At 66.1% G+C, this 111,987-nt stretch carries 113 protein-coding genes and 1 tRNA gene (1 of these 114 cut by a window edge); 41 read left to right on the top strand and 73 right to left on the bottom strand.

All coding sequences use genetic code 11. From position 1 onward, the window contains the following. Positions 1-601, bottom strand: the 5' portion of a protein-coding gene (locus IWX78_RS08035) for an ABC transporter permease (protein ID WP_196833001.1). The gene continues 422 nt to the left of window position 1, outside the view; 601 of the gene's 1,023 nt are visible here — the first part of the coding sequence; the start codon lies at positions 599-601; the stop codon falls past the left edge of the window. 8 nt (positions 602-609) lie between these two features. Continuing rightward, the gene (locus IWX78_RS08030) at positions 610-2,118 is read right to left on the bottom strand and encodes a sugar ABC transporter ATP-binding protein (protein WP_196833000.1); all 1,509 of its coding nucleotides are present in this window, start codon (positions 2,116-2,118) and stop codon (positions 610-612) included. A 212-nt stretch (positions 2,119-2,330) separates the two neighbouring features. Between IWX78_RS08030 and IWX78_RS08025 the strand changes: the two genes are divergently transcribed. Beyond that, a complete protein-coding gene (locus tag IWX78_RS08025; protein ID WP_196832999.1) occupies positions 2,331-3,200 on the top strand; it encodes a sugar phosphate isomerase/epimerase family protein in 870 nt (289 codons plus the stop codon). Between the two features lie 94 nt (positions 3,201-3,294). Here IWX78_RS08025 and IWX78_RS08020 read toward each other — a convergent pair whose 3' ends face one another. The 5 genes from IWX78_RS08020 to IWX78_RS08000 all read right to left on the bottom strand — a co-directional run bounded on the left by IWX78_RS08020 (position 3,295) and on the right by IWX78_RS08000 (position 8,928). Beyond that, positions 3,295-5,295, bottom strand: coding sequence for a MinD/ParA family ATP-binding protein (locus tag IWX78_RS08020; RefSeq protein ID WP_196832998.1), 2,001 nt, complete (start codon positions 5,293-5,295; stop codon positions 3,295-3,297). Between the two features lie 112 nt (positions 5,296-5,407). Beyond that, positions 5,408-5,827, bottom strand: a complete 420-nt coding sequence (locus tag IWX78_RS08015) for an RbsD/FucU family protein (protein ID WP_196832997.1) — start codon at positions 5,825-5,827, stop codon at positions 5,408-5,410. A 28-nt stretch (positions 5,828-5,855) separates the two neighbouring features. Further along, positions 5,856-6,698, bottom strand: a complete 843-nt coding sequence (locus tag IWX78_RS08010) for an amidohydrolase family protein (protein WP_196832996.1) — start codon at positions 6,696-6,698, stop codon at positions 5,856-5,858. Further along, positions 6,695-7,651: an aldo/keto reductase gene (locus IWX78_RS08005; protein WP_196832995.1), complete on the bottom strand. Its 957-nt coding sequence runs from the start codon at positions 7,649-7,651 to the stop codon at positions 6,695-6,697. Before IWX78_RS08005 ends, IWX78_RS08010 begins: the two co-directional genes overlap by 4 nt. Further along, positions 7,648-8,928, bottom strand: a complete 1,281-nt coding sequence (locus IWX78_RS08000) for an L-fuconate dehydratase (protein ID WP_196832994.1) — start codon at positions 8,926-8,928, stop codon at positions 7,648-7,650. The genes IWX78_RS08005 and IWX78_RS08000 overlap by 4 nt, the downstream gene beginning before the upstream one ends. 185 nt (positions 8,929-9,113) lie before the next feature. On the opposite strand from IWX78_RS08000, the gene IWX78_RS07995 reads away from it, so the two are divergent. The 3 genes from IWX78_RS07995 to IWX78_RS07985 all read left to right on the top strand — a co-directional run bounded on the left by IWX78_RS07995 (position 9,114) and on the right by IWX78_RS07985 (position 11,634). Next, a complete protein-coding gene (locus tag IWX78_RS07995; RefSeq protein ID WP_196832993.1) occupies positions 9,114-9,977 on the top strand; it encodes a fumarylacetoacetate hydrolase family protein in 864 nt (287 codons plus the stop codon). Positions 9,978-10,003: 26 nt separating this feature from the next. After that, on the top strand, positions 10,004-10,753 hold the full coding sequence (locus IWX78_RS07990; RefSeq protein WP_196832992.1) for an SDR family NAD(P)-dependent oxidoreductase: 750 nt from the start codon (positions 10,004-10,006) through the stop codon (positions 10,751-10,753). 83 nt (positions 10,754-10,836) lie between these two features. After that, positions 10,837-11,634, top strand: coding sequence for an isocitrate lyase/PEP mutase family protein (locus tag IWX78_RS07985; RefSeq protein WP_196832991.1), 798 nt, complete (start codon positions 10,837-10,839; stop codon positions 11,632-11,634). A gap of 121 nt (positions 11,635-11,755) precedes the next feature. Here IWX78_RS07985 and IWX78_RS07980 read toward each other — a convergent pair whose 3' ends face one another. Together IWX78_RS07980 and dcd are read right to left on the bottom strand one after the other, a co-directional pair. After that, positions 11,756-12,277 (bottom strand): hypothetical protein, encoded by a 522-nt coding sequence (locus IWX78_RS07980; protein WP_196832990.1) that lies wholly within the window; start codon positions 12,275-12,277, stop codon positions 11,756-11,758. Between the two features lie 15 nt (positions 12,278-12,292). Continuing rightward, positions 12,293-12,898 carry a dCTP deaminase gene (gene dcd, locus IWX78_RS07975; RefSeq protein ID WP_196832989.1) on the bottom strand — a complete coding sequence of 202 codons (606 nt, stop codon included), beginning with the start codon at positions 12,896-12,898 and terminating at the stop codon, positions 12,293-12,295. Positions 12,899-12,971: 73 nt separating this feature from the next. Between dcd and IWX78_RS07970 the strand changes: the two genes are divergently transcribed. The 3 genes from IWX78_RS07970 to IWX78_RS07960 all read left to right on the top strand — a co-directional run bounded on the left by IWX78_RS07970 (position 12,972) and on the right by IWX78_RS07960 (position 14,465). Next, positions 12,972-13,042: transfer RNA gene (locus IWX78_RS07970), tRNA-Gly, on the top strand. 128 nt (positions 13,043-13,170) lie between these two features. Next, a complete protein-coding gene (locus tag IWX78_RS07965; protein WP_196832988.1) occupies positions 13,171-13,668 on the top strand; it encodes a DUF2243 domain-containing protein in 498 nt (165 codons plus the stop codon). Beyond that, the gene (locus tag IWX78_RS07960; RefSeq protein WP_196832987.1) at positions 13,668-14,465 is read left to right on the top strand and encodes a cytochrome c oxidase assembly protein; all 798 of its coding nucleotides are present in this window, start codon (positions 13,668-13,670) and stop codon (positions 14,463-14,465) included. The genes IWX78_RS07965 and IWX78_RS07960 overlap by 1 nt, the downstream gene beginning before the upstream one ends. 7 nt (positions 14,466-14,472) lie before the next feature. On the opposite strand, the gene IWX78_RS07955 is transcribed toward IWX78_RS07960, so the two are convergent. From IWX78_RS07955 to arsB, 4 genes are read right to left on the bottom strand one after another with little or no spacing between them, the layout of a single operon-like run. Further along, positions 14,473-15,825 carry an FAD-dependent oxidoreductase gene (locus tag IWX78_RS07955; protein ID WP_196832986.1) on the bottom strand — a complete coding sequence of 451 codons (1,353 nt, stop codon included), beginning with the start codon at positions 15,823-15,825 and terminating at the stop codon, positions 14,473-14,475. Beyond that, complete coding sequence (locus IWX78_RS07950) at positions 15,822-16,481, bottom strand: arsenate reductase ArsC (RefSeq protein ID WP_334684633.1); 660 nt, start codon at positions 16,479-16,481, stop codon at positions 15,822-15,824. Before IWX78_RS07950 ends, IWX78_RS07955 begins: the two co-directional genes overlap by 4 nt. A gap of 16 nt (positions 16,482-16,497) precedes the next feature. Continuing rightward, positions 16,498-16,908 (bottom strand): arsenate reductase ArsC, encoded by a 411-nt coding sequence (locus tag IWX78_RS07945; RefSeq protein WP_196832984.1) that lies wholly within the window; start codon positions 16,906-16,908, stop codon positions 16,498-16,500. A 26-nt stretch (positions 16,909-16,934) separates the two neighbouring features. Then, positions 16,935-18,044, bottom strand: coding sequence for an ACR3 family arsenite efflux transporter (gene arsB, locus IWX78_RS07940; RefSeq protein ID WP_196832983.1), 1,110 nt, complete (start codon positions 18,042-18,044; stop codon positions 16,935-16,937). A gap of 95 nt (positions 18,045-18,139) precedes the next feature. Here arsB and IWX78_RS07935 point away from each other — a divergent pair, with 95 nt between their 5' ends. Both IWX78_RS07935 and pstS read left to right on the top strand, forming a co-directional pair. Beyond that, on the top strand, positions 18,140-18,490 hold the full coding sequence (locus IWX78_RS07935) for a metalloregulator ArsR/SmtB family transcription factor (RefSeq protein WP_196832982.1): 351 nt from the start codon (positions 18,140-18,142) through the stop codon (positions 18,488-18,490). Positions 18,491-18,620: 130 nt separating this feature from the next. Further along, positions 18,621-19,709, top strand: a complete 1,089-nt coding sequence (gene pstS, locus IWX78_RS07930) for a phosphate ABC transporter substrate-binding protein PstS (RefSeq protein ID WP_334684632.1) — start codon at positions 18,621-18,623, stop codon at positions 19,707-19,709. Positions 19,710-19,944: 235 nt separating this feature from the next. Here the strand turns inward: pstS and IWX78_RS07925 are convergent, their stop codons facing one another. Next, positions 19,945-20,589 carry a DedA family protein gene (locus IWX78_RS07925; protein WP_196832981.1) on the bottom strand — a complete coding sequence of 215 codons (645 nt, stop codon included), beginning with the start codon at positions 20,587-20,589 and terminating at the stop codon, positions 19,945-19,947. 124 nt (positions 20,590-20,713) lie between these two features. Between IWX78_RS07925 and IWX78_RS07920 the strand changes: the two genes are divergently transcribed. The 3 genes from IWX78_RS07920 (at position 20,714) to IWX78_RS07910 (ending at position 22,799) form a co-directional block, all read left to right on the top strand. After that, positions 20,714-21,220 (top strand): universal stress protein, encoded by a 507-nt coding sequence (locus IWX78_RS07920; protein ID WP_196832980.1) that lies wholly within the window; start codon positions 20,714-20,716, stop codon positions 21,218-21,220. Positions 21,221-21,260: 40 nt separating this feature from the next. Continuing rightward, positions 21,261-21,899 (top strand): hypothetical protein, encoded by a 639-nt coding sequence (locus IWX78_RS07915; protein WP_196832979.1) that lies wholly within the window; start codon positions 21,261-21,263, stop codon positions 21,897-21,899. A 63-nt stretch (positions 21,900-21,962) separates the two neighbouring features. Further along, positions 21,963-22,799, top strand: a complete 837-nt coding sequence (locus IWX78_RS07910) for an SDR family NAD(P)-dependent oxidoreductase (protein ID WP_196832978.1) — start codon at positions 21,963-21,965, stop codon at positions 22,797-22,799. 9 nt (positions 22,800-22,808) lie between these two features. Here the strand turns inward: IWX78_RS07910 and IWX78_RS07905 are convergent, their stop codons facing one another. From IWX78_RS07905 to IWX78_RS07890, 4 genes are all read right to left on the bottom strand, one after another. After that, positions 22,809-23,327 carry a DinB family protein gene (locus tag IWX78_RS07905; RefSeq protein WP_196832977.1) on the bottom strand — a complete coding sequence of 173 codons (519 nt, stop codon included), beginning with the start codon at positions 23,325-23,327 and terminating at the stop codon, positions 22,809-22,811. 78 nt (positions 23,328-23,405) lie between these two features. Further along, positions 23,406-24,680 (bottom strand): serine hydrolase domain-containing protein, encoded by a 1,275-nt coding sequence (locus tag IWX78_RS07900; protein ID WP_196832976.1) that lies wholly within the window; start codon positions 24,678-24,680, stop codon positions 23,406-23,408. Positions 24,681-24,780: 100 nt separating this feature from the next. Beyond that, positions 24,781-26,454, bottom strand: a complete 1,674-nt coding sequence (locus IWX78_RS07895) for an alpha-amylase family protein (RefSeq protein ID WP_196832975.1) — start codon at positions 26,452-26,454, stop codon at positions 24,781-24,783. Continuing rightward, on the bottom strand, positions 26,451-27,428 hold the full coding sequence (locus IWX78_RS07890; RefSeq protein ID WP_196832974.1) for a TIGR03885 family FMN-dependent LLM class oxidoreductase: 978 nt from the start codon (positions 27,426-27,428) through the stop codon (positions 26,451-26,453). Before IWX78_RS07890 ends, IWX78_RS07895 begins: the two co-directional genes overlap by 4 nt. A gap of 127 nt (positions 27,429-27,555) precedes the next feature. Between IWX78_RS07890 and IWX78_RS07885 the strand changes: the two genes are divergently transcribed. From IWX78_RS07885 to IWX78_RS07865, 5 genes are all read left to right on the top strand, one after another. Beyond that, positions 27,556-27,858, top strand: a complete 303-nt coding sequence (locus IWX78_RS07885) for a DUF2470 domain-containing protein (RefSeq protein ID WP_196832973.1) — start codon at positions 27,556-27,558, stop codon at positions 27,856-27,858. Positions 27,859-27,962: 104 nt separating this feature from the next. Continuing rightward, the gene (locus IWX78_RS07880; RefSeq protein WP_196832972.1) at positions 27,963-28,376 is read left to right on the top strand and encodes a DUF4383 domain-containing protein; all 414 of its coding nucleotides are present in this window, start codon (positions 27,963-27,965) and stop codon (positions 28,374-28,376) included. A gap of 34 nt (positions 28,377-28,410) precedes the next feature. Further along, entirely contained in the window at positions 28,411-28,977 is a 567-nt protein-coding gene (locus IWX78_RS07875; protein ID WP_196832971.1) for a hypothetical protein, read from the top strand. A 62-nt stretch (positions 28,978-29,039) separates the two neighbouring features. Further along, entirely contained in the window at positions 29,040-29,693 is a 654-nt protein-coding gene (locus IWX78_RS07870) for a biliverdin-producing heme oxygenase (protein ID WP_196832970.1), read from the top strand. 47 nt (positions 29,694-29,740) lie between these two features. Continuing rightward, positions 29,741-31,435, top strand: a complete 1,695-nt coding sequence (locus IWX78_RS07865) for a long-chain-fatty-acid--CoA ligase (RefSeq protein WP_196832969.1) — start codon at positions 29,741-29,743, stop codon at positions 31,433-31,435. 71 nt (positions 31,436-31,506) lie between these two features. Here the strand turns inward: IWX78_RS07865 and IWX78_RS07860 are convergent, their stop codons facing one another. After that, on the bottom strand, positions 31,507-32,829 hold the full coding sequence (locus IWX78_RS07860) for an ATP-dependent DNA helicase (RefSeq protein WP_334684631.1): 1,323 nt from the start codon (positions 32,827-32,829) through the stop codon (positions 31,507-31,509). A 125-nt stretch (positions 32,830-32,954) separates the two neighbouring features. Between IWX78_RS07860 and IWX78_RS07855 the strand changes: the two genes are divergently transcribed. Beyond that, on the top strand, positions 32,955-34,088 hold the full coding sequence (locus IWX78_RS07855; RefSeq protein WP_196832967.1) for a hypothetical protein: 1,134 nt from the start codon (positions 32,955-32,957) through the stop codon (positions 34,086-34,088). 12 nt (positions 34,089-34,100) lie between these two features. On the opposite strand, the gene IWX78_RS07850 is transcribed toward IWX78_RS07855, so the two are convergent. The 14 genes from IWX78_RS07850 to IWX78_RS07785 all read right to left on the bottom strand — a co-directional run bounded on the left by IWX78_RS07850 (position 34,101) and on the right by IWX78_RS07785 (position 48,080). Beyond that, positions 34,101-36,065 (bottom strand): cytochrome c oxidase assembly protein, encoded by a 1,965-nt coding sequence (locus IWX78_RS07850; protein ID WP_196832966.1) that lies wholly within the window; start codon positions 36,063-36,065, stop codon positions 34,101-34,103. 226 nt (positions 36,066-36,291) lie between these two features. Beyond that, the gene (locus IWX78_RS07845) at positions 36,292-36,579 is read right to left on the bottom strand and encodes an HU family DNA-binding protein (protein ID WP_196832965.1); all 288 of its coding nucleotides are present in this window, start codon (positions 36,577-36,579) and stop codon (positions 36,292-36,294) included. A gap of 274 nt (positions 36,580-36,853) precedes the next feature. Continuing rightward, entirely contained in the window at positions 36,854-39,301 is a 2,448-nt protein-coding gene (locus IWX78_RS07840; RefSeq protein ID WP_196832964.1) for a glycoside hydrolase family 65 protein, read from the bottom strand. A gap of 78 nt (positions 39,302-39,379) precedes the next feature. Beyond that, entirely contained in the window at positions 39,380-40,132 is a 753-nt protein-coding gene (locus IWX78_RS07835; RefSeq protein ID WP_196832963.1) for an HAD family hydrolase, read from the bottom strand. Between the two features lie 146 nt (positions 40,133-40,278). Further along, positions 40,279-40,584, bottom strand: a complete 306-nt coding sequence (gene rpsN, locus IWX78_RS07830) for a 30S ribosomal protein S14 (protein WP_090711643.1) — start codon at positions 40,582-40,584, stop codon at positions 40,279-40,281. Between the two features lie 3 nt (positions 40,585-40,587). After that, entirely contained in the window at positions 40,588-40,755 is a 168-nt protein-coding gene (gene rpmG, locus IWX78_RS07825) for a 50S ribosomal protein L33 (RefSeq protein WP_184239703.1), read from the bottom strand. Then, a complete protein-coding gene (rpmB, locus tag IWX78_RS07820; RefSeq protein ID WP_196832962.1) occupies positions 40,755-40,991 on the bottom strand; it encodes a 50S ribosomal protein L28 in 237 nt (78 codons plus the stop codon). The genes rpmG and rpmB overlap by 1 nt, the downstream gene beginning before the upstream one ends. A 170-nt stretch (positions 40,992-41,161) precedes the next feature. After that, positions 41,162-41,554: a Fur family transcriptional regulator gene (locus IWX78_RS07815; RefSeq protein WP_196833257.1), complete on the bottom strand. Its 393-nt coding sequence runs from the start codon at positions 41,552-41,554 to the stop codon at positions 41,162-41,164. Between the two features lie 34 nt (positions 41,555-41,588). Continuing rightward, positions 41,589-42,446, bottom strand: a complete 858-nt coding sequence (locus IWX78_RS07810; RefSeq protein WP_196832961.1) for a metal ABC transporter permease — start codon at positions 42,444-42,446, stop codon at positions 41,589-41,591. Then, positions 42,443-43,279 (bottom strand): metal ABC transporter ATP-binding protein, encoded by an 837-nt coding sequence (locus tag IWX78_RS07805; protein ID WP_334684630.1) that lies wholly within the window; start codon positions 43,277-43,279, stop codon positions 42,443-42,445. Before IWX78_RS07805 ends, IWX78_RS07810 begins: the two co-directional genes overlap by 4 nt. Then, on the bottom strand, positions 43,276-44,280 hold the full coding sequence (locus IWX78_RS07800) for a metal ABC transporter solute-binding protein, Zn/Mn family (RefSeq protein WP_196832960.1): 1,005 nt from the start codon (positions 44,278-44,280) through the stop codon (positions 43,276-43,278). The genes IWX78_RS07805 and IWX78_RS07800 overlap by 4 nt, the downstream gene beginning before the upstream one ends. A gap of 518 nt (positions 44,281-44,798) precedes the next feature. After that, complete coding sequence (locus tag IWX78_RS07795) at positions 44,799-45,692, bottom strand: glycine betaine ABC transporter substrate-binding protein (RefSeq protein WP_196832959.1); 894 nt, start codon at positions 45,690-45,692, stop codon at positions 44,799-44,801. A 73-nt stretch (positions 45,693-45,765) separates the two neighbouring features. After that, positions 45,766-46,707: an ABC transporter permease gene (locus tag IWX78_RS07790; RefSeq protein ID WP_196833255.1), complete on the bottom strand. Its 942-nt coding sequence runs from the start codon at positions 46,705-46,707 to the stop codon at positions 45,766-45,768. Further along, entirely contained in the window at positions 46,704-48,080 is a 1,377-nt protein-coding gene (locus tag IWX78_RS07785; protein WP_442929224.1) for a quaternary amine ABC transporter ATP-binding protein, read from the bottom strand. The genes IWX78_RS07790 and IWX78_RS07785 overlap by 4 nt, the downstream gene beginning before the upstream one ends. 390 nt (positions 48,081-48,470) lie before the next feature. Here IWX78_RS07785 and IWX78_RS07780 point away from each other — a divergent pair, with 390 nt between their 5' ends. After that, entirely contained in the window at positions 48,471-49,079 is a 609-nt protein-coding gene (locus IWX78_RS07780) for a hypothetical protein (RefSeq protein ID WP_196832957.1), read from the top strand. Between the two features lie 50 nt (positions 49,080-49,129). On the opposite strand, the gene IWX78_RS07775 is transcribed toward IWX78_RS07780, so the two are convergent. From IWX78_RS07775 to IWX78_RS07760, 4 genes are read right to left on the bottom strand one after another with little or no spacing between them, the layout of a single operon-like run. After that, on the bottom strand, positions 49,130-50,470 hold the full coding sequence (locus IWX78_RS07775) for a dihydrolipoamide acetyltransferase family protein (protein ID WP_196832956.1): 1,341 nt from the start codon (positions 50,468-50,470) through the stop codon (positions 49,130-49,132). Positions 50,471-50,497: 27 nt separating this feature from the next. Beyond that, a complete protein-coding gene (locus IWX78_RS07770) occupies positions 50,498-51,463 on the bottom strand; it encodes an alpha-ketoacid dehydrogenase subunit beta (protein WP_196833254.1) in 966 nt (321 codons plus the stop codon). A gap of 29 nt (positions 51,464-51,492) precedes the next feature. Continuing rightward, positions 51,493-52,632: a thiamine pyrophosphate-dependent enzyme gene (locus tag IWX78_RS07765; protein WP_196832955.1), complete on the bottom strand. Its 1,140-nt coding sequence runs from the start codon at positions 52,630-52,632 to the stop codon at positions 51,493-51,495. Positions 52,633-52,636: 4 nt separating this feature from the next. Next, the gene (locus IWX78_RS07760; protein WP_442929229.1) at positions 52,637-53,761 is read right to left on the bottom strand and encodes a histidinol-phosphate transaminase; all 1,125 of its coding nucleotides are present in this window, start codon (positions 53,759-53,761) and stop codon (positions 52,637-52,639) included. A 105-nt stretch (positions 53,762-53,866) separates the two neighbouring features. On the opposite strand from IWX78_RS07760, the gene IWX78_RS07755 reads away from it, so the two are divergent. After that, positions 53,867-54,277, top strand: a complete 411-nt coding sequence (locus IWX78_RS07755) for a phage holin family protein (RefSeq protein WP_196832954.1) — start codon at positions 53,867-53,869, stop codon at positions 54,275-54,277. Positions 54,278-54,279: 2 nt separating this feature from the next. Here IWX78_RS07755 and IWX78_RS07750 read toward each other — a convergent pair whose 3' ends face one another. After that, the gene (locus IWX78_RS07750) at positions 54,280-55,701 is read right to left on the bottom strand and encodes a hypothetical protein (RefSeq protein ID WP_196832953.1); all 1,422 of its coding nucleotides are present in this window, start codon (positions 55,699-55,701) and stop codon (positions 54,280-54,282) included. Beyond that, a complete protein-coding gene (locus IWX78_RS07745) occupies positions 55,698-56,069 on the bottom strand; it encodes a hypothetical protein (RefSeq protein ID WP_196832952.1) in 372 nt (123 codons plus the stop codon). Before IWX78_RS07745 ends, IWX78_RS07750 begins: the two co-directional genes overlap by 4 nt. Positions 56,070-56,360: 291 nt before the next feature. On the opposite strand from IWX78_RS07745, the gene IWX78_RS07740 reads away from it, so the two are divergent. From IWX78_RS07740 to IWX78_RS07730, 3 genes are all read left to right on the top strand, one after another. Next, positions 56,361-56,888 (top strand): low molecular weight protein-tyrosine-phosphatase, encoded by a 528-nt coding sequence (locus tag IWX78_RS07740; protein ID WP_196832951.1) that lies wholly within the window; start codon positions 56,361-56,363, stop codon positions 56,886-56,888. After that, complete coding sequence (purB, locus tag IWX78_RS07735) at positions 56,885-58,267, top strand: adenylosuccinate lyase (RefSeq protein WP_196832950.1); 1,383 nt, start codon at positions 56,885-56,887, stop codon at positions 58,265-58,267. The genes IWX78_RS07740 and purB overlap by 4 nt, the downstream gene beginning before the upstream one ends. A 205-nt stretch (positions 58,268-58,472) precedes the next feature. After that, entirely contained in the window at positions 58,473-58,667 is a 195-nt protein-coding gene (locus IWX78_RS07730) for a DUF1918 domain-containing protein (RefSeq protein ID WP_196832949.1), read from the top strand. 9 nt (positions 58,668-58,676) lie between these two features. Here IWX78_RS07730 and IWX78_RS07725 read toward each other — a convergent pair whose 3' ends face one another. From IWX78_RS07725 to IWX78_RS07655, 15 genes are all read right to left on the bottom strand, one after another. After that, entirely contained in the window at positions 58,677-58,931 is a 255-nt protein-coding gene (locus IWX78_RS07725) for a hypothetical protein (RefSeq protein WP_196832948.1), read from the bottom strand. Continuing rightward, positions 58,928-59,590, bottom strand: coding sequence for a DUF308 domain-containing protein (locus IWX78_RS07720; protein WP_196832947.1), 663 nt, complete (start codon positions 59,588-59,590; stop codon positions 58,928-58,930). The genes IWX78_RS07725 and IWX78_RS07720 overlap by 4 nt, the downstream gene beginning before the upstream one ends. A 142-nt stretch (positions 59,591-59,732) precedes the next feature. Next, the gene (dnaB, locus tag IWX78_RS07715; RefSeq protein ID WP_196832946.1) at positions 59,733-61,115 is read right to left on the bottom strand and encodes a replicative DNA helicase; all 1,383 of its coding nucleotides are present in this window, start codon (positions 61,113-61,115) and stop codon (positions 59,733-59,735) included. A gap of 514 nt (positions 61,116-61,629) precedes the next feature. Next, on the bottom strand, positions 61,630-62,082 hold the full coding sequence (rplI, locus tag IWX78_RS07710; protein ID WP_196832945.1) for a 50S ribosomal protein L9: 453 nt from the start codon (positions 62,080-62,082) through the stop codon (positions 61,630-61,632). 10 nt (positions 62,083-62,092) lie between these two features. Further along, positions 62,093-62,356 (bottom strand): 30S ribosomal protein S18, encoded by a 264-nt coding sequence (rpsR, locus tag IWX78_RS07705; RefSeq protein ID WP_108392326.1) that lies wholly within the window; start codon positions 62,354-62,356, stop codon positions 62,093-62,095. A 63-nt stretch (positions 62,357-62,419) separates the two neighbouring features. Beyond that, positions 62,420-62,953, bottom strand: a complete 534-nt coding sequence (locus IWX78_RS07700) for a single-stranded DNA-binding protein (RefSeq protein ID WP_196832944.1) — start codon at positions 62,951-62,953, stop codon at positions 62,420-62,422. Positions 62,954-62,958: 5 nt separating this feature from the next. Beyond that, positions 62,959-63,372: a 30S ribosomal protein S6 gene (gene rpsF / locus IWX78_RS07695; RefSeq protein ID WP_196832943.1), complete on the bottom strand. Its 414-nt coding sequence runs from the start codon at positions 63,370-63,372 to the stop codon at positions 62,959-62,961. Between the two features lie 206 nt (positions 63,373-63,578). After that, positions 63,579-64,901 carry an ABC transporter substrate-binding protein gene (locus IWX78_RS07690; protein ID WP_196832942.1) on the bottom strand — a complete coding sequence of 441 codons (1,323 nt, stop codon included), beginning with the start codon at positions 64,899-64,901 and terminating at the stop codon, positions 63,579-63,581. 324 nt (positions 64,902-65,225) lie between these two features. Further along, entirely contained in the window at positions 65,226-65,492 is a 267-nt protein-coding gene (locus IWX78_RS07685; RefSeq protein WP_196832941.1) for a hypothetical protein, read from the bottom strand. Positions 65,493-65,635: 143 nt separating this feature from the next. Then, positions 65,636-65,953 carry a hypothetical protein gene (locus IWX78_RS07680; RefSeq protein WP_196832940.1) on the bottom strand — a complete coding sequence of 106 codons (318 nt, stop codon included), beginning with the start codon at positions 65,951-65,953 and terminating at the stop codon, positions 65,636-65,638. Positions 65,954-66,066: 113 nt separating this feature from the next. After that, positions 66,067-67,287, bottom strand: a complete 1,221-nt coding sequence (locus IWX78_RS07675; protein ID WP_196832939.1) for a trans-sulfuration enzyme family protein — start codon at positions 67,285-67,287, stop codon at positions 66,067-66,069. Positions 67,288-67,296: 9 nt separating this feature from the next. Next, positions 67,297-68,364 carry a hypothetical protein gene (locus IWX78_RS07670; protein ID WP_196832938.1) on the bottom strand — a complete coding sequence of 356 codons (1,068 nt, stop codon included), beginning with the start codon at positions 68,362-68,364 and terminating at the stop codon, positions 67,297-67,299. Further along, positions 68,361-69,809 (bottom strand): CCA tRNA nucleotidyltransferase, encoded by a 1,449-nt coding sequence (locus IWX78_RS07665; protein ID WP_196832937.1) that lies wholly within the window; start codon positions 69,807-69,809, stop codon positions 68,361-68,363. The genes IWX78_RS07670 and IWX78_RS07665 overlap by 4 nt, the downstream gene beginning before the upstream one ends. 233 nt (positions 69,810-70,042) lie before the next feature. Beyond that, positions 70,043-72,571 carry an AAA family ATPase gene (locus tag IWX78_RS07660; RefSeq protein ID WP_196832936.1) on the bottom strand — a complete coding sequence of 843 codons (2,529 nt, stop codon included), beginning with the start codon at positions 72,569-72,571 and terminating at the stop codon, positions 70,043-70,045. A gap of 95 nt (positions 72,572-72,666) precedes the next feature. Beyond that, positions 72,667-72,981, bottom strand: coding sequence for a hypothetical protein (locus IWX78_RS07655; protein WP_196832935.1), 315 nt, complete (start codon positions 72,979-72,981; stop codon positions 72,667-72,669). A gap of 47 nt (positions 72,982-73,028) precedes the next feature. On the opposite strand from IWX78_RS07655, the gene IWX78_RS07650 reads away from it, so the two are divergent. Then, positions 73,029-74,534 carry a SulP family inorganic anion transporter gene (locus tag IWX78_RS07650; protein ID WP_196832934.1) on the top strand — a complete coding sequence of 502 codons (1,506 nt, stop codon included), beginning with the start codon at positions 73,029-73,031 and terminating at the stop codon, positions 74,532-74,534. A 52-nt stretch (positions 74,535-74,586) separates the two neighbouring features. Here IWX78_RS07650 and IWX78_RS07645 read toward each other — a convergent pair whose 3' ends face one another. Then, positions 74,587-75,435 carry an Fpg/Nei family DNA glycosylase gene (locus tag IWX78_RS07645; protein WP_196832933.1) on the bottom strand — a complete coding sequence of 283 codons (849 nt, stop codon included), beginning with the start codon at positions 75,433-75,435 and terminating at the stop codon, positions 74,587-74,589. Positions 75,436-75,601: 166 nt separating this feature from the next. Between IWX78_RS07645 and IWX78_RS07640 the strand changes: the two genes are divergently transcribed. Beyond that, entirely contained in the window at positions 75,602-75,874 is a 273-nt protein-coding gene (locus IWX78_RS07640; RefSeq protein WP_196832932.1) for a hypothetical protein, read from the top strand. A gap of 3 nt (positions 75,875-75,877) precedes the next feature. After that, positions 75,878-76,171, top strand: coding sequence for an acylphosphatase (locus IWX78_RS07635; protein ID WP_196832931.1), 294 nt, complete (start codon positions 75,878-75,880; stop codon positions 76,169-76,171). 47 nt (positions 76,172-76,218) lie between these two features. On the opposite strand, the gene IWX78_RS07630 is transcribed toward IWX78_RS07635, so the two are convergent. Further along, complete coding sequence (locus tag IWX78_RS07630) at positions 76,219-76,707, bottom strand: hypothetical protein (RefSeq protein WP_196832930.1); 489 nt, start codon at positions 76,705-76,707, stop codon at positions 76,219-76,221. A gap of 78 nt (positions 76,708-76,785) precedes the next feature. On the opposite strand from IWX78_RS07630, the gene IWX78_RS07625 reads away from it, so the two are divergent. The 3 genes from IWX78_RS07625 to IWX78_RS07615 all read left to right on the top strand — a co-directional run bounded on the left by IWX78_RS07625 (position 76,786) and on the right by IWX78_RS07615 (position 78,151). Next, entirely contained in the window at positions 76,786-77,055 is a 270-nt protein-coding gene (locus IWX78_RS07625; protein ID WP_334684628.1) for a hypothetical protein, read from the top strand. A gap of 65 nt (positions 77,056-77,120) precedes the next feature. Then, on the top strand, positions 77,121-77,600 hold the full coding sequence (locus IWX78_RS07620; protein WP_196832929.1) for a hypothetical protein: 480 nt from the start codon (positions 77,121-77,123) through the stop codon (positions 77,598-77,600). A gap of 71 nt (positions 77,601-77,671) precedes the next feature. Next, positions 77,672-78,151 (top strand): PPOX class F420-dependent oxidoreductase, encoded by a 480-nt coding sequence (locus IWX78_RS07615; RefSeq protein WP_196832928.1) that lies wholly within the window; start codon positions 77,672-77,674, stop codon positions 78,149-78,151. 10 nt (positions 78,152-78,161) lie between these two features. Here the strand turns inward: IWX78_RS07615 and IWX78_RS07610 are convergent, their stop codons facing one another. The 3 genes from IWX78_RS07610 to IWX78_RS07600 all read right to left on the bottom strand — a co-directional run bounded on the left by IWX78_RS07610 (position 78,162) and on the right by IWX78_RS07600 (position 82,650). Continuing rightward, positions 78,162-78,344: a PspC domain-containing protein gene (locus tag IWX78_RS07610; RefSeq protein ID WP_196832927.1), complete on the bottom strand. Its 183-nt coding sequence runs from the start codon at positions 78,342-78,344 to the stop codon at positions 78,162-78,164. 92 nt (positions 78,345-78,436) lie between these two features. Then, complete coding sequence (locus IWX78_RS07605) at positions 78,437-81,412, bottom strand: AAA family ATPase (RefSeq protein ID WP_196832926.1); 2,976 nt, start codon at positions 81,410-81,412, stop codon at positions 78,437-78,439. Beyond that, entirely contained in the window at positions 81,409-82,650 is a 1,242-nt protein-coding gene (locus tag IWX78_RS07600) for an exonuclease SbcCD subunit D (RefSeq protein WP_196832925.1), read from the bottom strand. Before IWX78_RS07600 ends, IWX78_RS07605 begins: the two co-directional genes overlap by 4 nt. Before the next feature lie 178 nt (positions 82,651-82,828). Here IWX78_RS07600 and IWX78_RS07595 point away from each other — a divergent pair, with 178 nt between their 5' ends. The 3 genes from IWX78_RS07595 to IWX78_RS07585 all read left to right on the top strand — a co-directional run bounded on the left by IWX78_RS07595 (position 82,829) and on the right by IWX78_RS07585 (position 86,181). Further along, entirely contained in the window at positions 82,829-83,569 is a 741-nt protein-coding gene (locus tag IWX78_RS07595) for a histidine phosphatase family protein (protein WP_196832924.1), read from the top strand. Beyond that, positions 83,553-84,425 (top strand): NAD(P)H-hydrate dehydratase, encoded by an 873-nt coding sequence (locus IWX78_RS07590; RefSeq protein ID WP_196832923.1) that lies wholly within the window; start codon positions 83,553-83,555, stop codon positions 84,423-84,425. Before IWX78_RS07595 ends, IWX78_RS07590 begins: the two co-directional genes overlap by 17 nt. 241 nt (positions 84,426-84,666) lie before the next feature. Next, a complete protein-coding gene (locus tag IWX78_RS07585) occupies positions 84,667-86,181 on the top strand; it encodes a DHA2 family efflux MFS transporter permease subunit (protein WP_442929223.1) in 1,515 nt (504 codons plus the stop codon). A 26-nt stretch (positions 86,182-86,207) separates the two neighbouring features. On the opposite strand, the gene IWX78_RS07580 is transcribed toward IWX78_RS07585, so the two are convergent. After that, a complete protein-coding gene (locus IWX78_RS07580; RefSeq protein WP_196832922.1) occupies positions 86,208-86,750 on the bottom strand; it encodes a dihydrofolate reductase family protein in 543 nt (180 codons plus the stop codon). Between the two features lie 99 nt (positions 86,751-86,849). Here IWX78_RS07580 and IWX78_RS07575 point away from each other — a divergent pair, with 99 nt between their 5' ends. After that, positions 86,850-87,146: a GNAT family N-acetyltransferase gene (locus tag IWX78_RS07575; RefSeq protein ID WP_196832921.1), complete on the top strand. Its 297-nt coding sequence runs from the start codon at positions 86,850-86,852 to the stop codon at positions 87,144-87,146. 21 nt (positions 87,147-87,167) lie between these two features. Here IWX78_RS07575 and IWX78_RS07570 read toward each other — a convergent pair whose 3' ends face one another. Next, positions 87,168-90,656, bottom strand: a complete 3,489-nt coding sequence (locus IWX78_RS07570; protein ID WP_334684627.1) for a TM0106 family RecB-like putative nuclease — start codon at positions 90,654-90,656, stop codon at positions 87,168-87,170. Positions 90,657-90,816: 160 nt separating this feature from the next. On the opposite strand from IWX78_RS07570, the gene IWX78_RS07565 reads away from it, so the two are divergent. The 3 genes from IWX78_RS07565 to IWX78_RS07555 all read left to right on the top strand — a co-directional run bounded on the left by IWX78_RS07565 (position 90,817) and on the right by IWX78_RS07555 (position 94,806). Further along, positions 90,817-90,987 (top strand): hypothetical protein, encoded by a 171-nt coding sequence (locus IWX78_RS07565; RefSeq protein ID WP_196832919.1) that lies wholly within the window; start codon positions 90,817-90,819, stop codon positions 90,985-90,987. Positions 90,988-91,126: 139 nt separating this feature from the next. Then, positions 91,127-94,576 carry a DEAD/DEAH box helicase gene (locus IWX78_RS07560; protein WP_196832918.1) on the top strand — a complete coding sequence of 1,150 codons (3,450 nt, stop codon included), beginning with the start codon at positions 91,127-91,129 and terminating at the stop codon, positions 94,574-94,576. Between the two features lie 56 nt (positions 94,577-94,632). Further along, entirely contained in the window at positions 94,633-94,806 is a 174-nt protein-coding gene (locus IWX78_RS07555; protein ID WP_196832917.1) for a hypothetical protein, read from the top strand. Positions 94,807-94,818: 12 nt separating this feature from the next. On the opposite strand, the gene IWX78_RS07550 is transcribed toward IWX78_RS07555, so the two are convergent. Next, positions 94,819-96,225, bottom strand: a complete 1,407-nt coding sequence (locus tag IWX78_RS07550) for an LLM class flavin-dependent oxidoreductase (protein ID WP_196832916.1) — start codon at positions 96,223-96,225, stop codon at positions 94,819-94,821. Between the two features lie 166 nt (positions 96,226-96,391). Here IWX78_RS07550 and IWX78_RS07545 point away from each other — a divergent pair, with 166 nt between their 5' ends. The 5 genes from IWX78_RS07545 to IWX78_RS07525 all read left to right on the top strand — a co-directional run bounded on the left by IWX78_RS07545 (position 96,392) and on the right by IWX78_RS07525 (position 101,236). Beyond that, positions 96,392-96,655 (top strand): hypothetical protein, encoded by a 264-nt coding sequence (locus IWX78_RS07545; RefSeq protein ID WP_196832915.1) that lies wholly within the window; start codon positions 96,392-96,394, stop codon positions 96,653-96,655. A 2-nt stretch (positions 96,656-96,657) separates the two neighbouring features. Beyond that, positions 96,658-97,515 carry an FHA domain-containing protein gene (locus IWX78_RS07540; protein ID WP_334684626.1) on the top strand — a complete coding sequence of 286 codons (858 nt, stop codon included), beginning with the start codon at positions 96,658-96,660 and terminating at the stop codon, positions 97,513-97,515. An 85-nt stretch (positions 97,516-97,600) separates the two neighbouring features. Beyond that, on the top strand, positions 97,601-98,596 hold the full coding sequence (locus tag IWX78_RS07535; RefSeq protein ID WP_196832914.1) for a Gfo/Idh/MocA family protein: 996 nt from the start codon (positions 97,601-97,603) through the stop codon (positions 98,594-98,596). A 157-nt stretch (positions 98,597-98,753) separates the two neighbouring features. After that, the gene (locus IWX78_RS07530; protein ID WP_196832913.1) at positions 98,754-100,742 is read left to right on the top strand and encodes a DUF5107 domain-containing protein; all 1,989 of its coding nucleotides are present in this window, start codon (positions 98,754-98,756) and stop codon (positions 100,740-100,742) included. Positions 100,743-100,825: 83 nt separating this feature from the next. After that, complete coding sequence (locus IWX78_RS07525) at positions 100,826-101,236, top strand: hypothetical protein (protein WP_196832912.1); 411 nt, start codon at positions 100,826-100,828, stop codon at positions 101,234-101,236. 128 nt (positions 101,237-101,364) lie between these two features. On the opposite strand, the gene IWX78_RS07520 is transcribed toward IWX78_RS07525, so the two are convergent. From IWX78_RS07520 to IWX78_RS07470, 11 genes are all read right to left on the bottom strand, one after another. After that, on the bottom strand, positions 101,365-103,926 hold the full coding sequence (locus IWX78_RS07520; RefSeq protein WP_196832911.1) for an ATP-dependent Clp protease ATP-binding subunit: 2,562 nt from the start codon (positions 103,924-103,926) through the stop codon (positions 101,365-101,367). Between the two features lie 589 nt (positions 103,927-104,515). Beyond that, the gene (locus IWX78_RS07515) at positions 104,516-104,743 is read right to left on the bottom strand and encodes a ComEA family DNA-binding protein (protein WP_196832910.1); all 228 of its coding nucleotides are present in this window, start codon (positions 104,741-104,743) and stop codon (positions 104,516-104,518) included. Then, on the bottom strand, positions 104,740-105,420 hold the full coding sequence (locus tag IWX78_RS07510; protein WP_196832909.1) for a hypothetical protein: 681 nt from the start codon (positions 105,418-105,420) through the stop codon (positions 104,740-104,742). The genes IWX78_RS07515 and IWX78_RS07510 overlap by 4 nt, the downstream gene beginning before the upstream one ends. Positions 105,421-105,432: 12 nt before the next feature. Continuing rightward, positions 105,433-105,933, bottom strand: a complete 501-nt coding sequence (locus IWX78_RS07505; protein WP_196832908.1) for a hypothetical protein — start codon at positions 105,931-105,933, stop codon at positions 105,433-105,435. Further along, positions 105,930-106,643, bottom strand: coding sequence for a 4Fe-4S single cluster domain-containing protein (locus tag IWX78_RS07500; RefSeq protein WP_334684625.1), 714 nt, complete (start codon positions 106,641-106,643; stop codon positions 105,930-105,932). Before IWX78_RS07500 ends, IWX78_RS07505 begins: the two co-directional genes overlap by 4 nt. Beyond that, complete coding sequence (locus tag IWX78_RS07495) at positions 106,640-106,852, bottom strand: DUF2997 domain-containing protein (RefSeq protein WP_196832907.1); 213 nt, start codon at positions 106,850-106,852, stop codon at positions 106,640-106,642. The genes IWX78_RS07500 and IWX78_RS07495 overlap by 4 nt, the downstream gene beginning before the upstream one ends. Before the next feature lie 54 nt (positions 106,853-106,906). Then, complete coding sequence (locus IWX78_RS07490) at positions 106,907-108,541, bottom strand: AAA family ATPase (RefSeq protein WP_196832906.1); 1,635 nt, start codon at positions 108,539-108,541, stop codon at positions 106,907-106,909. Continuing rightward, a complete protein-coding gene (locus IWX78_RS07485; protein WP_196832905.1) occupies positions 108,538-109,470 on the bottom strand; it encodes a hypothetical protein in 933 nt (310 codons plus the stop codon). Before IWX78_RS07485 ends, IWX78_RS07490 begins: the two co-directional genes overlap by 4 nt. A 162-nt stretch (positions 109,471-109,632) precedes the next feature. After that, positions 109,633-110,406, bottom strand: a complete 774-nt coding sequence (locus IWX78_RS07480; RefSeq protein ID WP_196832904.1) for an SGNH/GDSL hydrolase family protein — start codon at positions 110,404-110,406, stop codon at positions 109,633-109,635. Between the two features lie 257 nt (positions 110,407-110,663). Beyond that, on the bottom strand, positions 110,664-111,335 hold the full coding sequence (locus IWX78_RS07475) for an NAD(P)H-hydrate epimerase (protein WP_196832903.1): 672 nt from the start codon (positions 111,333-111,335) through the stop codon (positions 110,664-110,666). Beyond that, positions 111,335-111,697: a UBP-type zinc finger domain-containing protein gene (locus IWX78_RS07470; protein WP_196832902.1), complete on the bottom strand. Its 363-nt coding sequence runs from the start codon at positions 111,695-111,697 to the stop codon at positions 111,335-111,337. Before IWX78_RS07470 ends, IWX78_RS07475 begins: the two co-directional genes overlap by 1 nt. Positions 111,698-111,987: the final 290 nt, after the last annotated feature.

Here is a 111,987-nt window from a genome sequence, read left to right as displayed (position 1 = left end):
ACGCGACGATCGCGAGGAGGAAGAGGATGAGCACAGCGTTCGGGAGCCCGGGGATGAGCGTTCCGAGTGCGATGTTCTTGAAGCCCTCGACGCCGGAGAAGTAGATCGGGCGCACCCCGGAGATGACCAGAGCAAGACCCTGGGCGATGAGCATCATCGCCAGCGTCGCGATGAACGGCGGCAATTTGAGGATGGCGATGTTCACGCCGTTGATGAAGCCCATCAGGCAGCCGGTCAGCAACCCGCCGAGCACGCCGACGATGAGTGGCAGCTCCATGTTCACGAGGAAGATGCCGGTCATCACGGCGGCGAGCGTCATTCCTGTTCCGATGGAGAGGTCGATGCCGCCGGTGATGATGACGAACGTCGTTCCCAGCGCGAGGATGCCGATGACGGCGGTCGCCAGCAGGATGCTCGAGATGTTCGACCAGCTGAAGAAGTTGTTGCTGGCGATCGAGAAGAAGACCACCAGAACGATGAGCGTTCCGAATGCCAGCGACTGCTGGAGCTTGGCGCGCAGGAAGGTCAGCGCCCCGCCGCTTTTGGCAGGAGCCGAACCGCCCGTTGTCGGGTTCTTGTCAATGACAGGAGATGCGTTCATTGCTGTGTCTACTCTTTCTCGTCGCCCATGTTGGTCGCATAGTCCATGATCTTCGCCTGGCTCGCGTCTTCGTTGTTGAGGATGCCGGTGATGCGGCCGCCCGCCATCACGACGATCCGGTGGGACAGGCGCAGAACTTCAGGAAGCTCGGACGAGATCATGATGATCGACTTGCCCTGAGCGACCAGGTCGTTGAGCAGCCGGTAGATCTCCTCCTTCGCTCCCACGTCGATGCCTCGGGTCGGTTCGTCGAAGATGAGGATGTCGCAGTCGCGCGCCAGCCATTTGGCGATGACGACCTTCTGCTGGTTGCCGCCAGACAGATTCTTGGTGATCTGCTGGATCGACGGGGTCTTGATCCGCAGCGATTCGACATATCCGCGGGACTTCTGCTTGCCCTTGCCCGGGCGCATGAAGCCGAGAGGCCCGGTGTAGTCCTTGAGCGACGCGAGCAGGATGTTCGTGTTCACATCGCGCTCGAGCAGAAGGCCCAGCGCCTTGCGGTCTTCGGAGAGGTATCCGATTCCGTGAGCGACGGCATCGGCCGGTTGTGAGATCCGCACCTGCTTGCCCTGCACCGTGATGGTCGAGCCCTCTGAGGGGTCTGCCCCGATGATGGCACGGGCAACCTCGGTGCGACCGGCGCCCATGAGCCCGGCGAACCCGAGAATCTCTCCCCGCTTCAGTTCGAAGTTGATGTCCTTGAGCAGACGCCTGGTGCCCAGATTCTCGACCTTGAGTACGACGTCGTCATCGGCGTGCTCCCGCGCCTCCGGTCGCGCGCCCTCTTCGATGTGCCGCCCGACCATCATCTCGATGACGGTGGGGATGTCGATCTCGCCCTTGTCGAGGCTGCCGATGTAGCGGCCGTCACGGAGCACCGTCACCCGATCGGCGATGCGGCGCAGCTCTTCCATGCGATGGGAGATGTAGATGATTCCGGTGCCGCTGGCCTTCAGGCCCGCGATGAGGTGGAACAGGGTCTCGGTCTCTGAGTCGGTGAGCGCCGAGGTGGGCTCATCCATGATCAGCACCTTGGCGTCGAATGAGAGCGCCTTGGCGATCTCGACCATCTGCTGATGGGCGACGGTCAATTCGCCGACGCTCTGTCGTGCCCTCAGGTGGATGCCCAGCCGGGTGAGCAGCTCGTCGGTCTGCTTGTTGAGCTTGCGTTCGTTGACGAACCCCATCGTGCGGGGTTCACGACCGATGTAGATGTTCTGGGCGACCGTGAGGTGCGACATCAGGTTCATCTCCTGGTGGATGATGCTGATGCCGAGCTGCTGCGCCGTTCGCGGGCTGTCGATGTGGACTTCGGTGCCCTCGAGCACGATCGTGCCCGCGTCCTTGGCATAGATGCCGGAGAGGATCTTCATCAGGCTCGACTTGCCTGCGCCGTTCTCGCCGACGAGGGTGAGAACCTCACCGCGGTTCAATTCGAACTGCACGTCCTGGAGCGCCTGGACGCCCGGGAAGCTCTTGCTGATCCCGCTGACTTTCAACAGCTGTGTTGACACTCATTCACCTACTTCATCGGAGGGTGGAACTCGGGGGTCCCGGTCAGAATGATTCTGCCACGAAAATTCCCAAAGATCCGACCAATACCTGATAACGAATCGGCCGGACTACCAGTTGTACCCTAATGTATCTAATTCCGCAGCATCCGAATAGGGTGGATCCCACCCCGGCGGCCTGATCAGGCCGCTCCCTCACGTGAAAGGACACGATCGTGCTCATAGGCGCACACGCTCTCGTCTTCACCGGCTCATTCGAGCAGGCAGGATTGACCACAGCGATCGAGAAAACGAAGCAGGCCGGCTTCGACCTCATCGAGATCCCTCTGATGGACCCCGCAAACTTTGATCGGATGCTTGCCGCACGGCTGCTCCGCGACAACGACCTGGCCGTGAGTGCATCGCTGGGGCTCAGCGAGGCCACTGACCTGACAAGCGGCGACCCCGCCGTCGTCGCCGCAGGCGAACGGATGCTCGAGGAATGCATCGACATCGTGCAGGCGATGGGCGGCACCCGGTTGTGCGGCGTGATCTACAGTGCAATGAAGAAGTACATGGAGCCGGTCACCGCTTCGGGCCGGGCATCGAGTGCCGCCGCCCTCGGCCGGCTGGCATCCCGGGCAGAAGACGCAGGAGTCCACCTGTCACTCGAGGTCGTCAACAGGTATGAGACCAACGTGATGAACACCGGCAGGCAAGCGCTCGGATTTCTCGACGAGATCGGCCACTCCAACGTGTCTGTGCACCTCGATACGTACCACATGAACATCGAGGAATCGGACCTCTACACCCCCGTGCTCGACGTCGACACGCGCCTCGGTTACGTGCACATCGGTGAGAGCCACCGCGGTTACCTCGGGTCAGGCACCGTCGACTTCGGGTCGTTCTTCCGTGGTCTTGCCCGGGTGTCGTACGACGGTCCTGTCGTCTTCGAGTCGTTTTCATCTGCGGTCGTGAACCAGGACCTCAGCCGCATGCTCGGCATCTGGCGCAACCTCTGGGACGACTCAGACGACCTGGCCGCGCACGCGAACCGGTTCATCCGCGACCAGCTGCGTGCGGTGGAGTCGATCAGCCTGCATTAGCCTCGCCTACCGAGAATCACTCGCACGCACGACAGGAGATCGCAGGGTGAGCAGGATGCGATCAGGCATCCGAGCCTGACGACCGTGCGACGCGTTACAACCCGTCGGCGACGGCCGCGGTGACCTGCAGCCACGCCTCGCGGGTCTGCGGCATGAGTACGTCGACGTTGAGCGGTCCACCACTCTGGAAGCCGGGGTCGTACGGCACCTCGAGCACCACGCGGGTGAGCGCAGCGAAGTGGGCGTGCAGGCGCTGGGTGAGCTCCGGCTGCACCGTGTCTCCCGGGGACGACAGGATGGTCACGGCCTTGCTGACCTTGTCCTGGTGACCCTTCTGGCGGAGGCCATCGAGCAGCCACGCGGCACTCGCCGCTGTCTCCTCGTTGACGGTCGTGACCACGACCAGCTGGTCGGCGGCGTCGACCGCTGCCTCCCAGTTCGACGCACGCATGTTGTTCCCGGTGTCGATCACGAGCACCCGGTAGAAGCGGCTGAGCGTGTGGTGGAGGCTCTTGAACGCGGCGGCATCGATCGTGGACGACGCGGCAGCATCCTCATCCGATGCCAGCACATCGAACTGTGCGTCACCCTGCGCCCGCACGTAGCTGTCGAGGTATCCGACGCGTGCCGACTTCACGTCAGCGAACTTGTCGAGGTCGCGCAGCAGGTCGACGGCGGTGTTCGAATGCCGTGAGGGTTGCGCCCGCCAGCCGAGCGTGCCTCTGGTCTCGTTGTTGTCCCAGGCGAGCGTCGACCCTCCACGATGGATGCCGAACGTCGCGGCCAGCAGGAGAGTCGCGGTGGTCTTGTGGGCACCACCCTTGGGATTGAGCACCACGATCGTGCGCGGACCACGCATGCTCCGCTGCACCCGCGAGATCGCGTGCCGGTGGGCGCGCTCGGCCTTGCCGGGTTTCGGCGAGATAAGCCCGCCGGTCATCCGGCGAACGACACGCTGCCAGCCCATCTTCGCCGGCCCGTCTGGAGCGGACGGCCGCGACTGGAGGAAGTCGTCGAGCGTCGGCGCTGCTTCGTCTGCGGCGTCTGCTGCCGGAGCAGGCACGAGCGCTGAACCCATCGATGCTGAGCCGGCCATGGCGAAGAGGGCATCGAGCCCCGGTGCCGGCTGGTCGGGCGCCGGGTCAGCGGGCGGGTTGCTGACGGATGTCTCCGACAGCGCTGGCGGGTCGACGTCGGCACCGACGGACGAATCGAAGCTTCCGCTGCCGGTCGGGCTCGCGTGCTGGTTGTCGTCGAGATGGCGTTGCTCGTCGTGCTCTGCACCGGTGGCGTCGTCGCCTGACTGCGTCGCTTCGGCCCGTCCGATGGTCTCGTCGAACGTCTGGAAGGTCGACCGGCGCGACGGCGCTGGCACGAAACCCTTCGCCTCGCCATCACCCAGGAGACTCGGAGCGACAGCGCCGGACGGGGTGTACGAGTCGTCCGAGGCGAATGAGTCGACCCCGAACGGCGGTGGCGGGATCACGGTCGCTCCGAACGAACTACCGCTTCCGGGCTCGACGGACGCAGGGGGCGCGTACGCACGGACCACCGTGTCATGCAGAGGGTCGAAATCTGGCTCTGGCTCCGGTCCTGGATCGGGCTCGGGCTCGGGCTCGACGGCGGTGACGCTCCGGTCATCTCCATGATCGGATGCCGGCTGGTCGCCCTCGAGCGGCGACTCGTCCTGGGCTCTCGACGTCGCCTCCGTCTCGGGGCTGTCGGTCGCGACCTGCGTCCCGCCGGATTCAGCGCCGCCGTCGGCGTCATCGTCGTTGTCGCCTCCGGTGGCGTCGTCGTCGGAATCGGCAACGACCTCAGCGAGCGTGTCGGCAGGAATCATCGGCCCGTCGGAGTCGACGGCCCCACCGGGGTGAACGATCAACGGATAGATGCCATCGAGATCGGTGGTGGCGACCCGCACCGGACGGTCGTGGGCAACAGCGATCTCGGCGACCCGGGCGATGATCGCTCCGCGCACGCCTTCGATGTCGTCGGCGTGCACGTCGCTCGTCTCCCCGTCGACGGTGACCGTTCCGGTTCCGTCGGCGCGGACGAGGGCGGTGATGTGAGGCTCTGTCGACTCGTCTGACACTCTGGTAACCGTTTTCTCTCCGAGGACGGTCAGCGCCCGTCTGGCGCTTCGCGACCCTTATCCGTGTACCAGTATCGCGGGTGCCACGTTCGGGGGCGCAATCCCCTTGCAATCAGGCGGATTCATGCCCCACGAGGCCTTTGCGCACGATCACGCAGCCGTACTTGCGTGTTTCGCCGGTTCGGATGATCACGTACGCGTCCTCAGCGTCGTCGTAAAAGTCGAAACGGTCGACGAATCGCACGTCGGCTTCGCCGATACCCGCCGCTGTCAGCAGTTCCTTCTGCACGTCGAGGACCGTGCCGTCAGCCGAGGTCATCAGGTCGACTGCAGGGCTGTCGTCGAGCGGCAGCACGCTTCGAACGGCTTCGAGCACTGCGGGCGAGGTCGTGCCAGGCAGCGTGATCAGCCGTTCGGCGAGGCGGGATGCCGGAAAGTGGGCGTCGACGATGATCACGGTGTCCGAGTGCCCCATCTCATCGAGGTGCATCAGCAGCTCGCCGGTCAGGAGGGGGTTGATGCCTGTCAGCATGCGTGGTTCCTTTCGCTGGTGTTCGTGGTCAGTGGATGCCGTACACCCGGGCGGCTGTGCCGCCGAGGATCGCGTCCTGCTCGGTCGGGCTGAGCTCGCCGATCAGGGCGGACATGACATCCCAGGTCGGCTGGTAACCACCGTCAGGAACGGTCATCGGCCAGTCGCCGCCGTGCATCAGCCGGTCAGCTCCGAAGGCGGCGAGCGCTGAGTCGAACACGTCACGCAGGGCGTCGACGGTGAAGGGGGCGTCGGGCCGACGCAGGGACGACAGCTTGCCGACCGTGTTGGGGAGGGCGGCGAACGCCGTCATGCTGTTCCGCCAGAACTCGACGTCGTCGCGGCCCCGAGGGGGTTTGGCGAGGTGGTCGAGCACGAGCGTGAGTTCGGGCAGGTCAGTCGCGAGGCGGGTAGCCCTGTCGAGGTGTCGAGGCCAGGCGTCGTGCACGTCGAACGTCAGTCCGCGTCTCGCGACCTCGGCGAGCGACGCCCGCACCACCGGGAGGTCGAGGAAATCGTCGCGGGGATCGTCATTGAGCAGGTGACGGATGCCGGAGAATCTCGGATGCTGCGACCACAGGTCGAGATCGCGGCCGGCGGCATCCGTGTCATCCAGTTGAACCCAGCCGACGACACCGAGCACCCACTCGTGCGCGTCTGCGACGTCGAGCATGAACTGCGTGTCGACCCGGGAATCCTCGGCCTGCACGAGAACGGCACCGTCCATGCCGGCGCGGCGGAGCTCGGGTTCGGCCTGCTCGGGCGTCCAGCTCGCGTAGAGGGAGCCGAATTGCGGGCCGAGCCAGCCGTATTCCGAGACGGTCAGGTCCCAGAGGTGCAGGTGCGCGTCGATGCGCCGGGGAGCGTTCATGCCGGGATGAGCCCCTTCTCGGCAAGCGTCGTCCAGAGTGCGTCTGGGATCGGTTCGACCATTCGCTCGGCATTCTGCTCGAGTTGCTCCGGTGTGCTGCCGCCGACCACGACCGAGTGCACCGTCTCCTCGCGGAGCGTGTACTGCAGGGCAGCGGCAGGCAGCGAAACGCCGAACTCACGGCAGACTCCGGCGATCGACCTGACGCGATCGAGCACGTCGGCGGGCACACCGCCGTATTCGTAGCGAGCGTCTGCACCCGGGTTGTCGGTGGCGAGCAGGCCCGAGTTGAAGACCGAGGCGTTCACGATTCCGACGCTGTGCTCCCTGCAGGAGGGAATGACCTCGGCCAGGGCCGGCTGCTCGGCGAGCGTGAACCGGCCGGCGACCATGAGCAGGTCGAGAGCGCCGGTGTTCGCCGAGGCGAGCAGCGCTGCCGTGTCCATCGAGCCGACGCCGATCGCGCGCGTCATCCCCTGGTCGCGGAAGTGCGCGAGCGCGGGGACGGCGACGTCGAGTCCTGCCCGCAGGTCGTGTCGCTCGGGGTCGTGCAGGTAGAGGATGTCGAACCGGTCGAGTCCGGTGCGCTCCAGCGAGTCCTCGACGCTCGAGCGGATGCCGTCAGCGGAGAAATCCCACACCCGACGATGGTCGGCGGGAACAGCGAAGTCGTTCGCCGAGTCGAGCTCTGCCGCGCCCTCGGGGTGAGGTTCGAGCAGCCGCCCGACCTTTGTCGACACGAGGTACTGGTCACGCGGCTTCGTCGCGAGGAAAGCGCCGAGGCGCCGCTCAGACAGGCCGAGTCCGTAGTGCGGGGCGGTGTCGAAGTACCGGATGCCGGCATCCCACGCCGCCTGCAGGATCTCCCACGCGGCGTCGTCGCTGAGCGCACGGAACAGGTTGCCGACGTTGGCAGCCCCGTAGCCGAGCTTCGGAAGGTGCAGTTCGCTCATTTGCCGAAAGCGTACTCGGCCCTGCTGGCCGCGTGCATCTCCATGCCGTTGCCCGGCGCGGTCGGTGCCAGGTACGCCCCGCCCTTCAGCTCGACCGGTGTGACGAAGTGTTCGTGCAGGTGATCGACGAACTCGATCACCCGGCCGTCGTTGGTTCCGGAGACGGCGATGACGTCGAACATCGACAGGTGCTGCACCGCCTCGCAGAGCCCGACCCCGCCAGCGTGCGGGCAGACCGGCACGCCGAACTTCGCAGCAAGCAGGAGGATGGCGATGTTCTCGTTGACTCCGGCGACCCGGGAAGCGTCGATCTGGAGGATCTGCAGCGCATCGGCCTGGAGGAACTGTTTGAACATGATCCGGTTCGACATGTGTTCACCGGTCGCGACAGGGATGGGTGCGACGCCCCGCGCGATGGCGGCGTGGGCGAGGAGATCGTCCGGGCTCGTCGGCTCCTCGATCCAGGCGACGTCGAATTCGGCGAGGCGCGACATCCACTCGATCGCCTCGTCGACTCCCCAGCGCTGGTTCGCGTCCGTCCCGATCCGGATGTCCGGGCCGACCGCCTCACGAGCCAGGCGCATCCGTCGGATGTCCTCGTCGACGTCACCACCGACCTTGAGCTTGATCATGCTGAAACCTTCGGCCACTGCTTCCTTCGCCAGGCGCACGAGCTTCTCGTCGCTGTAGCCGAGCCAGCCGGGGGTGGTCGTGTACGCGGGGTAACCGCCGGCGAGAAGTTCGGCTTCACGGGCGGCGCGACCGGGCACGGCGGCACGAAGCACGTCGAGAGCGTCGTCGGGGGTGAGCGCATCGGTGAGGTAGCGGAAGTCGACGAGCTCGACGATCTCCTCGGGGCTCATCCGGGCAAGCAGTTGCCAGAGTGGGAGGCCGGCGCGCTTGGCCTTGAGATCCCAGAGAGCGTTCACCACCGCTCCGATCGCCATGTGCATGACGCCTTTCTCCGGGCCGAGCCAGCGGAGCTGCGAGTCCCACACGAATTCCCGCCAGGTGGCGCCCATGTGGGCGAGCAGGTCTTCTGCATTTCGGCCGACGACGTGATCGGCAAGCGCCTGAATCGCGGCGACCTGCACGTCGTTGCCGCGGCCGATGGTGAAGACGAAGCCGTGCCCCTCGTGCCCGTCACCGGCGTCGGTGAGGATGCGCACGTAGGCGGCGGAGTAGTCGGGGTCGAGGTTCATCGCATCCGAACCATCAAGCGACGTCGATGTCGGGAAGCGGATGTCGCTGGTTTCCAGCGCGGTGATGATGCTCACGGAATGTCTCTCCTATCGGACTTCCTCACCCTAAACATCCGATGTATAGAATGTCAATCACGCACACTCCGTCGTTGACACCGGCACCTGAGGCTGGAACACGGCAGAATAGTTCAGACGTTCCACCGCCGGAACTCTTCGTCGGTCGTGAACGCGTTTCCTCAACCGACACAGAGAGTTGCCGCATGAAATTCGCTCGACTGGGCCCGATCGGCTCCGAGACCCCCGTCGTTCTGCACGACGACACGTACCTCGACATCTCGTCGATCACCCGTGAGATCGATGGGGACTTCCTCTCGTCAGACGGGGTCGAACGGGTGCGCGTCGCCGTCGCCGCCGGCACTCTTCCTGCTCTCGAGGCAGCGGAGGGCAAGCGCATCGGTGCACCGATCGCACGCCCGAGCGCCGTTATCTGCATCGGCATGAACTACGCGGCACACGCTGCCGAGTCCGGTTCCGCTCCGCCCGAGATCCCGATCATGTTTCTGAAGACGCCGAACACCGTTGTCGGACCGGATGACACGGTCGAGATCCCCCGCGGCAGCACGAAGACAGACTGGGAGGTCGAGCTCGGCGTCGTGATCGGCAAACGAGCGTCGTACCTGGACTCCCCCGCGGAATCCGCCGACCACATCGCGGGCTTCGTCACAGCAAACGACGTCTCGGAACGCACCTTCCAACTCGAGATCTCGGGCGGGCAGTGGTCGAAGGGCAAGTGCGCGCCCGGCTTCAACCCGACCGGCCCCTGGCTCGTCACGCCTGATGAGGTCGAACACGGCAACCTGCGCCTGACGAGCTACGTGAACGGCGAGCTCAGACAGGACTCGACGACGGCCGACCTCGTCTTCGGCGTCGAGCACATCATCTGGCATCTCAGCCAGTACCTCACCCTCGAACCGGGAGACCTCGTTCTGACCGGCACCCCTGAGGGCGTTGCACTGTCCGGCCGGTTCCCCTACCTCACCGATGGCGACGTCGTCGAGATCGCAATCGAGGGCCTCGGGCGCCAGCGCCAGGCCTTCACCGCACATCCCTCAGATCGTGCCTGATCGAACCCATACGAAGGAGTAATCCCATGCCAGAGTTCGACAACCTCGTCGCCGTCGTCACCGGCGGCGCGTCAGGCATCGGCGCCGCGGTCGCCGCCCGACTGACCGAGGGCGGCGCGCAGGTCGCGGTCCTCGACCTCAACCCGACCGATGCCGATCCGGCGCACTTCGCCGTGGAGGCGGACGTGGCCGACCGGGCATCCGTCGACGCGGCAATTGCTGCCGTCGCGGAGAAGTTCGGCCGCATCGACATCGTCATCAACAACGCCGGTATCGGCGCCCAGGGAACCATCGCAGACAACGACGATGCCGAGTGGGCCCGCGTGTTCAGCATCAACGTCACCGGCATCGCACGGGTGACGACCGCAGCCCTGCCGTGGCTGCTGGCGTCGCCGTCTGCTGCGGTCGTCAACACGTCGTCGATCGCGGCGACAGCCGGCCTCCCCGCTCGCGCGTTGTACAGCGCGTCGAAGGGTGCCGTCCTGTCGCTCACCCGCGCGATGGCTGCCGATCATCTGCGCCAGGGGATCCGGGTGAACGCGGTCAACCCTGGCACGGCAGATACTCCGTGGGTCGCGCGCCTGCTCTCCAGCGCGGCGGATCCCGAGGCCGAGCGTGCGGCGCTCAATGCCCGCCAGCCGCACGGTCGACTCGTTTCGGCCACCGAGGTCGCCGACGCCGTCGCCTACCTGGCCAGCCCGCGTTCCGGCTCGACCACCGGCACGGCGATCGCCGTCGACGGCGGAATGCAGGAGCTCCGGCTCCGTCCCGAATAGCGCATGTGTCGTCCCGTCTGCCTGCGTTACGCGCTGGGCGGACGGGATGGCATCACCGGCTCCTGCTTCAGCAGACTGGGGTGATGACATCACAACTGCAGAAGGCTGAACTCCTCAACCGCCTCCACACTCCTGGCGATCCCCTCATCGTGACCAACGTCTGGGACGCGATCAGTGCGAAGCTCGTTTCTGAGGCCCCCGGAGTGACCGCCCTGGCCAGCGCATCGCACTCGGTGTCCTTCGCCAGCGGTGTGCCTGACAACGAGGGCCTCTCAGTAGAGGACGCAATCCGCGCCGCGCGCATCATCGTCGGTGCCACCGACCTGCCCGTCTCGATCGACTTCGAGAAGGGCTACGCAGCGGATGCCACCGGCGTCGGCGCGAACGTGCGTCGCCTGATCGACGAGTCCGGTGCCGTCGGCATCAACCTCGAGGACTCGCTCGAATCGGCGACCGGTCCGCAACGGAGCATCGAGGACTCGGCCGCGCGGGTGGCCGCCGCCCGGGCAGCCGGCGACGCCACCGGCATCCCGCTCGTCATCAATGCACGGGTCGACACGCTCGCTGGAGGGGGCGAATGGGGCGAAGCCGTCACCCGCGCCAACGCCTACCTCGAGGCCGGGGCCGACGTGATCTTCTTCCTCGGGCTGCGCAACGAGGACCTAGTGAAGCGTGCGCTCGACGAGGTGAACGGCCGCATCTCGACCATCGGCGCCGCTGGCGGCGTTTCGCTGCAGCGGCTCGCCGAACTCGGCGTCTCGCGCGTGAGTTTCGGCCCGCAGACACTGGGTCTCGCGCTTGCCGCGCTGCAGCGTGCAGCGACGACGCTCACCGCGCGGGGCGACTACCCCGACGACCTGTCGTTCGCGTTCGACCTGTAGCAGGCGGCATCCGTTCGGCTGCGGTCTGACCCGCAGAGGGCATCCGTTCCGGTCGACGGCATCCGGCACACCGGAAGCTTTCGACCGCAACGGGTGCCTTCGCGAGTTCCGGGCATCGGGTCTAGCTGATGCGCCTGCCCTCGTTGTGTTCGTTGAGCACCCAGGTGGCTCCTTCGTCTTCGGAGACGAAACTCTCCCAGATGTACGAGGTGTCAGTGATCTTCGAGAAGTTCCAGCGGATCAGCAACCCGTCGTTGCGGGTTCCGTCCTGACGGATGCCGTCACGTTTGTGCGCGGTCGCGACGAGATGCGCGTACTCCCCGCGCTGCGGTTCGAAGTAGCTGACCCGCCAGGCGCCCATGTCACGGTCGTAGACCCGAACCCCGGTGCTGATCGCGTCGTGCCCGCCGTCGTCACGGGGATGCAACGCGACGTCCTGCACCGCCTTGCCGTCGAGGATGTACGACATCACCCAGATGAAATCGGACTCGTGCCAGTGCCCGGTGGCCTCGTCGAGGCGCTTCGAGTGGACTGCCCAGCGGCCGACCATGCGACCGAACCGCGACATGCGGGTGGGGTATTGCGTTGTGGCGGCATCCGAGATGAGTGCGTCGGCGAATGAGAGGTCGGCGGGGTCGCTCATGGCGGAGCCTTTCTTCTAGCTTCCTGGACTGCCGACGTCGAGAACACCGACGTCGGTGCGGTGGAAGTTCTGGAACGAACGGGATGCCGTCGGGCCGCGTTGCCCCTGGTAGCGCGAACTGTATTCCGCTGACCCGTAGGGCTTCTCGGCCGCTGAGCTCAGCTGGAAGAAGCAGAGCTGACCGATTTTCATGCCCGGCCAGAGTTTGATCGGGAGGGTGGCGACGTTGCTGAGCTCGAGTGTGACGTGACCGCTGAAGCCTGGGTCGATGAAACCTGCAGTCGAGTGCGTGAGCAGTCCGAGGCGGCCGAGGGAACTCTTGCCTTCGAGGCGGGCGGCGATGTCGTCCGGCAGGGTGATCTGCTCGTAGGTCGAGCCGAGAACGAACTCGCCCGGGTGCAGGATGAAGGCCTCATCCGGGCGGGTTTCGATCAGGTGGGTGAGCTCCGGCTGGTCTTCGGCGGGGTCGATGTAGGGGTATTTGTGATTGTCGAATAGTCGGAAGTACCGGTCCAGGCGCACGTCGACGCTCGATGGCTGGACCATCTCGGTGTGCGACGGTTCGAGACCGATGCGCCCGGATGCCAGCTCAGCTTTGATATCGCGATCGGAGAGAAGCACGTCGTCAGTTTATCGGGACGGGCCTTGATACGATTACGAAAGCCGTTCGGGATCTCTGGTCCTGATACGTCACGCGGATGTAGTTCAATGGCAGAACTTCAGCTTCCCAAGCTGATAGCGCGGGTTCGATTCCCGTCATCCGCTCTCTCAGGCCAGCTCTCCGCCGTGTCAGCGGAAAGCTCCCTGCCAGGTTGCCTGTCAAGGGTGATGCGCGGAGGCTTCTCGAACCGTTGAATAGGCACAGGCGTTCCCCACAACGAGAGAAGGCGCACATGGATGCCACGACGACCGTGATCGCCGAACGCGTGGACTATGCCGCCCGCGCCGACATGTCTCGACGAAACCTCTGGTCAGGCATCCTGTTCGGTATCGGCGTCGTCGCGTTCATCGACGAGACCGTCTTTCACCAGATACTGCACTGGCACCATTTCTATGACCTGTCGACGCCCGACGTCGGACTCGTCTCTGACGGCTTCTTCCACGCACTGAGCTGGTTCGCCACGATCGGCGGGCTGTTCCTGCTTGCCGACCTGCGCAGACGACGCGCCTTCTGGCAGCGGCGGTGGTGGGGCGGGGTTCTGCTCGGTGCCGGAACGTTCCAGCTGTACGACGGCACGATTCACCACAAGGTGCTGGGTATCCACGAGATCAGGTACGTGCCGGATCTGCTGCCGTACGACCTGACCTGGAACCTTCTCGCGCTCGCGCTCGTGGCAGCCGGGATCGCTCTCACGATCCTGACCCGACGGAGCAGCATCCCGGCGCGCTGATGCACGACCACGCTCCCGCTGCCGGACTCGACCTTGTTCTGGCCCTCCCGTTTGCGCTGGCTCTGGTGGCATACGCCGTCGGCGTCATGCTCCAGCGGCAACGCGGTCGACGGTGGCCGTGGTTTCGCTCGGCGGCGTGGACCGCCGGCGTCGTGGTTGCGGCTGCAGGGTTCGTCGGACCGCTCGGGACGGATGCTCATGCCGGCTTTGTCCTGCACATGTGGGCGCACCTGATGGTCGGCATGGTCGCGCCGCTTCTGCTGCTCGCTGGGGCACCGGTCACACTCGCGCTTCGGTCATTGCATGTCGACACGGCGCGCCGCCTCTCCCGGATGCTGTCGAGCTGGCCGGCCCGGGTCCTCACCGCTCCGGTCCCCGCAGCCGTTCTCAACGTCGGTGGCCTCTGGGTTCTCTATTCGACGCCGCTGTTCGAGGCGATGCAGCAGAACATGCTGCTCCACCTCGTCGTGATGTCCCACTTCCTGATCGCCGGTTACCTGTTCACGGCGGCGATCATCCCCGTCGACCCGGCTCCGCATCGAGCCGGCTACCTCACGCGCGCCGTGGTCCTTCTGCTCGCGCTTACGGCCCACGGCATCCTGGCGAAGTCGATCTATGCACGTGCCCCGCTCGGCGTCGACGTGATCGAAGCGCGGTCAGGCGCGATGCTGATGTTCTACGCGGGCGATATCGTCGACGCGATCATCATCGTGACCCTGTGCGCGCAGTGGTATCGCCACGGCGGGCGGATGCTTCGCCGGGCATCCGCCACGAAACCAGTCGCCGACGCCGCGTGACTGTCGGTCAACTACCGCAGCAGGAAGACCCGACCGCCCCGGTGTCGACGCCGCTACTATCCGTCGGCGACGCAGTGGAGCAGACACCGGTCTCGGGCAGCACGAGCTGGACCTGCCGAGCCGCACCATGGTTCCCCGAAAGCTCATCAGCGATTGACCGAACCTGCTCATACCCGGTGAGCAGAAGGAACGTCGGCGCTCGACCGTAGCTCTTCATCCCCGCGATGTAGAAGTTCGGTTCCGGGTGCGCGAGTTCGGTGACTCCATGCGGATAGACGGTTCCGCAGCTGTGCAGGTTCGGGTCGATCAGCGGCGCGAGGGCGCGCGGCGCTTCGACGATCTCGTCGAGCGACAACCGGATCTCGCGAAGCATGCCCAGGTTCGGCCGAAAGCCGGTGGCGTTGACGACCTGGTCGGCTTCGATCGTCGAATTCTCACTACGACGTCGTCCCGATACCTCGACCCGGCCGTCGGTCGTCGGCCGAAGGTCGTCGATCTCGAACCCGTCGACCAGAGCCACCTGGCCACTCCGCACGAGATCGTGGACGGAATCGCCCAACTGGCCGCGTGCCTCGAGCTCATCGTTCGTCGACCCGTATGCCCGCACGGGGCTCGCACCCCGGATGGCCCAGGTGATGGTGGTGCTGTCGTCCTCGCGTGCAAGAACCGCGAGCTTCAGCAACGTATTGGCGGCGGAATGGCCTGCACCGACAACGAGGGTGTGTTTGCCCGCGAAGCGCGCGCGATCAGAGCCGAGGACGTCAGGAAGCGCATGCGTGACGTTGTCGCGGATGCGCTCCGGATCCAGCGGATCGAGTCCACTGGCCGTGAGCCCGTTGGGAGTGCTGTATGTGCCAGACGCGTCGATCACGGCACGAGCAAACTGTTCCGTGGTCGCGCCACCGCTCTGCACCCGGAGGAGGAAGGGAGTCGTGCTGCGACCGGTGGACCGGGTGCGATCCATGCCTTGGCGGCTCACAGCCGTGACGGTGCTCGAGTAACGGATGCGTGGAGCCAGCTCCGGAGTCGCAGCGAGCGGCAGCAGGTAGTCAGCGACAAGGTCGCGACCGAACGGCAATTTCTTCGCAGCGGGCGCATGCCAGTCGGTCTTGTCGAGCAGCCGGCCGGCCGCTTCGTCGACGAGGTACTCCCAGGGCGAGAAGAGCCGGGTGTGACCCCAGGCAGCGACGGATGCTCCCGCGGATGTTCCCGCTTCGAAGACGACGACCTCGACACCACGCTCGAGGAGCTGCGCCGCCGCCGCGAGACCGACCGGGCCGGCACCGATGATGGCCACAGGGAGACCGTCGAGTTTGCGGGTCGACGGAGCAGACAGTGTCGGCAGTTCTGCGATGGTCATGTTCGTGCCTTCGGGGTAACGCCGAGGCCAGACAACATGCCTTCGACGTGCGATGCAATCTGATCGCGGATCTCGCGCACCACCTCGATGGGCTGGCCGGCCGGATCGACGAGTTCCCAGTCCTGGTAGCGCTTGCCCGGGTAGATGGGGCAGGCGTCGCCGCAGCCCATGGTGATGACCACGTCTGCGGCTTGCACCACGTCGTCGGTGAGGGGTTTCGGGAATGCCTCGTCGAGGTTCAGACCGATCTCCGCCATCGCTTCGACGACCGTGCTGCTGAGCTCGCGGGCGGGAGCCGAACCTGCCGACCGCACGTGGACGGCACCTCCACTGAGGGCCTGAGTGAGCACAGCCGCCATCTGACTGCGGCCGGCGTTCTGCTCGCACACGAAAAGCACTTCGGGGACGGAGTGGTCAAGGGCACCCTTGGCCTGGGCGAGTGCGGTCAGCCGGTCGGTGGCGAAATGCACCGTGTTCGTCGCCAGGTGCGCTGTGACGGTCGCCGTGCGGAGAAGACCGGTATAGGACTCGAGGACGTATCGCTCCACAGTTTCCTGGTTGAAGATTCCGGCGAACTTGTCGGAGAGGTCTGCGGCCAGCCGTCGCAGGTGCTCCTCGGGATTGGACAGTCCCGGTAGTCCGCGACGGGTGCTCACCTCGACCATGATCCGCCTACGCCTTCGTGGGGAGGATCTCGGACAACAACTGCTCGATGCGCGCCCTGATGTCGTCGCGAATGGGGCGAACCGATTCGATGCCCTGCCCAGCAGGGTCTTCGAGCTCCCAGTCCTCGTATCGCTTGCCGGGGAAGATCGGGCAGGTGTCACCGCAGCCCATGGTGATCACGACATCCGAGTCCTTGACCGCTTCAGTGGTGAGGATCTTCGGGGTGTTGTTGGCAATGTCGATGCCCTCTTCGGCCATTGCCTGGACAGCGATCGGGTTGATCTGGTCTTTCGGCTCCGAGCCGGCAGACAGCACCTCCACCTGACCGCCGGACAGGGCGGTCATGTAGCCGGCAGCCATCTGGGAACGACCGGCATTGTGCACGCACACGAACAGGACAGAGGGTTTTTCGCTCATCGGATTCTCTTTCTTTCGAGTGGGTTTCAGACCCGGTCCGCGACCGGGAGCTCGGATTCTACGCTGGCGGGGGAAACGTCAGGGAACATGCGCGGGCGGAGCCACAGAGCGACGTAGACCAGCGCGACGAGGACGGGAACTTCGATCAACGGGCCGACGATTCCGGCGAGCGCCTGGCCACTGGTCGCTCCGAATGTTCCGATCGCCACCGCGATCGCGAGCTCGAAGTTGTTACCCGCCGCTGTGAACGCCAGCGTCGTCGTGCGCTCGTAGGGCAACCCGATCAGCTTGCCGACAATGAAGCCGATGAGAAAGGTGACCGCGAAGTACAGCAGGAGGGGAACAGCGATCCGCACGACGTCGAGCGGTCGGTCGATCACGTGCTGGCCCTGAAGCGCGAACAGCATCACGATCGTGAACAGCAGGCCATAGAGGGCGAATGGGCCCACCTTCGGCAGGAAGCTTCCCTCGTACCACGCGCGCCCACGGGCCCTCTCACCGATCCGCCGGGAGAGGTACCCGGCAAGCAAGGGAATGCCGAGGAACACCAGGACGCTCAGCGTGATTGCCCAGATCGAGAACGAGGCGCTCGTCGTCGGCAGCCCCAGCCATGTGGGGAGGATCTGGAGGTAGAACCAGCCGAGCGCGGAGAACGCGATGACCTGGAAGACCGAGTTGACGGCGACGAGGAACGCTTCGGCCTCACGGTCACCACAGGCGAGGTCGTTCCAGATGAGCACCATCGCAATACAGCGGGCAAGGCCGACGATGATGAGACCGGTCCGATACTCCGGCAGGTCGGGTAGAAAAGCCCACGCCAGCGCGAACATGAGGGCCGGCCCGAGAAGCCAGTTCATCACCAGCGACGAGATCAGAAGCTTGCGGTCGCCGGCGACAGCTCGCGCATCCGAATACCGCACCTTCGCGAGAACCGGGTACATCATCACCAGCAGCCCGATGGCAATCGGAACGCTGACCGAGCCGATCGAGAAGCTGTGCAATGCCTCGCCGAATGCTGGGACGAAGACGGCCAGAGCCAGACCGAGCGCCATAGCGGCAAGAATCCAGACGGGCAGAAGCCGGTCAGTCGCGCCGAGGCGCACCGGCTTCGTGGTCTCGGGGGCGAGTGAAGACATTCAGCTCCGCGGGTATCGGTGATAGATTGATCTCTGTCGATGTACAGTCTGATGAATACATCGACGCTTGTCAATATAGATGCGGAGCCGGCCAGATGACCCTCACCACAACCCTGTCGATCACCGACATCTCCGACTGCTGCAGCCCGATCACCCGTGAACCCATGGACGCGAATAGCGCTGAAAAGCTGTCCCGGTCGCTCAAAGCGCTGGCCGACCCAGCGCGACTTCGACTCCTGTCGATCGTCGCTTCGCACGAAGACGCCGAAGCGTGCGTCTGCGACCTCACCGAGCCGCTCGGACTGAGCCAGCCCACCGTCTCACACCATCTCAAGGTCCTGGTCGACGCCGGCTACCTCAACCGAGACAAGCGAGGAACCTGGGCGTACTACAGCCTCGCTCCGCGAGCTCTCGAGTCGGTGTCCGCCCTTCTCTCCGGCCTGTAAGACACGCCGGGCCGAGGTTTCACGACAACTGTGCGGCTACCGCTCGCGTGCAGCTTCGACGCAGACCGGCTGTTTTAGACTGGTGTGCGCCTTCCCTGCAGCCCTGCAGCCCACCGTCGAGGAGTCCATCGTGGAAAAGTACGAATCGACGACGGTGCGGCGCTGCGCTCGCGTCCTGGCGATGATCGTCGGCATCTCGCTCCTGAGCGCGTGTGCGGCCAATGAGCAGGGCGACAAGGAGAGCAATCTTGTTGGCACTCTCAGCGGCGGAGGTTCCACCGCCCAGGCCGTCGCACAGGACACCTGGATTTCTCATATCCAACGCAACAATTCCCGGGTCACCATCGAGTACGACCCCGCGGGATCCGGGGCGGGCAAGGTCCAGTTCCTCGCCGGAGCATTCAGCTATGCAGCATCCGACGCCGCACTTTCGGACGAGGAAGCTCAGAGTGGGTCACCGCGATGCGCTGCGGGCTCCGAGGCGATCAACCTTCCGGTGTACGTCTCACCACTCGTGCTCATCTTCAACGTCGACGGTGTCGAGAGGCTCCAACTCGACGCGGCAGCCGTGGCCGGCATCTTCAACGGCTCGATCGAGCGATGGAACGACCCGGCCCTGGTCGCTCTCAACCCCGACGCCGAGCTCCCGGACGAGCGCGTCGTGGCCGTGTACCGCTCCGACGACTCCGGCACAACGGAGAACTTCACCGACTACCTTCACCAGGCCGCTCCGGCCGAATGGCCCGATGAGCCGAGCAACACCTTCCCCTATTCCGGTGAGGGCGCCCAGGGCAACTCGGGGGTCGTCAACGCCGTCGGGACCGGATCGAACACGATCGGATACGTCGACGCATCCCGGGCCGAGGGTAAATCCGTCGCCTCCCTGAAAGTCGGCGGGTCCTTCGTGGACTACTCGCCAGAGGCAGCAGCCGCGATCGTGGATGCCTCTCCGCTGCTCGAGCGGGAGAACGGAAGCGACATCGTCGTCGCGGTCGACCGGGCGAGCACGGCCGCCGGGGTCTACCCCCTCGTTCTCGTCAGCTACGTGATCGCGTGTCAGACCTACGCCGATGCGGGGGAGGCGGTTCTGGTGAAAGCCTTCCTCGAACACGTGGCCAGCCCCGAGGGCCAGTCAGACGCAGCGGAGTCCACGGGTTCGGCACCGCTCTCGGAATCGTTCACCGACAGGGTGCTCGACGCCGTACGCACCATCGGATAGCTCGCTCAGGCGACGAGGCCGTCCCCGTCTGAGGGATAGCCACCGCCGCCGCCGATCCCCTACGGTTGATGGTGCCCGGGAGTGCCCCCGATCGGGCGCGGTCCTCTCGCACTGCATTCGGAGTAGCGCGAGAGGACCACAACTTTCTTCCCGCGCAATGCCCCTTGCCCGGGCCGTCAGCCTATGCTCCCTCGCTCGCATAGAGCAGTCCCCCATGCAGGGGACCAGCCCGCGCTCAGGAGCTCCTCTTCGCCCGACGCCGCTTGAGGTGGCGCACGACGAGAAACACGAGAAAGCTCCCGAACCCGAGGTACACCGCGTAGTTCAGCCAGCTGGAGTAGCGCGAGACGAGCTCGTACTGTTCACCCAGAAGCGACCCCAGGGTGATCAGGATCCCGTTCCACACGGCGCTCCCTGCGATGGTGAGCCCGCTGAAGAGCGCAAAGTTCATGCCGCCTGCTCCGGCCGGGAGCGACACGACGCTGCGCACACCCGGCACGAGACGCCCGAAGAAGACCGCCGATTTCCCGTGCCGATCGAACCAGGAGGCGGCTTTCTCGAAATCGTCGCGGTCGACAAGCGGCAACTTCGCGAGAAGGCGGATGCCCCGCTCGAGTCCGACTTTCGCCCCGAGCAGGTAGAGAAGCGCGCCTCCGAGATAGGCACCAAGGGTGCTGGTCGCAACAACGAGCACGATGTTCATCGACCCCTGGCTCGAAATGAAGCCGGCCAGCGGAAGAATCACTTCACTGGGGATCGGTGGGAAGACGGTTTCCAGCAGAGTGAAGAGACCGACGCCCCACTCCCCCATGGCGTCGATCAAATCGGCCGCAAAGCCGACGATTCCGGTGAGGTCGTCGATCGAGTCGCTGGATGCCATGCCCCCACGCTACAAGGCGTGGTCCATCGTTCATCGCGGCGAGGACACGGCATCGGTCTGGTCGACGGCGAGACCGGCAATCGGACCACTTCCGCCGTCGCATCCCGCAGAGGATACTGACACCATGACGAACACCGAGCGGGCCGGAACGGGCGACTCTCCCCCGTCTGGAACTCCCGCGATCATCGTGGGAGTGGATGGGTCGGAGTCCTCCGTCAACGCGCTGCGGGAGGCTCGCAGGCTCGCCGAAGCACTGGGATCCCCGCTCCAATCCGTCGCCGTCTGGCAGCAGAGCCATTCGATGTACGACTTCTACGAGTCGGAGACAGGGTGGACTCCGGAGGAGAGCGTGGCGAAGCTGCTTCGGGATACCGCTCAGGCAGCGTTCGGTGACGACAGGCCGAACGGCTTCACCATGACGATCCTCCAGGGCGCACCGACCCGATCACTGATCAGGCACAGCGCCGGCGCTGAGATGCTCGTGCTCGGCTCCCGCGGACACGGCGGCTTCACCGGGCTTCTCCTCGGCTCGGTCAGTTCGGCTTGCGTGGCGCATGCCCTCTGCCCGGTGCTCATCGTGCACAACAGGGACCAGATCGCGACGGACCGTACCGCACCGACAGCACACTGACTCGGGCCCGCGCGAATGACCGATGGCATACGCTGACAACGTGGAGAGTCCATTGCGTCGCGGCTGGTCGTGGCTGACCCGACTGTTCCGGCAGACCGCGTCTCCGCCTCCGTACCGGCCGGAGCCCCAGCCACTCGCCCCATTCGAGCAGGCGCTCGACGAGGGGCTGCTCATCGCGCGGCACGGCGTGATGCTGGCGGTCAAGAATCGACTCATCCTGCGCGCCCTCCGCGAGGACGACTCCTTCGATGACGAGGCCACCGCGGAGATGATCGACGAGGAGCTCGCCCGAGCTGCCGACGAGCAGCGCGCGAACGCCGGGATGATCATCCGGGCCCGAGCCAGGGCCGGCCTGTCCGGCGGCATCGCCGACCACGCTCACGACTACCACCTCATCGACTCCGGCACGCTGCGCCGACGCGAGAACCTTTACGAGGCCCTCGCCGAGTCACTCGACGGGTCACGATCCGATCCGGAGTTCATCGCCGACCTCACCGAACGTGCACGGTCAGCGGCGTGGAAAGACATCGGCGCCAACGTGGTGGCTCGCCTGGAGAAGCGCATGGTCTCTTTCGCGGACGACCCCGACTACATCCTCGACCGGCAGGACCGACTGCGCGAGCTACTCGAGGTCGACCTCCCGGCTCTCGAAGCACAGGCGAAGGACGACACCGCCTGAGCGCCCGCGTCCTCCCAGCATCTGCCCGTAGGCTCGCAGGCAGACGGGCAGCCGAGGAGAACCATGACGGAACGAACAGTGATCATCACCGGAGCGAGCGACGGCATCGGTGCCGTGGCCGCCCGGCAACTCGCGGCGCGCGGCGATCGGGTTGTCGTCGTCGGTCGATCCCCCGAAAAGACCAGGGCAGTGGCGGCCGGAATCGGCGCTGACCACCTGCTGGCCGACTTCGCGCGGCTCGACGACGTGCGCGAACTCGCCGCGACGCTGCTGGAGCGCTACCCGCGCATCGATGTGCTCGCGAACAACGCCGGTGGCATCCTCGGGCGACGCGAGACGACCGTCGACGGCAACGAAAAGACCTTCCAGGTGAACCACCTGGCGCCGTTCCTGCTCACCAACCTCCTGCTCGACCGCCTGATCGAGAGCAAGGCGAGCGTCATCAACACGTCGAGTGTGGCGAACACGCGGTTCGCGAAGTTCGACATCGATGACGTCAACGCCGAACGCGGCTATTCCGAGAACAGGGCGTACGGCAACGCAAAACTGGCGAACATTCTCTTCACCGCCGAGCTGCACAACAGGTATGCGGAACACGGCATTTCGGCCGCAGCGTTCCACCCCGGTATCGTCGCAACCAGCTTCGCCACCGGCTCGACGAGCGTGATGCGACTGATCTACCGCAGTGTCTTCAAGATCTTCCTGATCTCCCCGGAAGAGGGCGCGGATACGCTCGTCTGGCTGGCCACCGCCGTGCCTGGTGTCGACTGGGTCTCCGGCGCGTACTACGACAAACGCCAGATCGCACAGGCGAACCCGCAGGCGTACGACCCCCAGCTGGCGTCGCGGCTCTGGGACCTCAGCGAAGAGCTTGTGGGCTCGGCCGTCGAGCGACGCTAGAACGGATGCTCAGCGCGTCACGTCCCAGAGATGGTGGACCGGGTCGTGGAGCAGATACTGGCCGAGCGTCACGACCGTGAACTTCGAGCCGTCACTGCGTCGCCCTGTCCTGGTGGCTGCTTCTACCGGCACCCGTTCGAACGCATCGGCGAGAGCGCGGCCCGCTGCAACGAGGTCGGCTTCGACGACGCGCGGATCCTGCTCGGCGTAGCGGTCGGCGACAGCGGTGACATCCTGGTCCCAGTTCTCGAATGCGGGGTCGTCGTCTCCGAGCATCAGCTCCAGCCGCTCGGTGAAAATACGGAAGACGTCGCGCACATGAGCGGAATACTCCAGCGGCGACCACGTCGAGTCGTCGGGTCTCTCAGCGACGTCGCGCCGACGCAGCACCGCCGGCCATGCATCGACGTTCGCGCGGAGGTGGCCAGGAATATCGGCGAGATCGACGCGGCTCGCATCGAATCCGCACTCCGGGCATTCGCGCTCGAGGACCCACGTCCAGTTCTTCGTGTCAGGCGTGATCGGCATGAGTCAACAGTAGGCGGAACCCTGAAGCCTCGACCCCGGAAAACTGCCGATCAGTGATGAATTACCGCCATCAGCGTGTCAGGCTGCCGGCTGGCAGACCGCGGCAGCAGCGAGCTGTTCCGTCATTTGCTCTTCGGACCAGGGCAGGCCGACGGCGGGGAGCTTCTCTCCATCCACCGGCGGAGCTTTCGCGGCGATCGCAGCGAGCTTCATGGCGACCAGGCGCGCGAAGCCGGCGCCCGCTGTCGAGTTGTTGAGCATCACGACAACCGTCAGACCGGTGGTCGGGTCGGAGAACATCGCACTGATGTGCCCAGGAATGGATCCCATCTGACCGCGAAGCGGGCCCATCTGGAGTCCACCGGGACCGAATCCCTGCCAGGCGGGGGCATCCGCACTGAGAGGAACGGTCTTCCACGCTTCCGTTCCGACCTCGTCGGGGACGAGCGCCGCTGTCGCGAAGGACTGCGCATAGGTGTGCATGTCGTCGATGGTCGACACCACCCCGCCGGCCGTGAACGCCTGCGAGTTGGAGAGCTCGGTGAGGTCGGAGGGAGCATCGCAGGCGAGTGTGCCATCCGCTGCCTTGTTGATCGCCCAGCCCGGCGCGAATGGACCGGAGATCGCAAGCGTCGTCGGCTCAGGGAAGAACGAGTTCTCCATGCTGAGACGGTCGAAGACGTACCGCTGGTAGAGCTCGTCCCATTCCGTCGTCGTCGCCTCTTCGAGAGCGAGGCCGAGCAGCACATAGTTGGTGTCGGATGAGGCATACGCCTCGCCCGGTGTGCCGGTTCGTGGGCGAGCGATACCGTCTGAGATGAGCTCGACCGGCGACCACTGCCTGGTCGGGTTCACGGCGAAGCTCGAGCCGAGAGTCGCACTGTAGTCGCCGATTCCTGAGGTGCCGTGGCACAGCTGTTCGAGCGTGATGTCGTCGAGGCCGATGATCGAGGGCAGATACGTCGATACTTCGTCGTCGAGGGCGACGGTGCCTTCCTCGGCGAGCGCGTAGAGCACGTCGCACGTCATCGGCTTGGTGTTGTCGCCGATGCGGAAGCGCATGTCAGTTGTCATCTTCTCGCTGCCACCGGGGGCTGTCGTGCCCGCGGCGCTGACCCAGCTGCCCGACCAGGGAGCCCAGACACCGGCGATCGCCCCGGATGACGCGCTGAGAGCCATCGCTTCGGCGAGAGCCGCGTCGAGTACCTCGGTCGAACCGGATGCCATTTCCGCTGTCGGCTGGTCAGGAAGGCTGACCGGTGCTGCCGTCGTTCCCGCGCATGCCGATAGCCCGAGGATGACGGTCACTGCCGTCGCCAGAACGCCGATGCGCCTGCCTCGTGTGTTGCTCATGTCTTCCCATCCCCCTGATGGCCCTGCTCTTGGGGGAGTCTAATCGAGCCCCACGCAGTGACTTCACCAGACGGACGGTATGTTATGGACCGTTACACGATCAATACAGTCGCCTCGTCGTATCGGTGGCAACTCGCAACCATCGGTAGCCGTATGCGGGCAGGGACAGGTCGACACTTCCCTCATCTGACAGCACCGTTTCGCTCGACTCGAGCAGGTCGATGAGCCGTGTCGAACCATCAGCGCCCGGCAGCGTCACCGGCACGACGACGGGCTCGGAACCGAAGTTGTGCACGGCGACCATCTGGCCTTCGGCGCCGGTCACCGTGTGGACGAGCACCGCCGTGTTCGGTTGCTCGAGAATCGCGAAGTCACCCCAGCCGATCTCAGCCGAATTGCGGTAGGTCCTGATGAGAAGTCGCATGAAGTGCAGCAATGAGTCGGCGTCGTGCCTCTGATCGGCCACGTTCACGTGTTCGGGCGAGAACCCGTCGTCGACTACCGGCGCCGCCAGGCGCGACTTTCGCGCCTGCGAAAAACCGCCGTTCGTTCCACTGGTCCACTGCATCGGCGTCCTGACCGACTCCCGGCCGCCGATCGCGAGATTCTCGCCCATGCCGATCTCCTCGCCGTAGAACAGAACAGGAGTGCCTGGTGTGGAGAAGAGGAGGCTGTAGGCCATGCGGATGCGACGGGGATCGCCGTCGAGCATCGTCGGCAACCGGCGGACGATACCCCGGTCGTACACGCGCATGTTCTCCTCCGGCGCGAATGCGTCGAAGACTTCGTGCCTTTCGGCATCGGTGAGCTTGTCGAGGGTCAGTTCGTCATGGTTGCGGAGGAAGTTCGCCCACTGCGATTGCACGTCGATGGCCGGGCGCTGGGCGAGTGCCCGGGCAAACGGACGGGCATCCGCCCGCGCCAGCGAGAGATAGAACTTCTGCATCGCCACGAAGTCGAACTGCATGGTGAGTTCATCGGCCGCTGCCCCACCGAAGTAGCGGACCTGCTCCCGACGGGGCAGGTTGACCTCGCCGAGCAAGATGCCGTCTCCGGTGCGACGACCGAGAAACGACCGCAACGACTTGAGGTAGTCGTGTGGGTCTCCGAAGTTCTCGAGTTCCGCCTTGCCTGCCGTTGGCTCGAGCAGGAACGGAACCGCGTCCACCCGGAATCCGTGGATACCGAGTTCGAGCCAGAATCCCATCACCTTCGCGATCTCGTCGCGCACCAGCGGGTTTTCGACGTTGAGGTCGGGCTGGTGCCGGTAGAACCGGTGCAGGTAGTACTGGCCGGTCTTCTCGTCCAGTTGCCATACGCCCGACTCCTCGCCGGGGAATACCGTCTCGGCCTGCTCGGTCGGCGGCTCGTCTCTCCACACGTAGAAGTCGCGGTAGGGCGAATCGACACTCGATCGTGCGGCGGTGAACCACGGATGCTGGTCGGAAGTGTGGTTGACGACGAGGTCGACGATCACGCGCATTCCGCGGTCACGGGCGGTGCGGACGATTTCGACCAGGTCGCCGTGGTGACCAAGCCGCGGATCGACCCCGTAGAAGTCGGTGATGTCGTAGCCGTCGTCGCGGTCGGGCGTCGGATAGAACGGCATCAGCCAGAGACAGGTGACCCCGAGCTCCGCCAGATAGTCCATCCGTTGCGCCAGGCCGGCGAGATCGCCGACGCCGTCGTTGTTCCAGTCCATGAATGTCTCAACATCGAGGCAGTACACCACTGCGGTCTTCCACCAGAGATCGGCGGTGTCTGTCATCCTCATGCGCCGGCCTCCGCCCGCCCGGCGAATTGCGGAAGCACCCGGTCGCCGAAGACGTCTACGAACTCCGACTGTTCGACACCGACATGGTGCAGGTAGATCTCGTCGAAGCCGAGATCGAAGAAACCGGCCAGTTTCTCGGCGTGCCACGCCGGATCGGAGCTGATGAGCACGGTGGAGTGCATGTCGTCGGGAGTGACATGCTTCGCAGCCTCATCGAAGGCCTCAGGCGTGTCGAGATCCCAGCACACCGGCGGCGAGAACACATTGGTCCTCCACTGGTCGTGGGCGATGGCGAGCGCCGCGTCGTCAGTGCCTGCGTAACTGATGTGCACCTGCAGCACGAGAGGCCCGCTCCCGCCCGCCCCGCGGTAGGCGTCGATCATCCGGCGAAGGTCGTCAGGCGCCTGGGCGACGGTCGCCAGACCGTCCGCCCAGCCAGCAGCCCAGGCCGCGGTTGCCGGGCTCACTGCTGCGGCGAGCAGCGGTGGCGGCGTATCCGGCCGCGTCCACAGCCGAGCCCGGTCGACCCGGATCTCACCATCGGTGCTGACTTCTTCACCGGCGAGGAGCCGGCGCATCACGTCGACGCTCTCCTCCAGCCGAGCGTTGCGCACAGCCTTCGACGGCCAGCCGCCACCGGTGATGTGCTCATTCGCCGCCTCACCCGAGCCGAGCGCCGCCCAGAACCGGTCCGGGTACATGGCGGAAAGCGTGGCGGCGGCCTGCGCGATGATCGCCGGGTGGTATCGCTGACCGGGGGCGTTGACGACGCCGAGTCGCAGCGACGTGGCCTGCAGCGCCGCTCCGAGCCAGGACCACGCGAACGCCGAATGCCCCTGCCTCTCACTCCACGGAGCGAAGTGATCGGAGCACATCGCTGCCTGGAATCCCGCCGCTTCAGCGCGGATGACCGCGTCGAGCAGCTGGCGGGGATGGACCTGTTCGTGCGAGGCGTGGAAGCCGATGATCGTCATTCGTACCCTTCCGGTCTGTGCCGAGCCTAGGCATCCACCCCTCGCCCTCTCTACCCCTCGCGAGGCGGGCGCCGCCCGTGGTAGCGGCAGATTGACACGAAGGCCGCGGAGGCGCTCCAATGAGACGATGAGCCCCTCCCCCTTCAGCCAGGAGATCGTCGACGCGGTGCTCCGGCACATGAACGGCGACCATTCCGACGACAACCTCCTCATCGCCCGGGCGTTCGTGAGCCCTGATGCGGAGACGGCGACGATGACCGGTCTCAATCGGAACGGCGGAACCTGGCTGGTCACATCGCCCGGCGGTGCATCGGAGGCAATGATCCCCTGGTCGGCCCCCGTGACCGAGCGAGCCGACATCCGTCGGGAAGTTGTGGTTTTGTACGATGCCGCCTGCGAACGGCTCGGTGTGACGCCCCGGCCGCACTGATCGCAACCGGAAGAATTCGCGCAGAACCAAACCGATGTGGCGAGGTGTCCGAATCGATGAGTGTGCGGCGACCGTCGCACGGACTATCTGGAGGAACCCCCATCATGCGCACTTCACCTAACCGCCTTCTCGCCACCGTCTTCGGTGCCGTTTACCTTCTCGTCGGTCTTCTCGGCTTCGCCGTCACCGGCGGCGTGAGCTTCATCGCGACCGAAGGTAACCTTCTGCTCGGCTTGTTCGCCGTCAACCCGCTGCACAACGTGGCCCACCTGCTCATCGGTGCCGCGCTGCTCATCGCCGGTCTCTCGAACGTCGCCGCTGCGAAGTCCGTCAACACGGTCGTTGGCGCCGTCTACCTTCTGCTCGGAATCGTCGGATTCTTCCTCGTCGGAACCGCGCTGAACATCCTGGCCCTCAACACCGCCGACCACTTCCTGCACCTCGCTTCCGCGATCGTGCTTCTCGGAGTCGGTCTGGCCGCAGACAAGTCCGTCAGCACCCGCAACGCTCACGCGTAGGTCCTGACAGACATCGACTGAGAGGGGAGTTATCGTGAACGGCAGCAGTCGAAGCGTGATGGCCCTGGCGAGCCTGGGGGTGGGCCTTGTCCATCTCGCCGTCGGAGCGGGCTCCCCTCTCTTACCCGCGATTCTCCTGGTCGGGTTCGGCATCGCCGAACTCGCCTGGGGGGTCGCGATCCTCGCCAGCGGTCGGATTCTCCTGCCGCTGGCAGCTTTCCCCCTGTCTCTTGTTCCCGTCGCACTCTGGGGACTCGACGTGACAGCAGCAATCGCGCTCAGCGGAACGGGAATGACCGCTGCGCTCCCGTTCGGCCCGATGGCAGCGGCCACGGTGTTGAGCCTCTTTATTGGCTTCAGCCTCGCGGCATCCCGCCGTCGTTCCGTCTCCGGCCAGGATGCGACCACACCGGCGAGACCAGGCCGCTACCTGCTAGGCATGCTGGCGGGTTCACTCCTCGTCGCCGGTCTTGTCACCCCGGCTCTTGCCGGCACGAAAGCCGGAACCGCGGCCGTGCCCCACGGCGAGCATGGAACGACGACAGTCGTGGACAAGACGCCGTCGCCGTCGGACGACACCCCGGCACATCAGGGACATTGACCTCCGCGGTCCAGACGAAGCGGACTATACTAAGGGCACCCTAACCCGACTGACGGAGCCCGATGTCGAACCTCATCCCCTTCTCGCAGGAACTCCGGGAACGCACCCGGACCAGCCACTCCGAGAGTGAAGGCGCCGATTTCATGGGCGACCTGATGACCGGAAAAGGGTCGCGGGACGACTACATCGCTCTCGTCGCTCAGCACTATTTCATCTACGAAGCCATCGAGGCCGCTGCAGACCGCATGAGGAACGACCCGGTCGCTGCGATGTTCATCTCAGACAAGTTGACGCGTCTCCCCGCCATCGAGGAAGACCTGCGCTACCTGGTCGGTCCGGCCTGGCGGACGTCCATCGGCCCGCTTCCGACGACAGCCGCGTACGTGACACGCATCCGCGAGGTCGGCGCGACGTGGGCCGGTGGCTTCGTCGCCCACCATTACACCCGGTACCTCGGCGACCTGTCCGGCGGGCAGATCATCCGCACGATCATGCAGCGTCAGTTCGGGTTCGAGACCAACGGAGTCGGGTTCTACCTCTTCGCCGACATCGCGAAGCCGAAGGAATTCAAGGACACCTACCGTCACCAGCTGGATGCCGTCCCCTGGGACGACGCGGAACGCGCGCGGGTGATCGATGAGGTGCTCGTGGCGTACCGTTTCAATACCGACCTGTTCGACGACCTGGCTCGGGCAAAGGCCCAGTCGGTCGCGTAACCCTCGCGGCGCATCCGTTCCGCGCCGTCAGAATCCGAAGGAGCGATGTGAGCGATCTGTCCACAAAACCGTGGCTCGAGGCGTATGCGCCTGGCGTCCCGCACGAGATCGAGACGCCGACCGGTTCTCTCGTCGACATGGTCGAGGATGCCGTCGCACGGTTCAGCCGGCAGCCGGCGTTGCAGTTCTTCGGAAGTGAGACCAGCTACGGTGAACTCGGTGAGCAGATCGAGCGGGCAGCGGAGGGACTCCGCCGCCTCGGAGTGACGAAGGGTGACCGGGTCGCCCTCGTCCTGCCGAACTGCCCGCAGCACGTCGTCGCTTTCTACGCCGCCCTCCGGCTCGGGGCCGTCGTCGTCGAGCACAATCCGCTCTACACGGCACGCGAGTTGCGGCACCAGTTCGAGGATCACGGCGCCCGCGTCGTCATCGCCTGGGACAAGGTGGCCGGCATGATCACCGACTTCCCGTCAGACATCCCGCTCGACGCCGTCATCTCGGTCGACGTGACGAGGTCGATGCCATTCGCCACCCGGGTGGCCCTGCGGCTGCCCGTCACCAAAGCCCGCACGTCACGGCAGGCACTGACCACGGGTTCGCCGGTACGCGGGACGACGAGCTGGGAATCGCTGCTGTCGCACGGCCGCCTCCGTGCCAAGCACGAGCGCCCCGACGTCAACGACCTGGCTCTCATCCAGTACACGAGCGGAACGACCGGCAACCCCAAGGGGGTCATGCTCAGCCACGTCAACCTGCGGGCGAACGCCGAGCAGGGGCGTGCATGGGTGCCAGGCCTCTCCGAGGGTGGAGAGGTTTTCTACGCGGTCCTACCGCTGTTCCACGCCTACGGTATGACCCTGTGCCTGACGTTCGCGATGAGCATCGGCGCCACCGTGGTGCTGTTCCCGAAATTCGACGTCGACCTCGTCCTCGCCGCATTCGCGAAGACACCGGCGACGTTCCTGCCTGCCGTTCCGCCGATCTACGAGGCCCTCGCTCGCTCCGCTGAACGCCGCAAAGTCGACCTGTCAGGCATCCGTTTCGCCATCTCAGGTGCGATGAGCCTTCCGGTGCCGATCGTCGAACGCTGGGAGTCCGCGACCGGCGGCCTGCTCGTTGAGGGTTACGGGATGACCGAGACCTCACCGGTCGCCCTCGGTAACCCCATCGGCCCGTCACGGAGGCCCGGCACCGTCGGCGTACCGTTCCCCAGCACCGAGATCCGTGTGGTCGATCCTGAGGACCCGGAAGCCGATCGCGGCCCCGGAGAGTCGGGGGAACTGCTCATCCGAGGTCCACAGGTGTTCTCCGGTTACTGGAAACGACCCGAAGACACCGCGGCGGCACTGCTGCCCGGCGGCTGGCTCCGCACCGGAGACATCGTCGAAGTTGCGGCGGACGGCTTCGTCACCGTCGTCGACCGGGTGAAAGAGCTCATCGTCACCGGTGGATTCAACGTGTCACCGACCGAGGTCGAGAACACACTCATCGGCCACCCGGATGTGCGAGAGGCCGCCGTCGTCGGACTCCCCCGCGAGAGCGGTGGAGAAGACGTGGCTGCTGCCGTTGTGCTGCGCGACGGTGCCGTGTTCGATCAGAACGCGCTCCGCGACTTCTGCCGCCGCGGCCTGACCGCCTACAAGATCCCGAAGCGCATTGTGCAGGTCGACGACCTGCCACGCTCGCTCATCGGCAAGGTGCTGCGCAAGGACGTGAAGGAGCGGATGCTCGCCGACGACTGACCGTGCTCTCATCGAAACCGCAGTAGTGGCGTGAAAACGCATGATCTTTCAGCCACTACTGCAGTCTCGAACTATGTGGGCAGCGCTCCCGGCCGGTCGAACCTCATGAACCGCTCGACATCCGGGTCGACGAGGATGTCGCTCGGCCGCAGCGGGCGGGAGAGGTACAGCCCCTCGATCGACGTGAGCCTGCTGAGTGCGACGTAGGTCTGCCCGGGACTGAACGCCCGTGAGCCGAGGTCGACGATGGCCTTGTCGTAGGTCTTGCCTTGCGACTTGTGAATGGTGACGGCCCAGGCCAGCCGGAGCGGGAACTGGGTGAACTCGGCGACGATGTCCTTCTTGAGCTGTTTCGTGGCGGCGATGTAGCTGTAGCGGTATTTCTCCCAGACGACCGGCTCGACCTCGACGATTTCGCCATCGATCTCGACGAACACGTTGGCGTCGATCTTCGTCACCCGCCCGATCGTTCCGTTGACCCAGCGCTGGCCTTCGCCGCCCCCGCCGGTGTCGTTGCGGAGAAACATCACCTGCGCGCCCACCTTGAGCTCGAGCGTCTCGTCTGCCGGGTACGCTCCCTTGCCGAAGTCTCCGCTCACCTCGGCATTCGCTTTCAGCACCCGCCCGGGCAGCTTCGCGAGCGCGGCCGCATTGATCCGGTTGACGATGTCATTCCGGGTGGCGAGTGTGATCGTGCCGTCGTCCGGTGGCGTGCGGGCACCCATCGAGTTGAGGACCCCGGCGATCTCAGCGGTGACCTGCCCGTGACGCACCGCGTTGAGCATGTACTTGAAGTCGGCATCCGACTGCCGGTGGATCTCGGTGAGTTCGATGATGCCGAGCGGCGTCTCCTGCCACACCTTCGCGTCGAAGAACCAGAACGAGCGATAGGTGTCCTGGATGTAGTTGCGTTCCTCGCCCTGCCCAGGCACCGGTGCCAGCTGGTACGGGTCGCCGAAGAGCACGACCTGCACCCCTCCGAACGGCTCATGCCTGCGCTGCCTGGCCTGCCTCAGGCTGCGGTCGATGGCGTCCAGAAGGTCGGCGTTGACCATCGAGACCTCGTCGATGACGAGCGTGTCGATCGTGTTGAGCAACTTCTTGACCTGGTCGTTCTGGTCGATGTCGTGGTCGGCGATCAGCCCGATGGGCAACCGGAACAACGAATGGATGGTCTGGCCGCCGACGTTCAGCGCAGCGACGCCGGTCGGAGCGCAGATGACGATCTGCTTTTCGGTGTGCCAGGCCAGGTGGTTGAGCAGGGTGGACTTGCCCGTCCCGGCGCGTCCCGTCACGAAGACGTGCTCGCGGGTGCTCTCAATACGGTCGAAGACGGACTGCTGCTCCCGAGAGAGCTCGATCTTCGGCTGGGGGTTGGTCACGGATGCCTTCACTGGGGAACTCTGGACACTCAACTGTATTCGCCGGAGACGCGAGCATCGGCATCCCTCACAGCCGGCATCCCTTCCCACAGGGCACGCCGACGGGTGAAACCGCACGATCCCCATAGGATAGCTCCGTGACCACCCCCCAGACCCCCATTCAGATGCCCGGTCAGCCCGGAGCGGCGGGCACCTGGAGTGAGCCCCCCGCGCCCGAGCCTCGCACGTCGATGTCGGATCGCTCGAAGGCCACGATCATCTGGGCCGTTGTCGGAGCGATGCTGATCGGCGCGGCGTTCGCCGCCATCGGTGCGCTCAACCGTGACGTCTACGGAGCGGGCGCGTTCGTCGGCAACTATCTGAGCAAATTGCAGGCGCGGGATGCCGCCGGCGCTCTCGGCATCCCCGGCGTCGCTCTCGACAAAGACGAGCTCGAAGCATCCGGTCTTCCTGAAGGAAGCTCCAACGCGCTGCTCCGCAAAGCGGCGCTGCCTGAGCTGACCGAAGTCACGGAGGTCGAGGTCGCCGACGAGGGTGGCGGGGTGCACGCGGTCACCTACTCCTACGAGTCCGACGGAACCTACGGCGAGTCCACCTTTCTCGTGAAGAGTTCCGGAACCCGTTTTCCCCTCATCCCCACCTGGTCGTTCGAGGAGAGCCCGATCGCCGTCGTGAACCTCGCCGTCGAACACTCCACGGTATTCAGCGTCAACGGATTCGACCTCGACACCCGCGCCATCTCGACCGAGCAGGCGCCGGCGTTCGACAACATCGTCAACGTGCAGGTGTTCACCCCCGGTGCGTACATCTTCGAGTCGACAAGCGATCTCCTGGAGTCCGAAGCGGATGCCGTGCTCGTCGACCAGCCGGCCCGGGTTCACGAGGCGGTCGTGACAGCCGTTCCCACCGAAGATTTCGTCGCCGCGGCGCAGGAGGCGGTGAACGCCCAGCTCGACGCCTGCACCGAACAGAAAGTGCTCCAGCCGACAGGATGCCCCTTCGGCATCGTCATCGATGACCGCATCTCAGGCGACCCGACCTGGTCGATCGACGATTACCCGGAGGTGACGATCGAGGCGGGAACCGACGCCTGGGAGATCCCGGCCGTCGATGGTGACGCTCACCTGCGCGTCGATGTGCAGTCGCTCTTCGACGGCTCGATCACACCCTACGACGACGACGTTCCGTTCTCCCTCGTCGGCAGCATCTACGTCATGTCAGACGGCACCGTGCAGGCGACCCTCGAAGAAGACCCGAACTCCGTAGAGTGACCTGCCGGGCGATCAGTCGCGGCCGGACAGCCGGGCGAGCTGGTCGTTGTATTCCTTGAGCTCGGCATCGTCGGTGCGATCGGCGTTGCGGTCCACGCGCTTCTGCTCACGGGTGTCGCTGCGGCTCCACTGGATCGCCACCGTGATCGCGAGCGCGATGGTCGGCAACTCACCGATGCTCCAGGCGATGCCTCCACCGTTTTGCTGGTCGATGAGCGGCGGGGGTCCCCAGGTGCGTCCCATCGCTCCGAACCAGTCGGCGAGGAACAGCCCGACGTTCGACATGATGGCGAGCCCGAAGAAGGCGTGAGCGGCCATCGTCGCGAGAAGCAGGAGCAGCCGCATCGGGTACGAGAGCCGGAACGGCACGGGGTCGACGCCGATGAGCGATTGCACGAACAGGTAACCGGTGAGCAGGAAGTGCACGACCATCCACTCGTGCCCAATGTGATCGGTCATCGCCCAGCGCATCAGCGGCGAATAGTAGAAGACCCAGAGCGAGCCGGCGAAAAGCACGGCGGCGACCACCGGGTTGGAGATCACACCGGCGAACTTCGAGTGCACGGCGAGCAAGATCCATTCCCGTGGGCCGCGCGAGCCGTCGTTGCGTTTGTGGATGGCGCGCATCGCCAGGGTGACAGGTGCTCCGGGTACGAGCAGCACGGGCACGAGCATGGTGAGCCCCATGTGACCGAGCATGTGAACGCTGAACAGGTAGTCCTGGTAGGCGGCAACGCCACCGTTCGTGAGGTAGAAGAGCACAAGCATCCCGAGGACCCAGAAGATCGTGCGGTGGATGGGCCAGCGGTCGCCGCGGCGGTGCATCCGCACCACCCCTGCCAGGTAGAAGAAGATGCCGAACGCAGTGACGAGCAGCCAGATCAGGTCGATGTCCCAGGTACTGAAGTACCGCTCGAAGGTCAGCTCGGGCGGAAGCGGTTCGCCTGTGAGAAGCTCCGCCGCTGTCGGGGCCGCCGCCGTCTCTTCCGGAACGGGGGTCGCCGTGCGTGCGAGCGCTGCGGCGAGCCCGGATGCGACGCCCATGAAACCGAGTTCGGCGACGACGAGCCACCAGAAGAACCGACCGATCGCCTGGTGCGATGCTTCCATCCTGCCGATCAGCCAGTTGCGCTGGACGGCACCGAACAGCCCGATGGCGATCAGCGCTGCGACCTTGCCGAGCACGAGGACGCCGTATGGGGTGAGGAGACGATCGAGGGAGCCGATCCTCAGTTCGGCGCTGGCGTATCCGGAGATGGCCACAACGATGAACGCGACGAGGGCGAGGCTCGAATAGCGCTTGATCACCGGCACGATCCGCCCGGAGTCGAGGGTGTTGCGGATGAGGATGATGGTGAGCAGACCGCCGAGCCAGATGGCCGCGAACATGACATGGAGGCCCAGCGCGGTGACGGCTGCGTCGTGCCCCGCGGTTCCGGCCGCGTGCCCCTGCTGGGCCATCGGGACGAGGGAGATCAATGCGAGGATGCCGACGAACACCATGAGGATCTGGCCGCGCACGGCGAAGCAGAGAACCGTGAGCGTCGCGGCGATGAGCGTCGTGGCGAGCCAGGCCTGCCCGAGTTCGACATCCGTGACGAACAGTCCCAGCTTGGCGCCGAATTGGTCGTCGAAGGTGACGGCCGTTCCGGTGACGTTGAGGAAGGTGAGAAACCCGGTCGCTCCTGCTGCGACGGTGTACAGCGCGGCGCCAGCGGCTGCGACGTCGAGGGTGCGGTGGTACTCGTCCTGTTTCGGAGAGAGCACGAAGAGAGCGAGGGTGATGGCTCCGAGTGTCAGAGCGGCGCCGATGTTGACGAACAGCTTGGCGACCGGGAGCCCGAATCGCACGACAGCGCCAGGGTCGCCGATGGGGCGCGCGTCTGCTCCCCCGCCATAGGCCAGACCGAGAACGAGCAGGAGGAGGGCGACGGCGACGAGCGCGGCCGGGCCGGCAATTCGGGTTACTCGAGGCACCGTCTAAGCCTACGTTGTGGGCTGCTGCCGAAACTCCGAGCAGCCTGACCCGCTCGCAGGGCTGCAAATTCAGGAGAACGTGCCCGACACGCCGCGTGGGAGCGCTCTGGTACGGCGTGCCACCGCGGATCTCCTGAATTTGAAGCCGGGTGGACGGATGCCGGAGCGCGCGTTAACGACAGAAGGGGGATGCCGCGCTCACGCGCGACATCCCCCTTCCGGACGACTACTTTGCTGCAGCCTTGAGCTTCGATCCAGCCGAAACCTTGACCGAGTGGCCGGCCGGGATCTGGATCTCGGCGCCGGTCTGGGGGTTGCGGCCCGTGCGTGCTGCACGCGAGGTGCGCTCGACTGCGAGCCAACCCGGGATGGTGACCTTGACGTCGTTGCTGACCGAGTCAGCGAGAACGGCGAACAGCGAGTCGAGGACGCCGCCAACGGTGGCCTGGCTCTGGTTCGACTCTGATGCGATCTTTGCAACGAGCTCGGTCTTGTTAAGCGACTTATCAGCCATTGAGTTGTCCTCCTCGGACTTTGCTTTCTACAGCCTGTTTAGAACTTCACCCGAGTCGATAGTGCCCTCGAGCCGGTCTGATTGACCGCCTCGAACGTATCAGAGATCCGCATGTTTTCGCGGAAATCTGGCTCGTGTGCCCTGTTTTTATGCGGCGTGTCACAGCATCCGTCACTTTGACACCACTTTTCGGGGCCTGAATCACGCTGTGAGCGAAAAACCGCGGAATTCCGCCGAATGTGGGCAAAGGCGCTTTCGCCGCACAGCGCTCCGCTCAGTCGTCCGCGAATTGCGCTGCGGCGGGTACCATCATGCTGCCGTCGTCGCGACGGTTGCGGCGTTTCTGGACGGGCGCATCATCCCGGGTCGGGCCCTGGCCGTCGAGGGCCACATCGACGGCACGCCCGGCTGCGACCTCGAACGACTCTCCGCGCACGGTGAACGCCACAGGTCCGTCACCGTCAATCACGGAGACGCGCATGGACTCGGCGGTGAGTGTGACGAGCATGCGGGTTCCGCGCCACGCCAACCGGTATCGAAGCTCCGGCCAGTCCTTCGGAAGTCGCGGATCGAATGTCAGCATCCCCTCGTAGTCACGCATTCCACCGAAACCGGAGACGAGTGAACTCCAGACCCCACCGGCTGCGGCAACGTGAACACCGTCGGGCGTGTTGCCGTGCCTGTCTTCGAGGTCAACGAACACCGTGTCCAGGAAGTAGTCGAGCGCGAGGTCCTGGTATCCCACCTCGGCGGCGATGATCGACTGCACGATCTTCGACAGGCTCGAATCGCTCGTTGTCAGCGGGTCGTAATAGTCGAAATCCGCGAGCTTCTCGTCGAAGGTGAATTGATCGCCCTGGAGGAAGAGGGCGAGGACGACGTCCGCCTGCTTGAGCACCTGGAACCGGTAGATCACCAGAGGGTGGAAATGCAGCATCAGCGGTTTGCGGTCGTCAGGCGTCGCCTCGAGGTCCCACACTTCGCGCTGGAGAAACTGGGAGTCCTGCGGGTGAATCTGCAGGGACTCGGAATGAGGAATGAACATGGCAGCCGCGACGCGCTCCCATTCGACGAGTTCGCTGGCGTCGAGATCCAGCCGTTTCACGGCGCGGCGGTAGGCGTCCGGGCTCTCTTTCTCAAGCGTGCACAGCGCCTGAATCGCATAGCGGAGGTTGAACCGCGCCATCACGTTGGTGAACAGGTTGTTGTTGACGACCGTGGTGTATTCGTCCGGCCCGGTCACCCCGTGAATTTCGAATCGATCCTCCCCGTTCGATCGCCAGAATCCCAGCGTCGTCCAGAGCCGGGCCGTCTCGACCGCGATGTCGACGGCACCGTGACTCAGGAAATCGACGTCACCGGTCGCATCGATGTACTTCGCGAGGGCATAGGTCACGTCGGCGTTGATGTGGTACTGAGCCGTACCGGCGGCGTAGTAGGCGGATGCCTCTTCGCCGTTGATCGTGCGCCACGGGAAGAGAGCACCGGCTTCATTGAGCTTGCGGGCGCGATCCCTGGCGGCAGGGAGCATGCGTTCCCGAATGCGCAGGGCGTTCCGGGCCCAGTGCGGGCTGGTGTACGACATGAACGGCACCATGTAGATCTCGGTGTCCCAGAAGTAGTGGCCGCTGTAGCCGTTCCCTGTCACCCCCTTCGCCGGAATCCCGAGGCCGTCGGCGCGCCCTGCGGCCTGGGCGAGGTGGAAGAGGTTCCAGCGCACTGCCTGCTGCAGATCGTCATGGTCGGAGACCTCCACATCGGAACGCTCCCAGAACTCGGCCAGCCACTCCGCTTGCCTGGCGTATTGTGCGGCGACCCCTGCCGACCGGATCCGGTCGAGGGTGCGGCGGCACCGGTCCACGAGTTCGCGGGTGGGCGTACTCCTGGAGCTGTGGTAGGTCACGATCTTGGTGACGGTGACCGTGTCACCCTTTCGCGCGTTGATCGCGTAGACGTTTTTCGCGATGTTCCCGTCGATGTACCGCTCGACGGTGTAGTCGTTCGGCGTGGAGACGATGTGGTCGGCGGCGAGGGCGAGGGTCATCTCCGAGTTGGCGACCCGGTAGCTCAGAACGCTTCGATCGCCATCCTGCCAGTGTTCCTGCGGATGGAAGACGCGCTCGGTCACGCGGCCTGCTGTACGGGGATCATTCATCTCATCACCGCTGTTCGAGCCGTCGTACTCGTCTTCACCGTCCTGACGGTTGAGCAGCTGGCAGGAGATGGTGAGGGGTGCGTCGGCATCGAGCATCGTCACCTCGAGAGTCATCACCGCAAGGTGACGCTCGGGGAACGAGACCATCCGGGTCGCTCGCACCTGAACACGCTTGCCTGACGGTGTTCGCCACAGCAGGTCCCTGCGGAGGACGCCGTCACGGAAGTCGAGGGTGCGCTCGTAGCTGAGCAGGTCGGCCACGTCGAGCGCCAGAGGCTCATCGTCGACGTAGAGCCGCATCACCTTGCTGTCTGGAGCATTGACCATCATCTGACCCACCTCGGCGAAACCGTATGCCGCCTCGGCGTGACGGATCTTCCACGTCTCGTGGAGCCCGTTCACATATGTGCCGTGTTCATGCGCCGTACGGCCCTCGGCGGCGTTGCCACGCATTCCGAGGTAACCGTTCCCGACGGCGAAGAGGGACTCGGTCAGGCCGAGCGTTGCGGCGTCGTATTCGGTCTCGACGAGGCGCCACGGGTCGATGGGGAAACGGTCACGATTCATGTGCCAGGGACTCTCAGTGGTCGGGTCAAATAAAGGGAGGAGAACTACGGTGGGGTGCTGAGGTCGCCAGGGGCGCGATCAGTTGTGAGGCTCGGAGTGTGCAGACGTATAGACCGCCAAATCATCGATGACGGCATCCGCCCCCGCCTCGAGGAGAACGTCGTGACCGGCTCCCCGGTCCACACCGATGACAAGACCGAAGTGTGCCGCGCGCGCTGACGCGACACCGGAGATGGCGTCTTCGAACACCACGATGTCGGTGGGCGACAGGTCCATCTGCTGTGCGGCGAAGAGAAACATGTCTGGCGCCGGCTTGCTTGCGAGCGACTCGCGAGCGGCGACGACCCCGTCGACGATGATGGGGAACTTGTCGATGAGGTCAGCGGAGGTGAGCACCCAACGCGCATTGTTCGAACTCGAGACGACGCCCATCGGCATCCCTCGCTCCCACAATTCGGTCACGAGGGTGAGCGAACCGGGGTACGGCCGAATTCCCTGTGCGTCGAGGGCTCGGGCAAAGTACTCGTTCTTGCGATTCCCGATGCCCGAGATCGTGTCTGCCGTTGGTGGGTCGTCAGGCGAGCCGAGCGGCAGGCGGATGCCGCGGGAGTTCAGGATGCCGGCGACGCCGTCGTAGCGCCGCTTACCGTCGAGGTGCTCGAAATAGTCATCGTCCGTGTACGGGCTCGCCACGTTTTTCTCGGCGAAGACCTCGTCGAACATCGACTTCCAGGCGTAGCGGTGCAGGTCGGCCGTCGGCGTCAGAACGCCGTCGAGGTCGAAGAGAATTGCGCCGAAGCGGTCGAGACCACGAAGAGCGGATGCGTTCACGGGTGTTCCGATCAACGAAAGCGGGGTAGATGCTGGAGTCACTCTACGACACGGAGCGTCGTCTGAAATCACTGCAGCGCGGGCGGAACGACGAAACGGGTGTCGGCCCGAAGGCCGACACCCGTTTCGAAGTGAGACGGTGGTGCTTACCAGCTCGACTTGGTGATGCCGGGCAGTTCGCCCTTGTGCGCCATGTCACGGAAGCGGACACGCGAGATGCCGAACTTCGAGAGGTGGCCGCGGGGGCGTCCGTCGACGGCGTCACGGTTGCGCAGGCGCACCGGTGAGGCGTTGCGGGGAAGCTTCTGCAGGCCGAGGCGGGCCGCTTCGCGCGACTCGTCGGTGCCGTTCGGGTCCACGAGGGCCTTCTTCAGCTCGAGGCGCTTTGCTGCGTAACGCTCAACGATAACTTTGCGCTGGTTGTTCTTCGCGATCATGCTCTTCTTAGCCATGGCTTAGCGCTCCTCTCGGAATTCAACGTGCTTGCGCACTACGGGGTCGTACTTCTTGAGTACGAGACGGTCGGGGTCGTTGCGGCGGTTCTTCTTGGTCACGTAGGTGTAACCGGTTCCTGCCGTCGAACGAAGCTTGATGATCGGACGTACGTCCTGTGCTTTTGCCATTAGATCTTCTCCCCACGAGCCAGGATGTCCTTGACGACTGACTCAATTCCACGAGCATCGATGACCTTGATGCCCTTGGCGCTCAGCGTGAGCGTGACGTTGCGGCGAAGCGACGGCACGAAGTACGTCTTCTTCTGCACGTTCGGGTCGAAGCGACGCTTGGTGCGTCGGTGCGAGTGCGAAATGTTGTGTCCGAAGCCGGGAATGGCTCCAGTCACCTGGCAGGTTGCTGCCATGGTTCTCTCCTTCAGTACCGCAGGACTTTCGCCCTGCCCAAGATCTCTTGTCGGCACACAAAACCACCCGAATTTCACGACGAGGGGATTGTGTATGCGATCCGAGTGGGAGGTGCCCACTCAGCCAAGGGTCAATCGTACAGGAGATTCCGCGGTTCTGCGAATGACGGTCAGGCGGATGCCGCGGTGCAGGCGGCGCAGAGACCGAAGATGTCGACGATGTGTCTCGCATCGGTGAAGCCGTGTTCGGATGCCGTTTGCCTGGCCCACTGCTCGACCTCGGTCGCGGCGATCTCGACGGTGAGTCCGCAATTGCGGCAGATGAGGTGGTGGTGGTGACCGGTCGATGCGCAGGCGCGGTACAGGCTCTCACCCTCCGGCGACTGCAGCGAATCGGCTTCGCCCTCGTTCGCGAGATCGGCCAGGGCGCGATAGACGGTGGCGAGTCCGATGTGCGACCCGGAGTCACGCAGGCCCTGGTGCAGACCCTGAGCACTGACGAAACCGAGTCGAGAGTCGAGCGCCTCGCGCACGGCTTCACGTTGCCAGGTGTTCCTCTTCACAACCACGGTGTCACCGCCTCTCTCGTTGAAAGTTCTAGCGTAGCCCGGGGCGGGGCTTCGCACGCAGGCCGACCAGGCGGGCGACGAGGTAGATGCCGAACGAGATCGTCGTGATGTACGGGCTGATCGGCAACGAACCTCCGATCGCCAGCAGGATGCCGCCAACGGCGGAGACGAGGCCGAACGCCATCGCGAGCACGGGAACGAGAATCGGCGATGCCGAGAGCCGCAGTGCCGCTGCGGCCGGGGTGACGAGCAGGGCGAGCACGAGGAGCGCACCGATGATCTGCACCGAAACCGCAACGATGAGGCCGAGCAGCACCATGAACGCGAGCGACACGAACCGCGTCGGCACTCCCCGGGCAGCAGCGACATCGGCATCGAGGCTGTCAAAGCTGAGCGGACGCCAGATCAGGAGCAGCCCCACGAGCACGACGAGGCTGATCGCGCTCAGCCAGGTCAGCTGCGGGTCGTCGACCGAGATGATCTGTCCGGTGAGAAGGCCGAACTTATTGGCACTCCTGCCCGGATACAGGGCAAGGAAGAGAATGCCGAGCCCGAGCCCGAACGGCATCAGGACGCCGATGATCGAGTTCCGGTCGCGGGCCCGCGCGCCGAGCAGCCCGATGACGAGCGCGGCAATGAGCGCTCCGGCGAGCGACCCGGCGACGACGTTGAGCCCGAACAGCAGGGCGCCGGCGGCACCGGCGAACGAGAGTTCACTGATCCCGTGCACGGCGAATGCCATGTCGCGCTGCATGACGAAGACGCCGATGAGACCGCCGACGATTCCAAGGATCGCGCCGGCGATGATCGAGTTCTGCACGAGGGCGAGGAGCTCGCCGTAGTTCTCGAAGTTGAACATCCGCGACCAGAGGTCGTCAGCGGTCATGCTCCGGCCTCCCCGTGCGGGTGATGGTGGTGGTGCGTCTCGCTGTCGGGGATGCCGACGACAACCACGCGCCCCCCGGTACGGAGCACGTCGATCGGCGTACCGTACAGCTCGGTGAGGACCTCGCTCGTGAGGACCTCGTCTGGCGTGCCCTCACGAAACTGTCCGCCGGCGAAGTACAGGATGCGATCGACCATTCCGAGCACAGGGTTCACGTCGTGGGTCACGAAGACGACCGGCGTTCCGTGTTCACGCCTGCGGCGGTCGATGAGTTCGGAAACACCGCGCTGGTGCTGCAGGTCGAGGCTGAGCAGGGGCTCATCGCAGAGCAGCATCCGCGGGTCTCCGGCGAGTGCCTGGCCGACCCGAAGTCGCTGCTGTTCACCTCCGGAGAGGTTGCCGACAGGTTCGTCTGCGTAGTCGGACGCCCCGACGGACTCGAGTAGCGCGTCGACCTGCCGCTTCTCGGCTGATCGGGTGAGCGGCAGGCCGAAGCGGTGACCGTTCACGCCGAGCGCGACGAGGTCCCGGCCGCGCATGGGGGTTCCGCCTGGAATGAGTTTCTGCTGCGGAATGTAACCGATCCGCCGATCACCGCGACGGACAGCGTGCCCGTCGAACCGGATCGTGCCCGAATCCAGCGACTGCTGGCCGAGGATCGTCTTGAGCAGGCTGGTCTTGCCCGATCCGTTCGGCCCGAGCACGGCGAGGAACTCCCCCGAGCAGACGTCGAGGTTCAGGTCCTTCCACAGATCGCGACCACCGAAGCCGAGCGATGCGCTTGCCAGGCTCAGGATCGGGTCACTCGGATGCCGGTGGGCGGGTATGGTCACGAATCCAGCGCGTCCGAGATCGCGGTGATGTTGTCGGTCATCCAGCTCACATAGTCCTCGCCGTCCGGCAGCGTCTCGGCGAACGAGACAACGGGGACGGACTCCTGTTCAGCAGCCTCACGGACGCGTTCGGTCTCGGGGCTGCTCGTCTGCTCATTGTAGGCGAGCAGCGACACGTCGCCGGAGCCGATCAGGTCGAGCAGTTCGCTGAGGCTGGCAGGCGAGACGTCGGTGCCCTCTTCGATCGCTTCGCTGAACGCGTCAGGAGTGAGGTTCACCAGACCGGATGCCTCGAGCAGGTACACGGGAACGGGCTCTGTGACCGCCACGCCTGTTCCGTCGGCATCCGTCTTGATCGCGGAGGCGGTATCCGTCAGCGTTCCGATCTCATCGGCGAACGCTGTGTAGTTCTCGTCATAGGTGGCGGCGTTGTCCGGATCGAGCTCGGCGAAGTGGTGGGCGAGCTCTTCGGCGAGAGCGTCCACTGTCGCGAGATCGTACCAGACATGCTCGTTGAAGCCTTCGACGTGGCCGTGGTCGTCGCCCTCCGCCTCGTGATCGTGGGCGTGCTCGTCCTCGGCGTGCTCGTCTTCGGCGTGCTCGTCTTCGGCGTGCTCGTCTTCGGGCAGCAGGCCGGAGAGGTCGACGGCGGTGAGCACGGTGACATCGTCCGACCCGGCCGCCGAGATGAGGGTGTCGATGAACGGGTCGTATCCACCCCCGTTTTCGACGATGACGTCGGCCTTCGAGATGGCGAGCTGATCCTGCGCGCTTGCTTCATAGCTGTGCGGGTCCTGGGCGGCGGAGTCGATGATGTTCGTGAGGTCGATGTTGTCGCCGCCGATGGCTTCGGCGATGCTTCCGTAGACGTTCGTCGATGCGACGACCTGGATGCCTCCGGCCTCGGCGGCTGCCCCGTCTGCTGCCGGGGAGCATCCGCTGAGAAGAAGTGCTGCTGCGGGAATGAGGGAGAGGGGCGCAAGGCGACGAGTGGGATTCACGAGACCCACGTTACCGGTATTGATAACGGTTATCAACTTGGGGACAACCGCTACCCGGGCGGCATCCGCTCATCCGTCGGTTGTGTCGGCTTCGGGCCGCGAAAGCAGACAAAAGCAACGGACGAACCACGGCCGCGAGTCGCAGCATCCGCTCATCCGTCGACTGTGTCGGCTTCGGGCCGCGAAAGCTGGCATAAGCAACGGACGAACCACGGCCGCGAGTCGCAGCATCCGCTCATCCGTCGACCGTGTCGGCTTCGGGCCGCGAAAGCTGGCATAAGCAACGGACGAACCTGTGGCATATTGGCGATCCGCTTCATCTGCCGCCAACCGTGGCGATGGGGTCGTAACCACCGTCTGCGACCAACGATCGTCTGCCGCCCGGCACATTCGTCTCTTCCGAAGCGGGTTTTCGACACCCGGACGCCATCCCCCTCGACCCCCCTCCCTGCCCGCACATGCAACAATGCCCGCCCCTCGAGTCGAGGGACGGGCATCGCGCGCTGCTGCGAGGAGTTCTACGAAGCGGTCAGGCCGTCGACGTAATCCTGGTTGTCTTCGATCCACTGCTCGACGACCGGAGCGTAGTCATCGCCCTCGTAATCGATGAACATGGCCTGGACGAGAGACATCAGGGTCTCGCTGTCCATGGTGAAGTCCTCGAGCCATGCTGCGGCCTGCGGGGAGTTCTCGGTGAACTCGGTGCTTCCGTAGCTGTACAGGCTCTCGGTGTCACCGAATGCGCCCTCGGTGTCTTCGAGGTTCTTGATCGGGAACTGCGCGTATGCGCGGTGCGGCTCCCACAGGGTGACGACGACGTTCTCGCCGTTGTCTGTGGCCGACTTCAGCTCCGAGAGCATGGCGGCCGTCGACGAGGTCAGGAATTCCATGCCTTCGAGGCCATAGGTCGGGATGACCTCATCTTCCATCGCGGCGGTGAGGCCTGCGCCCGGCTCGATGCCGACGATGCGGTTGTTGAAGAGGTCCGCGTTGTCGGCGAGCTCCGCGATCGTGTCGATCGGAGCATCCTCGTTGACCGCGAGGGTGAGCTTGGAGTCTTCGTTCCAGGCGCCGAGCTCCTCGATGTCGTCACCGTAGGTCTCGAGGTACGCCTCATGGGTGTTCGGGAGCCAGACGTCGGTGGTGAAGTCGTAGTCACCAGACGCGAGGCCCTCGAAGACGGGTGCGGGGTCGGCGTATTCGAGCTCGACCGAGTAGCCCTCTTCTTCGAGAATGGACTTCCAGAGCCAGCTGGTGGCGACACCCTCGTCCCAGCCGTTGAATACGGCGAGGGTGATGTCGGTCTTTTCTCCGCCATCGGCGCTGCCGGCGTCGGGACTTGCGCATCCTGCCAGGCCGATGAGGCCAGCCGTTGCGAGTGTTGCGATTGCGATCTTGCTGCTGTTCTTCATGTATTGCCTCTCGTTGGTGCGATTGGACAGGTCGACACCGCGTGAACGGGTTCGACGATTGTGGGGGCCTGGATCAGGCCATGCCTCCGGGTGAGCGTCGGGGACCGGCCGCGACGAGCTGCTCCTTGGAGAGGCCGTCGGCCGAGTCGTCATCCGCAGGCTTCGCTGCATCCGCTTTCTTCACCCGCGGCTTGCGGGTGCCGAGGGATGCCGTCAGCCGGTCGAGCACGATGGCGAGAATCACGACGGACAACCCGGCTTCAAAACCGAGGCCGATGTCGATGCGGTTGAGGCTCGCAACGACGTCGCCGCCGAGACCGCCAGCGCCCACCATTCCGGCGATGACGACCATGGACAGCGACAGCATGATGACCTGGTTGACCCCGGCCATGATGCTCGGCATCGCGAGCGGAAGCTGAATCTGGCGCAGGATGCGGAATGGCGACGAACCGAAGGCGTGTCCGGCTTCGACGACTTCCTTATCGACACCGCGGATGCCGAGCTCGGTGAGCCGCACGCCGGGTGCCAACGCGAAGATGATGGTTGCGACGATGCCCGGGACGACACCGACTCGGAAGAGGATGAGCGCAGGGATCAGGTACACGAACGCCGGCATCGTCTGCAGGAAGTCGAGGATGGGCCTGATGATCTTGGATGCGCTGTCTGAGCGCGCCGCGAGAATGCCGAGCGGAACGCTGATGAGCACGGCGATGAAACTGGCGACGAGCACGAGCGACAGCGAATCCATCGCGTTCTCCCACTGGTCGACCGCGTAGATCAGGCTGAAGCCGAGGAGGACACCGACCGCAAGTTTCCAGCCCTTGGCCAGAAAACCGAGAACGGCGACGGCGACGATGATCGCCCAGAAGGGCGGCGTCTGGAAGATCAGGTTGACGAGGTCGTAGAGGCCGAGGAAGACGGCGCGGAGCACGTCGAACAGGGGCTGGAGGGTGTCGGTGAGCACATCGACAAAATCTTCGACCCACTGGCCGAGCGGAATACGGAAGTCCATCAGGCGAGGCTCCCTTCGTGAGCGGATGTGACGTGGTCGGTACGACTTCCCCTGCCGGTGTCTTCTTCGTCAGTGAGGCCAGCGGTCTCGCGGAGCGTTTCAGTGATGACGTCGACGGCAACCGTCGCGGTCGGTTCGATGATCTGGTTCTCCCCCGTCGATGTGGGCAGGTTGGCCAGGGCGGCGAGGAGGGTGACGCGCGGAATCGCACCGAGCAGGCGACCACTGTCGTCGACGACGGCGACCGGCAGCAAGCTTTCAGCTGCCGGCTCGAACAGGTCGACGAGGTACTGGTCGGGGCCGACTGTGGCCGGGTCGTTGCGTACGATTTCCATGAGATTCGGCTTCCCGGCCTTGACGTGCGAGAGCACATCACGGTCGTGCACGACACCGAGGAGCTTGCGGCCATTGCCGACGACGAATGCGGCGGATGTCTGCATGTCACGCATGGTTCGCAGAGCGGCACGAGGGCCGGCCGAACCGGAGACGACGGCGCGCGCCGGCTCCATCACGCTGGCGGCGGTGAGCACCCGGGCGCGGTCGACGTCCTGGACGAACTGAGCCACGTAGTCGTTGGCCGGGTCGGTGAGGATCTCGTCTGGCGTGCCGACCTGGACGATGCGGCCGTCGCGCATGACAGCGATGCGGTCGCCGAGGAACATGGCCTCGTTGAGGTCGTGTGTGATGAAGATGATGGTCTTGCCGAGCTCGTGCTGCAGATCGACGAGCTGCTCCTGCATCTCGCGGCGGATGAGCGGGTCGAGTGCCGAGAAGGCCTCGTCCATCAGGAGCACGTCAGTGTCTGCAGCCAGGGCGCGGGCCAGGCCGACACGCTGCTGCATGCCGCCAGACAGCTCGCCTGGGAGCTTGTCTTCCCAGCCGGACAGGCCGACTTTGGAGACGATGGCCTGGGCGCGTGCGCGTCGTTCAGCGAGCGGAACACCCTGAACCTCGAGCCCGTACGCGGCGTTGTCGAGGACGGTGCGGTGGGGGAGCAGCGCGAAGTGCTGAAAGACCATGGAGATCTTCGACCGGCGAACCTCGCGGAGCTGTGCGGCCGGGATGCCACTGATAGCGGAACCATGGACCGTCACCGTGCCCGCCGAGGGCTCGAGGAGGCCGTTGAGCATCCGGATCAGGGTGGACTTGCCGGAGCCAGACAGGCCCATGACGACGAAGATCTCGCCCTTCTTCACTTCGAAGGATGCGTCGATCACCGCTGCGGTGCCGAGCGAACTCAGTTCATCCCGCTTCTCTCCGGAATTCAGTCGCTTGACGACCTCGCGCGGCTTCTTGCCGAATACTTTGTAGACATTGTTCACCTTGACGGCAATCGTGTCGGTCACGTCTTCTCCAGGCATGCGGGCGTGAGGCATCCTCCGGCTGAAATCCGGCTCGATGCGAACAGCTGCTCGCGTAAGTTACGACCGGGTCAAGGACGAATGCACGAACCCCACCCATCAAGCGGCGACGACCTGTGCGTCAGAAGCGAATCGGGAGTTGTACTGGCGTGATCATGGGACCACCGCCAACGTCGCAGGACCATACGTCAGGATGTGCGACATTGCTGCGTCACATCCATCCGCGGACTAGCGTTTCGGCCTTCGTGGCCGTCAACCAACATAACAGACGACCGTGTCAACCCCTATTTCCGGCGACTTCGTGCTCGAAACGTGACCGGTGATTCTCGCAGTGACCTCACGGCATCCGTCCCTAAACTCGACCTCACTCGCTCACGAACGCACGACGACCCCAGGGAGAGAATCATGGGATTCTTCGACAGACTTTTCGGCGGACAGCAACAGGAGCCGCAACAACGGGCGCGGTATGCGCCGGAACCCAGATCGGCGCGCAGCGACGACGAGATCGCCGTGGAGCGCTACCGCTACCTGCTCAGGACAGCGCCGCCGGAGGCGATCGAGCAGGCCCATGAAGAGGCGTTCGAGAAGCTCACCCCCGAGCAGAGGCGCCTGTTGTTCCAGCAGCTCAGCGCGGACGCAGCTCCCGGTGACGAGCCTCGGGCAGACGACGCGCACTCGCTCGCCCAGTCCGCCACCCGTTCTGAGCTTCGCCAGCCTGGAACGATGGAACGCACCATGAACGGGCCGAGTTTCGGAAGCATGGTCGGCAGTTCACTGCTCGGCACCGTCGCCGGATACTTCATCGCCACAGCGGTTGTGAGCGCCTTTCTGCCGGACATGTCCGGCAGCGAGGCCGGCTCAGAGGGCGACGGGGGCGCGGATTCCGGTTCGGATGCCGGCGCAGAAACGAGCACGGATGCAGGCGGGGACTACAGCGGAGGCGGCGGGGACTTCGGCGGAGGCGACTTCGGTGGCGGAGGCGACTTCGGTGGCGGAGGCGACTTCGGCTTCTGATCCACCGCTTTTACCGATCGGGGCGGTCTGGTCGGCCGGCCCCGATCGGCTCAGTCGAGCAGGAGCGCAGGTTCCTCGATGATCGACGCGACGTCGGCCAGGAACCGGGATGCCACGTCACCGTCGACGACGCGGTGATCGAAGGACGCTCCGAGCGTTGTGACGAACCGCGGCCGCACCTCACCGTCGACGACCCACGGCTTCTGCTTGATCGTTCCGAGAGCGACGATGCCCACCTCGCCCGGGTTGAGGATCGGCGTGCCGGTGTCCATGCCGAAGACACCGATGTTGGTGATGGTGATGGTGCCGCCCTGCTGGTCGGCCGGCGGCGTCTTGCCGTCGCGCGCCGTCAACGTCAACTGTTCGAGCGATTGCGCCAGCTGCAGCAGGGTCATCCCCTGTGCTTCCTTGACGTTCGGAACGATGAGCCCGCGCGGCGTCGCCGCGGCAACACCGAGGTTGACGTAGTGCCTCACGATGATCTCGTCATCGGTCCAGGTGGCGTTCACCGTCGGGTTGCGGCGCACCGCCCAGATCATGGCCTTCGCCATGATGAGCAGAGGTGACACCTTCACGCCGGCGAAGTCGGTGGAGTTCTTGAGCCGTTTGATGAACTCCATGGTGCGCGTCGCGTCCACGTCGACGAAGAGCGACACGTGCGGGGCCTTGAACGCTGATTCGACCATCGCGTTGGCGATTTGCTTGCGGATTCCCTTCACCGGGATCCGCTCTTCGCGGTTGTCGCCCCATGCAGGGGTCTCGATGTTGCGGAACACGCTCGCCTGGCCGGCCTCGCGAACCACATCGTCACGGGTGACCTCTCCCCCGATTCCCGTTCCGGCCACGAGCTTGAGGTCCACCCCGAGGTCCTTCGCCAGTTTGCGGATCGGAGGCTTCGCGATCACCGGGCCGGCGGGGACCGGTGCGGATGCGGGAGCGGATGCCGGACGGGTGGCGGGCGCGGCGGCATCCGCGTGACGACGACGGCGGGAGGTGACGGAACCGGCGTTGCCGTACCCGACGAGCACAGCACCCGGCTTCTCGCCGTCGATGGAACTGCGGGTGTCTGCGACGGCTTCTTCGGTTTCGCTGGAAACGGCTGACGGGGCGACGGCAGCGGCGGCTGGCGCGCCGGCATCCGCCTTCTCGGCCGCAGCGGCGATCGAGATGATCGGAGTCCCGACGTCGACCGTGGTGCCCTCATCGACGAGGATGGCGGAGACGGTGCCCTCGTATGGCGAAGGCAGCTCGACGAGCGACTTGGCGGTCTCGATCTCGACGATCACCTGGTTGAGCTCGACGGTGTCGCCAGGCGCCACCTTCCACGACACCACTTCTGCCTCGGTGAGTCCTTCACCGGCATCCGGCATCAAGAACTGGAACTCGCTCATGATTTCTCTCTTTCGCGCGTCAGGACGCTAGTAGGCAAGTGCCCGGTCGACGGCCTCGAGGACTCGGTCGGCGTCGGGGAGGAAGAGCTTCTCGAGCTTGGCTGGGGGGAAAGGAACGTCGAAACCCGACACTCGGAGCACGGGTGCCTCGAGCGAGTAGAAGGCGCGTTCGGCGACGGTGGCGGCGATCTCGGAACCGACAGAGACGTTTCCGGGTGCCTCCTGCGCGATGACGAGACGTCCGGTCTTGCGGACGCTCTCGAGAAGTGGCGCGTAGTCGATCGGCGCGATCGACCGGAGGTCGACGACCTCGAGGCTGATGCCGTCAGTCGCTGCCAGCTCAGCGGCCTGCAAAAGAACGCTGACCATGGCGCCGTGCGCGACGACCGTGGCATCCGTTCCCGAGCGGATGATCCGGCTGGCGTGGAGGGGCGCGGCTGAGCGGGAGAGGTCGACCTCGCCTTTCGGCCAGTACCGGCTCTTCGGTTCGAAGAACATGACGGGATCGTTCGATGCGATCGCTTCCTGGATCATCCAGTACGCGTCGTTCGGCGTGGACGGGCTGACCGAGCGCAGGCCAGCCGTGTGGGCGAAGTATGCCTCGGGGCTCTCCTGGTGGTGCTCCACGGCCCCGATGTGCCCGCCGTACGGCACCCGGATGACGACGGGCATCTGCAGGTCGCCCTCGGTGCGGTTGGTCAGTTTGGCCAGCTGCGACGTGATCTGGTTGAACGCGGGGAAAATGAACCCGTCGAACTGGATCTCACAGACCGGACGGTAGCCGCGCATGGCGAGACCGATCGCGCTTCCGACGATTCCGGACTCGGCGAGTGGGGTGTCGAGCACCCGTTTCTCCCCGAACTCGGCCTGGAGGCCCTCGGTGATACGGAACACCCCGCCGAGCTTGCCGATGTCTTCTCCCATGAGGAGGACCTTGGGGTCATCGGTCATGGCCTGACGGAGCCCGGCGTTGAGAGCCTTCGCCATCGGCATGGTCTGCAGGGCGCTGTCGGTGCTCTCGCTCACGCTGCATCACCGCCCATCTCTCGCTCGTATCGTTCGAGCCACTGCTTCTGTTCCACCATCACCGGGTGGTCGTCGGCGTACACCGAGTCGAACATGAGTCCGACCTCAGGGTCTTCGATGGCGTGGGTGCGGCGACGGATGTCTGCGGCGAAGTCATGTGCCTGTTCGGCGACTCCGGCGAACAGCGACTCCGGTGCGCCCTTGCCGCGGAGGAACCTTTCAAATCGTACGATCGGGTCCCTGGCGACCCAGGAGTCCGTGAGTTCCTGGGTGCGGTACTTCGTCGGGTCATCACTCGTGGTGTGGGCGCCGATCCGGTAGGTGAGGGCCTCGATCAGTTGCGGTCCGCGACCCGAGCGAGCGTCGTCGAGATGCTTGGCAGTGACGGCGTAGCTGGCGAGGACGTCGTTACCGTCGACCTGCACGCTCGGGATGCCGAACCCGGCGCCGCGCTGCACGAGCGGCGTGCGCGACTGGGTGGTGACAGGAACGCTGATCGCCCAGTGGTTGTTCTGCAGGAAGAACACCTGAGGGGTCTGGTAGCTGGCCGCGAAGACGAGCGCCTCGTTGAGGTCGCCCTGGCTGGTGGACCCGTCGCCGAAATAGACCATAACGGCCTCGTCGGTTTCGGGGTCGCCTGTGGCAGTCGCCCCGTCGAAGCTCACGCCCATCGCATAGCCGGTCGCGTGCAGGGCCTGCGCGGCGATGACGAGGGTGTACGGACGGAAGTTGCCGTTCGCCGGGTCGGAGACATCCCACCCGGAGTGTGTGGTCCCCCGCATGACCTCGACGATGCCGAGCAGGTCGACCCCTCGGATCAGCCCGACCGCGTGCTCGCGGTAGGAGGGGAAGATGTGGTCCTGAGCGCGAGCGGCGCGACCGGAACCCACCTGGGCACCTTCCTGGCCGTGGCACGGCGGCCACAGCGCAAGCTGGCCCTGACGCTGCAGGTTGGCAGCCTCGGTGTCGAACGCCCGGGCGACGACCATGTCACGGTAGAACTGCTCATGGTCGGAGTCGGTGAGCCGATCGAGGTAGCCGAGATATGGCTCGGCAGACGCGGTCGGTTCGAGGGTTCCCTCGGTGGTCAGCATCTGCACGGCAGGCGCTGGGGACGTGCTCTCAGTTTCCGCCATTGCTCTAACCTAACCGCCTCGCCGGGTGCCCGGCTGGTAGGGACTCGACAATGTGTCGCGTGATCGATAGGAGTTTGTCCACAGATTCGTCCTCACCGACACTGACACGGATGCCGGAACCCGGGAACGCACGCGCGACGATACCGGCGTCGAGAAGGGACTCATTGGCGGCATCCGTCTCGTTCCCGGTCGCCAGCCAGACGAAGTTGCCCTGGGCCTCAGGGATGAACCAGCCCTGCTGTCGCAGGCCGCCGGCGAGCCGGTCGCGCAGGCTGCTGAGCAGCGCGACGCGTTCGAGGAGCTGATCCTCGAGAGCAAGCGAGGCGATTGCGGCCACCTGTGCCGTCTGGGTGACCGAGAGGGGGATGGCTGCAGCCCTGGCGGCGTCGAGCAATGCGACCGGTCCGATCGCCCAGCCGACGCGGAGACCGGCGAGACCATACGCCTTGGAGAAGGTGCGGAGCACGACGAGGTTCGGGTATCTGCCGGTCAGCCCGAGCCCTCTGACCGCTCCGGGGTCGGTCACGAACTCGGCGTAGGCCTCGTCGAGGAGCACGAGCACATCGGAGGGCACTGCGGCCATGAACGCCTCGAACGCGTCAGCGCTGACCACGGTTGACGTTGGGTTGTTGGGGGAACACACGAGAACGACCCGGGTGCGGTCGTCGACTGCCGCGGCGAGCGCGTCAAGGTCGTGTGAGCCGTCAGCCCGGTTCGGCACCTGGATGCTCGTCGCACCGGCGACGGTGACGAGGCCGGGGTACGCCTCAAAAGACCGCCACGAGTACACGACGGTGTCGCCGGGGCCGGCGGCCGCATCGATGAACTGGCTGAGCAGGGCGACCGATCCCGAGCCGACGTGGATCTGGTCGACACTGACGCCGTTGCGGGCGGCGAGGATCTCGCGCAGGGCGAGCGCCGAGGCATCCGGGTACCGGTTGAACGCGCCGGCAGACATCACGGCATCGAGCACTCCGGGCAGGGGCGGGTATGGATTCTCGTTGCTCGACAACTTGAATGCGTCGGCACCGGCCGGCTTTCCCTGCCGGTACGGCGGGCTGGCGAGAATCTCCGGGCGAAGCTTGACCGCAGGCGGCACAACCGGCTCGTCGGCGTTGGCTGGAGGAATCGTCACTGTTGAAGTCTAGACACGCACTATTCCGGCGGAGGCATGCTCTCACCCGGCCGGGCGGTAGGGTCGCGTTCGCAGGGTGCTGGCTGACATCATGGAGCGATGGGCAGGTTTCTTCTCCGAGTAGTCATCAACGCCGTCGCCATCTGGCTGACCAGCTTCATCGTGGCCGGGGTGCATGTCACCGCGTACACACCCGAAGACGTCGTCGCGAGCATTCTCACGTATCTGCTGATCGGGCTGATCTTCGCGGTCGTCAACGGCGTGGTCGGAACGTTGATCCGGATCGTCGCTTTTCCGATCTACATCCTCACACTCGGCCTGATTTCGTTCATCGTGAACGGGCTCCTGCTGCTCCTGGTGGCGTGGATCATGTCGTTCTTCGACTTCGGGCTCGAGATCGACGGATTCTGGTGGGCAGTGCTCGGCGCGCTGGTGATGGGCATCATCAACGGTCTGCTCCAGTTGCTGCTCCGGCCACAGCTCAAGGAACGCCGCAACCGCCGCCGCTGAGGTCAGCCGCGACGTTTCACGGCCCGGTACAGCGTCGACGTTCCACCCCGCTCTGCCTCACCCAAGGTGTCGAGAGCCGCTTTCACCCGATCGAGGCGCGGATCGTCGGAACCGTCGATGAGCGCGGCGGTGTCGGCGTATCCTGCCATGAAGTGCGCGCTTCCGAACGGGCGTTCAGGAACTGCCGGATCGTGGATGCTGCGGGTGACGACCACCCGGTCGCGCCCGTCATCTCCTTCGATCGGTGCGCCGCCGAGCGCGGGCGTGAGGTCTTCGGCGTGCTCGACGGCGAGGTGGGCGACGGAGTCGGGAATCGGGATCTGGCCGGTCGGTGACCCGAAGGTGATGAGAGCGTCGGTGTCGTACGCCCCGGATGCCGCCACCCGCGCCGCGACGAGGCCACCCTGTGAGTGACCGACCAGGGTGACCGAATCACCGGGGCGGATGCCCGCTTCGTCCATGGCGTCGAGGGTCGCCCGGTACGCGGCCGCGTCGTCTCCGGCGATCCCGGCGAGGTTGCTGCCCATATCGAACGGCTCAGCGCCGTCGGTGGAGAACTCGCTCGTGCCGGCGAGGTACACCGCGTAGCTCGGTCGGGCGCCGCCTTCGAAGCGCTCGACACGGATCTGCGGCCGACCCGGGCCGCTCTCGGGAATTCGGGAGGCGGCATCCGCCAGTGATCGTGGAGCGGTGACAGGGGTCGATTCAGCCGTGCTGAGGGTGATCGGAGTGGCGGTGTACGCGTTGCGGCCGGCGAGGAGAAGGAGCGCCCCTGCCATGGAACTCAACCCGACGATGCCGGCACCGTCGTCTCCGAGCAACCGGGCCACCGGCGGATCGATGCCGGCGACCCCGAGGGCGATGTCGTCTGCTGACGAGACGAGAGCGCGCACCAGGCTGACGAACGCGGGGCTCTCGAGCAGGGCGGCGTTGCCGGTCAGCGCGCTGAGCAGCGGCTGGCCGGCGACCGCGGCGAGCCGACGCACCTCCGGATGCTGTGCGACCAGGGCGGCCACCGCCGCCGAAGGGAGGAGAGGGAGTGCGCCGATGAAAATGTTCCTGATCAGGCCCCCGGTGAGAAACCCGCCGAGTGCCGCGACCAGCCCGCTGACATCGGCACCCTTCTGCTCAACGGCGGCATACGCTGTTGCTGCCGTTTCGACGCGGCTGCTCAAGCTCTCAGCCAACGCCGCGGCGTCCTGCAACATCGCCGCCGACCGCGTCAGATCGGGTTCGGCGAAACCGAACGGTGCCGCGTCTGCCGACCATTCGGTGATGCATCGCGTCATTGCTGCCCGGTGCGCCCAGTCGCGCGCGTCGGCGGCAAGCGTTGTGAGTGTCGCTGCGACGAGAAAGAGCTCGTCGGTCTCGACGCTCGTGGAAGCTCCACCCGAGACATCGAGAGTGTCTGCGGTCGGGGTCATCGGTACCGTGCCCCCGCGGGGTAACCGACGAGGTCTTTCTCCCACCCGCCGCCCCGCCGTTCGATCGTCGTATCGGCACGGAGGAGCTCCCGCGCCCGGTCGCACTCGTCGAGGGCGATGCGCAGCGCGCCGGCGCTCCGGGCGAGGGCACTGGTCAGATCGGCCATCCTGCGATCGAATTCGTATCGGGACGCCGACCGCCAGGTGAGTGTGTCAGTGGCGTGGTGGAGCCGGCGCTGACCGTCTGCCAGGTCATCGGCCAGCGCACGCGTGCGCCGGCTCTGTTCGTCGAGCAGGTCGAGCGCGCGCGCTCGCGAGACATCGCTGAGCGTCGTACCGGAAACAGCAGCGATCGTCGGGTCGATCATGAGTCCTCCTCGGCTGAGAAGCGGATGCCGCCGCAACCGCGACGCAGGTCCATGCTCGCCGCCCACAGGGAGAGGCGATGTCCTGTGCCGCGTTCCGTGGGCAATTGACGCGCTGAAAGGACGTGTGGAGGGCGGGCGCCGAATCGGCGGCCCATCCCCGATGCCTGCGAGCCTAATCGTGTCAGCACTGATTTCACGCCCCAGTAGGAGGGGTGGGCTCCCGACGGCGCCTGGACTCGTCCTCGCTAATGGGGGATGCCGCTTCTCGTCGCCGCGGTACAGAATGGAAGGATGATTTCCGACCCGGTCCCTACCGAGGTCCAGCCCTTCCGCGTGTGCTTTGTGTGCGCAGGCAACATCTGCAGATCCCCGATGGCAGAAGTTGTGTTCCAGAGCATGGTGCGACAGGCAGGCCTCTCGCAATATGTCGAGACCCTCTCGGCCGGAACCGGCGACTGGCACGTGGGCGAGCAGGCCGACGCCCGCACGCTCACCGCCCTGGCTCGAAATGGTTACGACGGTGCACACCACCGGGCGAAGCAGTTCAACCCGGAATGGTTCGACAGCCTCGACCTCATCGTCGCGCTCGACAGCGGCCACGACCGCATCCTCAGGTCGTGGGCCCCGACCGAAACTGACAGGGGCAAGGTCGCCCTTCTGCTCAGTTTCGACCGTGACCAGAACCATATGGCCGATGTCCCCGACCCCTACTACGCCGGCGATGAGATGTTTGACCGAGTATTGGGCATGATTGAGAGGGCAAGCCGCCAACTTTTCCGGCAGCTTGAACCGGCAATTCGACAGGGAGCCATTCGATGACCGCACTACCCGCCCAGCCACTCAGCCCGCTCGACGGTCGATACCAGGCGGCCGTCAGCTCCCTGGGCGAGTACCTCAGCGAGGCGGGACTGAACCGGGCACGGGTGCAGGTCGAGGTCGAATGGCTGCTCTACCTGACCTCACACCGCATGTTCGGCTCGCATCCGCTGACCGCAGAGCAGACCGAGTCGCTCCGCGCCCTCTATCTCGAGTTCGGCCAGGAAGACATCGACTGGCTCGCTGAAAAAGAGGCGGTGACCCGTCACGACGTGAAGGCCGTCGAATATCTGGTGCGCGACCGGCTCGCATCCCTCGGTCTCGACTCGATTGCCGAGCTCACCCATTTCGCCTGCACAAGTGAAGACATCAACAACCTGTCGTACGCCCTCACCGTGTCTGCCGCAGTTCGCCAGGTCTGGCTGCCGAAGCTCCGCCAGGTGATCGGCCTGCTCTCCGAGCTCGCCGTCGAGCACCGTGCGGATGCCATGCTGTCGCGCACGCACGGGCAGCCAGCCACTCCGAGCACAATGGGGCGCGAACTCGCCGTGGTCGCCTGGCGACTGGAGCGGATCGCCGGTCAGGTGAACGATTCAGAGGTGCTCGGCAAGTTCTCCGGCGCGACCGGGAACTTCGCGGCGCACGTCATGGCCGACCCTGCCGCGGACTGGACGGCGATCTCACGCGAGTTCGTCGAGTCGCTCGGCCTGACCTGGAACCCGCTCACCACGCAGATCGAGTCTCACGACTGGCAGGCGGAACTGTACAACCGGGTGTCTCACGCCAACCGGGTTCTGCACAACCTCGCCACCGACATCTGGACCTACATCTCGATGGGCTACTTCCGTCAGATCCCGCAGGCTGGCGCGACCGGTTCCTCGACCATGCCGCACAAGATCAACCCGATCCGGTTCGAGAACGCCGAAGCGAACCTCGAGCTCTCGAGCGCTGTGCTGGACTCGCTCGCCGCAACACTCGTCACCTCCCGTCTGCAGCGCGACCTCACCGACTCGACCACCCAGCGCAACATCGGTGTCGGTTTCGGGCACTCGCTCCTCGCCCTCGACAATCTGGCTCGGGGCCTCGGTGAGATCGACCTGGACAGCGAGGCGCTTGCCGCTGACCTCGACAGCAACTGGGAGGTTCTCGGTGAGGCGATCCAGACGGTCATCCGTGCCGAGGTCGTTGCCGGTCGTTCGCAGATCTCGGATCCGTATGCCCTGCTGAAGGAGCTCACCCGTGGCAAGCGGATCGGGCGCGACGACCTGGTGGCCTTCGTCTCCACCCTCGACATCGGCGACGACGCCCGGGAGCGCCTGCTCGCGCTGACTCCGGCCGGTTATGTCGGATTGTCCGATGAACTGGTGGGCTACCTGCCCTGATCGACGCCGGCGGCCGGCGCCTGACGAGCCGCCCGGAGGGAGCATCCGTTCCGAGAACTTGCTCCAAATTCAGGAGATCTGTGGCGACACGCCGTGCGGGAGCGCTTTCACCACGGCGTGTCGGCAGAATCTCCTGAATTTACAGGAAGGAGCGCGGGCCTTCCCGTCCCGCGGCTGGCGGCGTACCCTGATGCCGGGAGGCATCATGCGAACGACGGCGGGTGAGCGCATCACCATCAGGGGCCAGACGGTCGGGGCGCCTGACCGACACGGCCAGATCCTCGAAGTCAGGGGAAATGAGGGCGAACCGCCCTACTACGTCCGATTCGACGATGGTCACGAAAGCCTCGTCTATCCGGGGCCCGACTGCGTCATCGAGCACGCTCCAGCGACCGGCTGATACGTCCGGTCAGTGCCCGGAGTTCTGCTCGTCGATGTCTTTCTTCTCGAGATCGCCGGGTTTCACCGTGAGGGCGAACATCGCGATGCCCACGAGTGTGACGATGAACGCAACGCCGAAACCGATCAGCGCGAAGACGACATCCCTCGTTGACATCAGGACGATGAGGCCGGTGAAGATTCCGGCGACGGCGGCGAAGGCCAGCAGCTCGACGGGCTTGAGGATCTCGCGGCGGCTGGGCTGACTGGGAGTGGGGTTGCTCATGGGCGCGCCTCCGTTTCGGGGGGAACGCGACCGGACTCATCGGTGCCCCACTTCAGTGAGAAACCACCGATGACGAGAAGCACGGCTCCGATGGCGGCGTACGCGCCGAAGATACCGACGGTGACGATGGATGCTGTGAGGCTGCGGTCGATACCGTCAGGACCGGTGAACTGGTGGTCGAGTCCAGGCGGCACGAGCAGGAACGCGACAGCCAGGAGCACGGTGAGGCCACCGATGGTGGTCCAGTCGCGAGCGAGCGGCGAACGGCGGCGCAACCGGAAGCCGCTGTACAGCTCGAGGGCCCCTGTGAGGAGCGCCCAGACGATCACGATTGCATAGAACGCGGGCAGGCTGGAATTCGGGGCGAGTGCCAGTGCCACGACACCGGCCGCGAGAGTGATGATCGCCTGCGCGAAGAAGGTACGGCGCGAGACCCGGTCAGCCGCGAGCCGGGCCGAGCCGAGGACGATCTCGATGAGCGCCGTCAGCACGGCGAAGCCCCCGAAGACCGACAGTCCGAGCCACGGTGAGTGGTTGCCGTTGAACGTGATGACGACAGCAGCGACGGCGGCGACGGCGGCCCGGGCGACCGGGACGAGCCAGTACCGTGAGCGTGAGTTCACAGCGCCGCCGGTTGCGGCAGCGACAGGGGTGGCCACGGGTTTCGCCTCTTTCGTTGGGTGCGTCAGGACGCCTCCAGTCTACGTGCCGTAGAAGTCGGCGTGACCCGCTCCCGTGACCACAGGGACGGGAGCACAGGGGCGTGAGCGCAGGGACGTGGGCACAGGCGACCGTTGGGGATCAGGCAGGCGCCAGGTCGGCGAACCGCGAGTAGTGGCCGTGGAATGCCACGGTCACGGTCCGGGTCGGGCCGTTACGGTGCTTGGCGACGATGAGGTCGGCTTCACCCGCGCGCGGATTGTCTTTCTCGTAGGCACTCTCACGGTGGAGCAGGATGACCATGTCGGCATCCTGCTCGAGCGATCCGGATTCACGGAGGTCGCTGATCGCAGGCATCTTGTCTGCGCGCTGCTCCGGTCCACGGTTCAGCTGCGAGAGGGCGATGACGGGCACCTGAAGTTCCTTGGCGAGCAGCTTGAGCGCCCGGGAGAATTCCGACACCTCCTGCTGCCGGCTTTCGACCCGCTTGCCCGAGGTCATCAGCTGCAGGTAGTCGATCACGACGAGCTTGAGGCCGACGCGCTGTTTGAGCCGCCGGCATTTGGCGCGGATCTCGACGAGGGTCATGTTGGGGCTGTCGTCGATATAGAGCGGCGCGTCGTTGATGCGACCGCGAACGGCAGCCAGTTTGTTCCAGTCGCGCTGGTCGACGGTGCCCTTGCGCATGCTCTGGAGCGGGACGGAAGCCTCGGCCGAGAGCAGACGCATCGCGATCTCGCTGCGGCCCATCTCGAGGGAGAAGAAGATCGACGGCTGGTTGTTGCCGATCGACGCCGCCCGGGCGAAGTCGAGCGCGAGGGTCGACTTACCGAGCGCCGGTCGTGCGGCGACGATGATGAGCTGGCCGCCATGGAAGCCGTTGGTCAGGTCGTCCATCTCGGCGAACCCGGTCGGGGTGCCGGACATCCCGCCGTCCGACCCGTTGTTGGCTTCGATCTCCTCGAACGCCGTACCGACGGCTTCGTTGAGCGGCACGTAGTCTTCGGCCTGGGTCGAACCGGTCACGCCGTAGATCTCGGCCTGTGCGGTGTTGACGAGGTCGAGGACCTCACCCTCGCCCGCATATCCCATCTGGACGATGCGGGTGCCTGCCTCGACGAGGCGACGCAGCAGGGCACGCTCGGCGACGATGGATGCGTAGAACCCGGCGTTGGCCGCCGTGGGAACCAGGCTGGTGAGTGTGTGGAGGTAGTCGGCTCCACCGGCGCGCGACAGTTCACCGGTCTTGATCAGTTCGTCGGTTACGGCGATGACGTCGGTCGGCTCGCCGTGGGAGTACAGCGAGAGGATCGCGTCGAAGATGATCTCGTGCTTGGGAATGTAGAAGTCGACACCGCGCACCGATTCGACGACGTCGGCGACAGCATCCTTCGAGAGGAGCATTCCGCCGAGTGCCGACTGTTCGGCGAGCATGTCGTGCGGAGGAGTGCGCTCGGCCCGGTACTCGCCTCGGCTCTCACCGGACGGTGACTGGTCGGACAGACCGAGATGGGCGATTGACACGCAATACTCCTTCAACGACTTGGCCCGGCTTGAACCGGCGAACGGGTGGCCGTCGTGCTCAGGTCCAGACCACCACCAGCCACTGACACGGCGGTGGAATCCGGGCTAGCGCACCCCGGTGAGAATCTGCGCTGCCTCACACTATGAGCAGTGCAGACATCACACAAATGGGCCTGTGGATAACTCTGTGTATAGATGGGGCGAAACGCCGGAGGCGATGTGCACAACCTGTGGGTAACCCTGTGGAGAGTGAAGAAATCTCTCGCCGTAAGTAGCCTCTGATCAGGAAATATGGCGCAACCGGGCTGTGGGTATAAAGCTGCTTAGACTCTGTGTTGAACCTTTGAGATTGGGGTCTCGACCTGTGCACAAAAAGCTTGACTCCAGCGCTGCGGGGGGTATAGGTATGCCGCCGGAGGGTGTATCTTTCCTCACGTTTCCGTCGGCGGTCAGCACCCCCTTAACCACCTGTGGCGACGAGCCGAAGCCCGTCGCCACAGAAGAGAGAGTGTGCCTACTTGGCAGCTACCACCTGGAGGGTGATGACTGCGCTGAGGTCCTCGCGAAGGCGGACAGTCGCCTCGTGCGTTCCTACCGACTTGATCGGCGAGGAGATCTCGATCTTGCGCTTGTCGATCTGGCCGAGGCCGGCTGCCGCGACGGCATCCGCCACGTGAACGGTCTTGACCGAACCGAAGAGACGGCCTTCAGCGCCAGCCTTGACGGCGAGCTTGACCTTGGTGCCTTCGAGGGCGGTCTTGAGGGCCTGGGCGTCTTCGAGAGTCGCGAGCTCGCGCGCGGCACGCGCGGCCTTGATCTGCTCGACCTGCTTCTCAGCACCGCGGCTCCACGCAATGCCGAAGCCCTGCGGGATCAGGTAGTTACGTGCGTAACCGTTCTTGACCTCGATGATGTCACCAGGAGTACCGAGGCCGGTGACCTCGTGGGTGAGGATGAGTTTTGACATGTCGGTTTCCTTACCTGCCTGAGCCGGCGTACGGAAGCAGAGCCATCTCGCGTGCGTTCTTCACGGCACGGGCGATCAGACGCTGTTCCTGGACCGAAACGCCGGTGATGCGGCGCGCGCGGATCTTTCCACGCTCGGAGATGAACTTGCGAAGGGTGGGGACATCCTTGTAGTCGATGACCCCGACGCGGATTGCCTTCGCGGGAGCGAGCGGCTTGCCGCCCTTGCCACCGCGGGCAGGCTTGCGGCTTGCGCCGCTAGACTTTCCAGCCATATTGGTTTCCTTAGGTGTATTGCCGTAACGGGAGCCGGGGCCCTCGCTTCAGCGGAGAAGTGTTTAGAAGGGGGTGTCGTCGCCGTAGGATCCTGGCGTGTTCCAGCTGTCGCCGGAACCCGATCCTGAACCCTGGGCCATCGCGCCGCCGGCCGGAGGGGCCGTCGGTGCACTGGCTGCCCATGGCTCGTCCTGAACGGCTGCGGGGCCGCGGCCGCCGCCTCCACCGGAGGACTGTGCACGGGTGACCTGTGCGGTGGCGTAGCGAAGCGAGGGGCCGATCTCGTCGACTTCGAGTTCGATCGAGGTGCGCTTCTCGCCTTCCTTCGTTTCGTAGGAACGCTGCTTCAGACGCCCGGTAGCGATGACGCGGCTACCCTTGGTGAGCGATCCGGCGACATGCTCGGCGAATTCACGCCAAACGCTCGCGCGCAGGAACAGTGCTTCGCCATCTTTCCACTCGCTCGACGCACGGTCGTAGTTACGCGGAGTGGATGCGATGGTGAAGTTGGCAACCGCCAGTCCGTTCTGCGTGTAACGCAGTTCGGGGTCTGACGTGAGGTTGCCCACCACGGTAATGACGGTCTCGCCGGCCATCGGGACTAAGCGTCCTTCTCGGCGGCGGGCTCGGCTGCAGGCTTGGCGTCTGCCTTGGCCTTGGTGGCGGCGGCCTTGCGGGCAGCCTTCTCCTCGGCGCGCTTGCCTTCGAACTCGACGAGAGCGATGGCTTCTTCGGCCCGCAGCACCTTGGTGCGCATGACGGCCTCAGACAGCTTCAGCTGGCGGTCGAGTTCGACCGTTGCTTCGCTCGTCGCGGTGAAGTCGACGACGGCGTAGATGCCTTCGGTCTTCTTGTTGATTTCGTAAGCCAGTCGACGACGGCCCCAGATGTCAACCTTGTCGATGGTTCCACCATCGTTGCGGATGACATTAAGGAACTTATCGAGACTGGGAGCAACGGTGCGCTCGTCAATCTCGGGGTCGAGGATAACCATGAGTTCATACTGATGCGTCACTAACCCACCTCCTTCGGACTCGAACGGCCGCAGACGATCTGCAGCAGGAGGGTTCTAGCATCGTTGCGTCGGGTGGGAGCAGAGCGCTCGCACACGGGCAACCTGAGTAGCTTACCCGATGCGGCGCCCCGCTCGCTACCGCGACCGGACGGCACCCGTCCGGAACCCAGACGCACGAGCGCCCGGAACCGGTGAGCAGGTGCCCGCTAGTTCACGAGGGCGGTGTTCGCGGCATCCTCTGCACGCTTCAGGCCGTCCTCCGGCTCGACCGCCCCGGTGAAGATCTCCTGGAAGATCGGGTCGAACTCGTCAAAGCCCTTGCCGTAGTTGGCGCCCGTCGGCGACGCGATCGGCTGCTCGCCGTCGATCACGTCGAAGAACGGTGAGACGTCGACCTCGTTCTTCTCCCAGAACTCGAAATACGAAGACTGTGCCGCCGTCAGCGCGGGGATGGCCGCACCCGACTGGCCGAGATAGCTGTTGCCCTTTTCCGAGCCCAGCCAGGTCAGCACCTTGGCGACGGCATCCTGTTCGTCGGATGCCGCGTTGCCGACCGCGGCGACACCGTTGGTCACAGACACCCGGCCGGCTGGTCCCGCCGGAATCGAGGCGACGCCCCACTCGAACTCGGCGTCGTCCTCCACGTTCTTGAGGTTGTACAAACCCGACTGGAACAGCGCCATGTCGCCCTGCACGAAGGCGTCGAGGCTGAAGTCCCCGTTGGTGTTCGTCTCAGCGGCGGGCGGAGCGACCTTCGCGGTGTTGATCGCATCGACGAGGTACTGGAAGGCCTCGACGGTTTTCGGGTCGGAGAACGCGAACTCGTCGTCTTTCTGGAACGCTCCCCCGTTCGAACCGATGAACGGAAGCATGATCGCCTGGGTGTCGTAGGCGAGGTTGGTTCCGTACTGCACGGAGGTGCCGTCGAAGGCGGGGTCGCCGGCCGGAGTACCCGCGGCATCCAGCGTGAGCGACTTCGCCGCATCGAGGTACGTGTCCTCCGTCGCGTCCGGTGACCAGGTCAGGTCGTTCAGGTCGTCTGCCGACAGGCCGGCCGCCTCGAGCATTTCGGTGTTGTAATACACGGCGATGCCGGCGTCGTAGAGCTGCGGAACGCCCCAGAGGGTCTTGTCGCGGGTGAACTGGTCGACGACGCTGCTCTCCCAGCCGTCGCGGGCCTCTTCACCGAACAATGCGTCGATGTCGACGAGGTTGCCGGAATCCGCGTAGGTGCCGAAGTACGAGTTGTTGACCCAGTACACATCATCCATGGTCTTGCCGGCCACGTCGGTGCGGAGCTGCGTCCAGTAGTCGGCCCAGTCGACGACGTTCACCTCGACCTCGACGTCGGGGTTCGCCTTCTCGAACGCAGCGAATGACTTCTCGTACGATGCGGCCACCGTGTCGTCCCAGAGCCGGAACGTCACGGTGGTGGGCTCCTCACTGTCCGATCCGCCGGCAGCGCAGCCGGTGAGTGCGAGGGCGGATGCCGCGACGATCGTCGCCAGTTTCAGAATTCGCTGTGCCATTCGGGTCTTTCTCTTCGCGTCTCATGCGCGAATCCGTCGGATTCGCTGCCTGAATCCTGGAGTCGGGGATGACCGCACCACCTGCGTCCGGAACTCGAGGAACCGAAGAAGCAGGGGGACGAGCGCCAGCGTCGTCGCGGCCACGGCCAGGGTCCATTGCCGTAGTACTGCGATTGGAGGCTAGCAGTTTCAGCGGCGGCGACCCGTCAGCCGACGCCGGGCTGGCAGCAGGCACCACAAAAACCGGCGGCAGAGCGCGAGCACATCCGACGCGCCTGACCACCGTCGAGGATCCGACCGGACCCTCAGCAGGCTGCGCCAGCGTCAGTTCTCAGGGATCGCCGAGTTGTTGCCGGGCGTGGCGTGCGAGATCTGCTCTTCGGCTTCGTGCTGGGGCGAGGTGATCGGGTTGCCCGGGGTGGTGTAGTCGGCGTTCCCGTCGACATCGTCTTCACCGGTGAGTGGAACCCCGGTGGTCGCGTGCATACGTTCCTCTTCGGCGAGGTGCTGCTTCGAGTCGATGGGGTCGCCGGTGGTGGTGTAGTCGGCGTGATCGTCGTGGCTGTTGCCGTCGTTGTCGTGGTGAGTCATAGCCGTGACGCTACGCCGTCCGGCAGGAGGCCCTCAACCCCCTTGCGCTGGGTCTGACAGACGGCACCGGTCACGACGACCCGCGGGCAGAGTCCTGGCCGGCGGATGCCGTGCCCCCGGTATCCGCCGACCATGACGGTCTGTCAGGCGCGCTGCACCATGCTCGGGTCGAGAACCTCGAGTGGGACCGTGTTGAGAAGGTCCCGGATGCTCTGGTCGAGTGTCAGCTTCTGCGACACTTCGACGGCGCGTGCCAGGTCGGGGCCGGTGAGGGCGACCCAGACGGGGGCGACGTGGTGGACATAGCCGATCTTGCGGCCGTTGACGACGACCCGGTCGACGTCGTTCTTGAGGTGGTCGAGTGAGACTTCGACATCGGTGTCGACCTTGCCTGATTCGACGTGCACGTGAACATTCCAGGTCGCGGTGGTTTTCTTCGTGCGTCGCTCGCTGGTCTTCATGGCCGTGCTGCCCCTTGTCTGTTTCAGGACCCGATCTGGCGTCGTACCCCAGACACCCAAAATAGGGTCAAAACGGATTTCGCGGCAGGGGTTGACTCGTCAGCGGCCCGTGGTCAGTCGAAGGTGGCGTCGAGTGCAGCGGCGAGATCGGCGAGGAGATCGTCGGGGTCTTCGAGTCCCACCGAGAAGCGCAGATGCCCGAATGTTCGGAACTCGTCGGGGTAGAACGCGACGCGCGGACCGGCATCCGCTCCCCCGGCGACGTGGACGATCAGGGATTCGTCGTGGCCGAGCGACACCGCAGACGTGATGAGACGCAGCGCCGAAACGAAACGATCCTGGGTGGCGGCGTCGCCGTCGACGGCGAAGGCGAGCATGCCGCCGTAACCACGACCGTCGAACAGTCGGGTTGCGGTGTCGTGCTGCGGATGCCCCGCGAGTCCCGGGTAGGCAACGAACGCGACCCGGGGATCGGCGTCGAGGAACTCGGCGACCCTCTGAGCCGACGCCTGGTGCTGGGCGAGGCGCAGCGGCAGCGTGACCGAGCCGCGCATGATCAGCCACGCGTTGAACGGCGAGATCACGCCGCCGACATCGACCATGGCATCCGATTTGATCTGCTGGATGAGCGTGCGACTGCCGATCACTGCGCCGCCCATCGCATCGCCGTGACCGTTGATGTACTTGGTCAGGGAGTGCACGACGAGGTCGGCCCCGTGCTCCAGCGGACGGAACAGTGGAGGAGGGGTGAACGTCGAATCGACACTGAGCAACGCGCCGGCCTGGTGAGCGATGGCGGCGACAGCGGCGATGTCGGTGACCTTGGTCGTCGGGTTGCCGATCACTTCGACGTGGACGAGCGCTGTCTCCGGGCGGATGGCGGCGCGAACGGCGTCGGGGTTCGCCGCGTCGACGAAGGTCGCCGTGATGCCGTACTTCTCCGGCAGCAGTTCGGCGAACAGCCGGTAGATGGCCTCATAGGTCACGTCACCGACGACGACGTGGTCGCCGGACTTGAGCATCGTGAAGAACACGGCGTGCAACGCGGCAACACCGCTGGCCAGCGCGACGGCGTCTTCCCCGTGCTCGAGTGCAGCGAGCTTCGCCTGCAGACCCTGCTGGTTGGTTCCCGAGTTGCGGGTGTACAGCGGCACGTCGGTCCCCGACCAGCTGATTGTCGACGCGTCGTCCGGAAGCGCATAGGAGTTGGCCATGACGATCGGCGTGCGGATCGCGCCCCCGCTCCCGTCGATCACGTTCCCGGCGTGAACGGCCTGGCTGGGAAAACCGAGGGTCGACGGGTCGTGCTTGTCCGGGCGCGGAAGAACTGTCATGCGCTCAGGCTATTGCCCTCCGAGGAGCGCCCCGAGAATTGTGACCACCGCGAACACGGTCACGATGATGAATCCGACCATCAGCCGCGGGCGCGGCAGCCGGCTGCCCTGCGCGGCGATCGTGTTCGTGTCGCGGTTGCCGACCCGTTCGTCACGGTAATTGACGGTGCGCTTGGCGGTGCCGAGCCCGATGGTGTCGAGGATGCGCTCGATTTTCCGCCACTCGGCAGGATCGGAGAGCACGAACCGGCGGGGCCGGTAGAGGAAGAGCACGTCGTCGAGGATCTCGATGTCGAAATCCGCTCCCTCGTCAAGGAGGACGACCATGAGGTCGGGTGTCAGCAGGTAGAGCGCGTCACGTTCGTATCCCGGCGGGCAGGTCAGCCGGAAATACTGGCTGAAGTTCCCTTCGAGGGTGACGGCGCCCTGCCCGGCGTACGGATTCTCGAGCTGCCGCCCACGAAGGCCGTTGTTGGACAGTGAATCCAGCACGATGTGCGGAAACCGACGCGGCAGCGAGACCTCGACGAAACCCCACAGGTGCTGCTCCGCGCCACCCTTCGGCAGCGGCTTCTGGTATGCCAGATTGCCGACCCTCAATCGATGCGGGTGCGTGAAATCGAGCACGTCGAAGATGCGCCTGCGTTCCCCGCGGCCGAAGATCATTCCCGGGCGCCACGGCGTCTCCCTCGCGGCTGTGTATCGGGCCCGGTTTCGTTCGGCGAACCGCGAGAGCCGCACCCGGTCGCTCCAGAGACGGGTTCCCCAGCGCGGAAGCCGAAACTGACTGAGGATCATCACAGCACCGAATGCCATCAGACCACCGAAGAGCACCATGCCGAGGGTCGTCCCGCTCAGCCCCTGGGTGAACAGGGCGATGCCGGGGATGCAGACGAACGGCACAGCGAAGAGGGCGACCAGACCGGTCGTGAGCCAGGTGCGAAGACCGGGTGTCGCCGGATCGAGCCGGGGCATATCGGTGCCTGGCGCGGTACGCCGGAAGATCCGGAGATCCTCCCGCGAGACCGGTTGGGTCAGGGGTGAGAGATCGAGCCCGGCGTCCCCTGACGGCGTCACGCGTCCTGGTTCCTGTCTGCCCACCACGCGCGGAGCCGCTGCTCGGCTTCGTGCTCACCGAGCGGACCCTCGTCGAGCCGCAGCTCGAGCAGCCACCGGTACGCCTCGCCGACCTCACGGCCCGGTTTGATGCCGAGTACCCGCTGAATCGCGTTGCCGTCGAGGTCGGGACGCACGGCATCCATCTCCTCCTGCTCCCGCAGTTCGGCGATGCGCGCCTCGAGGTCGTCATACGCGAACCCGAGCCGATCGGCCTTGCGGCGGTTGCGGGTGGTGACGTCGGCACGGGTGAGCAGATGCAGCCGCTCGAGCAGGTGCCCGGCGTCCCGCACGTATCGGCGAACCGCGGAGTCGCTCCACGCGCCATCGGTGTAACCGAAGAATCGCAGGTGCAGCTCGATCAGCCGGGCGACATCCTTGATCGTGTCGTTGTCATACCGCAGAGCGGTGAGTCGTCGCTTCGCAAGCTTGGATCCGACCACATCGTGGTGGTAGAAGCTCACGGCGCCACCAGGTTCGAGCCGGCGGGTGGCCGGCTTGCCGATGTCGTGCATCAGCGCGGCCAGGCGCAGGATCAGGTCGGGAGCCTGCCCCGGATTCCGGGACTCCTCGTAACCGATCGCCTGCTCGAGCACGGTGAGCGAGTGCTGGTAGACGTCCTTGTGGTGGTGGTGCTCGTCGATCTCCAGTCGCAGAGCGGGGATCTCAGGCAGCACGATGTCAGCGAGCCCCGATTCGACGAGCAGTTCGATGCCGGTCCGTGGTTTCTGGGTGCACAGCAGTTTCGACAATTCGACCTGCATCCGTTCGACGGACACGATCCGGATGCTGTCGGCCATGGCGCTCATCGCGGCGCGTGTCTCGGCGTCGACCTCGAAGCCGAGCTGACTCGCGAACCGTGCGGCGCGCATCATCCGCAGCGGGTCGTCTCCGAAGCTCACCTCGGGGGTGCTCGGCGTGCGCAAGGTGCCGGAGAGGAGGTCCTCGACCCCGCCGCACGGGTCGACGAGACGCACCTCCGGGATCCGCAGCGCCATCGCGTTCACGGTGAAGTCGCGACGTTTGAGATCGCCTTCGAGGCTGTCGCCGAAAGCGACGACGGGCTTGCGGGTGATCCCGTCGTAGGCGTCGGCGCGGTAGGTGGTGATCTCGACCGTCTCTGCACCGCGTTCGGTGCCGATCCGCGCACCGATGGTGCCGAATTCGCGGCCGACGTCCCAGTGCGCGTCTGAGAGGGGCGTGACGATCCGGAGGATGTCGTCGGGGGACGCATTCGTTGTGAAATCGAGGTCACTGACGACGCGGCCGAGCATGGCATCACGAACAGGCCCGCCGACGAGGGACAGCTCGAAGCCTGCGTCGGCGAATGCCGTTGCCACCGTGGACACGACCGGCGAAGCAGCGAGTTCCGACAGGCGTACCAACGACTCCGCCATGCTCACCATGCGGTCAATCGTACCGGGATGCCGGTGGCCTGCTCTCGCACCGCGAGGCACCGGGTAGTGGTATCTCCGGCACGCCGTGTCGACCGGTCGAGGAACAGCGTGCCGGAGATACCTCCTGCTTAGGGAAACAGGTTGGTTTGCGGTTCATCCGTTGCCTCGTTCAAGCTGCCCCGCTAGAACAGGGCACCGTATGATCCACCTGCCCAGTCTGATCGAGGGAGGACCGATCCTCCCTAGGGGGATTCCCTAGTATGCCGACGGGCAGGCACCGGCTGCGCCCGGCGGCCGTCCAGCAGGACCCGGATGCCGCCCCGTGAGTTGATACCGAGCTTCGCCAGCACATTGCCCATGTGGTATTCGACGCCCTTCACCGAGACGAAGAGCTTCTGTGCCACCTCGCGGTTGGTCAGACCCTGGGCGGCGAGGTGCGCCACCTCGCGCTCACGGTTGCTGAGGATGGCGAGGGGGTCACTGGGGTGCGCGGCCTGGGCCGGTGTTCGTGCTTCCTCGAGCAGCTCCGCCCACCATTCCCGCTCGACCTGGGCATTTCGCGGATCGGTGTCGAGCGCCTCGGCGGTCAGCGAGATCACCGTGTCCCTGTCTCCGGCCGCGCGAGCGAGGAGAACCCGGGCCAGCCGCGCCAACCGCTCGACGGCGGGGGTGCGGGTCTGCTCCGGGCCTGATTCAGCTGCCGCGATCCACGCATCGACGGCGACGGCATCCCCCCGCGCCGCGGGCACGACCGCGGCGACGGCATGGGCGGTGGCCCGCAGCCACGGGTTCTGGATGTCGTCAGCGAGGGATGCTGCTGCAGCGGCTGCCGTCGCAGCATCATCCCATTCGCCTTTGCGAAAGCTGGTCACCGCCAGCTCGATCCGACCGTACGGCGCCAGTTCCGGGCGGCCGAGGTCGGCGAGGCCGATCCCTGTCTCCAGGTCGGTGATCGCGTCGGACAGGCGACCCTGCTGCCTGCGGATGAAACCACGGGTCAGGAAGAGGATGCTGTGTTCGGGCCGGTGCCCGGTGCGGCCAGCCTCGGCGATCAGCTCTTCGAGCCGTTCCAGGCTGTCGGCCAGACCGTCCCGCTGCCAGGACGCAAGCACACCCCAGCAGAGGGCGTTGTTCTCCATCTCTCGAATGTCGAGGGCAGCGAACCCGGAGACCAAGCCGAGTGAATCGAGCGCCTTGACGGCTCCGAGCGCGGAAGCGGCGAATCTCAGGCTGTCATCGAAGTCCTCTTCGAGGAGTGCCAGCTGAGCGAGGGTCTCGGCAGCCGACGCCCGCATCGACTGGGCGCGCACGGTGGCGGCGACGTCGGCTGATGCGGCCGCCAGCAGGTGTTGTCGGGCCGAAATACGGTCAGCGCGCGCGAGCGCGGCATTGCCGAGGAGCACGTCGCGTTCCGGCCCTGCCCTGAGATTCTCGAAATCGGGCACGGCGGGCCCGAGCAGACCGATCCGTCGTGCAGCGAGCGCATACACCCCGGCGTCGACGGTGCGGCGCTCCTTGTCATCTGGACGTCGGCTCAGGGATGCCGCCCAGCGGGCATAACGGAACGCACGCTCCACCTCGTGACTGCCCGATGCGAGCGATGCGGCGTGGTCGAGTTCGACGGCGAGCTCTTCATCCGGTCCCTGCGCGGCGTGAACCCGATGGGCAAGTCCACGATGACCGCCGATGACCTGCCCGGCGGCGGCATGGAGCGACCGCGTCGACTGCAGCGAGAGGTCGCCGACGATGACTGCCCGCACCCGCTGGTGCGGCATCCGAACGGCCTCGTCGTTGTCGGAGAGGGTGATCAATCCGGTGGCGAGCGCCTCGTCGAAGTCAGCCGTGGTCAGGTCGTGCCCGCCGAACTGTGAGGCGACAGCGGCGATGTCTGTGAGCGTGGCCGACGAGTTGAGCACGGCTACGACCTCAAGGATCGCCCGCGCCGACGGGTTCAGCTGCCGGAGCGTCTCGCGCGTGATGGCGCGAAAGCCTGGCGCGGCCGGCGGGGTCCCGGTAAGGACCCGTTCCAGCGACTCGAGCGGGTCGGCGCCAGACGCCGCCTGCGCGAGGATCGCCTGCACGTGCAGCGCGTTGCCGTCGGATGCCGCGTGGAGTCGCGTCGCGAGACGACGGGGAGTCGGCAGCCCGGTGCGGCGCCTGACGAGTTCCGCGACGTGATCGACCGAGAGCCCGCCGACCAGCAGGTGGATGCCCCGTTCGCCGTCGGCGACGAGGTGCCGCACCCGTTCCAGGAAGGCTGTCTCCTCGGGTCGCGCCGTGATGACGACGAGCAGTCGATCCCGAAAGGACCGCCGCCCGGCGAACCAGAGCGCCTCGGCGGATTGCGCATCCATCCATTGCGCGTCATCGATCGTCACGCACGTCGCGCCTTCACTGGAGTCGATCAGATCGAGGAGAGCCGCGCCTGCGACCATCGGTGACACGTCGGGGGCGACCCCGCCGCCGAGAATCGATCCGAGGTTCTCCGGCTCGTCGAGCCCCGCGAGAAACTGATTCAGCACCCCGTACGGCAGCTCGGTCTCGTTCTCATCCGCGACGGCGGCGCGCAGCGGCCAGTCCTCGACTGACCGCGCCGCTGCACGGAGAAGCGCCGTCTTCCCGAAACCGGACTCACCCTCGATGAGTATGAATTGGGCCCGACCGTTCTGCACGTTCTCGACGGCGCGCGCGATGCCGGCGAGCTGACGTTCCCGTCCCAGGGGGGCGACGAGGTCCGCAGCCGGCTCCGGGGGCAGTCGGGACTGGGGCATGGGATCTCCAGCGTATGCACCGCACGCGCGCACCGCCATCCCTCATCCGGGCGGTTGCCGCGCCGTGTGTCCGACCGTGTTCGCCGGAGCGGCGGTCAGCGCTGCTCGTCCCGATGCGGCGGATGTACGGGGTACCAGCGGCCACCGTCCCGCAGGGTCACCGTCCACACGACAGGCTCGGCGACGGCAGACAGATCGTCGACGACGGTGCGACCGATCCGCCACCCGGCAGCGGTGTCCTCGGCGGTGAAGCGCACGATGATTCGCGCCGATCCGCGCACGACGGCGAGGTCGGATGCTTCCACGACGGCCCACTTCTCCGCTGCGGCTGCCGCGAACGGCAACACCTCTTCCGGCTGCACCCCGGGGTGCAGGGCGCCGATCGTCACGGTCACACGGAAGGAAGGCACCAGGCAAGCGTAGGGCGAAGCGCCGGGCGAGCGCCTACAGTTGCACGGTGACATCCTCCACACCCGCATCATCACGCGCGAACACACCCCTCGCCCCCACGGTGCTGCAGACGCTGCGCAACCCCCGGGCATTCAGCGTTGAGGTTCTCGCCGGAATCGTGACGACGCTCGCCCTCATCCCCGAGGTGATCTCGTTCTCGGTGATCGCGGGGGTGGACCCGAAGGTCAGCCTCGTGGCATCCGTCGTCCTCGCCATTTCGATGTCGATTCTGGGCGGTCGTCCTGCCATGATCACCGCAGCGGCAGGCGCCGTCGCCCTCGTCGTCGCCCCACTGGTGAAGGAACAGGGGGTCGAGTACCTCCTTCCTGCCGTCGTGCTCGCCGGCATCATCCAGGTGCTTTTCGGCGTCACCGGCCTGGCTCGGCTCATGCGGTTCATTCCCCGCTCGGTGATGATCGGCTTCGTCAACGCCCTCGGCATTCTCATCTTCACCGCCCAGGTGCCGCACCTGCTCGGTGTGCCGTGGCTTGTGTACCCGCTGTTCGCGTTGACGATCCTCATCGTTCTGGTGTTGCCCCGGCTGACCACCGCCGTGCCAGCGCCGCTCGTCGCCATCGTCGTCGTCACAGCGATCACCATGATCGCGCACCTGTCGGTGCCGACCGTCGGAGACGAGGGCGACATCGCTGGCGGCCTGCCCGGAATCACCGCGCTGCTCGTTCCCCTCAACCTGGAAACGTTGCAGATCATCCTGCCGACGGCGCTGAGCGTCGCCTTCGTCGGGCTGATGGAGACACTGCTCACCGCCAAGCTCGTCGACGACATCACCGACACCCGTTCGGCGAAGGGGCGCGAATCGTGGGCGCTCGGGATCGCCAACATCCTCGCCGGCTTCTATGGAGGCATCGCCGGCTGCGCGATGATCGGCCAGACCGTCGTCAACGTGAAGCTCGGCCGTGCGCGCACGAGGATCTCGACCTTCGTTGCCGGCGTGTTCCTGCTGCTCCTCGTGACCCTCCTGAGCGATGTGATGGAGCAGATCCCGATGATCGCCCTCGCCGCCGTCATGATGATCGTCGCGATCACCACGGTGAACTGGCACAGCGTCACACCGTCCACCCTCAAACGGATGCCCGTGCCCGAGACCGTCGTGATGGTCACCACCGTGGTCGTCGTCGTTGTCAGCCACAACCTCGCGGTCGGCGTCGCCGCCGGAGCTGTGCTCGCCATGGTTCTCTTCGCCCGCCGGGTCGCCCACGTCGTTCGGGTGGATCGCGTCACGGCCGACGACGGCGGCTCTGTCCGGTACGCCGTCAGCGGCCCGCTGTTCTTCGGTTCGAGCAACGACCTGGTCGAACAGTTCTCCTACGGGGCCGACCCGGCCCGGGTCACCATCGACTTCAGCGCATCGCAGATCTGGGATGCCTCGACGGTCGCCGTGCTCGATTCGGTGCAGTCGAAATACGAGGCACACGGTGCCGCCGTCGAGTTCACCGGACTGGATCGGCGCTCGACCGAATTCCACGGTCGGCTCACGGGTCGATTGGAGTAATCACAGCACCCCACGCCGCCGATCTCTGCGGGTCGGAACAGCTGACACAGCGTCACCCGGCGGCGAGAGGCAGGATCTCACCGCCGGTCTGGCAGGTGGGGCAGTACTGGGCGGTCGTGCTCGCGAAGGTGACGTCGCGGATGATGCCCCCGCACGCCGGGCAGCCCTCCCCCGCCCGGCCGTGCACACGCATTGCGGCGACCTTCTCCGCCTTCAACTCGGAGACCGGGATGCCGCGACGTACGTCGATCGCGGCGGAAATGGTGGTCACCGTGGCATCGAAGAGCCGGTCGAGTTCGGCCGGTGTGAGCGTCGAGGCGTGGACGACCGGCGAGATCTTCGCCGCGTGGAGGATCTCGTCGGAGTACGCGTTGCCGATTCCCGCGACCGACTGCTGCTCCTGAAGCACGGCCTTGACCTGTTTGCGTCGACCGACGAGAGCTCGGTCGAAGTCGGCCCGGATGTAACCCGGGTGTGCCGGATCGGGGCCGAGCTTCGCGACCGCGGGGACCTCGGCCGGGTCCTCGACCACCCACAGGCCGAGTGACACCCAGCCGCCGGCGTCGGTGAACTCCAGCTCGCGGCCATCGTCGAACGCGAAGACGACGAGGCCTGGGGGTACATCGCCAGGCTCAGCCGGAGGGACTGCCGCGTCCGGGTACCGCGCCCAGCCGTGGCGCCCGAGGGAAACAATCAGATGCTGCGAGTCGCCGACCGAGAAGTCGAGCAGTTTGCCGTGGCGCGCCACGCCGTTCACCCGCATGCCGATGAGTGAGGCCGGCGGGCGCGTGCGGGTCTTCGCGACGCGGAACTCCACGACATCGACGCCGCTGATCACTCGACCGGTCAGCCGGGCCTGGAGATCCTCGGCGAGCGCCTGCACCTCTGGGGACTCGGGCATGACGCCAGCTTGGCACGCCGACGGGGCGGAGGAAAGAGCGGCGCCAACACTCTCCGGAACGGAGACCTCCCACCGACGCTACTCCGAACCGGAGCCGGTCGGAAGGCATCGACGGTGATCCCGCGAACTGCGTAGCGTCGAAGACCGGACACGAAAGGACTCCTTCATGGAACAGCAGCACCCGACAGACAACGGCAACGAGACGACACCTCCCCTCGCCGACTGGGGCCCACGCGACGGCAGCTACGAGGAAGAGAAGAACGAGTCGGCGACGTCGTCATCGCTCGAAGATCCGCCCGACGACGGCACCCCGGCCGACTCTTCCGACTCCGTCGACGGAGCAGACGACGCCGACGGCTCGAAAGCATCCGGCCAGACCGGCAACTACAGCGACCGGGGCACAGATGCCGCCGACGACACAGTCCCCGTCATGGACTGACCGGTGGGCGACATCCGCAGGGGTGCCCTCGTTCATGGCCGGGTGCATGGAGTCGGATTCCGTTACTGGACGCGCGGCGAGGCGGAAAGGCTCGGTGTGAGCGGCTGGGTACGGAATCGCGACGACGGCACGGTCGAGGCGGAGATCGAGGGCGACCAGGCGGCTGTGACAGCGCTCATCAGGTTGCTCTCGCTGGGCCCTGACGGCGCCGTCGTCGAGCGCGTCGATATCTCCGACCTGACGACCGACGGCGGCTCGGGCTTTCGGATCAGCGCCACCGGTGCGAGGCACCGGTAGGTCTGGCGCTTCCTGCTGTCATCGGGCCCCGTCACACGGGGCAACAATCAGGCGGATGTCGGCGCGGGATCCTCGTCGAAGAAGACGCGTTTGTACGACCGGCCGTCGGCGAGTTCGACCGTCTCGGCTCGGAGCGTTCCTCTGGTGATCCGGAGATACACGGCCTGCGCACTGACACCCAGGCGCGTCGCGGCGTCGGCGACGGACATCCCGGGCAGATCGGTGGGAATGCTGCTGGGACGGGCGGCGCGTTTACGGCCCGCCTCGTGTCGCTCGGTGATTTGCTCGTCCGAGCCCTGCCATCGCCACTTCGCCGCTGCCGCCTTGAGTCCGGCTGCGGCGGCCACCTCGTCCCATCCCGCGCCCGAATCGACGGCTTCGCGCACGGCGGTGAGCGTTGCCGGGTCGTTCTCGAGTTGTGTCAGGAGCGTTCGGAGATCGCGGAGCCTCTGCAGCGGATCGGGAACCGCATCTGCCGTGTCACCTGCGTGGACCCGGTCGAGCGCGGTTCGGCTGGAAGCGGAGAGGTACGGCACCGCCCCATGCTATCGCCGACCTAGACAGCCCCGGACGATGACGCAACCCCCATGCATTCGTCAGTTCGGTGCGAAAGGATGGAGAACAAGATCGGGTTCGGCCCGATCCACGAACCACAGACCATCCACCTCACACCACGAGAGAAGGAGCCGCTGATGAGTCCCCGCTTCCTGTTCATTGCCGCCATCGCATTCGGAGCGTACGTTCTCGGTGCCCGCGCCGGTCGCGACCGTTACGAATCCATCAAGAAGAGCGTCACGTCGTTCTGGGATGACCCGACCGTCAAGAAGACACGCAAGGGTGTCGCCAGGCAGACGAAGAAGGCCACCCGCGACATCCGACGCTGACCCTGCCGAAAACTGCGCATAAGCTTGCCGTCTGATCACGGCCACCACACACCTGGGAGAACACGATGACTGATTCCAACGAACGGCCCGACGAGAACATCGACGCCGCCGCGAGCGACGCGCATGACGCCGTGGACACCGCCCCCGACGCTCCGGAGGGCCTGAAGGACGCCGCGCACGACGCCATCGATTCCGGAGCAGACGCCGCCGCTCCTCTGGCCGAGAAGGCCGCGGACGTCAAGGATGCGGCCGCCGAGACCCACTCCGACCTGGCCTCGCACCTCACTGACGCGACCGCAACGCTCGAGGACGCCACCCGCGACGCTTCCGACGTTGCCCGCGACCTCGCCGACAAGGCTGCAGAGGTTGCCGAGAAGGCCACAGCAGCCTCCAAGGACGCCGTCGAAGCAGCGCGTGACGCAACAAGCGCTGCCGTCGCCGACCTGCAGCACAAGTACGAGGAGCGCCCCGGCACGGTCATCGCCGTCGCGGTCGTCGCGGTTGTCGCCGTGATCGGCCTCATCATCAAGATCGCTCGACGCTAGGCACCATCTGACGAAACGTCCCGGAGACTGGTTCTCCGGGACGTTTCGTCGTTCACGGGTATGGTCGGAGTATGGCTCGAACGATCGCGACAGCAACCCCAGTCGACCGCAGTGAGGTTCTCGACTTCATTCGCCCCCGCCACCGGATGCTCCTCGCCACCACGCGCGCGGACGGTCGTCCGCAGATGTCCCCGGTCACCGGCGGTGTCGACGCCGACGGCCGGATCGTCATCTCTACCTACCCGGCGCGCAGCAAGAGCCGCAACGCCGCTCGGGACGAGCGCACCTCGGTCGTGGTCTTCTCCGATGAGTGGGACGGACCGTGGGTTCAGATCGATGGCGATGCCGAGGTGCTGCACATGCCTGAGGCGGCTGACGGGCTCGTCGAGTACTTCCGGTGCATCGCGGGTGAACATCCGGACTGGGACGAGTACCGTACGGCCATGGCCGTTCAGGACAAGTCGCTGATCCGGATCACGCCCACCCGCTGGTGTCCGATCGCCACCGGCGGCTTCCCGCCCGAGGTCGCCGCGCGGCTCGACGGGCAGTGACGCGCTGCCGTCAGTCCTTCTCGCCGGGGATCAGAATCCACAACACGACATAGACGATGACCTGTGGCCCCGGCAGGATGATGCTGAGCACGGTGAGCACCCGCACGAGAGTCGGGGACCAGCCGAATCGGTTGGCGACGGCGAGGCAGACGCCCGCAAAGACCCGGCCGCGCCGGGGTCGGATGAGTTTCATGGCACCAGACTGGCATCGGGGCCACGCCGCCACAATCGGGGATCCCCCTGAGATTCCGGCGACGACCCTCGCTCAACCGAAGGCGTTCGGCGTCAGACCAGTTCGAGACTGGTGTCGATGCGACTGGGGCCGGAATCGGTCACCGTGATGCGCAGCTTCGCCGGGATCTGCTCCTTCATGGCATCGACGTGGCTGATCAGACCGATGGTGCGCCCGCCGGAACGCAGGCTGTCGAGGGTCGACATGGCGATCTCGAGCGTGTCGCCGTCGAGCGAGCCGAAGCCCTCGTCGATGAAGAGCGTGTCGAGGGTGATTCCACCGGCCTGGTTGGTGACGACCTCGGCGAGTCCGAGGGCGAGCGCGAGGGATGCGAGAAAAGTCTCACCACCCGACAGCGAATGGGTGGCGCGAGCCCGACCGGTGTGCCCGTCGAGGATCGCGAGTCCGAGCCCGGACCGGGTGTTGCGGTACTGCACAGAATCGTCGTGTTGCAGCGTGTACCGGCCACCGGTCATGGTGCGCAGCCGGGTGTTCGCCGCTGCGACGATTTCTTCGAGCTGGGCCGCAAGCACATACGTCTCCAGGCGCATCCGCTTGGTGTTGGGCTCGTTGCCCTGCACAGCACCGGCCAGGGCGCGCAGCCGGTCGAACTCGGCACGCAGACGAGCGGATGCATCCTGGTCGGCATGAACGCGCGTCACGATCGTGTCCAATTGCGTCACCCGGTCGGCGAGTAACCCGGCCACCTGCAAAGCAGCGTCACGGGCAGCGCTGGCCTCGGCACGGCGCTCGGCGGCGGGCGCCGGGTCGACGGGTTCGACCGGAAGGCCGGTGAGTTCCGGCTCGGCGAGGGTGGCGCGCGCTGTGCTCACCGACTGGTCGAACTCCCGGATGCGACCGTCGAGCGCGGCGATCTCGGCGCTCGAGCGTCGGGATCGCTCGACCGCATCCTCGCTGTCGAAACCGTTATCGCTGAGCTGCGCGGCGAGCACGTCGCGGGCTCCGGCGACAGCAGCCTCCCGCACGGCGGTTTCGGCGGTCGAAGCGATGAGCGCCTTGGCTGCGTCAAGCCGGCCCTGCAGGAGCGACATCCGTTCGCCGACCGAGGAGAAGCCGGCCCGTGCCGCATCGACCCGGTCGGTGGCGGCAGTGAGGGCGCTCCGCGCAGACGCGAGGTGTTCTGCTGTCGTCGCCAGGTCGGACCGGAGTCGGGCGAGCAGCGGAGCAGCGTTGTCGAGGGCGGTGCGCAGCTCGGCCTGGGTCTGTTCGCAGTCGGCGACGACATCGGCGGCGGCGAGGATGTCGAGCTGTGCGGTCGTCGCATCGATGAGCTCGGCCTCGATCTCATCGATCGACCGGTTGCCCGCCGTCGCCTTCGCCTCGGCAAGGTCGGAGACGAGTGAGTTGGCGACGGCGGATGCCGCGTCGAGGTCGGACCGGCGTGCGGCAACATCCGCCCTGGCCGCCCCGATGTCGAGCTCGGTGACCGGGGCGCTGTCGCGATCGGCGGGGTGGGGATGATCGCGCGAACCGCACACGGAACAGGGTGATCCGTCGGTGAGTTCGGTCGCGAGTTCGGCCGCGTACCCGCTGAGACGTCGGGCGAACAGCTCGTCCTGGTGCGCGGTCGCGGACATCAGGGCCGCGCTGGCGTCTTTCTCGGCGAACCGGGCCTCGATCAGTCGGCGGTCGAGTGTCACAGCGCGTTTCGCTGCCGTGCGGGCGACGTCGAGTCGCGATACCCGTTCCTTTGCCTCAGCAACACCGGCTGCACTCACCCGGGCGGCGCTGAGGGCCTCGGCGACCTCGTCGAGCTCATTCGGCAGGGTGGCGATCAGCCGTTCGGCTTCGTCGACGGCCGATCGTCTGGCGTCGAGTTCGTGCTCGAGCCGTTCGACCCCGTGCCGAAGCTGAGGGAGCGCCGACTCTTCATCGCGAGCCTGCTCGAGCGTGCCGAGTCGGCGGGTGAGGTCGTCGACCACCGCCTCGAGCTCGTCGGCTTCGTGCACGGTATCGCCGGGGAGCACGTCGGAATACATGCTGGCGCTGTACCGTTCGCGGAAGATCGTCTCGCTGGCGACGGCCGCGTCCCACGCTGCTTCGGCGCGACGCAGACCGGCGACATGAGCCCACACGGATGCCGCCCGGGTCGCGTGAGCCAGCACAACACGGTCGGCATCGATGGCTGCGGTTTGCGCACCGAAGGTGTCGAGGAGTGCGCGCGCGCTGTCGCGGCGGAGCTGGAGATGACGAGCGTCCTGCAGGCGGCGATGCTCGGCGTCCGCTGCGGTGAACTCGGCGTCTGCGACCGTCGCCGCCTGTGCCGCCGTCTCCTGGCTCGCGGTGAGCTCAGCGAGCGCCGAGTCGAACCAGCCGAGGTCGGGTTCGTCTGGCACTGCCCGCTGCGCGAGAGCAGCCGCGAGTTCGGCCGAGGCGCGGAGGCTGCCCGCTGTGGAGTCGAGGGTGGCGCCGAGGGTCTTGCGTCGCTCGATCAGCTCGAGTTCGACCTGTTCGAAGCGCCGCGTTCCGAACAGGGTGCGGAGAACGGCCTGCCGATCATCGTTACGGGCGAGGAGGAATTCCTGGAACCGGTTCTGGGCGAGCAGGATCACCTGGAGGAACTGGTCTTTGGTCAGCCCGAGGATCGTGTCGAGCTCACGCGCCACGTCGACGGGCCTTGCCGCAATGCCCTGCCAGTCGCCGTCACGCAGGACGAACAGTTCGGCAGTGGTCTTCTGCACGGTGGTGCCCGAACCGCGAGCTTTCGGCCGCTCGTATTCCGGGGTACGGCGCACCCGGTACGAGACGTCGTGCACGCGGAACTCGAGGTCGACGACCGTCGGGTCGCCCGGTTCGCAGTAGTGGCTGCGGAGTTTCGGCTGGGTTCCGTCGTAGCGGGGGACGCTGCCGTAGAGCGCGAAGCAGATCGCGTCGAGCAGGCTCGACTTGCCCGCTCCGGTCTTGCCGGTGATGAGGAAGATGCCGTCGTCATCGAAGGTTTCGAAGTCGACGAGCTGTTCTTCTTTGTATGGCCCGAAGCCGGCGACGGCCAGCCGTTGGATCTTCATGCGTCGACCTTCGCGCGAGGACGTTCAGACGCGACCTCGACCTCGACCTCGTGGACGTCATCGTTCTCGTTCTCACCGCGTTCGACGACGGTCAGCACGTCGGTGAGGATCGACCGTTCGTCGTCGTCTGGTCCGACGCCGTTGCGCACGTGCTCCAGGAACCCGGAGACGATCTCGAGGTCGGTCTGCCCGTGAACCCGGCTGGCGTACGTCGCTGCGGACTCGCCTGCCGTGATCGTCGGCCGGTGCTCGAGTGTCACACAGAAGGGGAACCGCGCCTGCAGCCGCCGCATGCCGTCGAGTGGTCGGACGGTGTCGGTGAGGAGAACGGACAGCCAGGACCCTTCGTCTCCGTCGAGCTCCGGGTCAGCGAGGATCTCGTCGATGGACCCCGTCACGACCGTGAGCGTTCGCGGAACCGAAAGGTCGAACCACTCGACGGTGGACAGGCCGGCCGCGTCGAAATCGATGATCCAGCCGCCGCGCGGTTTCGCGGCTTCGGAGAAGGAGTAGTGCAGGGGGGCGCCGGAGTAACGGACCCGTTCGCTGAGCGTCGACCGGCCGTGAATGTGCCCGAGCGCCACATAGTCGGGTCCATCGAACACCGAGAGAGGCACGTAATCGATGCCGCCGGCGGTGATGTCGCGTTCGACATCGCTCGCCTCCGAGACCGGCGCGGCTTCGGTCGGGGCCACGTTGACGGCGAAACAGTGCGACAACACCATCGAACGCCCACCACGTGCAGCGAGGTCGGCACGAATACGATCCATCACGAAACCGAGGACCTGCTCGTGGGTGCGCAGGGTCTCATCGGGGTAGTGGTGCCGGATGAGGGACGGCTCGAGGTAAGGGATGCCGTAGAAATGCACCGGCCCATACTCGTCGTCGATGGTGACCGGCTGGTCGTGCTGGTCCTGCCGGGTGACCACGTGGACTCCGGCACGTTCGGAGAATCGCGACATGAAGCCGAGCCGGGTGGCCGAATCGTGGTTGCCGCTCGTGAGGATGACGGTTGCACCGGCCGCACGCAGGGCGACGACCGCCGATTCCAGCGTCGTGTAGGCCTCGGCGGCCGGCGCCGCCGAGTCGAAGATATCGCCGGATACGACCACGACGTCGACCTCGCGCTCCCGCACCACGACCGCCAGCTCGGCGAGCACGGTGCGCAGGTTCGCGATGGTCGAGTGACCATGGAACGTGCGACCGATGTGCCAGTCGGAGGTGTGCAGGATTCTCATGTGTTCACGCTAACCCTGCCCGCCGACATCGGCCGCGCGCGACGCCGATGTGACGCGCTTCCGCGTCGACGGCATCCGATCGTCCGGTCATTCGAGGTGCGATGCAGGGTCACGTGGTCGGAAATCAAGCCCTGCAGGAACCGGTGCTTCGGCGAGCGCCGTCGTTTAGCCTTGGGCCATGACCACGACGGAACTCTGGCTGGTACGGCACGGCGAATCGACGGCGAATGTGCTCGCGACGAACGCGCAACGGGACGGACTCGACGTGATCCCGGTGCAGCATCGCGACGCCGACGTCCCGCTCTCTGACGACGGCGTGCGACAGGCCGAAGCCCTGGGTGCCTGGCTGACCGGCGACTCGACCGGATCAGCGCCGTCGACGATCTGGAGCTCGCCGTACCTCCGTGCACGGCAGACCCTCACGGTCGCTCTTGCCGCCGGAAACTCGGAGCGGCCGTTCTTCGTCGACGAGCGTCTTCGTGATCGCGAACTCGGTATCCTCGACACGCTCACCTCGATCGGTGTCGACCGCCGGTTCCCCGACGAGGCCGCGCGCCGGCGCTGGCTCGGCAAGTTCTACTACCGGCCGCCTGGCGGGGAAGCGTGGACAGACGTCGCACTGCGGATCAGGTCATTCCTGCGTGATCTCGAGAGTACGGATGCCTCCGGCCCGGTCCTCGTCACGGCGCACGACGCGATCGTGCTCGTCTTCCTCTACATCTGCCTGGGCTGGTCCGAAAAGGAACTGCTCGACTTCGCGGCCGCGCACACCGTGTCGAATGCGTCGATCACACGGCTGACCCGCCGTGACGGTGAACAGTTCTGGACCCTCGACACTTTCGCCTCTGACGACCACCTGGAGGCGCTCGGCGCCCCCGTCACCGAACACGCAGGAGACACCGATGCCCAGCCACGCTGACGCCACCTTCGTCACGCCTCACCTGTTGCGCGACTGGCCACTGCCTGAAGCCGGGGACTCGAAGTACGGACGCGGGCAGGTGCTCGTCGTCGGTGGCGCCCTGCGCTCTCCCGGTGCCGCGATGCTCTCTGGTCTGGCCGCCCTGAGGGTCGGGGCCGGGCGGTTGACCCTCGCCGTTGGCGCCTCCGTCGCCACAGCCGTCGCTGTGGCTGTGCCCGAGAGCGGGGTCGTTCCTCTCGAAGAGACTGCGGATGCCCACGTGGCCGGCGCCGGCGTGCGCGCCGCGTCGAAGGACCTGTCTGACGCCGACGCGGTCCTGGTCGGACCGGGGCTCGACGACGCCGACGAAGCCGCCCGGATGCTGACCGAACTCCTCGATCTGATCGGCCAGGAATCGGTGGTGGTTCTGGATGCCTTCGCTCTCGGCGTCGCGCCACAGGTCACCGGTCTCGTCGAGGCATTCGGTGGGCGGCTCGTGCTCACTCCGAACAAGGAGGAAGCCGCCCTCCTGCTCGGACGAGACATCGGCGACCTCGCCGACGACATCGGCGAGATCGCCGGCACGTTCCAGGCCGTGGTCACCTGCTACGACGTGATCGCCTCTCCGGACGGACGGATCTGGCGCACCGGGACGGGTGGCGGCGGACTCGCCACATCCGGGAGCGGTGACGTGCTCGCCGGAGCCATCGCCGGGCTGTGCGCTCGCGGTGCTTCACCAGAGCAGGCGGCCGTCTGGGCCACCCACGCGCACGCGGCCGCCGGCGACCGGCTGGCAGTGCCCGTCGGTCCGCTCGGCTTTCTCGCGAGCGAACTGCTCGACGAACTGCCCCGCGTGCTCGTCGAGATCGGCAACTGAATCTCGAGAATCAGCGTGCGCCGCGTCCGCGGCATCCGTTACCGTGGGGTCATGTCCTACTGACCTGCGATCTTCTGCGTTCATCCGGAATACGCGGCACGTGCTGCCCGTTTCCCTAGCTATCGCCGTTCGCCCGCTCACAGAGCGGAATGTTCGGCCCGCTCGTCCGGTTCCGGCCCTCGCGTCCGTCGGACCTTTCTGCCATCGGGCTTCCGCCCGGACATGACCAATTGGATTCCCTGTGAACGACCCCACACTCGACCTCGCTCAGAGCGCGGCATCGGCAGACACCCGCCCGACCTCCCCTGATCACACTGCCCGCAACAAACGAGTGATCTGGCTGCTGCTCTCGGCCAGCTTTGTCGTCATCCTCAACGAGACGATCATGGGTGTCGCTCTGCGCGAGCTCATGCTCGACCTCGACATCGACGCACGCGCAGCCCAATGGTTGACCACCGCGTTCATGCTTACGATGGCCATCGTGATCCCGATCACCGGCTTCCTGCTGCAACGTTTCAACACCCGCCCGATCTTCATCACGGCGATGAGCCTGTTCTCGACCGGCACCCTGCTCGCCGCCGTCTCGCCCGGGTTCGAGGTCTTGCTCGGCGCGCGTGTGATCCAGGCCACCGGAACCGCCGTGATGCTCCCGCTGCTGATGACGACGATCATGACGCTCGTACCGGTGGCGCAGCGTGGCAAGACCATGGGCAACGTGTCCATCGTGATCTCGGTCGCTCCGGCGATCGGGCCGACGATCTCGGGCATCATCCTCGACACGCTGACCTGGCGCTGGATGTTCTGGCTGGTTCTGCCCATCGCGCTGACCATGCTGTACATCGGCTACCGCCGCGTGGAAAACGTCACTGAGCCGGAGAGGGTGCCACTCGACGTGCTCTCGGTGATCCTCTCCGCCTTCGGCTTCGGTGGGCTGATCTATGGGCTGAGCCGGATCGGTGAGCACGGTGCAGCAGATGCGAACGCCGCCGAGCAGGCCGTAGCGGCGATGCCGATGTGGATCGCTCTCGGCGTCGGCGTGATCGGCCTGGGCTCCTTCATCTGGCGGCAGCTGATGCTGCAGCGCACGGACCGGGCGCTTCTCGATCTGCGCACGTTCCGTTCGGCGAACTTCAGCGTCTCGATCCTCGTCATGGTGGTGAGTATGGCCGCGTTGTTCGGCACGATCATCCTGCTGCCGATCTACATGCAGCAGGTGCTGCTGCTCGAGCCGCTCCAGACGGGTCTGCTGTTGCTGCCCGGTGGGCTGCTGATGGGACTGCTCGCGCCGTTCGTCGGGCGACTCTACGACCGATTCGGTCCGATGCCTCTCCTGGTGCCCGGGTCGATGATCGTCAGCGCTGCACTGTGGACGCTCACGATGGTGAACGAGTCGACGTCGCCGATGTTCCTGCTGGGCGCGCACCTCGTGCTCAGTCTCGGACTGGCGCTGCTCTTCACCCCGCTGTTCACCTCCGCCCTCGGGTCGGTGCGGCCGCACCTGTACTCGCATGCTTCGGCCACCGTCGGAACCGTTCAGCAGGTCGCCGGTGCTGCCGGGACCGCTTTGTTCGTGACGATCATGGCGTCGACGAGCGCGACACTGGCATCCGCCGGTGAGTCGAACGTCTCTGCGGTCGCCGGGGGCGTGCACTCGGCGTTCCTGGCCGGCGCGATCATCTCGCTGCTTGCCGTCGTCGGGTCGTTCTTCGTGCGCAAGCCCGCCGATCTCCCGGAGGGCATGCCGGTCGGGCACTGATCCGCGGCGCGGCGCCCCGCCCCGCGTCAGCGCAGCGAGTACGTCGATTGCGTGAACCCGGCACCCAGGTCACGGGTGCCGGTGAGGGTCAGCGGCACGTCGCGGTCGAGCCCCCCGAACAGCGGGATGCCAGCTCCGATGAGCACAGGCGCGACACTCACGGTCAGGTCGTCGAGCAGCCCGGCGCGAATGAACTGCTGCACCACCGTTCCGCCATCCACATAGACATGCCGCCGTTTCTCGCGGGCGAGCGTCTCGAGCGCATCGTCGACCGACCGGTGGAGAGTGGCATCAGGCCAGTCGATGCTCTCGAGAGTCGTGCTGAGCAGCAGGATGCGTTTGCCCGCGTACGGATACTCCTCGAATTCGCGAACGATGTCGTAGGTGCCCCGCCCGAGCACCATCGAGTCGACGGCAGCGAAGAAATCGTCATAGCCGGTGTCACCCAGCGCCTCCCCCCGACCCACCAGCCAGTCGAGGCCACCGTCTGGCCTGGCGATGAACCCGTCGAGGCTCGTTGCGAGAAATGCGGATGCCGTCAGGCCGGCTGCAGAGGATGTCTCGGTCATGCGCGCACGCTACCACCGGCATCCGACGTCGGGAAGGGAGCACAGCGGTCACCCGAAAGCGGCGTGGTCAACCGTCCGCGTGCGGCTTACGCTGGAAGGATGTCTCCCGTACTCGCCCACGAACCCGATGCGCACCGGTACACGCTCAGCATCGGCGACGAACTGGTCTGCGTCGCCGATTATTCGCTTCGGCCCGGGCAGATCTACTTCACCCACACCTACACCTCCCCGCCGCGACGCGGCAACGGGCACGCGGCCGCCCTCATCGAATTCGCCGTCGACGATGTTGCGGCGAACACTGATCTGCGCATCGTGCCGAGCTGTTCGTTCGTCGTCGACTGGTTCTCCGATCACCCCGAGCGCGCCGACCTGCTGCGCCGCGGCGTCGCCAGCTGAGCAACCGAGCGACCTGCCGTGCTAGAACTCGGTCGGTTCGACGAGGGTGAGGAACGCACTCAGCTCGGTGATTCCCGCCGCATTCACCGGCAGATAGTCGGTCAGCGCGGGCGAATACACGAGGTACGCCGCCCACTTCGCCCGTGAGATCGCCACGTTGAGACGGTTCTTGAGGATCAGGAACCCCATGCCCCGCGGCACGTCACTCGCAGCGGATGCCGCCAGCGTGACGATCGCGATCGCCGCCTCCTGCCCCTGGAACTTATCGACAGTGCCCACCCTGACACGCTCGTACCCGGCGACGGAGAGCGCCTCGCGAACGAGCGCGACCTGGGCGTTGTACGGCGAGACGACGATGACGTCGTCTTCGTCGAGCGGCTCTCGGTCGCGGGATTCGGTCGGGTCGGTCCAGCTGCGTCCGATCACCGAACGCACCAGCTCGACCACCCGGTCGGCTTCAGCGGTGGAGAACGTGGCGTCACCGGCATGCTCCACCGGCTCGATGTGCAGCCCGGGTTCGACCCCGTCGAGGAAGCGGGTCGACGCGACCTCGTGTGCATGCAACGCGCCCTCGTACGACAGCCGTGACACCCGTGCGGTGACCGCGGGATGCATCCGCCTGCTCTCGGCGAGGAAATAGCCGAGTCGAGCTGGCAGCACGTCGTGGCCCTCACTGACCCAGCCGAGCGCCGAGGTGTCGATCGGTTCGGGATGCAGGCCCTGGCTGACCTGCGGTAACTGCTGCGGGTCGCCGAGGAGCAGAAGGTTGCGGGCGGAGACGCTCGCGGCGATGGTGAAGGCGAGCGAGTACTGTCCTGCCTCGTCGATGACGAGCAGGTCGAGGGACCGGCGCGGCACCCGCGCCTTGTTGCTGAAATCCCAGGCTGTTCCGCCGAGCACGAATCCGGGCTCGTCGTTCTCGGCCGCGAAGTCGAGGTGCCCGTTCGACGGCAGCGCGGTGAACGCGGGCTCCTCGGCATCCACCCCCGACTTCTGTACCTTGCCAACGAGTTCCTTCGGCAACCCGGCGCGGACCACTGCGGCCAGGAGGTTCTCGACGACGGCATGCGACTGGGCGACGACACCGATCTTCCAAGCGTGTTCCCGCACCAGCGCCGCGATGACGTGCGCGCCGAGGTAGGTCTTGCCGGTGCCGGGAGGGCCCTGCACGGCGAGATACGACGCGTCGAGGTCGAGCAGGCTTGCGATCACAGCATCGATGCGTTCCCCGGTGACCGGCGTCAGCGCGCCGGAGCGGGCTCGCGGCGGTGTTCGACGCAGGATGTCGACCACCGGGTCGAGCGGCCAGACCGGCTGCGTGTCGACGATCGCCTGCGCCCATTCCTCGATTGCCGGCTTCTGCTGCCCGGCGGGCGGCGGCGACGACGGCGTGAGGGCCATCGGCAGGGTGTGGAACGGTTCCACCCCTGCCTGCAGGGTCTCTTCGATCAGAACACTGCGGTCGTCGACCTCGAGCACGCGAACCGTGCGGCTCGGCCGGGAACCGGGATCGCCGACGCTCGCCTCGAATGGCCCCGGGTGCTCATAGAGCACATACGGCCCGCTCTGCTCACTCGGCTTCACGCTGCTGCCGGGCCCCCACTGCCCGGTGAGGCGCACCCAGCGCCGGTCGGTGCGCTGTTTGCCCTCGCGGAACCACGGTTTCTCGACGGATGCTCCCCCGTCGTCGACGATGAGCACATCACGGGTGTCTGCCCACGTCTCGACGTCCTGGATCAGCCGGGCGAAGTGCCCCCACCAGAAACTCTTCTGCTCACGCTGGTGGTAGTCGAGCGCGGCGGCCGCGAATGCGGCGGCGGTCTGGTCGGCGCTCCGCCCGGCCGCGAGCCGGTCGCCGGCCAGCGCGAGCAACGCGTAGCGCAAAGGAGACGGCTCGGTCTCGAACACGGAATCCTTCGCCTCGTGCAGGGTTCCAGGGAGGATGCCGTTCTCACTGCCCCGCTCGAGCAGCCAGTCGCGCAGACGCAGCGTCGAGACGCAGTCGTACCGGTTGTAGTCAGCGATCTCGTCGAGCTTGTGCTGCCCAGCGGCACGGTCACCGTTCGAAATCAGCTCCATGGCATCCGCGTATTCGGTGATGGACGCCGCCGCGTTCTGAACGCCACCGGTGCGCAGCTCGGTTCCCATGTAGAGCGGTTCGAGCTTCTTGATCGAGTACGACCGGGATCCGACTCGCACGCTCTTCTTCACCATCGGGTAGAGGTCGACGAACACGTTGTCGCGCAACAGCTGATCGACCTCTTCTTCGCCCTCGCCGTGCCTGGCGGCGATCGACGACAGGTGAGTGCGCTCATAGGAGGCGTAGTGATAGATATGCATGTGAGGGAATGCGCGCCGACGCTCGGCTACGTAGTCGAGGAACCCCCGCAAGGCGACCCGCTCCTCGGCGAATGAGTGCGCCCAGAATGTCGTGAACTCGCCGGCCGTGTCGACCAGCCCGAAGAGGTAGTCGAGCCCCCACGACCGGGCGTCACCCTCGGTGTAGAGAGGGTCGCCCTCGAAGTCGAAGAAGATGTCGCCCGCGTCGGGCTCGGGCAGGGCTGCGAGCGCCTGCGGGTTGAACACGCGGACGGGCGGCGGGGTGTGATCCTCTGGCGCGGTCGGTCCCTCGAGTTGCAGCTGTGCCTGCAGGCGCAGCCCGGCGAGCGTTGTGGAGCCGATCCCGTCGATATCGGCGGTCGAACCGGCGAGCTCGTCGATGGTGGTGATCTCGTGCTGAGCCAACCTGGCCCGCTGGGTCACCCGCAGCCCACCGACGAGCAGCACGTCGCGGGTGGCCTGGATTTCGGCCTCGCAGGTCTCACACCGCCCACAGATCGCATAGCGCGGGTCACGCCAGGCGACTGCGGCGTCGAGCGGGTCGGCGAAGCGTTCGGCGATGATCCGCTGCAGGCGTTGCTCACGTTTGAGATACACCGGCAGGATGTCGCTCACCCGGTGTTCGCTCGTCATCCCGTTGCCGAGAAGCACCTCGACGGTGTCTGCGGCTTCGATGCCGAGACCCGTGAGTTGCTGCACATAGGCGGCGAGTTGCAGCAGCGCTGTGACCTTGGCCGACCGGGCGAGCTTGGTGTCTTGCACGAGGTATCGGCCGTCGGGCTGCCGCACGATGAAGTCGGCGAAACCGACGAAACGCCCGTCGAAGAAGGTGGCCTGGAACACCACATCGGCCTTCTGGGCGAAGGCCTGGCGGGTGGCGGTCACCGCGGCGGCGAGCGACTCACGGGTCAGTTCGTCAGGTCGCTCGATCAGGGCCACCCCCGACCCGAACTGCTCCTGATAGGCAGCCAGGACCCGGGCCTCGTGCTCGTCTCCGAGTCGGCCGGTCCGCGCGAGCATGTCATCGACGACCTCGTCGACCCGCTCCGTGCGCCCGAGTTTGGCGTCGAGCTTGCGCAGAAAAGCGAACTCACACTTCGACGCGGTGGTGAGGTCACTCGCGCTGGTGACGAGCGACTCCGCAGCGAGGGATTCGTCGAGAAAGAACACGGGACCTCCGATGGTCGAACATGTGAAGGCTACCGGCAGCATCCGACACGGGCATTGCGAACGGATGCCTCGCCGGCTCCCATCGAAACCCCGTTAGCACACCCCACCGGTTGTCGTGCTGCTCTATCGCTGCCGACCCCGCCCGCGTAGCGTGTCCCCCATGACCGACAACGAGCACACCGACCACCCGAAGCCCCGCGACCGTTCGCACGACGAGACCACGGACCGTCCAGGACAGTCGGCCGACGGCATCCCCGACGGCTCAGGCACGAACACCGAGACCGGGGACGACACCACCGAAGACACTGCATCGGGCGGCCCCGCCGACTAGTTCGCCCCAATAGAGGCACAGCCTCGAACGTGCAGTAGTGGCGCTAACAACCTCGCGGTTTGGCGCCACTACTGTGCTTTCGCGTGCTGACGTGGTTCGAACGACCGGGATGTCACGGGGTGCCCGGTAAACTAGGGGAATGTCGCCCGCCGCCGCTCCCCTGGTGGATGTCACCGACATCATCCGTCTCGTCGGCAACGCCGCGTTCAATCGTGCGACCGCCTACGCTCGCAGCGGCGCGGTCGCCGACCTCGACTGGGATGACGATGAGCGCACCCTGACCGCCACAGTGCAGGGCAGCGCGCCGAATCCGTACGACTGCCGCATCGCCCTCGCGCCCGCTCGCAAGGACTTCAGCCGCCCGTCCGCGTCGAGTTGCACCTGCCCACTGCGGCTCGACTGCAAACACGTCGCCGCCGTGCTGCTGGCCAGCAATTCCAGCGCGGTCAAAAGCATCGCTCTTCCTGGTTCAGGGCTGACGGATGCCTCTCCACAGGATCGCGCGTGGATCGACCGCCAGATGCGCGAGGCCGACGCCTGGTGGCAGGGCGACACGACCTGGCCGAGCGACTCCTGGTCGGATGCGACCGGAACGACAGGCATCCGCTCGACCGGGCCAGACGCAGGCGAGACCGACCGGGCCGTCACCCGGGAGCCGGCGGGCCCACCGCTGCCTGCGTGGAAATCTGCGGTCGGAGCGCTGACCGGCCAGCTGGCGGCATCCGACAGTCCGAGCACGCCGATGGGGCTGCAGTTCGAGCTCCGCGAGCAGACCCCGCACACCCGGCATCGCTGGAACGGCCCGACCGCTCGCACCGCCAGGTCGACCACCGAACTGGCCGAGTACCGGCTCGGCGTTCGACCGGTCATCCGCAACACCAAGGGCAACTGGGTGAGGACCAACGTCGGCTGGAACACCTTCAGCTACCAGGTGAACCGGCTCGGCCTCGACCCGGTTCAGCACCGCTGGTTCAGCCAGTTCGCCGCCCTGCATCGCGCGGCGCGGAGCACGTACGCCGTCGGCCAGGACCTCGACTGGCTCTATCTCGACGACTTCTCGAGCCCCCTGCTCTGGAACCTCCTCACCGAAGCACGCACGCTCGGCATCGAACTCGTCGGTGTGCGCAAGGATGCCGTCGTGTCGGTCGGCGCGCTGGCCACCGTCAGTCTCGACGCGACCGCAGACACCGACCTGCGCCTCGACCCCACCCTCACCATCGACGGCGAGCTGTTCCCACCGGCATCCGCCGGCCTGCTCGGCGACCATGGCGTCTACGCGTACACGCTCGACCCGGTCGCCTCGTTCACCCTCGCGCCGACCGACGGGCGACTCACCGACGAACAACGACGCCTCATCGGCCGGTCGAGCAGCGTCGTCGTTCCCGCTGCAGACATCGACGAGTTCTTCGCCGAATTCTACCCGAAACTGCGGCACACCATCCCGGTGACGTCCACGGACGCCACCGTCGAGTTCCCGCCGATCGTTCCCCCGGTGCTCGTGCTCACCGCCGCCTTCTCGGCCAAACACACCCTCTCCCTCGGCTGGGACTGGGAGTACGTCGAAAGCGGTCGCACCAGTCGGATGCCGCTCTACGCCACCGCACACGACTCCGGCCTGCGCGACCTGGTGGCCGAGCACGCCATCGCCGACCGGGCGCGCGCGATCACCTCGCTGGAACCGCAGAGACTCGTCGACCTGGACGCTGCCGAGTTCACGGACAAGATCCTGCCGGGGATCGAATCGGTCGACGGCGTACGCGTCGATGTGATCGGCGAGCGCCCCGACTATCGGGAACTCACCGAGGCGCCGAAACTCAAGATCACCACCGTCGAGACCGACCAGCGCGACTGGTTCGACCTCGGTGTTCTTGTCACCATCGACGGGCAGAAGATCCCGTTCGGTCCGCTGTTCAAGGCGCTGTCGAAGGGGCAGACCAAACTGCTGCTTGTCGACAACAGTTACCTGTCGCTCAAACAGCCCGCTTTCGAGCAGCTGCACGAACTCATCGAGGAGGCCCGCGCGCTCGCCGAGTGGGATACCGGGTTGCGGATCAGTCGCTACCAGTCGAGCCTCTGGGAAGACCTCGAAGATCTCGCCGACGAGTCCGAGCAGGCGGCATCCTGGCAGTCGGCGGTCACCGGACTCCGCGACCTCACCGCACTCGACACCCCGCCGCTTCCTGCTGGCATCCGTGCGACCCTGCGCCCCTACCAGCTCGACGGATTCGCCTGGCTGGCGTTTCTCTGGCAGCACCAGCTCGGCGGAATCCTCGCCGACGACATGGGGCTCGGCAAGACCCTGCAGACTCTCGCGCTGATCGAGCACGCAAAGGAGTCGACCGAGCCAGCGAAACGGCGCCCGTTCCTCGTCGTCGCACCGACATCCGTCGTCTCGAACTGGCAGATCGAGGCCGAGCGCTTCGCCCCGGGGCTCGCCGTGCGCACCGTCGCCGAGACGCGGGCCAAACGCCGGTCGGCCCTGGCCTTCGGCGATGCGGATGTCGTCATCACCTCGTACGCGCTGTTCCGACTCGACTTCGACACCTACGCCGGGCAGGAGTGGGCCGGCCTCATCCTCGACGAAGCCCAGTTCGTGAAGAACCGCACAGCGAAGGTGCACCAGGCCGCCCGCGACCTCGACGTGCCCTTCAAACTCGCCATCACCGGCACCCCGATGGAGAACAACCTCCTCGAACTCTGGTCACTGTTCGCGATCGTCGCGCCGGGACTCTTCCCGTCTGCGCGGCGATTCCTCGACGAGTACGCGAAACCGATCGAGGCCGGGAACTCGTCCGGTCTGCTCGCCCGCATGCGTCGTCGCATCCGCCCCCTCATGATGCGCCGCACGAAAGAAATCGTGGCGACCGACCTGCCCGCGAAGCAGGAGCAGGTGCTCACGATCGATCTCAACCCGAAGCACAAGAAGCTCTACGAGACCTTTTTGCAGCGCGAGAGGCAGAAGCTGCTCGGCCTGCTCGACGACATGGACAAGAACCGGTTCATCGTGTTCCGGTCTCTCACCCTCTTGCGGATGCTCTCACTCGACGCGTCGCTCGTCGACGATGCGTACGCCTCCATTCCCTCGTCGAAACTCGATGCCCTGTTCGAACAGCTCGAGGATGTGCTGGCCGAAGGACACCGCGCCCTCATCTTCAGCCAGTTCACGTCGTTCCTCGGCAAGGCGGCTGCGCGGCTCGACGCCGAAGGCATCCCGTACGCCTACCTCGACGGGTCGACAACCAACCGGGCGGATGTCATCGCCCGCTTCAAGGACGGCGCTGCTCCGATCTTCCTCATCAGCCTCAAGGCCGGCGGATTCGGACTCAACCTCACCGAGGCCGACTACGTGTTCCTGCTCGACCCGTGGTGGAACCCGGCGACGGAGGCGCAGGCCGTCGACCGCACCCATCGCATCGGCCAGACCAAGAACGTCATGGTCTACCGCATGGTCGCCAACGGCACCATCGAGGAAAAGGTGATGGCGCTGAAAGCGCAGAAGGCCAAGCTCTTTCACGCCGTGATGGACGACGATTCCGTCTTCAGTTCCGCCCTCACCGCCGATGACGTGCGTGGACTGCTCGACGAATAGCGCCCTATTTTCGGACGGGTACAGACTTTGACCCAAGAACTACCTAGGATGGCCCAATGGTTTCCGGTTCCTCAGGCGCACTCGACACAGACGATGGCACGCCTCAGAGCCATGCCTCCACACCTCCGGGCGGGGTCGAGCGACTCGACTACGACGAGTTCGATCTCGGCTACGACGGCTCGACGGGGTCATCGGGTTCGAGCTTCTCGCACGACGACTTCGACGACTAGTCGCCAGCGCCGTCACTGAAGCCGCAACGGCTCCAGCGGACTCTCCAGGTTGGCTCCGCCGCGGTAGCGCGCACCGGTGTGGTCGGCCGGCAGGTGCGGCCCGGCGCCGAAGAGGCGCTCTCGCAGCGTTTGACCCGGTTCGTAGCCGTCGCTCAGCCGCCCGCGCCTGCGCAGCTCAGGGACGATCAGCTCGACGAAATCGCGCAACGTTCCAAACGAGTGGTACTGACGCAGGTTGATCCCGTCCACACCGTCATCGTCGAGCCAGCGTTCGATCTCGTCGGCGACCACTGCGGGTGTTCCTGCGACGAAGTACCGCTCCTCCCGACCGGCAAGAGCCTCGTCGACCAGGTCGCCTGCGGTCTTTCCCGCAGCCATCGAGCGCGCGAACCCGGTGCCGGTCTTCCCCTCCCGTTCGAGAATGTCGGAGACGAGCGTCTCCCGCGGGTATGCGGTCGGGTCGATGGCGTAGCCGTAGTGCGCCAGGATGCCGTCGACACTGGAGTGCTCGCGATACAGGCGCAGTTTCTCCTCCACCTCCGCGTCTGTACGACCGGTGACCACACCCGCCTGCACGAGGAAGCGGATGTCGTCCCGGTCGCGGCCGTGCCGTTCGAGAGCATCCCGCATCCCGTCGGTGTTGCGACGGAAATCCGCTGCGGTGCGCCCGCCGGTGAACACGACCTCGGCGTGACGCCCGGCGAATTCGATGCCGGCCGGGGATCCCGTCGCCTGGAACAACACGGGGGTCCGCTGCGGGGACGGCGCGACGAGGTGCGGGCCGGCGACCCGGAAGTTCTCCCCGACGTGGTTGATGTAGCGCACCTTCGTCGGGTCGGTGAAGGTGCGAGACCCGCGGTCGGCGACGACGGCATCGTCGTCCCATGAGCCCTCCCACAGCTTGTACAGGACGTCGACGTACTCGTCGGCGATCTCGTAACGCTTGTCGTGGGGGATCTCGTCTGCGAGACCGAAGTTGCGTGCAGCGTTTGGCAGGTACGAGGTGACGATGTTCCAGCCGATCCGCCCTCGGGTGAGGTGGTCGACCGTGCTCATCCTGCGGGCGAATGCGAACGGCGGTTCGTAGCTCGTCGAGAAGGTGACACCGAACCCGATGTTCTGTGTCACAGCGGCCATGGCCGGAACGATCGACAACGGGTCGAGGTTGGGAATCTGCAGACCCTCGCGGAGAGCCGTCTCCGGCCCGTCACGGAAGACGTCGTACGCTCCGACCACGTCAGCGAGGAAGATCCCGTCGAACCCACCGGCCTCGGCGAGCCGCGCGAGCTCGGTCCAGTAGTCGATGTCGGCGTACCGATCGCGCTGGTTGTCGTCGAGCACCCAGAGGCCATGGGTGATGTGGCTCACGCAGGCCATCTCGAACAGGTTGAGGATCAGTTTTTTCGGTTCGGATGCCATGGAGCCAGTCTTTCGCACGACGCCGGAGTCTTACTTCGCGTTACGCCGAAATGCAGACGCCGTCCAGAAACCTGAGCATCGTTCGAGAATCAGTTGCGGCACCGGCGTCCGGATCTATGGTGATCGAACACGAGCCGCAACGGAGCGGCAAGAAGGTGGGTTCATCATGAGTGACACAAACGACGCTGTCGGCACCGAGAGCAACGCGAATGAGCGCAGCATCCGCGACTGGGCAGACCTTGGCCAGGAAATGTGGTCGTATCTCACCGGCCGCAGCGCCGTGATCGACTACAACTTCATCGACATGACAGTCGAAGTGCCTCGGGACATCGGCCCGGACGCCCCAAGGGCCACCTGGAAATTCAACGGGACAGTTCGCGTGACCACGAGTGACAGCTCCGTCTCCGGGGCCGGATCGCCCGGAGCCTGACCGTGGCCTCCACCCTTCTCGACATCGATCTGTCGTTCTCGTTGGTCGAGCCTGGCGGCAGTGAGGCGCCGCGCATGCACGGCCGCATGACGGCGGACGGCACCGAAGTCGAGCTCTACACGAGTGACCCGGAACTGTTCCTCGCCGGTAGACGCCCGAAACTGTCCAGCCTCCGGGTCGTCGCGGAGGAACTCGCGAAACGCGGTCTCACCGTGGCGGTCAGTGGACCGGCTGGCCTGATCGTTCGGATCGGTGCGGTGAAAACGACCGTGGCGCAACGCCTGGTGACGCGGTCGCCGCACATCGAACTCGGCGCCCCGGCCACCCTGGCTCCCCTGATCACGCCGAAACGGCGCGCACGCGATGCCGAAGCGGCTCTCGAGCTGCCACCGAGCACGCTGTTCCCGCTCGCCCCGACCTTCGACCGCCGCGTGCGCCGCCGGGTCACGACGACGCACTACACGCCCGGGTCCGGTCGACCCCGGCTGATCTTCGTGGTGGGTTCCGAGAACTGGAACGGGCAGCGCCCGCGCGAGTTCGACCTGCTGCCCACCGTGACACGGATCGGTTCGGGCGACTCCGCCGACCTGCGACTCGCCGGGCTACTCGACAGCCATGCCGAGATCGTCCACGACACGAACGACGAGTACGTCTTCTATCCGACCGGGCGGGCGGGTGCGTCGACGTCGAGCGGGGCGAAGGTCACCGGCCAGATCCTCCGAACCGGCGCGCGAATCGAACTCGGTCCGTGGCGGATGGCGTTCTTCCGTGAGGAGTTCGCCGACCATGGCCGCCCGTACGGTGGTCGGGCCGGCGGCGAACTCGCGCACCAGAAACGGCAGCCTCCCCGTCATTCCTGATGGCACCAGGTGCGCCATACCCGGAGCGCGTCGCGAACGGCCACAATGGGTTCACCGCGGATGCTCCACGGTGGGAGGAGACGGCATGACGACGATCGCGATCATCGGCTCCGGGTACATGGCGAGAACCCACGCGACGGCGTTCGCCGCGCTCGGCTACGCCTCCGGCATCCGGTACGTCTGCAGCCCGCATCCGACAGGCACGTTCGATGAGGCACCGGATGCCAGGCTGGTCAGTGACCTGTCGACCGTTCTCGCTGACCCTGCCGTCGACATCGTCTCGATTTGCACCCCGACCCGGACGCACCGGGAGATCGCCGTGCGTGCGCTGCAGGCCGGCAAACACGTTCTGCTCGAGAAGCCCATCGCGCTCTCGATCGCGGATGCCCTCGCGGTCTCGGCCGCTGCGGCATCCAGTGGACGGACGCTCATGGTCGCGCACGTCGTGAGGTTCTTCGAGGGGTATCGACGGGCGCGCACCGATGTCGAAGCGGGGCGGATCGGCACCGTTCTCTCCGGTCGTGCCCGCCGCCTGATCACGAAACCGGACTCGGCCTGGTGGTTCGACGAGAGCCAATCGGGTGGGGTGGTCGTCGACGTCGGCATCCACGACTTCGACCAGATGAACCTGTTCCTCGGAACGCCCGTCACCGTCACGAGTACGGCGGACGATCCGCTCGGCCCGATCGAGACGACCATCGAGTACCGGTCGGGAGCGATCGGGCAGGTTCTCACCTTTGCCGGGGTCCCTCAGGGAGCTCCGTTCACGAGCTCGCTCAGCCTGATCGGGACCGACGGAATGCTCGACTACGACTTCTCGGCGGATGCTCCCACCGCGACGGGCGAACCCGGCGGGGTCAACGCGTATCGGCTGACCACCGCCGACGGGGGCGACAGTGCGACACTGTCGTCGCTCGACCACTACACACGGCAGGTCGAGTACTTTCTCGAGTGTGTGCAAGACGGGACCGATCCCGGGTTCAGCCCGACGGCATCCGCTGTTCGTGCCCTCGAGGTGGCGCTGGCCGCGCGGCAGTCACTGCTCACCGGTGGCCCCGTGCCACTCGAGGAGCGCGCGTGATACCCGGCGTCCCGCTCCCCAACACGGTCAGGTTCATGCTGCAAATTCAGGAGATTCACCGCGACACGCCGCGTGGTCGCGCTCTCAGTACGGCGTGTCGCCAGAATCTCCTGAATTCGTGGTTCTGGGGCACTCACTTCTTTTCGAGAGGAACGCGTTGACGACCATCAGCAGAGGCAGCCTGACCATCCCGACGTCGGAGTGGGGAGCGTCCAATCCGCTGCCGAACATCTTCGGCACCGGAGACATCCACTCGCAGTCCGGTTTCGAAGACGCGGCTGAGGAGCAGGGGCTCGCCGACGTGAGCGTTGAGGAGCAGGCCAGCCGCGGGCAGACGGCACTTCCCTACCTCGATCAGGACGGATACCTGGCCGCCGAACAGCCGCAGGAGCACGCGACCATGGTGCTCGAGAACGCGCACCTCACCGCGACCTTCCTGCCCGGGCTGGGCGGGCGGCTGTGGTCGCTCGTCGACCGCACCACCGGCCGGGAACTGTTGCACCAGAACGACGCGATCCGCTTCCGCAACCTCGCGCTCCGCAACGCCTGGTTCGCCGGCGGTGTTGAGTGGAACATCGGCATGATCGGGCACTCCCCCTTCACGAGCTCACCCGTGCACGTCGCGGCGCTGACCGGGCCCGACGGCGAGGTCGGGTTGCGGTTCTTCGAATACGAGCGCATCCGCAACGTCACCTTCCGCGTGGACGCCTGGCTCCCCGACGACTCGCACGAACTCGTCATTCGCGGCACGATCCTCAACGCACAACCGGACGCCACCCCGATGTACTGGTGGTCGAACATGGCTGTTCCGCAAACGGAGGGCACGCGCGTGCTCGCGCCCGCGGCATCCGCGTGGAAATACGGCGCCGAACGCGTGCTCAGCACGGTGGGCGTTCCTCTTGCCGATGGCGTCGACATCACCTGGCCGGGGCGGACGGTCGAGACGGTGGACTACTTCTTCGACACGGCGGGCACACGGATGCCGTGGATCGCCGCGGTGGACGACGACGGTTTCGGTCTCGTGCAGGCGTCGACCGCGAATCTCAAGGGTCGCAAACTCTTCGTCTGGGGCCAGGACCCGGGCGGCAGACACTGGCAGGAATGGGTGTCGGGCGCCGATTCGTACTGTGAGATCCAGGCCGGACTCGCGCGCACCCAGCTCGAATACCTGCGGATGCCAGCGGACACCGCATGGTCCTGGGTCGAGGCATACGGTGCCCTGCAGCTCGACGCCTCCGTAGCTCGGTCCGCTGACTGGGCCACAGCGACCGGCGCTGTGGCCCAGAACCTGGCCGACCGTGGATTGGCTGAGCGGCTCGAGCGGTTCCGTGAGCGTGACCAGTCTGGCGAGCTGATCGTGGAGTTGATTCCCGATGGTTCGGGCTGGGGCGCGATCGAGAACGAACTGCGCTCACGGGCCGGCCTGGCACCGTTCCCGGCCGAGTTGACGCCGTTCCCCCAGGGTGCCGTCGGCGCCGGTTCGGAAACAGGCACCGGGCCTGAGGTCGACTCCGAAACCGGATACTGGGAGCGTCTGCTGCGCGGCGAACCGATGAGCACAGTCGAGCAGGATCCCGCCAACCCTCCACTGTCGTACCAGATCGACCGACGCTGGGTGCCGTTTCTCAGGCAACGCGACGACTGGCTGGCCTCGCTGCACCTCGGCGTGATCGCCGCCGCGCAGGGGGCGTACGCCGATGCGGGCGCCTACTGGCAGGCATCCGTCGACGCTGCGCCGAACGCGTGGGCGTTGCGGAACCTCGCTGCCCTCGCCGACGACCGTGGCAACACCGCGGAGGCCGTCGCGTTCTATCGCTCGGCGCACGAGCTCGCCGCCGGGCTGCTTCCACTCACTCGGGAGTTGCTCGGAGCACTGCGACGGGCCGGCCACCACGCGGATGTGCTCGCTCTGGTCGAATCGCTCGACTCCGAGCAGCGGAACGACGGCCGTGTGCTCGTCGCCGAGGCGCGTGCCGCACTCGCGACCGGCGACGTGGACCGGTGCCGCGGCATCCTCGATCGCGATATCGAGGTGCTCGACCTGCGCGAAGGAGACGCGCTGCTCGAGGACCTGTGGAACGAGTACCAGGCAGCGGCGGGCGCATCCCGGGCGCCGTTGCCGCGGGCGTACGACTTCCGGATGTGACGGGGTCGCGGGCTCGGCGAGACGCGTCGCCGGGATCGCAGACGATTCCCATGCTCGGATGCCACGATCGAGCTATGACGGTCATGACGACATCGATTGAACTGGCGCAACAACTCCGCGAAGCCGGGCTCGGCTGGATCCCTGAGTCCGGGGACCAGTTCTGCCTGAGTGCGGCCGAGTTCGAGGGTGAGGTCTTCACCGTCAGCGATATGACCATCGAGCCGCACGACTACGACACCGGAACAATCCTCGGGTTCAACGGCACGACAGAGTGGGCGCTCGACTCGGTCGCCCTCGAGAAAACCCTGTGGCTGCCGCGTGAGGATCAGCTGCGCGACCTGCTCGGGCCCACGTTCAGCTTTCTGCTGCGCGTCGACGACATGTATGTGGTCGAGGTCGATCGTGGCGGGCAGAAGCAGCGGTTCGACGCCGAGACGGCGCCGGATGCTTACGCCCTCGCCGTTCTCGGAGTGCTGAGCGCGCAGACGGCCTGACCCGAGGCATCCGCCCCGGAACCTCCCGGTGTTGCAGTTCCAGTCGAGTGCTGCTGTTGCAACTACCGCACTCGACTGGAACAGGAGCATCCGGCGTGCGCACCTCGGCCCGGGCGCAGGACAGAGCGCTACGCGGCGGCCTGCGCCTCGACGCTGTCGGCGTGCACGGTGATCGCGTCACCGTCCACCGCAACCAGGATTGCCGACCCTGCCTCGAGTTCGGCGTCGACCATGAGACCGGCGATGCGGTCCTCGACCTCACGCTGGATCACCCGGCGCAGCGGCCTGGCGCCGTACTCGGGCTCGAAGCCGTGCGTGGCGATCCAGTCGACGGCTGCATCCGAGACGCTGAGCGCGATGCCCTGGTCACCGAGTCGCTCCGACGTGCGCCCCAGCAGCAGCCGCACGATGTCGTGAAGCTGCGCCGGGTCGAGCTTGCGGAACAGCACGACCTCGTCGATGCGGTTGAGGAACTCCGGCCGCATCTGCTCGCGCAGTTTGCCCATGACGCGGTCGCGGAGAGCCTTGTCCGATCCGAACCCGTTTTCCCCGCCACCATCTGCGACGAAGCCGAGCGCTCCGCTGCGGCTGGCCAGGAACTCCGAGCCGATGTTCGAGGTCATGATGATCACCGTGTTCCTGAAGTCCACGGTGCGACCCTGCCCGTCGGTCAGACGCCCGTCGTCGAGCACCTGCAGCAGCAGGTTGAATACGTCCGGGTGGGCCTTCTCGATCTCGTCGAGCAGGATCACCGAATACGGGTTGCGACGCACGCGCTCGGTCAGCTGGCCGGCCTCGTCGTATCCGACATACCCGGGAGGAGCACCGACGAGGCGCGACACCGTGTGCCGCTCGCCGAACTCACTCATGTCGAAGCGCAGCATCGCCGAGTCGTTCCCGAACAGCGAGAACGCGAGCGCCTTCGCGAGTTCGGTCTTGCCGACGCCGGTGGGACCGAGAAAGAGGAAGCTGCCGACCGGGCGGTTCGGGTCTCCCATCCCCGTCCGGCTGCGTCGCACGGCCTTCGCTATCGACTCGACCGCGTCGTCCTGCCCGATCACACGCTCGTGCAGCTCGGTCTCGAGGTGCGCGAGCCGGGCACGGTCACCCTGGGTGAGCCTCGTGGCCGGGATGCCGGTTGCACGCGAGATGATCTCGGCGATCTCCGCCTCACCGACGATGGCTGGAACCGAAGCGGATGCCGGGGCATCCGTCGACTCGGCAGCAGCGATCTGCGCAGTGAGCGCTTCGATCTCGTCGCGCAGGCGGGAGGCCTCCTCGTAGCGCTCGTCGACGACGGCGGCATCCTTCGCCGCCTCGAGGATCGCGATCTCCGCGCGCATCGGTGCGGTGTCGATCGTCACGACCTGGCGGAGACGCAGTCGCGCGCCCGCCTGGTCGAGGAGGTCGATGGCCTTGTCCGGTAGGAACCGGTCGGTCACGTAGCGGGCTGACAGGTCGACGGCGGCGCGGAGCGCTTCGTCGGTGTAGCTGACGGCGTGGAACTCCTCGTAGCGGGGGCGGAGTCCGACGAGGATCTGCTCGGCGTCATCGACGCTGGGCTCGGTCACGGTGACGGACTGGAACCGGCGCTCGAGGGCAGGGTCCTTCTCCACGCGGCGGTACTCGTTGAGCGTTGTCGCCCCGACGACGTGGAGTTCGCCGCGGGCGAGGCGTGGCTTGAGGATGTTGCCGGCGTCGAGACCACCACCCTCACCGCTCCCTCCTGCACCGACGACCGTGTGCAGTTCGTCGAGAAAGACGATCAGTTCGCCCTGGTGCGCGGAGATCTCGTCGAGGAGCGTCGTGAGGCGTTCCTCGAAGTCGCCGCGGTAGCGGGTGCCGCCGACCATGGCTGCGAGGTCGAGGGCGACGACGCGCTTGTCGCGAAGCAGCTGCGGCACCTCGCCGTCGACGATCGCCTGGGCGAGGCCCTCGACGACGGCGGTCTTGCCGACTCCGGCTTCACCGATCAGCACCGGGTTGTTCTTGGTACGGCGCGAGAGGATCTCGATGGTCTGGGCGATCTCGTCTGCGCGACCGATCACCGGGTCGAGCTTTCCGGCGCGGGCGAGCTCGGTCAGATCGGTGCCGAACTTGTCGAGCTGCGGGGTGTCGGATGCCTCCGCCTGGCCCGGCGTTTCGCCTGACGCCTGCGCCTCACGGGCGGCTTCGTATCCGGCCTGCAGCGTTTCCGGGGTGACGCCGAAGCTCGCGAGCACCTGACCGGCAGGCATCTCCTGGTTCACGACGAACGCGAAGAACAGGTGCTCGGGGTCGATGTAGGTGGAACCGAATGCACGGGCGACCTGGTGAGCGTCGAGGAGCGCACGCTGGGACGACGAGGTGATGGATGCCGTGTCGACGCGTCGCTCCGACCGCTCGGGCAGCCGCTGCTCGGTGGCTTCGGCGAGCGCGGTCGGGTCGGTGCCGAGCGCGCGGAGCGCCTCGGCCACCGGTGACGACTCGACCATCACTCGCAGGATGTGCAGGGCATCGACCTCGGTGTGGCCGTGATCGACGGCGAAACGGGCGGCATCGGCGAGCACCTCCTGGGTGCGTCGGCTGAGCAGCCGGGTGATGTCGATCGTCCGCCCGGATTGGGCGGCACGCTGCCCCTGCAGGTAGCGCGCGAGAAACTCGTCGAACGATTCGTTCCCTGAACCTGCGGGACCGAAGAATGCGGGCATGGATCCTCCTGGAACTCGAGTGCCAATGACTCAACTCAACGGCAGGTCTGCGCTCGCTATTCCCGCACTCATCAAAAACTTGAGCCAGTCCGACTCAAGTTGGGTTCTGCGTGTGGCGGCCGTGGCGGCATCCGCCGGTGGGGCGTGCTGCCGCACGGGGAGGGCCATGCAGCAAATTCAGGAGTGTGCTGCAAATTCAGGAGCGTTGCAAATTCAGGAGCGTTGCAAATTCAGGAGGAGGCTGCAAATTCAGGCGATCCTCGCGACACGCCGTCTGGCCGGGGCCGCGGAACGGCGTGTCGGGCACGATCTCCTGAATTTGGCGTCAGTTCCTGTAGGTGGAGTGCGAACGGATGCCAGGGGCCGGGTCCCGGTTGCGAAGCCGGTCGGTCGCGGCATCCGCGCGCCCGCGCTGCGCTTATGTGTCGATGCTGCAGTTGCAAATGCAGCATGGACGGGCAGTACGGCCGTGAAAGTGCAGCATGAGCGCAGAACCGCAGCATGCTCAGCCGATGCGGCGGCTGGCGCGGCGGCCCATGCGGCGGCCCATGCGGCGGCCCATGCGGCGGCCCATGCGGCGGCGTACGCGTCAGTAGTCGAGTCGACGCCCGAAGCTCCGTGCAGCACGAGGTCGCGGCGAGCAGAACGCCTCATCGCGGAGGCGCACGATCTCGTGCGGCTGCATCCCTGCAGTCGTGGCGAAGTCCTCGAGCGAGGAGAACCCGCCCCGCTTCGTCCGTTCAGCGACCACCGCCTTTGCCAGCCGCCGATCCATACCGGTGAGTTTCGCGAGTGCACGCTGATTCGCCGCATTCACGTCGATCGGCTCGACCGGTACCTCGGCGGCGGATGCTGCGGCACGCGAACGCCGCGAGCGCGACCCCGACCGGGCGCGAGACCCGGCACTACCACCAGCACCAGCACCACCACCAGCACCGGCACCAGCAGACCCGCCGTCGACCCACGCCGCGGCCGTCGCGCTCGTCTCCCGGGGAGGGTGTGCCCGCGCATCGGCGATGTCGTCCGGATCGGCGAGGTAGTCATACGTGACCGCCCGGACTCGACCAGAAGCCTCTCCCCCTCAGGCGACACCGAACTCCGGGGCCGAGCCGTGCGCTTCGTCGTCGGCCGCGGCTTCTGGCGGTTGCCGGAGATCGTCAGACCGTTCTCACGGCGGGCCCACAGCAGGCTCAGCCAGGTCGTGTTCGCGATCAGCGCGTGCGCGACGATCACGATGTAGAGGGTGCCCTGCAGGATGTCGCCGACCGGGTCGTCCACGAGATCGAACGCGATCGCGATCACCGCATAGACGGCTGCGGCCACCCACCACGACCGTCGCCGGCCGATTCCGGCGATGAGAGTGAACGCCAGCCACGCGGTCGCACCGTTCGGCGGCAACACAAGCAGCATCCACGAACTCGCGCCAAGAAGCCAGAGGATGGAGGGCGCGCCAGACGCACCAGCCGACCGGCCTGAGCGCTGCGCGTTGGACATCGGTGAAACCGCCTAGGCGTCCGAGCGCACGTTGAGCACCATCGTGACGGTGTCGTCGACGTCACGCGTCTCAGAGACGAGGTCGAATCCCGAGCTTTCGGCGCGCTGCCGGATCTTCTCCGCCACGGTCTGCTGCACGAGCAGGGCATACTCGGCATCCAGGCGCTGGATGAGGTCCGTGACGGATGCCTCATCGACGACGCGTCCGTCGATGCCTTCGACGTGCGCCTCCCAGATCTTGTCGTCGGTGAGCCGCATCGTCAGCGACGTGCCGTCGATCTCCGCCGTGACGGACCTCTTCGAGACCTCCACGCGGGTCGCTCCGAGGTTCGTCAGCGCGTCGGAGAGGAGGGTGCTGTCCTTCATCCGGGTCCGCACACGCAGGGCGGGTGCCGGTCCGGCGCTGTCGTCGCCCGTGTTCCTGGCCATCGTCACCGCTCCGGCCACACCGACTCCGCCGGCCGCCGTTGCGGCCGCGATGGCGAGGGGGATGAGGAGAAGAGTCACGCTCATGAGGCTGTCGCTTTCGTTCGGGGACGGTCCTGTCGCGGACCCAGGTCGTGCAAGAGATTCTCGAGGGCGGAGGTGTCTGCCCACCCGTTCACGTCGATCCGGCCGTCACGGTGGATGCGAATCTCGAGCCGGTCCCGTCCGCCCTCCCGTTCGATCCGCGCGACCTCATCGGCATACGCCGGAGTGAGCGCCCGGATACCCTGATTGGTCGACCCGAGCCACGGGCGGATGCTGTCAGGCGCGTCCTGCAGGTACGGCCCGTCGATGAGCAGGTCTGTGGCGGCGAGCAGCCGGGCGATGTCGGCACGGTCGCCTGCCCACTCGGTCAGCAGGTCGAGGGTGTACCCGGAGAACGTCATCACGGTGAGACCGGCGTCACGGAAGGCTTCGGCGATCGTGGCGAGCGCGGCCGCCTGGTCGAACGGTTCGCCGCCGAGAAGGGTGATTCCCTGCGCGCCGGCCGCGACGGCATCCGTCACGAATCGGGTGGCGAGCACCGTCGTCTCGTCGACGGCGGCCCCGCGTTCCGCCCAGAGGTGCGGGTTGAAACAGCCGGGGCAGCGCACATTGCAACCCTGCACCCATAACGCAGCCCGCAGGCCGGGGCCTTCGGCGGAGGTCGCCGGGAGAAACCGCGACCAGCGCAGTTCTGCACCGGGCCGTTCGACCGGGCGCACCGTCCCCAGAAGGAGAGGAGAGATCAGGGTCACCGGGTGCCGTCCCAGTTGCGGGCCGTGGTGTTTTCCTCAGCGGCGACCTGGTGGTAGGCGTCCGTGAACGATGACGCCGTCGTTTCGGCATCGAGCATGTTCTCGAGCACGGCGATGTAGTCCAGGCATTCCTCACCGTGCATGCCGATGGTCTCGGCGTGCACGGTGCCGTCTGGTCTCACCTGCACGATGAGTTGTTTGTCTGCCATGCGTTGTCCTCTGTCTTGAGCGGGATGCCGTCGGCGACGGCCGGCTGTGCTGGTCTAGAAGTCCACGGTGCGGCCGCCGCGGTGGCTCGACAGCCCCGCACTGCCCGCATCGGTCGCGGCGCCGACCAGCTGGGCATCTTCAGCGGCGTCGATGTCTTCACTTCCGGTGGCGCGCACGGCGCGCACCTCGGCCCAGGCGCGGATCGCCTGCACTTCTTCGGCCTGCGTCACCGCGAGCGGGATCATGTCGGTGATCGCTTTTTCGAGGTCGGCAGTCGTGACCGCCCGGCGCTCGGCGAATGCCTCGTACAGCGCCACGATTACCGCCTGTTCGATCTCGGCCCCTGAGTAGTTGTCGCTGACCTCGATGAGCCGCTCGACGGCATCCGCGTCGATCGCGCTGAGGCCGTTGGCGCTCGTGGCGTTTGAGGCGAGCTGGATGCTCCAGATCGCGCGGCGCTCGACGGCGGTGGGGAGGTCGACGAAGAAGATCTCGTCGAACCGGCCCTTGCGCATGAACTCCGGTGGGAGGGAGTCGATGTTGTTCGCGGTGGCGACGACGAACACCGGATGCTTCTTCTCCTGCATCCAGGTGAGGAAGTACCCGAAGACCCTCGCGGTGGTTCCGGAGTCGCCGCTGCCCGTGGTGTTGGAGAAACCCTTCTCGATCTCATCGACCCAGAGGATGCAGGGCGCGACGGCTTCGGCGGTGGCGAGCGCCGTGCGGAGGTTCTGCTCTGAGGAGCCGACAAGGCCGGAAAAGATACGGCCGATGTCGAGGCGGAGCAGCGGGAGCCCCCACGATGCGGCCATCGCCTTCGCGGTGAGCGACTTTCCACAGCCGGGAACACCGGTGATGAGCACACCCTTCGGCGATGGCAGCCCGAAGGCCTGAGCGTCGTCGAGCCACGAGCCCTTGCGTCGCGACAGCCAGCGTTTGAGGTTGTTGAGGCCACCGACGGAGTCGAGGTCGAGCGCTTTGGTGACGAAGTCGAGCAGGCCGGTCTTGCTGACGATCTGGCGTTTTTCGTCGAGGACGATACCGATGTCGTCCGAGGTGAGCTCACCATCGTCGACCATCGCGCGGGCGAACGCGTTCTCCGCTTCGGACATGGTCAGGCCGCGGGCAGCCTGTACGAGACTCTCGAGAGTCGTGGCGTCTGCCTTGACCCGGATCCGGCCGCTCCCTGAGGCGTTGCTCTCGATCATCGTCTCGAGCATGCCCGCGAGCTCAGCCGTGTCCGGCAGCGGGAACTCGATCAGGTGGGTGAGTTTGTCGAGTTCCGGCGGGATGGTGCGCACCGGGGCGGTGACGATGAGCGCCCTGGCGGCGTCTCCGTGCCGCAGTTCGAGCACGGTTTCGCGCACCTTGCGCACGATCACCGGGTCGCCGGGGCGCTGCTCCGACCCGAAATAGGCGTGCAGGTCGCAGAACACGAACACGGCGTTCTCGGGGATGCCGACGATGTGGTCGAGGGCGCGCGCCGGGGTCATCGTGTTGGTGACGCCCTTCCCCTCCGGATCGATGAGACCGGTGGCGCTCGTCCAGGTCCAGACCTCGCGAGGCCGGCGGAGCGCTTTCGCCGCGCGAAGGATCTCCTCCTGCACCCGCACCTCTTCGCTCGTCTCGATGTAGAGCAGGGGCAGCCGCGCCTTAAAGGCCTGGTCGAGTGTGTCGGTGAAGGTCATACGCTGGGCGTTCCTCTCGTGGGGCGGGATGCCGTCGACCGCGATGCGGGCACGGCGGGCAACGCTGCGGGGGTGGGGTCGGAGAACGCGGGGGGCGTGCCGTCGGGCGCGGGAGCATCCGTCGGGTCGGTCTCGGTGCCGGTGTCTGTGTCTGACGTCGGAGCGTCCGTCGCCAGCTCGTCGATGTCGACCGTCCAGGCGCCGCGCTCCTCGTCGGATTCGATGCTGAAGTAGACGGCAGTCGTGGGGTTCCACGAGGTGCGCTGGTCGACCTCGCCGGTTTCGATGACGGGCTGGTCGCTTTCGCCGCCGACCGGCTGAACGGTGACGAAGAAGATGCCATCGCCCTTGTGGATGAGGCGGGCGCTCACGGCATCCCCGCGGTAGACCAGAAATGCGTCGCCCTTGCCGCTGGAGACATCGGTGATCTCGTCGACCGGGGTCTGGGCGAGGGTGAATTCCCAGGCCTGGTCGGTGCGGACCCAGAGTTCGAGGTCGCCGTCGCCCGGGAGGATGAGGACCTCATCGCCGACCTCGTCGAGGTAGCCGATGTTGTCGGGCCAGCGCTCGTCGGCGGGAGCACTGAGGTCTTCGACGCGGGTGACGAAGACGTCGACGTACTCGCCCTGGGTCAGGGAGACGGTGTACGGGTCCTGGCCGTGTTCGGCCTGGGGGATGCGGATGACCCCGCTGCCCTCACCCGCCCACTCGTCGTCGCCCTGCGGTTCGAATACAGTGGGGTTCTCCTGCTGCCACGGGTTGCGGGCGTCGCCCATCAGAGCGAATCCGTTCTCACCGAAACCGACGGCGACATACGTGTTGTAGCCGACCCCGGCCATGACGAGGGCACCGGCGATCCAGGCGGTGGCGGAGAACGAGCGGATGCGTCGGCGAGCGACCGCAGACACGGTGACGTCCCCCAGACTCACGATGCGATCCTCCCCCGGTGCGCGTGGCACATTGTGATCAGACTAGTGGGAGGGCAGGGCGGCCGCTGTGCTGACCCGTGCCGACCTCTTCACGTGTTTCGGACCTACTCACCTGGCACCCCTGGGGTGGGTTCACGGGGTGAGCGGGCACGGCATCCGTTCTCAGTCGACCGGCAGGAGCGTGGCGCGCTTGGGCTCGCGCCCATCCCCCGATGAGCGACCGGTGACCCGGCGCCCGATCCACGGCAGCACGAACTCGCGGTAGTACGCGGCGGTGTTGCGGGAGCGCGGGCCGGATCCTGCCGCGGCGACCTCGTCGACGCCCCACTCCTCCGGGACCGGAACTCCGAGCGCCGTCAGCACATTCGATGCGACCCGGGCGTGGCCGAGCGCGTTGAGGTGCAGCTTGTCGCTCGACCAATAGCGCCCCTCGGTGAGCGTCTCGTCTCCCCAGTTGTTGACGAGCGTGACCGTTGTCGCGCTGAGGGCCGTGAGCACGGCATCCGCCAGCTGGTCGCCACGGCGTTGCATCAATCCGCCGAGCGGGAGGTGCCGCGACGGGTTCGCGCCGGCCAGCACGACGACGTGCAGATCGGGATGCTGGAGCGCGCGCTGCACGAGTTTCACTGTCTCGTCGACGACCCACCCGATCGAGACGCGCGGGCGCATGATGTCGTTGCCTCCGCCGTTGAAGGTGATGAGGTCGGGATCGAGAGCCAGGGCCGGTTCGAGCTGTTCGGCGATGATCGGGGCCAGCTTGCGCCCGCGGATGGCGAGGTTGGCGTACCCGATCGGTTCCGGAGCGGATGCCTGCAGCCCCAGCGCCACGAAGTCGGCCCAGCCCCGCACCCGTCCGTCGGGCAGTTCGTCGCCGACGCCCTCGGTGAAGCTGTCGCCGAGTGCGACGTAGCGGGAGTAGGTGCGGGTGGTGGTCATGACGGAGAGCTCCAACGTTCGCCGCACCGCGAACCGGTTGCCCGCGACGGCACTCCCCATTATTCGCCGTCCGGGGGCATCCGTCGTTCTGCGTGTCAGAAGCGGACTGCAAATTCAGGAGATCGGTGCGACACGCCGGTCTGGGAGCGCTCACACGCGGCGTGTCCCGAGAATCTCCTGAATTTGCAGCTCAGGGGGCAGAATCTCCTGAATTTGTAGCTCGGTAGCGGCAGGATCCTGCGAGCGGATGCCCGGCGTCAGCCCCCGCGCGCCACCCGGTCGAGTTCCGGCCCGAGCCCGATGTCGACCACGACGATCCGGCCGGCGTAATCGGCAGCCGGCCCGATCAGCAACCCGGTCTTGCAGGCCCCGAACGTGACCGTGACGTCGGCACAGAGAACCGTCGGGTCCGGCACCGATCCGTCGTCCGGATGCACGCCGCTCGGCAGGTCGACCGCGACGACGACCGGCGCGTCATCGTCCGCGAGCACCGGCAGCAGCGCCGCCACGATCTCCCGTGCGCGACCCCGCAGGGCTGGGCTGGAACTCGTCCCGGTGCCGAGAATCCCGTCGACGACCACGTCGCAGTTGCGGGCGACGGATGCTGCGGCGTCCGTCGGCGAGGCGGGCGACAGCATCCGCACGCCGGCGGCTTCGGCTGCCACTCGCCCGGATTCGTGCATGCGGTCGGATGTGGACACGACGGTGACCGCGGTACCGCCCGCCGCGAGCTCGGCGCCCGCGAACAGCGCGTCTCCTCCGTTGTTGCCCGGACCGACGAGCAGCAGAACCCGGCCGGGTCGATCGGTGGGAAGCAGGAGCCGGATCTCGCGAGCGAGCGCGGCGGCAGCCCGCTGCATGAGCGGAACTCCTGCCGCCAGCAAGAGTTCCTCAGCGGCCCGGATCTGCGCCGCCGTGAACGCCTCCATCAGTGCGGCCCGATCAGGTCGCGCCAGTTGTCTGGCACGCGATCGGCCGGGCCGGGCGACGGCTGGTCGATGGGGCGGCTGCGCGGCTCGGCGAGCTTCGGGCCGTGGAAGCGCAGCTTGAGTGGGTAGCTCCAGAACCAGTTCTCGTCGGGTTCGAAGCTCTGCATGGCCGGATGCCCCGTCACGGCGAAGTGCGCGGTCGCGTGCTTCGCGGGCGAGTTGTCGCAACATCCGATGTGTCCGCACTGGGCGCACCTCCGCAGGTGGACCCACCAGCCGCCGTCGGCTTCGCAGTCGAGACAGATGCTCCCGTCGGGCGGCACGCTCGTGTCGATGCCGGTTGTCAGCGAGTTGTCGGCCATGCTGCCTCCCTCTGCGCCGCACTCTACTCCGTGCGGTGAGTGGGGGCATCCGGTCTCGGAGGCGGCATCGCGGCATCCGCCACCCGCAAACGACCAACGGATGCCTCGCGGCATCGGCAAACGACACGAACGGCTGCACAACCCGACACACGGCGACCCTTTTTGTCGTTCCACCGGCGCATCCGCGCATCGCGACCGGCCCCGCAGCATCCGTCGCTCCAAACGACACAAACGGCTGCCGATTCCCACGAACGACGACCCTTTTCGTCGTTGCACCGGCGCATCCGCGC

This window comes from Mycetocola sp. CAN_C7 (assembly GCF_015752285.1).
Classification (GTDB): Bacteria; Actinomycetota; Actinomycetes; order Actinomycetales; family Microbacteriaceae; genus Mycetocola_A.
This window is presented reverse-complemented; position numbering and strand designations above follow the sequence as displayed.

Excerpts from the sequence above, each read along its gene's own strand:
- IWX78_RS08015 (WP_196832997.1), bottom strand. The coding sequence starts at position 5,827 with ATGCTGACAGGCATCAACCCCCTCCTGACCGGCGAGCTGCTGATGCAC.
- IWX78_RS08010 (WP_196832996.1), bottom strand. The coding sequence starts at position 6,698 with ATGAACGCTCCCCGGCGCATCGACGCGCACCTGCACCTCTGGGACCTG.
- IWX78_RS08005 (WP_196832995.1), bottom strand. The coding sequence starts at position 7,651 with ATGAGCGAACTGCACCTTCCGAAGCTCGGCTACGGGGCTGCCAACGTC.
- IWX78_RS07995 (WP_196832993.1), top strand. The coding sequence starts at position 9,114 with ATGAAATTCGCTCGACTGGGCCCGATCGGCTCCGAGACCCCCGTCGTT.
- IWX78_RS07990 (WP_196832992.1), top strand. The coding sequence starts at position 10,004 with ATGCCAGAGTTCGACAACCTCGTCGCCGTCGTCACCGGCGGCGCGTCA.
- IWX78_RS07985 (WP_196832991.1), top strand. The coding sequence starts at position 10,837 with ATGACATCACAACTGCAGAAGGCTGAACTCCTCAACCGCCTCCACACT.
- IWX78_RS07980 (WP_196832990.1), bottom strand. The coding sequence starts at position 12,277 with ATGAGCGACCCCGCCGACCTCTCATTCGCCGACGCACTCATCTCGGAT.
- IWX78_RS07965 (WP_196832988.1), top strand. The coding sequence starts at position 13,171 with ATGGATGCCACGACGACCGTGATCGCCGAACGCGTGGACTATGCCGCC.
- IWX78_RS07960 (WP_196832987.1), top strand. The coding sequence starts at position 13,668 with ATGCACGACCACGCTCCCGCTGCCGGACTCGACCTTGTTCTGGCCCTC.
- IWX78_RS07955 (WP_196832986.1), bottom strand. The coding sequence starts at position 15,825 with ATGACCATCGCAGAACTGCCGACACTGTCTGCTCCGTCGACCCGCAAA.
- IWX78_RS07945 (WP_196832984.1), bottom strand. The coding sequence starts at position 16,908 with ATGAGCGAAAAACCCTCTGTCCTGTTCGTGTGCGTGCACAATGCCGGT.
- arsB (WP_196832983.1), bottom strand. The coding sequence starts at position 18,044 with ATGTCTTCACTCGCCCCCGAGACCACGAAGCCGGTGCGCCTCGGCGCG.
- IWX78_RS07935 (WP_196832982.1), top strand. The coding sequence starts at position 18,140 with ATGACCCTCACCACAACCCTGTCGATCACCGACATCTCCGACTGCTGC.
- IWX78_RS07925 (WP_196832981.1), bottom strand. The coding sequence starts at position 20,589 with ATGGCATCCAGCGACTCGATCGACGACCTCACCGGAATCGTCGGCTTT.
- IWX78_RS07920 (WP_196832980.1), top strand. The coding sequence starts at position 20,714 with ATGACGAACACCGAGCGGGCCGGAACGGGCGACTCTCCCCCGTCTGGA.
- IWX78_RS07910 (WP_196832978.1), top strand. The coding sequence starts at position 21,963 with ATGACGGAACGAACAGTGATCATCACCGGAGCGAGCGACGGCATCGGT.
- IWX78_RS07905 (WP_196832977.1), bottom strand. The coding sequence starts at position 23,327 with ATGCCGATCACGCCTGACACGAAGAACTGGACGTGGGTCCTCGAGCGC.
- IWX78_RS07900 (WP_196832976.1), bottom strand. The coding sequence starts at position 24,680 with ATGAGCAACACACGAGGCAGGCGCATCGGCGTTCTGGCGACGGCAGTG.
- IWX78_RS07895 (WP_196832975.1), bottom strand. The coding sequence starts at position 26,454 with ATGAGGATGACAGACACCGCCGATCTCTGGTGGAAGACCGCAGTGGTG.
- IWX78_RS07890 (WP_196832974.1), bottom strand. The coding sequence starts at position 27,428 with ATGACGATCATCGGCTTCCACGCCTCGCACGAACAGGTCCATCCCCGC.
- IWX78_RS07885 (WP_196832973.1), top strand. The coding sequence starts at position 27,556 with ATGAGCCCCTCCCCCTTCAGCCAGGAGATCGTCGACGCGGTGCTCCGG.
- IWX78_RS07880 (WP_196832972.1), top strand. The coding sequence starts at position 27,963 with ATGCGCACTTCACCTAACCGCCTTCTCGCCACCGTCTTCGGTGCCGTT.
- IWX78_RS07870 (WP_196832970.1), top strand. The coding sequence starts at position 29,040 with ATGTCGAACCTCATCCCCTTCTCGCAGGAACTCCGGGAACGCACCCGG.
- IWX78_RS07845 (WP_196832965.1), bottom strand. The coding sequence starts at position 36,579 with ATGGCTGATAAGTCGCTTAACAAGACCGAGCTCGTTGCAAAGATCGCA.
- IWX78_RS07840 (WP_196832964.1), bottom strand. The coding sequence starts at position 39,301 with ATGAATCGTGACCGTTTCCCCATCGACCCGTGGCGCCTCGTCGAGACC.
- rpsN (WP_090711643.1), bottom strand. The coding sequence starts at position 40,584 with ATGGCTAAGAAGAGCATGATCGCGAAGAACAACCAGCGCAAAGTTATC.
- rpmG (WP_184239703.1), bottom strand. The coding sequence starts at position 40,755 with ATGGCAAAAGCACAGGACGTACGTCCGATCATCAAGCTTCGTTCGACG.
- rpmB (WP_196832962.1), bottom strand. The coding sequence starts at position 40,991 with ATGGCAGCAACCTGCCAGGTGACTGGAGCCATTCCCGGCTTCGGACAC.
- IWX78_RS07810 (WP_196832961.1), bottom strand. The coding sequence starts at position 42,446 with ATGACCGCTGACGACCTCTGGTCGCGGATGTTCAACTTCGAGAACTAC.
- IWX78_RS07795 (WP_196832959.1), bottom strand. The coding sequence starts at position 45,692 with ATGAAGAACAGCAGCAAGATCGCAATCGCAACACTCGCAACGGCTGGC.
- IWX78_RS07785 (WP_442929224.1), bottom strand. The coding sequence starts at position 48,080 with ATGCCTCACGCCCGCATGCCTGGAGAAGACGTGACCGACACGATTGCC.
- IWX78_RS07780 (WP_196832957.1), top strand. The coding sequence starts at position 48,471 with ATGGGATTCTTCGACAGACTTTTCGGCGGACAGCAACAGGAGCCGCAA.
- IWX78_RS07775 (WP_196832956.1), bottom strand. The coding sequence starts at position 50,470 with ATGAGCGAGTTCCAGTTCTTGATGCCGGATGCCGGTGAAGGACTCACC.
- IWX78_RS07770 (WP_196833254.1), bottom strand. The coding sequence starts at position 51,463 with ATGCCGATGGCGAAGGCTCTCAACGCCGGGCTCCGTCAGGCCATGACC.
- IWX78_RS07765 (WP_196832955.1), bottom strand. The coding sequence starts at position 52,632 with ATGGCGGAAACTGAGAGCACGTCCCCAGCGCCTGCCGTGCAGATGCTG.
- IWX78_RS07755 (WP_196832954.1), top strand. The coding sequence starts at position 53,867 with ATGGGCAGGTTTCTTCTCCGAGTAGTCATCAACGCCGTCGCCATCTGG.
- IWX78_RS07750 (WP_196832953.1), bottom strand. The coding sequence starts at position 55,701 with ATGACCCCGACCGCAGACACTCTCGATGTCTCGGGTGGAGCTTCCACG.
- IWX78_RS07745 (WP_196832952.1), bottom strand. The coding sequence starts at position 56,069 with ATGATCGACCCGACGATCGCTGCTGTTTCCGGTACGACGCTCAGCGAT.
- IWX78_RS07740 (WP_196832951.1), top strand. The coding sequence starts at position 56,361 with ATGATTTCCGACCCGGTCCCTACCGAGGTCCAGCCCTTCCGCGTGTGC.
- purB (WP_196832950.1), top strand. The coding sequence starts at position 56,885 with ATGACCGCACTACCCGCCCAGCCACTCAGCCCGCTCGACGGTCGATAC.
- IWX78_RS07730 (WP_196832949.1), top strand. The coding sequence starts at position 58,473 with ATGCGAACGACGGCGGGTGAGCGCATCACCATCAGGGGCCAGACGGTC.
- IWX78_RS07725 (WP_196832948.1), bottom strand. The coding sequence starts at position 58,931 with ATGAGCAACCCCACTCCCAGTCAGCCCAGCCGCCGCGAGATCCTCAAG.
- rplI (WP_196832945.1), bottom strand. The coding sequence starts at position 62,082 with ATGTCAAAACTCATCCTCACCCACGAGGTCACCGGCCTCGGTACTCCT.
- rpsR (WP_108392326.1), bottom strand. The coding sequence starts at position 62,356 with ATGGCTGGAAAGTCTAGCGGCGCAAGCCGCAAGCCTGCCCGCGGTGGC.
- IWX78_RS07700 (WP_196832944.1), bottom strand. The coding sequence starts at position 62,953 with ATGGCCGGCGAGACCGTCATTACCGTGGTGGGCAACCTCACGTCAGAC.
- IWX78_RS07690 (WP_196832942.1), bottom strand. The coding sequence starts at position 64,901 with ATGGCACAGCGAATTCTGAAACTGGCGACGATCGTCGCGGCATCCGCC.
- IWX78_RS07685 (WP_196832941.1), bottom strand. The coding sequence starts at position 65,492 with ATGACTCACCACGACAACGACGGCAACAGCCACGACGATCACGCCGAC.
- IWX78_RS07680 (WP_196832940.1), bottom strand. The coding sequence starts at position 65,953 with ATGAAGACCAGCGAGCGACGCACGAAGAAAACCACCGCGACCTGGAAT.
- IWX78_RS07675 (WP_196832939.1), bottom strand. The coding sequence starts at position 67,287 with ATGACAGTTCTTCCGCGCCCGGACAAGCACGACCCGTCGACCCTCGGT.
- IWX78_RS07665 (WP_196832937.1), bottom strand. The coding sequence starts at position 69,809 with ATGGTGAGCATGGCGGAGTCGTTGGTACGCCTGTCGGAACTCGCTGCT.
- IWX78_RS07660 (WP_196832936.1), bottom strand. The coding sequence starts at position 72,571 with ATGCCCCAGTCCCGACTGCCCCCGGAGCCGGCTGCGGACCTCGTCGCC.
- IWX78_RS07645 (WP_196832933.1), bottom strand. The coding sequence starts at position 75,435 with ATGCCCGAGTCCCCAGAGGTGCAGGCGCTCGCCGAGGATCTCCAGGCC.
- IWX78_RS07640 (WP_196832932.1), top strand. The coding sequence starts at position 75,602 with ATGGAACAGCAGCACCCGACAGACAACGGCAACGAGACGACACCTCCC.
- IWX78_RS07625 (WP_334684628.1), top strand. The coding sequence starts at position 76,786 with ATGGAGAACAAGATCGGGTTCGGCCCGATCCACGAACCACAGACCATC.
- IWX78_RS07620 (WP_196832929.1), top strand. The coding sequence starts at position 77,121 with ATGACTGATTCCAACGAACGGCCCGACGAGAACATCGACGCCGCCGCG.
- IWX78_RS07615 (WP_196832928.1), top strand. The coding sequence starts at position 77,672 with ATGGCTCGAACGATCGCGACAGCAACCCCAGTCGACCGCAGTGAGGTT.
- IWX78_RS07610 (WP_196832927.1), bottom strand. The coding sequence starts at position 78,344 with ATGAAACTCATCCGACCCCGGCGCGGCCGGGTCTTTGCGGGCGTCTGC.
- IWX78_RS07605 (WP_196832926.1), bottom strand. The coding sequence starts at position 81,412 with ATGAAGATCCAACGGCTGGCCGTCGCCGGCTTCGGGCCATACAAAGAA.
- IWX78_RS07600 (WP_196832925.1), bottom strand. The coding sequence starts at position 82,650 with ATGAGAATCCTGCACACCTCCGACTGGCACATCGGTCGCACGTTCCAT.
- IWX78_RS07595 (WP_196832924.1), top strand. The coding sequence starts at position 82,829 with ATGACCACGACGGAACTCTGGCTGGTACGGCACGGCGAATCGACGGCG.
- IWX78_RS07590 (WP_196832923.1), top strand. The coding sequence starts at position 83,553 with ATGCCCAGCCACGCTGACGCCACCTTCGTCACGCCTCACCTGTTGCGC.
- IWX78_RS07580 (WP_196832922.1), bottom strand. The coding sequence starts at position 86,750 with ATGACCGAGACATCCTCTGCAGCCGGCCTGACGGCATCCGCATTTCTC.
- IWX78_RS07575 (WP_196832921.1), top strand. The coding sequence starts at position 86,850 with ATGTCTCCCGTACTCGCCCACGAACCCGATGCGCACCGGTACACGCTC.
- IWX78_RS07565 (WP_196832919.1), top strand. The coding sequence starts at position 90,817 with ATGACCGACAACGAGCACACCGACCACCCGAAGCCCCGCGACCGTTCG.
- IWX78_RS07560 (WP_196832918.1), top strand. The coding sequence starts at position 91,127 with ATGTCGCCCGCCGCCGCTCCCCTGGTGGATGTCACCGACATCATCCGT.
- IWX78_RS07555 (WP_196832917.1), top strand. The coding sequence starts at position 94,633 with ATGGTTTCCGGTTCCTCAGGCGCACTCGACACAGACGATGGCACGCCT.
- IWX78_RS07550 (WP_196832916.1), bottom strand. The coding sequence starts at position 96,225 with ATGGCATCCGAACCGAAAAAACTGATCCTCAACCTGTTCGAGATGGCC.
- IWX78_RS07545 (WP_196832915.1), top strand. The coding sequence starts at position 96,392 with ATGAGTGACACAAACGACGCTGTCGGCACCGAGAGCAACGCGAATGAG.
- IWX78_RS07535 (WP_196832914.1), top strand. The coding sequence starts at position 97,601 with ATGACGACGATCGCGATCATCGGCTCCGGGTACATGGCGAGAACCCAC.
- IWX78_RS07525 (WP_196832912.1), top strand. The coding sequence starts at position 100,826 with ATGACGACATCGATTGAACTGGCGCAACAACTCCGCGAAGCCGGGCTC.
- IWX78_RS07520 (WP_196832911.1), bottom strand. The coding sequence starts at position 103,926 with ATGCCCGCATTCTTCGGTCCCGCAGGTTCAGGGAACGAATCGTTCGAC.
- IWX78_RS07510 (WP_196832909.1), bottom strand. The coding sequence starts at position 105,420 with ATGTCCAACGCGCAGCGCTCAGGCCGGTCGGCTGGTGCGTCTGGCGCG.
- IWX78_RS07505 (WP_196832908.1), bottom strand. The coding sequence starts at position 105,933 with ATGAGCGTGACTCTTCTCCTCATCCCCCTCGCCATCGCGGCCGCAACG.
- IWX78_RS07495 (WP_196832907.1), bottom strand. The coding sequence starts at position 106,852 with ATGGCAGACAAACAACTCATCGTGCAGGTGAGACCAGACGGCACCGTG.
- IWX78_RS07490 (WP_196832906.1), bottom strand. The coding sequence starts at position 108,541 with ATGACCTTCACCGACACACTCGACCAGGCCTTTAAGGCGCGGCTGCCC.
- IWX78_RS07480 (WP_196832904.1), bottom strand. The coding sequence starts at position 110,406 with ATGACCACCACCCGCACCTACTCCCGCTACGTCGCACTCGGCGACAGC.
- IWX78_RS07475 (WP_196832903.1), bottom strand. The coding sequence starts at position 111,335 with ATGGAGGCGTTCACGGCGGCGCAGATCCGGGCCGCTGAGGAACTCTTG.
- IWX78_RS07470 (WP_196832902.1), bottom strand. The coding sequence starts at position 111,697 with ATGGCCGACAACTCGCTGACAACCGGCATCGACACGAGCGTGCCGCCC.